The following is a 111,557-nucleotide window of genomic DNA, read 5'->3' on the forward strand; positions in this document are numbered from 1 at the left end:
CTGGGCGGCGACACCGGCGGCTCGGTGCGCGCGCCGGCGGCGCTGAACGGCGTGGTCGGCTACAAGCCTTCCACCGGCGTTATCAGCCGCGCCGGCTGCCTGCCCCTGTCGGACACGCTGGACGTGCTGGGCCCGATCACGCGCAACGTGGCGGACGCCCGCCTGCTGACGCAGTTGCTGTCCGGCCCGGACTTCGGCGATGCCGCCACGCTGGCCATGCCCGCCGCCGTCGCCGTCGCCGCCCTGCGCCAGCCAGGCTGCCGCGGCCCGGGCCCGGTGGCGCTGCTGGCGCCCGAAGCCTGGCCCGCGACCCTGGCCGAAGCCGGTCTGCGCACCTGGCGCGAAGCCGAGGAAAACCTGGCGCGGGCGGGCTACACGCCCACGCCCTGGCAGCCGCCCGCCGGCCTGTCCTTCGCCCGCATGGCGGACGACAACTCGCTGGTGCTGGCCTACGAGGCCTATCGCTATTACGGCGCGCTGGCCGAAGACCCGGCCCAGCCGCTGTGGGAAGTGGTGCGCAAGCGCATCGCCGCAGGCGGGCGCATCGCGCAGGCCGACTACGAAGCCGCGCTGCAACGCCGCGCCGCCGACATGGCCGCGTTCGCGCAAGCCATGCAGGGCCTGGACGCGCTGCTGATGCCCGCCTGCGACCAGGCCGCACAACCGCTGGACGCGGACGACGCGCGCCACGCTGGCCTGGGCAAGCTGCTGCGCCCGGCCAATTTCCTGGGCGCGGCCGCCATCTCGCTGCCGGCGGGCAACGACGCCGCAGGCATGCCCATGGCGGTGCAGCTGCTGGCGCCTGCGGGCGGCGACGCCGCAATGCTGGATTGCGCCGCGGCGCTGGAACCGGTGCTGGCGCCCGCGCCGCGCCGGCCGGATCTGTCGGCCTGGGGACTGTGAGTCCTGGCCTTCCGGCCACAAAAAAGCCCCCGCGATGCGGGGGCTTTTTTTCAGCGCCTGGAAGGCTTACGCACCCTTCTTCAGCGCCTGCACCTTGTCCGTGGCTTCCCACGAGAATTCCGGCTCGGAACGGCCGAAGTGGCCGTAGGCGGCGGTCTTGGCGTAGATCGGACGCAGCAGGTCCAGCATGTTGACGATGCCCTTGGGACGCAGGTCGAAGTGCTCGCGCACCAGCTTGGCGATCTGGTCATCGGGGATGACGCCCGTGCCTTCCGTGTAGACGGTGATGTTGATGGGCTCGGCCACGCCGATGGCGTAGCTGACCTGCACCTGGCACTGGCGCGCCAGGCCGGCGGCCACGATGTTCTTGGCCACGTAGCGGGCGGCATAGGCGGCCGAACGGTCGACCTTGGACGGATCCTTGCCCGAGAACGCGCCGCCGCCGTGCGGGCATGCGCCGCCGTAGGTGTCGACGATGATCTTGCGGCCGGTCAGGCCGCAATCGCCTTGCGGGCCGCCGATGACGAAGCGGCCGGTCGGGTTGACCAGGAACTTGGTCTTCGGCGTGATCAGGCCTTCGGGGAAGCTAGGCTTGATGATGTCTTCGATCACCGCTTCGCGGATGGTCTCTTGCGAGACTTCGGGCGCGTGCTGGGTCGACAGCACCACCGTGTCGACTTCCGCCGGGCGGCCGTCGATGTAGCGGAACGTCACTTGCGACTTGGCGTCGGGGCGCAGCCACGGCAGGCGGCCGTCCTTGCGCAGTTCGCTCTGGCGCTGCACCAGGCGGTGCGCGTACCAGATCGGAGCCGGCATCAGGTCGGGCGTTTCGTCGCAGGCATAGCCGAACATCAGGCCCTGGTCGCCCGCGCCCTGGTTCAGATAGTCTTCCGAGCTGCGGTCCACGCCCTGGGCGATGTCCGGCGATTGCTTGTCGTAGGCGACCAGCACCGCGCAGCCCTTGTAGTCGATGCCGTATTCGGTGTTGTCGTAGCCGATGCGGCGGATCGTGTCGCGCGCGACCTGGATGTAGTCGACGTTGGCGGTCGTGGTGATCTCGCCGGCCAGCACGACCAGGCCCGTGTTGCACAGCGTTTCAGCTGCTACGCGCGCATTCGGGTCCTGCGTGAAGATGGCGTCCAGGATCGAATCGGAGATCTGGTCGGCAACCTTGTCGGGATGCCCTTCGGAGACGGATTCGGAAGTAAAGAGAAAGTCGTTATTGGCCACAGATGCGTCCTTGGTGGCCGGCTGCGCCGGCGCGTAGGTTCACGAGGCGCGTTGCACCCCTGACCGCAAGACATAAGCAAATCCGGGCGCGACGCTTTAGCGGATTTGGCAAAAGCCGCGCAAAGCGCTGTACCCTTGCCGTCGCCCCGCAAGTTGTCGGTTAACTCGGCGACTGCGCTATTTTAAGCGAAAATGCGGTGCTGCCGCCAAAGCCCCGGGGACGCATGGGTATATTCCCGGGCCCAGACGCACTTCCCGCCCGTCCTATTTTCCTGCCGCATGCTGCTCTTCCTGTTCAGACTCTTCGCCGCCCTGCCCCTCTCCGTCGCGCACGCCGCGGGGCGCCTCGCCGGGCGCGCGATCTATGCCTGGCCGGGCAAGTACCGGCGGCGGCTGCAAGCCAATGCGGCCCAGGCCGGCTACCCCGACCCGGCGTTCGCGCGCCGCGCGGCCGGTGAAATCGGCGCCATGATCCTGGAAAGCCCGCGCGTCTGGTTCCGCAACGAGCAAAGCCTGGCCCAAGTCATCTCGGACGACAACGACGTGGTCAGCGCGGCCCGCGCCGAACAGCGCGGCATCCTGTTCCTGACGCCGCACCTGGGCTGCTTTGAAATCACCGCCCGCTATCTGGCCCGGCAAATGCCCATGACGGTCATGTTCCGGCCACCGCGCAAGGACATCCTGGCCCCGCTGCTGGAAACCGCGCGCAACACCTCGGCCGTCAACGCAGTGCCGGCCAATATGCAGGGCGTGCGCGAATTCGTGCGCGCCCTGCGCCGGGGCGAATCCGTGGGCATGCTGCCCGACCAGGCGCCCAGCGTGGGCGACGGCGTCTGGGCGCCGTTCTTCGGGCGCATGGCCTACACCATGACGCTGCCCGGCAAGCTGGCCACGCAGACGGGCGTTCCCATCATCCTGACCGCGGGCGAACGGCTGCCCGGCGGCCGCGGCTGGCGCATCCACTACGTGCGCGTGCCCGAGCCCCTGCCCGCCGACGCCGAAGCGCAGGCCGCGTTGCTCAACGCCGCCATGGAAACGCTGATCCGCCGCTGTCCGGAGCAATATCTCTGGAGCTACAACCGCTACAAGACGCCGCGCGGCGCGCCGCCGGCGCCCGCCTCTGACACTGCACCGCCGGCCCGTTGAAGCGTCGCGCTCCCGTCCGCCCAACTTCATTCCCTATGTCCGATTTCAAAACGCGCGCGCTGGTCTCCCTGTTGAAATGGTTCGGCCGCATCAAGCCGTCGACGCGCATGCGCATCGGCGCCGGCCTGGGCTGGCTGGCGCCGCGGCTGGCCAAGTCGCGCACGCGCATCGTGCGCCGCAACCTGGAACTGTGCTTCCCAGATCAGCCCGAGCAGGTGCGCGAACAATGGGTCGCGGACCATTTCCGCGCGCTGGCGCAGTCCATCGTCGACCGCGGCGTGCTCTGGTACGGCACGCCCGAAGCCATCAAGGACATGGTGACCCAAAGCGGCGCGGACCGGATCAATGAACTGGTCGCGCAGGGCCGCCCAGTGATCCTGCTGGCGCCGCATTTCATCGGGCTGGACGCCGCCGCGACGCGGCTCACCATGGAAGTGCCCAGCGGCGCCACCATGTACACGCCGCAAAGCGATCCCCAGGTCGACGCCATCGTGGCGGCGGGCCGCAAGCGCTTCAACGAAGTCTTCCTGGTCAGCCGCAAGGACGGCGTGCGCGACCTGATCCGCCACCTGCGCGAACGCCGGCCCGTCTACTACCTGCCGGACATGGACTTCGGGCGCCAGGGCGCCACTTTCGCGCCATTCTTCGGCGTGCCGGCGGCCACCCTGCTTGCCACCGCCCAACTGGCCAGGAAGTGGGACGCCGCGGTGCTTCCGATCCTGGACTTCTGGAATCCGGAGACCGGCCGCTATCACGTCGAAGTGCTGCCGCCGCTGGCCGACTTCCCGGGCGAGGACTCGCTCGAAGACGCCACGGCCCGCCTGAACCGCGAGCTGGAATCCTGGGTGCGCCGCTGCCCCAGCCAGTACTACTGGGTCCACCGCCGCTTCAAGACGCGGCCGCCGGGCGAGCCCAAACTCTACTGAGTCCAGGGCCCGCGCCGCCCGCGCGCCAATATGGGCGATAATCCAGTGATGAACTGGAACTTCACCAAAATGCATGGCGCGGGCAACGATTTCGTCGTGCTCGACGGGGTCCGCCAGACCATCGAAATGACGCCCGAGCGCGCCCGCGCCTTGGGCGACCGGCATTTCGGCATCGGCGCCGACCAGATCCTCCTGGTCGAACGCGCCACCCGGCCGGACGCCGATTTCCGCTATCGCATTTTCAATTCCGACGGCAGCGAGGTCGAACACTGCGGCAACGGCGCGCGCTGCTTCGTGCGCTTCGTGCACGAGCAGGGCCTGTCCGACCGCAATCCGCTGCGCGCCGAAATCGCCACCGGCATCCTGGTCCTGGACGAAGGCGACGACGAGCAGGTCACCGTCGAAATGGGCAGCACGCGCTTCGAGCCCGCCGCGCTGCCGTTCGACACCGCCGGCCTGGCCTCGCACACCCAAGGCCAGGACACGCTGTGGGACCTGGAACTGGACGCCCCCGCCGGCCTGCCGCGCACGGTCGCGGTGTCCGCCGTGGCCATTTCCAATCCGCACGCCGTGCAGGTCGTGGACGACGTCGACACGGCGCCCGTGTCGGTGCTCGGCCCGCTGATCGAAACCCATCGCCGCTTCCCGCGCCGCGTCAACGCCGGCTTCATGCAGGTGGTGGACCGCAACAACATCCGCCTGCGCGTGTTCGAACGCGGCGCCGGCGAAACCCTGGCCTGCGGCACCGGCGCCTGCGCCGCCGTCGCGGCCGGCATCCGGCGCGGCCTGCTGGACTCTCCCGTGCGCGTGCAAACGCGCGGCGGCGTACTGACCATCGCCTGGAACGGCGAGCAATTGCGCATGACCGGCCCGGCCGAATCCGTATTCACGGGGCAGGTCGACATCGACAAGCTCGTCTTCTCCATGGCGCTGAACCGATAAGCTATGACTGATACCGCTTTTACCGCCCAGGACATCGCTGCATTCCTGCAAGAGAATCCCGGCTTCTTCGACGACCATGCCGACGTCTTCGCCACGCTGCAGGTGCCGCACCCGCACGGCTCGCGTGCCATTTCGCTGGGCGAACGCCAGATCCTGACGCTGCGCGAACGCAACCGCGAACTGGAATGGCGCCTGAACGAACTCGTGCGCAACGCCAGCGCCAATGAAAGCATCGGCACGCACGTGGCCAAATGGTGCCGCCGCCTGCTGTCCGAATGCGATCCGCAGCACGTGCCGGGCGAGATCGCCCTGGGCCTGGCCGAACAGTTCGAACTGAACCACGTGGCGCTGCGCCTGTGGGACCTGTCCGAGCTGCCGGCCACTGGCTACGGCGAGCCCGTCACGCAGGACGTGCGCACCTTCACCGACAGCCTGAAGACGCCCTATTGCGGCACCGACACCGAATTCGAAGCGGCCGGCTGGCTGGACGCCAAGCCCAAGTCGCTGGCGCTGGTGCCCCTGCGCCTGGAAGCGGACGGCCCCGCCATCGGCCTGCTGGTGCTGGGCTCGGACGACGCCGAACGCTTCACGCCTGAAATGGGCACGACCTTCCTGGAATCGATCGGCCAGCTGGCTTCGGCGGCGCTGCATCGCCTGAATCCGGCCACGCCCAAGGCCTAGCGCGGACACGGGCGCAGCCATGCCGAAGACAGCCCAAAAGCAAGATACGGCAGCGCCCGATACGCCCCTGCCGGACGCGATGGGCGCCTGGCTGCGCCATCTGGAAACCAACCGCCGCTATTCGCCGCACACGCTGGACGGCTACCGCCGCGAACTGCAGTTCCTGCGCGAGCTTGCGGACCACGCCAAGCTGCCGCTGGACAAGCTCGGCAACGGCCACATCCGCCAGTTCGTCGCCCGCTTGCACGCCCAGGGCCGCGGCCCGCGCAGCCTGGCGCGCACCCTGGCGGCCTGGCGCGGCTTCTATCAATGGTGGGCGCCGGCGATCGAGCTGGCCGGCAATCCCGTGGCCGGCGTGCGCGCGCCCAAGGCGCCGCGCGGCCTGCCCAAGGCCCTGTCGGTGGAACAGACCCAGGCCCTGCTGGACCGCGCGCCCGCTCAAGTAGCGACCGAACCCGCCGCGCTGCGCGACCAGGCCATGCTCGAACTGCTCTATTCCAGCGGTCTGCGGCTGTCGGAGCTGGTCGGGCTGGACCTGCGCTACGAACGCTCGGGCAACTATGAATCGCGCGGCTGGCTGAACCTGGAAGAGGCCGAGGTCACCGTGCTGGGCAAGGGCGGCAAGCGCCGCTCGGTGCCCGTGGGCCAGGCCGCCCTGGAAGCCTTGCGCAAATGGATCGCGGCGCGCCCACAACTGGCGCCTGCCGCTGCCCAGCCCCAGGACGCCGCCGCGCTGTTCCTGGGCGCGCGCGGCGGCCGCATCTCGCCGCGCGTGGTGCAGCTGCAGCTGGCGCGCATCGCGCAACAGGCCGGCGTGCCCACGCACGTGCATCCGCACGTGCTGCGCCACAGTTTCGCCAGCCATGTCCTGCAGTCCGCGCAAGACCTGCGCGCCGTGCAAGAAATGCTGGGCCACGCCAACATCTCGACCACCCAGATCTACACGCGGCTGGACTTCCAGCACCTGGCCCGCGCCTACGACCAGGCGCATCCGCGCGCCGGCCGCAAGTCCTGAAGTCCTTCGGTATACGCCGTCAAAGGCGGCTCGCGCCGCAGGCCCGCGGAACCCTGATCTAGCCGCCGCCGGCGATCACGCCGCCCAGCAGCATCACGCCCAGCAACAGCACCGCCACCGCCGCCAGCGCTTCCACGCCGTAGCGCAGGCGCGCCGCGCCCGTGCCGGACAGGCGGCTGCCGATGCGCGTCGCGGCGCCTCCCGCAGCCACCGCCAGGCAGGCCAGCGCCGCCACCGTCAGGCCGGTGCCCAGGCCCATCGCCAGGGCCGAGGCCACGCCGGCCAGGAAGAAGCCCTGCGCCAAGGCGAACACCAGCACGATCAGCGCGCCGCTGCACGGGCGCAGGCCCACCGCCAGGATCGCCGTGCCCGCGCGGCGCCAGTTCAGCGGGCCGGACACCTGCTCCGGCGCGGGCACGTGCGCGTGGCCGCAGCCGCAGTCGTGGTGGTGGTCGTGATCATGTCCGTGCTGGTGCTTATGCCCATGCTCGTGGCCGTGCGCATGTCCATGCTCGTGATCACGCCTGCCCCCCGTTCGCGCGCGCAGCAGCGGCCGGACAGCCTTGACCCACACCAGCCACAGGCCCAGCAACGTCACCAGCGCATAGGACGCCAGCTCCAGCCAGCGCGTCGCATTGTTCATCGTGGCCGCGGTCGCGTTGAACACCAGCGCCAGCGCGGCCACCAACGCAATCGCCACCAGCGCCTGGATCAGCGCGGACGCCAGCGCCAGCAACGCGCCGTTGCGCGCGGTCTGGCGGTTGGCCAATACGTAGGAAGAGATCACCGCCTTGCCGTGCCCCGGGCCCAGCGCATGAAACACGCCGTAGGCGAACGACAGGCCGATCAGGGCCCAGGCCGCGCCGCCGTCGGCCTGCCAGGCGCGCACCGCGCCCGTCAGCTGCCGGTAGAAATGGCTTTGCCAGGCCGATACCTGGCCGAAGAAGCCGGCCAGCCAGCCCGGCCCGCTCATGCCGGCGCCACTCTCCGGCACGCCAAAGGGATGCGCGCCCTGGGCCGCTGCCGCGCCCGCGCCGCCCAGGAGCAGCACGGCCAGCAACGCAAGCGCTACGGGCAGCGCACCTCGATGCGGTGCGTCAGCCCCTTGGTGATGGCGAAGAGCTCGTCCGGCAAGGCCTCCGGGTCGGCCGGGATCGCGGCCAGTTGCTGCATGGTTTTCCAATCCAGTTCCTTGGGCTTGCGGTAGGCGGAGGTGCAGGTCTTGGCTTCCTGCCCGCCCAGCGATACCGCGCCGCTTTCATCGAAGGCGTAGGCCACGAAATAGGTGGGATCGTAGATATCCACCTGCGCGCCGCCAGCGCCCGGCGCCACCGGCGCGGCCAGCGGCAAGGTAAAGGACAGCGTCAGGCGCGTGGTCTTGGGATTCCAGTCGACGCGCGCATCGCGCGGCTCGGCGAAGGCCGCCATCTTGCCGTCCACGGTGACGCGGGTGAAGTAGTGCGAGATCGGCTCGCCCAGCGCCCGCATCCAATCCTGCGCCATGCCCTGCAGGACCTCGGCGGACAGCGAGCCGTCCTTGCCCTTCTTCCGGCCCTGCGTGGCGTAGGCGCCGAACATCTCGTCAAACAGCCAGACCTGCCGCACCGCCGTGATGCGCCGCTGTCCATCGATATCGATCGCCGCGCGGGCATCGATCCACATATGCGGGTGCGCGCTGGCGGCGCCCGCCGCCAGCAGCATCGCCGCCGCGCTCAGGGCTGCATGGCCGCGGCGAGCTGACGTACGTTCCATTCAAACATTTCCAGGTAGGTGCCGCCGGGCTGTCCCGGCTTGGACAAGGCGTCAGAATACAGCGTACCACCCACCTTGGCGCCGGTTTCACGCGCGATCTGCTGGACCAGCCGGGGGCTGCTGATGTTCTCCACGAACACCGCCGGCACGCGCTCGCGCTTGACCTGCTCGATGATGCGCGCCACCTCGCCGGCGGAGGGCTCGGCGTCGGTCGACACGCCCATCGCGGGGATGAACGCCACGCCATAGGCGTCGCCGAAATAGCCGAAGGCGTCATGCGAGGTCACGATCTTGCGGCGTTCGGCCGGAATCGCGGCAAAGGTCTTGCGGACCTGGGCATCCAGCGCCTGCAGGCGCGCGATGTAGGCCTGCGCGCGCTGGCGGTAGGCGTCGGCATGCGCGGGGTCGGCGGCGGCCAGGCCTTCTGCCACATTGCGGGCATAGATGACGCCGTTCGCCAGGTTCTGCCAGGCGTGCGGATCGGCGTCGCCATGCTGGTGGCCATGGTCGTGGTCATGACTGTGGTCGTGGCCGTGATCATGGTCGTGCCCGTCATCGTGGCCACCGCCCGCGAACTTGCGCGGCGTCACGCCCTGGGAGGCGACCACGGTCGCGCCCGCGAAGCCCGAGGCCTTCGCCAGCCGCGGCATCCAGGTCTCGAAATCCAGGCCGTTGACGAACAGCACGCGCGCGGCGGCCAGCTTCTTCGCGTCGCCGGGCGTGGGTTCGTATTCGTGCGCATCGCCGTCGGGTCCCACCAGCGTGGCCACGCTGACGTCGCCGCCGCCCACTTCGCGCACGATGTCGCCCAGGATGGAAAAGCTGGCCACTGCCTTCAACGGCTCGGCGGCATGGCCGCTGCCGAGTACTGCCGACAGGCACAGGCCTGCCATGGCCAGCAGCGCGCGACGGCGCGCCAGGGAATGGGTACGCATGGCGAATCTCCTAGGAAGTCAGGCGCGGCGCATGCGGCGGCGCGCCCGCAGCAGCCCGCCTTGCGGGCCGCTCACGATGGAAAACAGATAGCAGGCGCCGGCCGCCAGGATGATGGCGGGCGAGGCGGGCACGTTGAAGTGGTACGACACGAGCAGGCCGGCCACCGAAGCCGCCACGCCCAGGCCCGCGGCCAGCGGGATCTGGCTGGCGGCCGAACGGACCCAGAAACGGGCGGCGGCGGCGGGCAGCATCATCATGCCGACCACCATGAGCGTGCCCAGCACCTGGAATCCCGCCACCAGGTTCACCACCACCAGCACCAGGAAGCCCATGTGCACCCAGCCTCCGCCGCCGCCGCTGGCGCGCAGGAATCCGGGGTCCAGGCATTCGGCCACCAGCAGCCGGTAGATCGCGGCCAGCACCAGCAGGGTCACGCTGGCCGTGGCCGTGACCAGCAGCAGGGCGGCGTCATCCAGCCCCAGCACCGTGCCGAACAGCACGTGCAGCAGGTCCATATTGGAGCCGCGCAGCGACACCAGCAGCACGCCCAGCCCCAGCGATATCAGGTAGAAGGCCGCGAAGCTGGCGTCTTCCCGCAGCGGCGTCAGGCGCGCCACCAGGCCCGCCAGCAGGGCCACCGCCAAACCCGTGGCGATGCCGCCCAGCATCATCGCGCCCAGCGACAGGCCGGCCAGCAGAAAGCCCGCCGCCACGCCGGGCAGGATGGCGTGCGACATGGCGTCGCCCATCAGGCTCATGCGCCGCAGCACCAGGAACACGCCCAGCGGCGCCGCGCCCAGCGACAGCGCGCAGGCGCCCGCCAGCGCGCGCCGCATGAAGCCGTAATCGAGGAAGGGCGACACCGCCCATTGCGCCAGGCTCATGCGCGGCTCCAGGCGTGCCATTGCCGCGCCAGCTGCAGATGCGCGTCGTTCAAGGTGTCGGCGGTATCGCCCCAGGCCACCACCGAACCGGACAGCAGCAGGCATTCGGGGAAATGGTCGCGCACCAGGTCCAGATCGTGCAGCACCGCGATCACGGTGCGGCCCTGACCGTGCAGGCCGCAGAGCAGGGCCATCAGGTCGTCCACCGTGTGGCTGTCCACCGCGGCGAAGGGTTCGTCCAGCAGCAGCACGGGCGCGTCCTGCACCAGCATCCGCGCGAACAGCGCGCGCTGCATCTGGCCGCCGGACAACGTGTCCACGCCTTGCCCGGCCGCGTCGGCCATGCCCACGGTTGCCAGCGCGTCCATGCAGCGATCGAGTTCCTCATTGGCGTAGCGGCGCCATCCGCCCACGCGGCGCCAGGCTCCCAAGGCCACCAGGTCCAGCACCGACACCGGAAACGCGCGGTCCAGCTCGGCGGCTTGCGGCAGCCACGCCAGTTCGGAACGGCCCGCGCCGCCGATGCGCACGCTGCCGGCCATGGGTCGCAGCACGCCCATGATGCCCTTGATCAAGGTCGATTTGCCGGCGCCGTTGGGCCCCACCACGGCGGTCATGCCGCCGGCGGCGAAGCGCCCGGACACCGACTTGAGCGCGGCGTGCCCGTGCCAGCCGAAGGATGCGTCGGCCAGCTCGATGGTGACGGGCGGATTCATCGCGGCCACCAGTCCAGCGCCCAGCCGGTCAGGGCCCACAGCGTGGCAGCAGCCACCAAGGCGGCCGCCATTCGGCGCCAGGCGGAAACGAGGAAGGCGGAACGCGGCGGAAGGGTCTGCCGCGGCGCGGCGGCGGGCCGCGGCGGCAAAAGCGTGAAGTGGGACATGGGTGAAAAAGCGCTGGCGGATAGCGGCTACGGCCAATTTGCATTATGTTATATCATAACCAAATGGCTTGATTCCATGCCTTTCGCCCGCATCTGGATGTTTTCTGCTACCTTCCAGGCATCTCGCGCGCATCGCGCGCGTTTCCTATTCAGATAAAGCCAGACATGTCCGCACCTTCCCGCACTCCTCGCAGCGATACCGTCGGCGCCCAGCTCAGCGTCGCCGAAGCGCTGTGCGAGCAGCGCGGACGCCGCCTCACCCCCATCCGCCGCAAGGTGCTGGAACTGCTGTTGCGCCATGGGCGCAGCCTGAAGGCCTATGAATTGCTGGACGCCATGCGCGCCGTGCACCCGGGCGCCGCGCCCCCGACCGTGTACCGCGCCCTGGATTTCCTGATGGACGAGGGCCTGATCCACCGCCTGGACGCGGTCAACGCCTGGAGCGCCTGCCACGACGCCGGCGGCGCGCCGCATGACCTGCTGGTCGTCTGTACCGGCTGCGGCGCGGTCGCGGAAGTGTCCGATCCCGCCATGAGCCGCCAGCTGGCCGAGCGCGTCGCCCAGACCGGCTACGCCCTGGCCACCCACGAAACCGAAATCCGCGCGCTGTGCCCCCAGTGCCAGCAGAAGCAGCCCGCCGCGGAAGCCGGCCACGGCCACCATCATCACTAAGTATTAAGCCCTTTCGGCAAGCGCGCGCATCGCGCTCTTGAAATCGGGCAAACCGCCCCCAAATAGTGGTATCGCCCGATACTTGACGGCGTACGGACGCCATCTGGATGGCTACGGCCCCAGGGTTGACCCTGGGTTTGCCCCCTGCCCCCGACTGTGCTGTAATCCTGCGTCCGGCCGCTGCAGGCGGCCTACGCAGCCTGTGGCAAACATCCTCCGGCAAAGCCTGGGAAACCCCGTTTAAGCGTCGCAAGACGGCGTGGAAAGACAGGGTGGAATCCCCGCCGAGAGTTCCTGTTTAACGCCTTGACTTCACGCTAGCAGCTTCGCCATGAATACCCCGCGCAGTTTGGACAAAATGGTTCCCGTCACCATCCTCACCGGCTTCCTCGGTGCGGGCAAGACCACCCTGCTCAAACGCATCCTGACCGAATACCATGGCCGCCGCGTCGCGGTCATCGAAAACGAATTCGGACCGGAAAGCATCGACAACGACCTGCTGGTGCAGGACCGCGACGAAGAAATCATCGAGCTGTCCAACGGTTGCGTCTGCTGCACGGTGCGTGGCGACCTGATGCGCACGCTGGGCGAATTGCGCGTCAAGCGCGAAGCCGGCGAACTCAGCTTCGAACGCGTCATCATCGAGACGACCGGCATGGCCAACCCCGGCCCCGTCTGCCAGACGTTCTTCATGGATGACGACATCGCCGAGTACTACCGCCTGGACGCGGTGGTCACGGTGGTCGACGCCAAGCACGGCATGACTACCCTCGACGCCCAGCCCGAGGCCCAGAAGCAGGTCGGTTTCGCCGACCGCATCCTGATCTCGAAGCGGGACCTGGTCAACGAAGTCGACTACGAAGCGCTGCGCCACCGTCTGGTTCACATGAACCCGCGCGCGCCGATCACGCCGGTCAACTTCGGCGAAGTCGACCTGAAGTCCATCATCGACATCAGCGGCTTCAACCTGAATTCCATACTGGACATCGACCCGGACTTCCTGGCCGATGAACACCCCGACGCCGCCCATGATCACGACCACGGTCACGATCATGGCCACGACCATGGTCACGATCACGACCATGATCACGAAGGCGATTGCGGGGCGCATTGCAATCATGCCCACCATCACCACCACCACCACCAGCACGACGACGAAATCGGCGCGTTCGTGTTCCGTTCCAACAAGCCGTTCGATCCCGCGCGCCTTGAGGAATTCCTGGGCGGCGTGGTGCAGGTCTATGGTCCCGACCTGATGCGCTACAAGGGCATCCTGTACATGAAGGGCATCAACCGCCGCATGTTGTTCCAGGGTGTGCACATGATGATGGGCGCCGAACCCGGCAAGCCGTGGACCGCAGCCGAAAAACCGTCCACCAAGATGGTTTTCATCGGCCGTAAGCTGCCCCAGGAGATTTTCACCCGGGGCTTGGAGCAGTGCCTGGCGGGGTAATCCCCCTTCCTGACGTGACGTGATGCGACGAAGGCAGTACTGTGAGGTACGAATAGCGTAGGCAACAAGTAATACGGACCGGGAATGGACGCCCGCGCCAGGATCGATTCATAGTGGAGTGTTTTCATGGCTACCAAGGCAGCAACCAAGAAATCAAGCAAGTCGACGAGCGATACGGCGATTGATCTGCCCAGCGAAAAGGAATTGCTGGCCATGCCCGAGTCCGACTATATGAACGAACGCCAGCTGGCGTTCTTCAAGGAACGGCTCAAACAACTCGAGCAAGACATCCTGGCCAACGCCGGCGAAACCACCGAGCACCTGCGTGAAACGCAGTTCGTGCCCGATCCCGCCGACCGCGCCACGATCGAGGAAGAACATGCCCTGGAGCTGCGCACCCGCGACCGCGAGCGCAAGCTGCTGAAGAAGGTGCAACAGTCCATCGCCCGCATCGACAGCGGCGAATACGGCTGGTGCGAGGAAACCGGCGAACCCATCGGCATTCCGCGCCTGCTGGCTCGTCCCACGGCCACCCTGTCGCTCGAAGCGCAGGAACGCCGCGAAATGCGCCAGAAGCTCTACGGCGACTGATCCGTCCCGTATTCATGCCCTACGCTGAAAGGCTATGCTGGTTTCCAGCATGGCCTTTTTTCTTTTGGCCGGCGTCCAGAGAGGACGCGAGACGCCCAGCCTTGATTTCCTCTGAACCGCCCCCAGCTAATCGCTTCATAGGAAGGAACGCATGGAACAATTTCACGCCACCACCATCGTGTGCGTGCGCCGCGGCAACCGCGTCGCACTGGGCGGCGATGGCCAGGTCACCCTGGGCAACATCGTCATCAAGGGCACGGCCCGCAAGATCCGCCGCCTGTACCACGACAAGATCCTGGCCGGCTTCGCCGGCGCCACCGCCGACGCGTTCACCCTGCAGGAACGCTTCGAAGCCAAGCTGGAAAAGCACCAGGGCAACCTGATGCGCGCCGCGGTCGAACTGACCCGCGACTGGCGCACCGACCGCGTCCTGCGCCGCCTCGAAGCCATGCTGATCGTGGCCGACGCCGAGCACACGCTGGTGCTGACCGGCAACGGCGACGTGCTCGAACCCGAGCACGGCCTGGCGGCCATCGGCTCCGGCGGCGCCTACGCCCAGTCGGCGGCGCTGGCGCTGCTGCGCAACACCGAACTGTCGCCCGAGGCCGTCGTCAAGCAATCGCTGGAAATCGCCGGCGACCTCTGCATCTACACCAACCAGAACCACGTCATCGAAACGCTGGGCGACTGACGCCTGCCACGCGGCGCCTCGCGCGCCGCGCCGCCACCCCAGCCTGCCCTAGCTTCAAGGATCCGCCCTCATGTCCGCATCCAACATGACGCCCGGAGAGATCGTCTCCGAACTCGACAAGTACATCGTCGGCCAGAACCGCGCCAAGCGCGCCGTGGCCGTGGCGCTGCGCAACCGCTGGCGCCGCCAGCAGGTCGCCGAACCCCTGCGCCACGAAATCCACCCCAAGAACATCCTCATGATCGGCCCCACCGGCGTGGGCAAGACCGAGATCGCGCGCCGCCTGGCCAAGCTGGCCAACGCGCCCTTCATCAAGATCGAAGCCACCAAGTTCACCGAAGTGGGCTACGTGGGCCGCGACGTCGACACCATCATCCGCGACCTGACCGAATACTCGATCAAACAGACCCGCGAACTGGAAATGCGCCGCGTGCGCACCCAGGCTGAAGACGCCGCCGAAGACCGCATCCTGGACGCCCTGGTGCCGCCCGCGCGCGGCGCCTCCGGCGAACCGGAGCGCGGCGAGGACAACAGCGCCCGCCAGACCTTCCGCAAGCGCCTGCGCGAAGGCAAGATCGACGACCTCGAAATCGAGATCGAAGTCGCCCAGGCCGTGCCGCAGATGGATGTCATGACGCCGCCCGGCATGGAAGAGATGGCCGAGCAGCTGCGCGGCATGTTCGCCGGCATGGCCCGCGACAAGAAAAAGCCCAAGAAGATGAAGGTGCGCGAAGCCTTCAAGCTGATCGTCGACGAAGAAGCCGCCAAGCGCGTCAACGAGGAAGACCTGCGCACCGTGGCGATCAACAACGTCGAGCAGAACGGCATCGTCTTCCTGGACGAGATCGACAAGATCGCCGCCCGCCAGGAATCCGGCGGCGCGGACGTCTCGCGCCAGGGCGTGCAGCGCGACCTGCTGCCGCTGGTCGAAGGCACCACCGTCAACACGCGCTACGGCATGGTCCGCACCGACCACATCCTGTTCATCGCGTCCGGCGCCTTCCACCTGTCGCGCCCCTCGGACCTGATCCCCGAACTGCAGGGCCGCTTCCCGATCCGCGTCGAACTCGAATCGCTGACCGCCGAGGACTTCGTGCGCATCCTGTCCGACACGGACGCGTCGCTGACCAAGCAGTACACGGCGCTGATGGCGACCGAGGACGTGGAACTGGAGTTCACGGAAGAAGGCGTGCGCCGCCTGGCCGAGCTGGCCTTCGACGTCAACGAAACCACCGAGAACATCGGCGCCCGCCGCCTCTACACGGTCATGGAAAAGCTGCTGGACGAGCTGTCGTTCGACGCCACCGCCAGCAACCACAAGAACGTGAAGATCGACGCCGCCTACGTCAACGCGCAACTGGCGGAAGCCGCCAGCAGCCAGGACCTGGCCCGCTACGTGCTGTAAGCCGCAGGCGCTCCGCGCTCCGCCAGCAAAAACGCCGTCCGCTGCCTTAGGGCTGCGGACGGCGTTTTTCTTGGGGCGCCGATCGGGCCGGACCTTGCGCGGGACGCTAGTTGCTGATCGCCGTCACGATGTACTTGCCGTCCTTGCGGACCGCCGTGAAGCGCACCTTGTCGCCCGCCTTGATCTTGGCCAGCAAGGCCGGATCCGCCTCGTAAACCAGCGTCATGGCCGGCAGGTCCAGCGCCTTGATGGCGTCATGCTTGATCGTGACCTTGCCCGCGGCCGGGTCCACCCGCCGCACTTCGCCGCTGGCGTCAGCCTGCTGCGCGAACGCCAGCGGCGCCGCCACCGTCACGACGGCCGCAGCCGCGGCGACAGCCATGGGTATTGCGTACTTGCGGTCAAAAATCATGCAGATATCCTCCGATTGCAGCGACGGCGCGGAGCCGGCAAGCGCCACGCTCCCCGCGGTCCATAGTGCTAGGATACCGCCCTTGTGCAACAGTTCCCGGGCCATGACGCAACAATCTTGTCAGTTGATTGCGAAGCGCGCGATCCGCGCCGCCCAGGTACACGGCTGGACGCAAAACCCCTACATTCGTCACCCATTCCAGGAGTTTCCATGGCCAACCGCTTATCCGTCATCGCCACCCGCACTGGAGACGACGGCACCACGGGTCTAGGGGACGGATCCCGCACGCCCAAGGACGCGCCCCGCATCGCAGCCATCGGCGACGTCGACGAACTGAACAGCGTGATCGGCGTGCTGCTGACCGAGGACCTGCCCGCCGAGATCTCCGCCGACCTGCTGGCCATCCAGCACGACCTGTTCGACATGGGCGCGGAGCTCTGCATCCCCGGCCATACCGCCATGACGGACGAGCACATCGCCCGCCTGGACGCGCGCCTGGCCCACTACAACGCGACGCTGCCCCCCCTGCGCGAATTCATCCTGCCCGGCGGCTCGCGCGGCTCGGCGCAGGCGCACGTGGCGCGCACCGTCTGCCGCCGCGCCGAACGGGCCGTGGTGGCGCTGGCCCGCGCCGATCAGGTGAACCCGCCCGTGCGGCAGTATCTGAACCGGCTGTCCGACCTGATGTTCGTGCTGGCGCGTTGTATAAACCAGCATGCGGGGCAGAAGGACACGTTCTGGGCGGGCGCCCAGGCGCGCAAGTAGTCTCGCGGCCGGCACGACCGGACCAAGACTAGCTGGATACTGGGCAAGAACCGCGTGAAGATCTTATTGCTAGGCAAGAACGGCCAGGTCGGCCGTGAACTATGCCGCGCTCTGGTCCCCCTGGGGGAAGTCGTGGCGTTGGGCCGCGCAGACGCCGATCTGCGCGATGAGAACGCCCTGCTCGCCGCTCTGTCCTCGCACCGTCCGGACGTGATCGTGAACGCGGCCGCCTACACGGCGGTGGACATGGCTGAACGCGCCCCCGAAACCGCCAACCAGATCAATGCGACGACGGTTGCCGTTCTAGCTGGCCAGGCGCGCGCCACCGGCGCGATGCTGGTCCACTATTCGACCGACTACGTATTCGACGGCGCGCAAGACCGGCCCTACGTGGAAACCGACGCCCCCAATCCACTGAACGTATACGGCAGCAGCAAGCTGGCGGGCGAACAGGCCATCCAGGCCAGCGGCTGCGATGCCCTGGTGTTCAGAATCGGCTGGGTCTATTCGACGCATGGCCGGAACTTCCTGAAGACCATGCTGCGCCTGGCGCAGGAGCGGGAGAGCCTGGACGTGGTGTCCGACCAGCGCGGCACGCCCACCTCGGCTGAACTGGTCGCCGATCTGACCGCGCTCGCGATCGGGCGGCATCGCGCGGGGCAGTTGCCTGCGGGGACCTACCACCTGGCCCCCGCCGGTTCGACCAGTTGGCATGCCTACGCCAGATACATCGTCGCGGGAGCCTGCGCGCGCGGCGCAAGCTTGACGCTAGCCCCGGAACGGATACGCGCGATCGCGGCGCGGGACTATCCAGCGGCCGCGCAACGGCCGCCCAATTCCAGGCTAGATACGGGCAAGTTGTCGCGGGCGCTGCAACTGCGGATGCCCCCATGGACCGAACAGGTCGACCGCGCCCTGGACCAGCTCATCACACCCGAAAACCCCTCATTCCAATGAAAGTCACTCCGCAAGCCATTCCCGACGTGCTGATCCTGGAACCCCGGGTGCTGGGCGACGAGCGCGGCTTCTTCTTCGAGAGCTACAACCAGGCCGCGTTCGAGGCGGCCACGGGGCTGCGGCGCAACTTCGTGCAGGACAATCATTCGCGCTCGGCGCGCAACGTGCTGCGCGGCCTGCACTACCAGGTCGAGCAGACCCAGGGCAAGCTGGTGCGCGTGTGCGCGGGCGAGATCTTCGACGTGGCCGTGGACCTGCGGCGCGCCTCGCCGACCTATGGAAAATGGGTGGGAACGCGGCTCAGCGCGGAGAACAGGCGCCAGGCATGGATACCCGAAGGCTTTGCCCACGGTTTCCTGACGCTGTCGGAGTTTGCCGAGGTCCTGTACAAGACCACCGACTATTACGCGCCGCAGCATGAACGCTGCATACGCTGGGACGATCCGCAACTGGCGATCGCCTGGCCTTGCCAGCAACCGCCCGTGCTGTCCGAAAAGGACCGCAACGGCGCGCCGTTCGCAGGCGCGCCGGCCTTCTGACTCAGTTCACGCCGGCGGCGTGGGCCTGCTCGTCGGCATGGTACGAAGACCGCACCATCGCGCCCACCGCCGCATGCGAGAAGCCCATGGCATAGGCTTCGCGCTCGAACATGGCGAAGGTGTCCGGATGCACGTAGCGCAGCACCGGCAGGTGATGCTCCGAGGGCTGCAAGTACTGGCCAATGGTCAGCATGTCCACGTTGTGCTCGCGCATGTCGCGCATCACCTGCAGGATTTCCTCGTCGGTCTCGCCCAGGCCCAGCATCAGGCCGGACTTGGTGGGGACCTCGGGGTGCAGCTTCTTGAACTCGGCCAGCAGCTTCAGCGAATGCATGTAGTCCGAGCCCGGGCGTGCCTGCTTGTACAGGCGCGGCACGGTTTCCAGGTTGTGGTTCATGACGTCCGGAGGACCGGCGTTCAGGATGGTCAGCGCGCGGTCCAGGCGACCGCGGAAGTCGGGCACCAGGACTTCGATGCGGGTGCTGGGCGACAGTTCGCGGATATGCGTGATGCAATCCACGAAATGGCCGGCGCCGCCGTCACGCAGGTCGTCGCGGTCCACCGAGGTGATCACGACGTAGGACAGCTTCATGGCGGCGATGGTGCGCGCCAGGTTGACGGGCTCGTTGGTGTCCAGCGGATCCGGGCGGCCATGCCCCACGTCACAGAAGGGGCAGCGGCGGGTGCACTTGTCGCCCATGATCATGAACGTGGCCGTGCCCTTGCCGAAGCATTCGCCGATGTTCGGGCAGGATGCTTCCTCGCACACCGTATGCAGGTTGTGCTCGCGCAGGATGCGCTTGATGTCGTAGAAGCGCGAACCGGGCGCGGCGGCCTTCACGCGAATCCATTCGGGCTTCTTCAGGCGTTCGGCCGGAACGATCTTGATGGGAATGCGCGCCGTCTTGGCCTGCGATTTCTGCTTTTGCGTCGGATCGTAGGCAGCCTCCGCGGGCGCAGCGGCGGATTCGTTCGAGGGCACGGGAGACTCGGCGAGCGTAGACATGGAACACCTTGATGACCGGCGCGCGGACGCACCGGATCTGGGACAAAAACGGCATTTTACCCTCCGCCGCCCGGATCCGCCGGCCAGGGCCCCGTACCCCGGGGCGCTGGCGTCCTCACGAGGAGCGGGCCTGGGTTATCGTCACGCCTGACGAATCCGCCGGTTTTTCCCATGTCCGCCCTGCCTCCGCTCCGCCCCATCACCCTGATCGCCCCCCGGCTGGACTGGGCCCCCGCAGCCCGCGCCATCCAGGCCTGCGCCGAATTGCTGATGCCCGCCGGCTACTACCTGGCCGCAGGCCCCTGGCGCGAGGCCCAGGCCCGACTCGGCGAACTGCGCCCCGCCGCGGCGCTGGTCATCGGCCCGCTGGACGACCCGGCCCTGCGCGCCGCGCTGGCGACGCTGGAAATCCCCATCGTGGAAACCTGGATCGCATCCGCCCAGCCGCTGGACAGCGCCGTCGTGGTCGACAACGCCGAAGCCGGCCGCATGGCCGCGCGGCACCTGGCCGCCAAACGCCATGCACGCGTCGCCTGCGTCAGCGCCGACACCCCCTGGGAACGCGCCCGCCGCGAAGGCTTCATCAGCAGCGCGGCCGCACTTGGACTGGAACTGGCGGCGGACATCGTGCAGCCCGAAGTGCAGCACATGAATGACGGCCGAATGGCCTTTCTGCGCCTGCTGACCACCAACACCATTTTCGACGCGGTGTTCTGCACCGCCGACCTGCTGGCCGCCGCCTCGGTCTCCGAAGCCCACAACCGCGACCTGCACGTGCCGCAAGATCTGGCTGTGCTGGGCTACTCGGACGACGGCAGCGCCGCGCAATGGGCGCAGGGGCTGACCACCCTGGGCGCGGACGCCGCCATCCTGGGCCAACGCGCCGGACAGCTGCTGCTCGACCGCCTGGACGGCGAACGCGGCACGGGCGAACGGGTAGTGGTGGAAGCGATTCTTGAGGAAAGACTGAGCACGTAGGGTCGGTGAAGCGCGCTCGCGCTTCAACCCGCCTACTCGTACATCGCCGGAAAACCGTTGGCCTGAAGCATGCCATTCGCTTCCTGCAGGAACGCGGGCGTGGCGGTTTCGGGCACGCGGACCAGCCATTGCACGGCTTCCTGCTTCTGTCCGCGCAGCAACAGCAGCCGGCCCAGGTGGAACATGCCGCGGAAATCACCGCCTTCGGCGCAGCACTGGTAGCAGTCGAAGGCCTTGTCCATGTCCTGCTCGACCACATCTCCGGCCTCGTAATAGCGCCCGACCACGCCGATGGACTTCACGTGGCCGGCCTCGGCCGCCTTGCGGTAGAGGGCCAGCGCCGCGGCGGAATCCTGCGCCACGCCGCCGCGGCCGCTGCGCAGCATATGGGCGTAGTTGTACATGCCCCAGTCCAGGCCGCGGTCGGCGGCCAAGCGGAACCAGTAGGCCGCCACCGTATCGTCCCGCGGCACGCCCCAGCCATTTTCGTAGCAGCGGCCCACCATGTTGATAGCCATGGGATGATCGGCATGGGCGGCGCGCTTGAACCACGCCAGCCCCTGTTCCTGATCGCGTTCCACGCCGAAGCCGTCCAGCAGCATCTGGCCATAGATGGTCTGGGCTTCAATCAAGCCCAGCTCGGCCGCCGCGCGGATCCAGGCGGCGTAATCCTCGGCCGTCCCCTGCTCGCGCAGGCGGGCCAGTTCCTCGGGCGTGGTTGCGGCCACTTCGGCCGCGCTATAGGTCTTCATGTCTTGTTCCTTGCGCGGTCCCATGCCTGGGCCAGATTGCGCGCCAGCGCATCGCCCGCCTCGGTGGGTTCGCGCCTTACGCCACAGGCCGCCATATCGACGGTGCGCAGCCCCGCGTAACCACAGGGATTGATGCCCAGGAACGGCGCCAGGTCCATCTGCACGTTCAGCGATACGCCATGGTAGGCGCGGCCGTTGCGGATCTTGATGCCCAGCGCGGCGATCTTGGCCAGCTCGCCTCCGTCCGGATCGGGCACGTAGACCCCCGGCGCGCCAGGCTTGCGGCACGCGTCTGCCACGCCCATCTGGGCCAGCGTGTCGATGACCGCGCCTTCCAGCAGGTTGACGTATTCCTTGACGTAGATGTCGGCGCGGCGCAGGTCGAACAGCGCATAGGCCATGACCTGCCCAGGGCCGTGATAGGTCACCTGCCCGCCGCGGTCGCAATGGACGATGGGGATGCCGCCGGGGTTGAGCACGTGCTGGGGCAGGCCGGCCTGCCCCAGGGTGTAGACGGGCGCATGTTCACAGAGCCAGATCTCGTCCGGCGTATCGGCGCCGCGCAGATTGGTATACGCCTGCATGTCGTGCCAGACCGACAGGTAGTCGGCCGGCCGCGCGAGCCACTTGATCACAGCTGTCCTGCTTATGCGCTAGAGAACGATGGACACCATCGGATGGCCGTGCAGGGCGCGGTAGAGCGCGTCCAGCTGTTCGCGCGAGGTCGCGCGCACGGTGAAGGTCAGGCCCATGTAGTTGCCGCCCTTGCTGGGCCGCATCTCGACCGTGGCGGCATCGAATTCGGGGTCGAACTGCAGCACGACTTCGGTCAGCGTCTGCGCGAATTCGGGATGCTGCTTGCCCATGACCTTGATGGGAAAGTCGCTGGGATATTCGATGAGGGAATCTTCGGGCGGGATATGTTGCATGATGTGCCTATTACCTGTTTGGTGGTGCCCCCCAGGGCGCGGCCACTGCTCTCGATACTGCACCCGAGGGTGCCTGCCACGGGGCGGCCATATCCTGCTTATATGGGGGCAAACCGCCAGCCGGCAAGGCCGCCGGGGCGGCCCCGCGGGAGCCGCCCGGTAACGCCGGCCTAGAGCGCGGCGATGCGGGCATCATAACCCGCTCGCAATTGCGCAAAAACAGGGCCGGGCTTGCCCGAACCCACCGGCTTGCCGTCCAGCGAGACGATGGCCAGCACTTCCTTGGTGGCCGAGGACAGCATCAGTTCGTCGGCCTGTTCCACTTCCTGGCGCGAGATCGGGCGCGATTCGAACGGAATGCCGGCCTCGGCGGCCAGCTCGCCCATCAGGCCGTAGCGGATGCCTTCCAGGATCAGGTTGTTCTTGGGCGGCGCCAGCAGCTTGCCGCCGGACACGACCCAGATATTGGTCGATGAGCCTTCGGTCAGGTAGCCGTCGCGGAACTGCACGACTTCGTCGACTTGCGCATCCACCGCCTGCTGCTTGGCCAGCACGTTGCCCAGCAGGGAGACCGACTTGATTTCGCAATGCAGCCAGCGCTCGTCCGGAATGCTGATGGCGCTGAGGCCGCGTTCGCGCTGCGCGGCGGGCGGCGGCGACCAGGCCGAGATCATGCCGAATACCGTCGGCGCGACGGGCGTCGAGGGAAATTGGTGGTCACGCTTGGCCACGCCGCGCGTCACCTGCAGGTAGACGATGCAGGTTTCCATGTCGGTGCGCGCCAGCAGCTTCTGGATCAGGTCGATCCAGCCATCGCGGTCGAACGGCTGGGCGATGCGCAAGGCGGCCAGGCTGCGGTCCAGGCGGTTGAGGTGTTCGGCCATGCGGAACGCATTGCCTTGGTACACAGGGACGACTTCGTAGATGCCGTCGCCAAAAATAAAGCCGCGGTCGAGGACGGAGACCTTGGCCTCGTCCACGCGCAGGAACTCACCATTGAGATACACCTGGCTTTCGCCCGGCACGCCCGGAATCATGAGGCACTCCTGAATATGAAATGGATAGGGACGAGCCGCCCGGCTCGCCCCATGAATGAAACACGGGCGTTTCACGTATGAAACGCCCGCTGCTAGCTTACACCCGCGGCCAGGGCCGCGGCGCGGCGATTAGTTGAACCAGCGCTTGACGGTGTCGACCATGCGGCCGAAGAAGCCGGCGCGCTCGACCGCGTCCTGCACCACCAGCGGTTCGGTGCGCAGCACCTTGCCGTCCAGGGTGAACTGCAGGGTGCCGACCTGCTGGCCCTTGGCCAGCGGGGCGATCAGCGGGTCCGTGCGCTGCGCCACCGGCTTCAAGTCACCGGCCTTGCCGCGCGGCACCGCGATCGACACGGGGTTGGGCGGGCCCAGCTTGACGTTTTCAGCCGTGCCTTCCCAGACGCGCGCGTCGATGCCGGGCTGGCTCTTGTCGAACAGCTTCACGGTGTCGAAGTTCTGGAAGCTCCAGTTCAGCAGCTTCAGGCTTTCCTCGGCGCGCGTGGCTTCGCTGTCCGTGCCCACCACGACCACCAGGATACGGCGGTCGCCGCGCACCGCGGTCGAGACCAGGCAGTAGCCGGCCGAATCGGTGTGGCCGGTCTTCATGCCGTCCACCGACGGATCGGCCCACAGCAGGCGATTGCGGTTGGGCTGGGTGATCTTGTTGTACGTGTAGCTCTTCTGCTTGTAGTAGTGGAAGTAGTCCGGGTGATCCGTGATCAGGTGCGAGGACAGGATGGCCAGGTCGCGCGTGGACGTCATGTGCTGCGGATCCGGCAAGCCGGTGGCGTTCATGAAGTGCGTGTTGCGCATGCCCAGGCGTTCGGCTTCCTGGTTCATCAGCGAAGCGAAAGAAGCCTCGCTGCCGCCCACGGCCTCGGCCAGGGCCACGGAGGCGTCGTTGCCGGACTGCACGATCATGCCCTGGTTCAGCTCGTCGACAGTGACCGGCTTGCGCGGCTCGATGAACATGCGCGAGCCGCCCGTGCGCCAGGCGCGCTCGGACACCGGCACGGTCTGTTCCAGCGTCAGGCGCTTTTCATCGAGCGCGTTGAACACGACGTAGGCCGTCATGATCTTGGTGAGCGAAGCCGGCTCCACCTTCATGTCCGGGTTGGACGCGGCCAGGGTCTGGCCGCTGTTCACGTCCATCACGATCCAGGCCTTGGCCGCGATCGTGGGCGCCGGCACCGCCGACACATCGCCCACCGGCACCACGGCCGAAGCGTTGGGAGCCGGGGCCGCGGCGCCAGCGGCTGCGGCGGGCGCCGCGGCCGGAGCCTGCTGCGCCCAGACCGGCATCGAAGCTGCCAGCATGGCCGACAGCACCGCGCCTGACAGCAGGCGGCGGGTAAAGACAACGGGGGAGTGAGCGGAGTAAGGCAAATTCTTCATCGGCAACGTGGGTCCAGTAATGACGCCCGCCGGCGCGGGGCAAGTGGCTGACAATTATAGGCAGTCGATAAGACCCCTCCGGCCCGCGCAGGGTTCCCGTGTGACGAAAACATGCAACCTGATGCTACCTGCGGCCGCATCCCGGCCCCCCGCCAGGGACCAGTTCAGTCCAGCGCGACCTTCAGACGCGCCTGCACCAGTTGGCGCAGCACCAGCAGCTTGCCGTGGAAGAAATGCGAGGCGCCCGGCACCACCACGACGGGGATGGAGCGCGGGCGCGCCCAGTCCATGGCCTCGGACAGCGGCACGACTTCGTCTTCCTCGCCGTGCACCATGAGCGTGTCGTCCGGCACCTGCACTTCGTGCGACTGGAAGCGGTTCACGGCCGGGCCCATCAGCATCAGGGCCGACGGCAGGACGGCGTCGCCCTGCTCCGCCAGCGCGGCGTAGGTCTGCGCGGCGACCGCCGTGCCGAACGAGAAGCCGGCCAGCACCCACGGCGCCTGGGCCAGCTCGGGATGCAGCTCGCGCATCTGCGCCACCACCGCCAGCATGTCCTGGGTCTCGCCCACGGATTTGTCGAAGCTGCCTTCGGACTGCCCGACCCCGCGGAAATTGGGCCGCACCGCCACCAGGCCGTGCTGCACGCAGGCGCGCGAAATCGTCGTGACCACCTTGTTCTCGCGCGCGCCGCCTTGCAGCGGATGCGGATGCAAGACCAGCGCCCAGCCTCGCGGCGTGCCCGCGGGCCAGTCCAAGGCGCAATCGATGCGGCCGGCGGCTCCGGTGAATGCGTGGGTTTCAGTGCGTGCGGACATGGCGGGACTCAGGATGCGGAAAAAACAGCGATGTTAACCGCCCGTTTTGGGCGACGGCTTCAGGGTCGCGGCCAGCCACTGCGCCAACTGGTCGGCGGCCTCGTCGGTAGCCTGGCGCAGGGCGGCCACGCCGCCTTGCGCGTCCTGCGTGGGCGCGGGCGCCTGGGCCGCGATGCGGGTCTGGCCCAGCACGTTGCGGCCGCTCAGCAGCACCGCCTGCAACAGCACGCGGCCTTCGCTGGACTGGCCATCGGGCGCGAACACCTGCTCGAACTGCGATAGCGACACCTGCAACTGCGGCGTCTGCAAGGTGACGCGCTCGTTCAGCACCGGCCCCTGCCGCGACAGGCGTTCCGCGATGCGCTGATGCACCAGGTCTGTCGGCGGCGAGGCCCAGCGATAGCTGGCATAGGCCTTGGGCGCGGCGCTGTCGCCCACGCGCCAGATCACCCCGGTATCGGACAGGCTGGGCACCGCCTGGAACACCAGCGCGATCGTCTCGCGCGCGGGCAAGGACGGCACCGGGCGGGAGTCCAGGCCCAGGTCGAAAACGGTGGGCGGCGCGGCCACGCGGCCGATGCCGCAACCGGCCAGGGCCAGGGTCAGGATAAGAATGGCGCTGCGCATCTTCATCATTTGGTCGATCTCCCGAAGCCGGCAAAGCCGGATTCGCCGGGCCCGGGCTCGCGAGGCGCCGGGCCGAACAGGAACGATTGCGGCGTGTTGTCCACACGGCGCAGGGTAACGGTGGCGCCGCGCGCGGCCGCGCTGACGTTGGTGGCCATGCTGGTGATCGCCGGCAGGGTCTCGCCGTCCAGCCGCGCGGCGGCCAGGGCGATGTCGTTGAGGCTGCTGGTGGCCGCGGACAAGGGGCCGCCGGGCGCGTTCAGGCGCGCCAGCGACTGGCGGGCCTGCTCGGCCAGGTCGCCGACTTCGCGCGCGGCGCGATCGGCCTCGCGCGAGGTCTTGCCCAACGAATCCATCAGCGGGCCGAGCTTGGCCAGCGTGGGCGCCAGGTCGCGGCTGGCGTCCCGGAGCGACTGGGTGATGTCGGTGGCGTTCTGCAGGCTGGCCGTCAGCGCCTGGACGTTCTGCTCGCTCAGCACGCGCCGCAACTGCTCCGTCACTTCCTCGACGTTCGAGATCAGCTTGCCGCCGCGCTGCTCGATGCGGTCCAGAAAGCCCGGTCGCAGCGGAATCGCGGCCGGGTTCGCCGCCGACGAGGCCAGCCGCTTCATCGAGGAACCGTCGTCGCGCAACTCCACATTGGAAATGCCGGTCACGCCCTGCACGCCCAGTTCCGCCCAGGTGGACTCGGTGATCGGCGTGTTCGGCGCCACGCCGATGCGGATGCGCACCTGCCCGGGCTTGTCCGGGTTCAGGGCCAGCGATTGCACCTTGCCCACCGGCACGCCCTGGTAGCGCACCGTGGACTGCGGATTCAAGCCGCTGACGGCGGTGGCGGAGATGATTTCGTATGGCTGCAGCTGGGTCCGGTCGCGTCCGATCCAGATGGCCACCAAGGCGGCTGCGGCCAGCAAGGCCAGCGTGAAGATGCCGGCCATGAGCGCATGACTACGGTTTTCCATGATGCAATCCCTTCGGCGCCAGATCCCCCAGCGCGCGCAAACCGCGCTCGCCCAGGAAGAACGTGTGAATGAACGGGTGATCGACCTTCAGTACTTCCGGCACCGTGTCGCACACGATCACCCGTTTGTCCGCCAGCACGGCAACGCGCGTGGCCAACGCCAGCAGCGTGTCCAGATCGTGCGTCACCATGACGACGGTAAATCCCAATTGCCGGTGCAGGCTGCGCACCAGATCCACGAATTCGTCGGAGCGCAGCGGATCCAGGCCGGCCGTGGGCTCGTCCAGGAACAGCAGTTCCGGGTCCAGCGACAGCGCGCGCGCCAGCGCCACGCGCTTGACCATGCCGCCGGACAGGTCCGACGGCCGCTTGTCGGCATCGCGCGCGGACAGGCCCACCATGGCCAGCCGGCACATGACGACTTCGCGCACCAGGTCTTCCGGCACCGTGCGCAATTCACGCAGCGGCAAGGCCACATTGTCGAACACCGACAGCGCGGAGAACAACGCCCCCGCCTGGAACAGCATGCCCCAGCGGTAGGACAGGCGCCGGCGTTCGCCCGGCGTCAGTTCGAACAGCGAATGGCCCAGCACCCGCACCGTTCCGGCTGCAGGCCGGTCCAGCCCGATGATCTGCCGCAGCAGCACCGTCTTGCCGGTACCCGACCCACCCACCAGCACCAGGATCTCGCCCGGGAAGACGGTCAGGTCCAGGTTGTCATGCACCACGTGGTCGCCGAAGGCCGTGCGCAGTCCGCGTACCGTGATGACGGGCTCTACGGTGACGCCGTCCTCGGTGAATAGCTTGTGCTGGGCGGCGCTGTTCATCAGATGCCCACCGAGCTGAAGATCACGGCATACAGCGCATCCAGCAGGATCACGCCGGTAATGGAAGTGACCACCGAGGTGGTGGTGCCGCGTCCCAGGCTCTCCGTGTTGGGCTGGATGCGCAGGCCGAAATGGCAGGCGATCAGCGCGATCAGCATGCCGAAGGTCACGCCCTTGAGGATGCCGATCCAGTAATTGGTCAGCGAAATCGCGTCCGGCAGCGACTGCAGGAACCATTGCGCCGACACGCCCAGCTGCATCTGCGCGGCCAGCATGCCGCCCAGCAGCGCCATGGCGTCCGTCCACAGCACCAGCAGCGGCATGGTGATGGCCAGGGCCACCACCCGCGGCAGGATCAGCCGCTGCCCGTGCGAGATGCCCATGACCAGCATCGCGTCCAATTCCTGCGTCACCCGCATCACGCCGATCTGTGCCGTGATGGCCGAACCCGAGCGGCCAGCCACCAGGATGGCCGCCAGCACCGGACCCAGTTCGCGCACGATGGACACGCCCAGCAGCCGCACGATGAAACGGTCGGCGCCGAACATCTGCAACTGTTGCGCCGACAGGTAGGACAGCACCACGCCGATCAGGAAGCCGACCAGCGCGGTAATGCCCAGCGCCTGCGCGCCGGTGCGGTAGACCTGCGCCGAGATCTCGCGCCACGGACCCAGCTTGGGACGGCGCAGCATGCCGCCCAGGTCCAGGATCAGCTGGCCCAGCATGATGAGCAGGGCGCGGCCGTTGTCGACAGCCTGGAACACGGCCTCGCCCACGGCGCGCAACCAGCTCAGGGGATCGCGCTTGGGCGCCTCGGCCGGCGTTTCGCCCTTGTTCATGGCCAGCGCGTTGAAGACGTCCTGCTGGCCGACCGACCAGCGCACGCGCTCGGGCAGCTTGTGGCCCCAGGCCTCCCAGATCAGCAGCGCGCCGATGGTGTCCAGCCTGCCAATGCCGTGCAAGTCCCAGCGCACGCCGCCGTCGGTGGCGCAGGCCAGCGCCTCGCGGCGGCGTTGTACCTCGCCCGGCTCGGCCAGGGCCAGCACGCTCCAGTCGCCGGCCACATGGCATACGCCTCCTTCGAAACGGAAAGGCGCGGCGGCAGTTGCGGACTTGGCGGAATGCGGCATGTAGGCAGAATACCGATGCAAAATGTATCGCCAATGATAAACGCTGGCGCCCGCGGACCGCGAGCGCGGGCGCCGTGCCCTACAATCGCCGCCATGTCCGCTCAAGTCAGCCCCATCGACCTGCCCGCGCCGGAAGCCCTGGCCCGGACACTCAGCACGCGCCTGCCCGCCTTCCAGGACATCTCCTGGACCGTCAGTACCGGATCGACCAACGCCGACCTGCTGGCCCGCGCCCGCGCGGGCGCGGCCGGCAAACCCTGGCTGCTGGGCACGCATCTGCAGGAAACCGGCCGCGGCCGCGCCGGGCGTCCCTGGCAGAACCGCGCGGGCTCCACCCTGATGTTCTCCTGCGCCTTCGACGTGCACCTGCCGCCCGCGCAGTTGCCGGCCCTGTCGCCGCTGGCCGGCATCGCCGCCTGCGAGGCCCTGCGCGCCGTGGCCGGCCCTGACGCCGCGGGCCTGTGCATGAAATGGCCCAATGACGTGCAATGGCACGATGCCAAGCTGGCCGGCGTTCTGGTGGAAACCACCCGCAACCCGGGCGGCAGCGAAGCCGGCCACACCGTGGTCATCGGCATGGGCGTGAACCTGATCGACGCCGACCGCCTGTCGCTCGCGCTGGAACGTGAAGTCGCCGACTGGAGCCAGGTCGAGGCGGCCAGCGCCCGTCGGGCCGCCGCCGCCGACCTGGTCTGCGCCAGCGCCATGGCCTGGCTCGAAGCGGTCCGGACACTGGAGCGCGAAGGCTTCGGCGCCTTCAGGCAGCGTTTCGACCAGGTGGACGCCCTGGCCGGACGCAAGGTCAACGTCCTGGACAAGGGCGCTATCCTTCTAGCTGGCACCGCCTGTGGCGTGGACGAGCAAGGTCGCCTGCTGGTGCAAACGCCCGAGGGCGCCAAGCCGATCCTGGTCGGTGAAATCTCGATTCGACGCCAAGCATGATTATTCTCATCGACTCCGGCAACAGCCGTCTCAAGGTGGGTTGGCTGGACGCCAGCAACTCCGACGCGCCGCGCGAGCCCGCGGCGGTCGCCTTCGATGGCCTGGACCTGGACGCCCTGGATGGCTGGCTGGCCACGCTGCCGCGCCGCCCCCTGCGCGCACTGGGCGTGAACGTCGCCGGCGAGGCCCGTGGCGCCGCCATCTCCGCCATCCTGCAGAAACACGGCTGCGCGGTGACCTGGTCGCCGTCGCAGGCCAGCACGCTGGGCCTGATCAACAGCTACAAGACGCCCACGCAGCTGGGCGCCGACCGCTGGGCCTCGCTGCTGGGCGTGCTGTCGCGCCTGCCGGGCGCGCACCCGCCCTTCGTGCTGGCCAGCTTCGGCACCGCCACCACCATCGACACCGTCGGCCCCGACAACGTCTTCGCCGGCGGCCTGATCCTGCCGGGCCCGGCCATGATGCGCAGCGCGCTGGCCCATGGCACCGCCAACCTGCCCATCGCCAACGGCCAGGTCGTGCCCTACCCCACGGACACGCACGAGGCCATCGCCTCGGGCATCGCCGCCGCGCAGGCCGGCGCCGTCGTGCGCCAATGGCTGGCCGGCCGCCAGCGCTATGGCCAGACGCCGCAGATCTACGCGGCCGGCGGCGGCTGGCCCGAGGTGCACCAGGAAATCGAACGCCTGCTGGCGGATGCGGGCGGGGCTTTCGGCGCCGCGCCCGTGCCGGTGTATCTGGATCACCCCGTCCTGGACGGGCTGGCCGCGGTCGCCCGTGCCACCCTGGACGCCACAGCCTGAGCGGAGGCCCCGGCATGCGCGTGCTCTTCATCCTCATCCTGCTCGCGAATCTGGGGGTCTATGCGCTGGGCCAAGGCTGGCTGGGCGTGCGCCCCGAGGACGAGGGCCGCGATCCGCGCCGCTTCAACCAGGAATTGAATCCGGGCGCGGTCACACTGGTTCCCAGAACGGCGCCGCCCCGGGCCACGCCCTAGTTCGCCGCTACGGCCGCACACGGCCCGGCGCTCAGCCCGCGCCTTTCCCTTCCAGCCAAGGAGCCAGGGCATCCAGCGTGCGCCCCGTGGCGCCGGCATGCATGCCGAACCACGCCAGCGCTGCCTCTGCGGCCCGCCGCCGGCGCGACTCATCCGCCAGCAGCGCCAGCGCGGCATCCACCGCCTGGCCGGGATCGGCCGTGCGTTGCGCGGCGCCCGCCGCGATGGCGTCTTCCGCCGCCTGCTTGAAATTGAAGGTATGCGGGCCCACGATCACCGGCACCCCGGCCGCGCAGGCCTCGATCAGGTTCTGCCCGCCCAGCGGCGCAAAACTGCCCGCCACGATGGCGACATCCGACGCCGCGTAGTAGAACGCCATCTCGCCCAGGGTATCGCCCAGCAGGACCGCGGTATCCGCCCCCGGCTCCCTCCCCTCGGAGCGCCGCGCATAAGGCAGCCCGGCCTCCGACAGCAGGCGCGCGGCCTCGTCGAAACGCTGCGGGTGGCGCGGAATCAGCAGGAACAGCGGCGCTCCCGGACTGGCGGCATGGCGCTTGATCGCCTCGATGAAGCCGCTGTCCTCGCCCTCGCGCGTACTGGCCACGGCCACCACGGGCCGGCCCAGCCGTGCGCGCCACGCCTGTCCCGCCCCCACCTGTACCGGCGGCAGGACCAGGTCGAATTTCAGGTTGCCGGTCACCACGGGCTGCGGCGCGCCCGCCTGCGCCAGCCGAGCCGCATCCTCGGCAGTCTGCGCCAGCACGGCGTCCAGCCCGCCCAGGGCCTCGCGCATCACACCGCCCATCCTGCCCGCCTGGCGCAGCGACGACGCCGAAAAACGCGCGCTGACCAGCGCCATGGGCACGCCCGCGCCTCGCGCGGCGGCCAACAGGTTCGGCCAGATCTCGCGCTCGATGAGCAGGCCGCAACGGGGCCGGTAGGCCGCCATGAACCGGCGCGCCGCGCCGGGAAAATCGTAGGGCATCCATGCCTGGCGCAATTGCCCGCGGGCGATGGCCTCGGCAAACAGACGCGCGCCCTCGGCGCGGCCAGTGGCCGTCATGTGGGTCAGCAGCAACGGCAGGCCCCGGTCCAGCAAGGCCTGCACCAGGGGCTGGGCCGCGCGAGTCTCGCCCAGGCTGACGGCGTGCACCCAGACGGGCGCATTCCATGACGGCGAAGACGAGGCCGCGTCCGCGGCATGGCCGAAACGCTCAGGGGAAAAGATCTCCCACTGCCCCCCCGCGCGCCTGGCGCGGTGGCCCATCCACAGCCAGACCAGCGGTGACAGAGCCCGAAGCGCCAGGGAGTAGACGCCGCGGTTCATGTCACTGGGCGGCCAGGGCCTGCTCCACGGCCGCCATCACGGCCTCGCGCGAAGGCGAAGCCCCGCGGTCGCCCAGGCTGGCGGTGTAGCTGGAGCCGACCAGCGGCGTGCGCACCGGCGTGGAGGCGCGGTAAATGCCGATGGTGGGACGGCCCAGGGCGGCCGACAGATGGGTCAGGCCGCTATCGAGCCCCACCATCAGGCGCGAACCGGCCAGCAGGCGCGCCACCGAGGTCAGGTCCATGCGCGGCATCACCTCGGCGCCGTCCATGCCGGCCACCAGCAGACGGGCGCGCTGGGCTTCCGATTCGTTGCCGGACAGAAGGCGCAAGGTGCAGCCGGCGTCGCGCAGGCGGCGGAACACCGCGCGCCAATCCTCTTCCGGCCAGAGTTTGTCGTCTCGGCTGGCCGACGGCATGATCACCGCGTAGCCCCGATCAGTATCCAGATGGTGCAAGCGTGGGGGATCGGCCTGCTCGCCCTCCGCTGCGGCCTCGCTCCCGGGCTGCGCGGCCTGTCGCGAAAATGCCTGCAACCCGAAATCGGGATGGCCGGCGTACTGGTAGCCGAACGTCAACGCGGCCAGCTTGCGCTGACGGATGACCGCGGGCTGCCAGAACTCGACCCGGTGGCGCACGTTATAGAAGAGCGACGCGAGCGGCTCGCGCGCCGAACGCCAATCCAGCCCGTGCCGCACGCCACGCGCCTGCCGAACCAGCCAGGCCGATTTCAGCAGCGCCTGCATGTCGAGCACGATGTCGTACTGCTTGGACCGCAGGCGCTCTTTCAACGCATGCCGCTCGGCCCGGACCTGGGATGACCACCAAGCCTTGCGCCAGCGCCGGTGCGCCACTTTGATGACTTCATTGACGGCAGGATGCCACGCCGGAATTTCCGCAAAAGCTTCCTCGGCGACCCAATCGATCTCGGCGTCCGGCACATACCGGGCGATATCGGAGATGGCGGGCAGCATGTGCACCAGATCGCCTAGCGAAGAGGTGCGAACAATGAGGATGCGTGTAGGCATTGATAAAAGCACTAAAGGACCGCGTGACGCGAAGCTGGAATCATCCGCGGACAGGGCGGCGACCACAGCAAAGATTCGGCAATTTACAACAAACTGCACCAGTCATGCGGCCATGATGCCTCGGTTCAGGCACGGCCCTGCCGACAGCGGGACTCCGGAAACACCTGCCGGATTCCTCTGCCCGCGCCTGCTCAAACCACTTCAAAAGGCAAGGATCTGGGCATGAATTGCAGCGTCTTGCGGATCGAAGCATCGTCGACCTGCAGGGTGCCAGTAAGCTGCTCGTATGCCCCGCGCTGCCCGGCGGCCTGCGCCAGAATGCGCAACAGGAAGGACGGGAACGGAATCAAACGCGCGGGCCGGCCAACATCCTTTGCCACACCTCGCAGAATATCCGGCGTCGAGTAGTCCTGCAGATCGCGCACGTGGAACACATGGCCCGGCGCATCCGGATGCTGCAGGCAAGCCAGCAGCGCGGCCGACAGGTTGTCCACATGCACCAGGCTGCGCTGGTTGCGGACGCTGCGCAACGGCAACGGCACACCTGCCCGGACCCACCGCGCCATCCGCGCCATATTGCCCGGCGCGCCCTTGCCATACACCAGCGGCGGACGAACGATCACCAATTCGGCGCCATGGCGCTGCGCCAGTTCGGCCAACTTCTGCTCCGCCTTCAACTTGGACTTGCCGTAGGGAGTGGTCGGCTGGCATTGCGTGCGCTCAGTCAGAGGAGCTCCCGCCAAACTGGACGTTCCCACCGCGCCAATGGAACTCACAAATACGAATCGCTTGACGCCGGAACGAAAGGCTGTCTCCGCCAATCTGCAGGTCCATTCCACATTCACTTTCTCGAACAGAAGTTCGTGATCGGCGGGCGGTGCGCCCAGAACATGGGCGCGCCCGGCCAGATGGCAGACGGCATCCATCCCCGTCATGGCCTCCAGCAATGCCGCCTCGTCCTCCATATCGGGAATATTGCGGACCTCGACCCGGTCATCATCCAGAGGACGCCGCGTCAACAAGCGCAACGTATGCCCCTGAGCCAACAGATCCCGCACTACCCGCTGCCCGACGAACCCCGTGCCGCCGGTGATTAGTATTTTGCTCATCATATTTTCTTAAGTTGGTGTTCAAAATGCCTGCCAGCCTGAACCACAGCCTGCAGCGCATTCGAAAGTCGCAAAGTATGCCTCTGGATCGCGTGATTAATCGATAACGCCAGAGACGCGCAATATGCCCCCATTTTCATTCTCGCGCATCACGCCGGCCAGCCTGGACAAGCGTCTGGTTACTCTATCCCAAGCGCGTGTTGATACAATCGTGCACCTCCAAACTACCTCTATCAGTCGGTGTGACTTTGCGTACCTCAATCGGTGCAGTTCGGCAAGCCCTAGTTGACCTTCCCAGATCGGCCAAGAGAGCGCTTGCCATTTCGCTGGACGCGCTGATTTTATTTGGCGCATTTCAGTTGGCATTATGGCTTCGTTTTGAGCTGTTTTTCACAACACCTGACTATCTTTTGCTGTCATTTGCCGCATGCGCCAGCGGGATCTTCGCGCTTGTCGTCTTCGGCACATATCAATACGTACTGCGGTACATGACGGACCGCGTCGCCCTCGTCATCGTAGGAGGCGTGCTCGTCTCCATCATGACCGTCACCGCCTGCAGTCTCTTTCTGCAAATGTCTTCGGGGCTTTCGCGTGGTGTATTGACCATTTACGGCGTGGTGGCGCTGGTGTTGCTGCTGGGTGTGCGCCTGGCAGCCATCAAGACGCTATTCCCTCGCCACCGGCTTGGTGACGTGCCGCGCGATAGCGTCGTGCGCGTGCTCATCTATGGCGCGGGCCCGGCGGGCAGCCAATTGGCGCTCGCCCTGCGCAACAGCTCCCACTACCGCCCCATCGCGCTGATTGACGATGACCCGGACAAGACCGGCCTGATGGCCGCCGGCCTGCGCACCTACCCCACGGGCGACGTCGGCGAATTGGTGGAACGCCACAATATCGGGCAGATCCTGATCGCCAAGCCCACTGCGTCGCGCGAGCAAATCAACAACATGGTCGAAGTCGGTTCGCAACACAGCATCCGCGTGCGGATCGTGCCGAACCTGCACGAAATGGTCGATCAGGCTGGTGGCCTGAAAGCGCGCGACCTCCAGATCGAAGACCTCCTGGGGCGCGATGCCGTGGCCCCGCTGCCTACGCTACTGGGCCGATATGTAACTGGGCATGTGGTCATGGTGTCGGGAGCCGGCGGTTCCATCGGCTCCGAATTGTGCCGCCAGATCCTGGCGCTGCAACCCCGCCGCCTGGTACTGCTGGAAATCTCCGAGCCCGCCTTGTACACGATCGGCCAGGTGCTCACGGGACTCAACTCCCAGAACGTGGAAATCGTGCTCCTGCTGGGCTCAGTGAGCGATCAGCGGAATTGCGCGGAACACATGCGCAAGTATGGCGTCGAGACCATCTATCACGCCGCCGCCTACAAGCACGTCCCCCTGGTCGAACACAACATCCGTGAAGGCATCTGCACCAATGGCTTCGGCACCCTGTCCTTCGCGCGCGCCGCCATTGAAGCCGGCGTCAAGGATTTCGTGCTGATTTCCACCGACAAGGCGGTCCGGCCCACCAATGTCATGGGTGCAACCAAGCGGCTGGCCGAACTGGTGCTGCAGGCGCTGGCGGACATCCAGACCGGCACCCGTTTCTCGATGGTCCGTTTCGGCAACGTGCTCGGCAGCTCTGGCAGCGTCGTTCCCCTGTTCAATCGGCAAATCCAGAACGGCGGGCCCGTGACCTTGACACATTCCGACATCACCCGCTACTTCATGACCATCCCGGAAGCAGCACAATTGGTACTGCAGGCTGGAGCCATGGGCGCCTCGGGTTCGGTCTTCGTTCTGGACATGGGTGAACCGGTACGCATATATGACCTGGCCAAACGCATGATTCAACTGCACGGCCTGACCGTCCGCACGCCGGAGTTCCCCGACGGCGATATTGAAATTCGGATCACAGGCCTGCGGCCCGGCGAAAAACTCTACGAAGAACTCTTGATCGGTGGAGATGTCTCCCCCACGCAACACCCTCGCATCATGCAGTCGAAGGAACATAGCATCCCTTATGACGAATTGATGAAAGAGCTTGAAAACATGCAAAATTCGTTCATTACCGGCGACGACGCGGCCCCCAAGGCAATGCTCAAGAAGCTTGTGATTGAATATACTCCGTCCTGAATTCACCCAGATAAACCCGCGCCATAATTAGTATAGATAATCCATGAGCAATAAAACTTTCTCCGACAAGACCTTGCTAATAACCGGAGGCACGGGTTCTTTCGGCAATGCCGTTCTGAAGCAGTTTATTAATTCCGACATCGGCGAAATCCGCATTTTCAGCCGCGACGAAAAAAAGCAAGACGACATGCGGAAGCGCTTCAACAATCCGAAATTGAAGTTCTACATCGGAGATGTGCGCGATTACACCAGCATTCTGAATGCCACCCGCGGCGTCGATTTTATTTTTCACGCGGCCGCGCTCAAGCAAGTCCCCTCTTGCGAATTCCATCCGATGGAGGCCGTTCGGACCAACGTTCTCGGCACCGAAAACGTGCTTGAAGCCGCCATCGTCAATAATGTGAGCCGCGTCGTGTGCCTGAGCACCGACAAGGCCGTATACCCGATCAACGCCATGGGCATTTCCAAGGCGATGATGGAAAAAGTGATGGTTGCGAAGTCGCGCAACCTGGACGGCAAGGGCACCGTGATCTGTGGAACCCGCTATGGCAACGTCATGGCGTCACGCGGTTCGGTCATCCCTCTCTTCTTCGACCAGTTCCGCGCGGGCACCCCGTTCACGATCACGGATCCCGACATGACCCGCTTCATGATGACGCTGGAAGACGCGGTGGATCTGGTGCTGTATGCATTCGAACACGGCACGAACGGCGACATCTTCGTGCAGAAGGCCCCGGCAGCCACGATCGAAACCCTGGCCGAAGCCCTGCTCGCCATCCTGAAGAAGCCGGATCACCCGGTCAACATCATCGGCACCCGGCACGGCGAAAAACTCTACGAAACGCTGTTGAGCCGTGAAGAAATGGCTGCGGCCGAGGACCTGGGGGGCTACTACCGCGTGCCGCCGGATCTGCGCGACCTGAATTACGGCAAGTTCGTGGAACAAGGCGAACCGAAGATTTCCCAGTACGAGGACTACAACTCGCACAATACCGAGCGCCTGGACGTCGCCGGCATGGTGACTTTGCTGCGCAAGCTCGATTTCATCCAGAGCATCGAGCGCAATGACATCCCCGAAGCCGAGGGCTAAATGAAGCTGCTTATCACGGGCGCCAACGGATTCGTCGGCAAGAATCTGCGCATATTGCTGGGTGAACGCAAAGAGTTCGAGGTGATCGCCTTCACGCGCGACCATACGCTCGCCCAGCTTGAAGCCATGGTTCAGGAAGCGGATTACGTGTTCCATCTGGCCGGCTCCAACCGCCCCAAGGATCCCGCCGAGTTCCAGGAAATCAACCTGGGCCTGACGCAGTCGCTGATCGATTTCGCGACCAAGCGCCAACGCCCCTTGCCGATTGCCTACACCTCGTCGATCCAGGCCGAGCTCGATAACCCCTACGGTGCCAGCAAGCGGGCGGCGGAGGAAGCGCTGCTCGCCTATGGCCGCCAGACCGGCTCGTCGGTCCGCCTGTTCCGCCTGCCGAATGTATTCGGCAAATGGTGCCGCCCGAACTACAACTCCGCGGTGGCGACCTTCTGCCACAACATCGCTCACGACCTGCCGATCACCATCAATGATCCGGCCGCCAAGGTGCGCCTGGTGTACGTGGATGACGTCTGCAAAGCCCTGATCGCCCTGCTCGCCGAAGAAGCCGGCCTCAACGGCTACCTGGACGTCGAGCCGGTCTATACCACCACCGTCGGCGACATGGCCGAGCAGATCCGTGGTTTCAAGGAAAGCCGTCAGACGCTCATCTCGCCGCGTGTGGGCACGGGCTTTACGCGCGCGCTCTATTCGACCTACATGAGCTATCTGGAGCCGGCGCAGTTCGCCTACACGGTGCCCAAGTACGGCGACCAGCGCGGCGTTTTCGTCGAGATGCTGAAGACGCCCGACGCTGGCCAGTTTTCGTTCTTCACCGCGCTCCCGGGCATCACGCGCGGCGGCCACTATCACCACACGAAGACCGAGAAATTCCTCGTCATCAAGGGTTCGGCCCGTTTCGGCTTCCGCCATATCGTCACCGACGAGACGTTCGAAATCCTGACCAACGGCGACGAACCCACCATTGTCGAGACCATTCCTGGCTGGTCACACGACATTACCAACATCGGCGAAGGCGACATGGTCGTCATGTTGTGGGCGAACGAGATTTTCGACCGGCAGAATCCCGACACCATCGGCCACAAAGTTTAATTATCCAAGATGACCAAGAAACTGAAAGTCGTTACCGTCCTTGGTACGCGCCCCGAAATCATCCGCTTGTCGCGTGTCATGGCCAAGCTGGACGAGTACTGCGATCACATCATCGTCCATACCGGCCAGAACTACGACTACGAACTGAACGAGATCTTCTTCAACGATCTCGGCGTACGCCGTCCGGACCACTTCCTGAACGCAGCCGGCGGAACCGCCGCCGAAACGATCGGCAATGTCATCATCGCTGTCGACAAGGTGCTGGCAGAAGCGCAACCCGAGGCCGTGCTCATCCTGGGTGACACCAATAGCTGCCTTGCTGCCATTCCGGCCAAGCGCCGCAAGATTCCCATTTTCCACATGGAAGCCGGAAACCGTTGCTTCGACCAACGCGTGCCGGAGGAAACGAACCGCCGCATCGTTGATCACACTTCCGACATCAACCTGACTTACAGCAGCATCGCCCGCGAGTACCTGCTGGCGGAAGGCTGCCCCCCGGACCGCGTCATCAAGACCGGCAGCCCGATGTTCGAGGTGCTGACGCACTACGCTCCGTCGATCAATGCCTCCGATGCCGTCTCGCGCCTGGGTCTGACCGAGGGCGAATACTTCGTCATCAGCGCCCACCGTGAAGAGAACGTCGATTCCGAGGTCAATCTGCGCAAGCTCGCGGCCATCTTCAATGGCTTGGCCACGACTTACGGCAAGCCCGTGATCGTTTCGACGCATCCACGCACGCAGAAGCGCATCGACGCACAACAGCTGCAGTTTGATCCACTGGTGCGCCTGCTCAAGCCTCTCGGCTTCCATGATTACGTCAAGCTGCAGAAAGATGCTCGTGCGGTGCTTTCGGACAGCGGCACGATCACGGAAGAATCCTCGATCCTGAATTTCCCGGCGCTTAACATCCGCGAAGCCCACGAACGCCCTGAAGGCTTCGAGGAAGCATCCGTGATGATGGTCGGGCTGGAACTCGACCGCGTGCTACAGGGTCTCTCGATTCTGGACAAACAGGCTCGCGGAACCGAACGCAGCCTGCGGCAGGTCGCCGACTACAGCATGCCGAACGTGGCGGAGAAAGTCGTGCGGATCATCCATAGCTACACGGACTACGTGAACCGCACTGTGTGGAAAAAGTACTGACCTCACCGCGGGGCGCGCAAGCGGCATCGGGGCGGGCGTCCCGATGCTTCCGGCAACTCGGATAGTCTTTCATTCCCAGTGCGATGCCGCTACCGATCAGTATTTGCACAGGATTGCTTTTATGGACGCCGCTACACCCCCTCAGTCTCCAAGGGCAATCAAGAACGTTTGCGATGGAGCTTTGCTGCTTTGCATCGGCTTGCTGCCCGCGCTGACTGTCGGCACCAGCCGCGGCGGCAGCATCGCGTTCTACGCGATTTGCATCTTCAGCCTGGCCTGCCTATGCCTGCCGCGCGAATCCGCGTTGTCGCGTACTCCCTATTGGCCCACCTACTGGCCGCTGGTCGCCGTACTGGCGATAGCCGCGCTGGCGCCGCTGCTCAGTTCCGCCTTGCTGGGCGCCCGGGTACACGGATCGGACCTGGAGCGCGGACTTCGATTCTGGGCGATCGCTCTGGTCGTCGCCGCCCTCTCGCGCGTCGAGCGCGAGCGCCTGAAACTTGCCCTGTGGGGCATAGCGGTCGCCGCCTGGACCGCGAGCATCACCATCATTCATCTCGCCTGGGCCACTGGCCAGCGCCCGGAGCCTGAGGAGTACAACGCCGTCTCCTACGGCAACCTGACCCTGCTCATGGGTATGCTCGTCCTGTTCGCGCTGGGGTTGCGCACGACGCGCAGGCCCAAGCTCGAGGCCGCCTTCAAACTGCTGACGGGCGGAGTGGCGCTCTATGCCTTCGCATTGACCTTGACCCGCGGAGGCTGGCTGGCCGTCCCTATCTTTGCCCTGGTGGCGCTGGCCTTGGCGGGCCGGCGGCGATGGGTCCTGAAGGCGGGGGTGTTTGCCGCGGTCATTATTGGCTGCGCGGCTGTCCTCTATGCCAATCACGATCTGCGGGACCGCGTAAAACTGGCGGTCAATGAAGTTACGCAATGCCGGCAGAACAGGCTGGCGGATACCTCGGTCTGTACGCGGCTGCAACTATGGTCAGCCGCCTGGAGAATGTTCCGCGATGCGCCGTTGACCGGCAATGGCAGCGGCAGCCAGTTTCCCGACAAACTCCAGGAGCAGGCCGCGCGCGGCAAGATTTCCCCGGTAGTGGCCGCCAACTTTGGCGAGCCTCACAACGACCTGCTCTATGCCATGGCCAACTACGGCCTGCCAGGGCTAGCGGCGCTGCTCGCCATCTATCTCGCGCCCTCAGGCTATTTTCTTGGGCGTCTGCGCCAGGCAAATTCGGACGGCCGCTGCGCCGCAGCCATGGGGCTCGTCGTTTGCCTGGGTTTTGCGGCATTCGGCCTGACCGAACTGATGTTCCGGGGCATGCGCACCATTGGCCTCTATGCAACATTGGCCGCGCTATTCCTGGCGTTGTCTGCGTCTACAGGCATTTCCGCGCATAACGCGCGCAAGTCCATTCCCTGAATGCGATAACGGAAAAAAAAGTGTCTGAAAAAAAACGATTGCTGCACCTGGGCTTCTTCTGTCCGCAAGCGTATTTCGAACTGCACGACAAGGCGGAAAAAAATCATCAATACGCTGCGCGCAAACTGGAATCGCGGATCGTGGAGGGCCTGCGGCAAAACGATGTCGAAGTCGAAACCATCGGGCTTTACCCCGCGCGAATCTTTCCGCGTAACCGCACAATTTTCCTCAAGGCATTCAAGGGGACCGATGCGCAGGGACAGCAAGCTCAGGCAGTCGGCTATATCAATGTACCGTTCCTCAGCCATCTGTCGCGCACCTTCTCCATCCTGAAGGCGGGCTGGCGCTCCCTGCGCGAAAACCGCCAGCGTCCTTCAGCGATCCTTGTGTACTCACTGCATACGCCGCTGGTGCTCTCCGCTGCACTGCTCTCCAAGTGGTTCCGCGTCCCCTTTTATATCTACGTCCCCGACCTGCCGCAGTATATGAATGTCGGCGTCAAGCGCAGCCGCCTGTTCAATTTCATGAAGCGGATCGACACGTCGCTGGTGCTGAGCCTGAGCGATCGGGCAGCGGGCATCATAGGCATCACCTCCGATCTGGTTCACTCGCGTCCTTCCTGGAACGGCAAACGCACGGCAGTCCTCGAAGGCGTGGCCGAAGTAAGCCACGCTCCAGAAGAAGCCCAGCAACAGCACGATGCCGAGATTCTGGGCAAGTATGGACTGGCCAAGGGCTTTCTCTTCTATGCTGGCGGCTTGGCCGAGCCCTACGGAGTGGGCATCCTTATCGATGCCGTCAAGCAGTTGGGCAGCCAGACCCACCTGGTCCTATGCGGCGCGGGCTCAATGGAGGGCGAAGTGCGCCGCGCCGCAAGCGAACATCCACAGATCCACTACCTGGGCAGCATCCCTCCCGAAGACGTCAAGGCGCTCTCGCGCAACGCCAGCTTTCTGGTCAATGCGCGCATCCCGGGCGACATCTATTTGCGCTACTCCTTCCCGTCCAAGCTGCTGGAATACATGGCAACCGGCATTCCAGTAGTCTCTTCCCGCCTGCCGGGCATCCCGCCGGAGTATTATGCACACCTGCTCGTTCTGGATGATGTGACCGCCGAGGGCCTGGCCGATTGCCTGCAACGCAACGCGGGCGCGAACTATGCTTTGGCCCAGCTTGCCGCAGAGGGCGCTGCCGCCTTCTGCCGACAGCACAAGACGGCCCTGCAGCAGGGAAAAATGCTCGTCCGGACGATTTTCCAGGATTCGGCGCAACACGACCGCTCGTGAAATACGGGATGTGCGGCGCGCCATCCACGCTTCTTCTCATTTGAATAGTTTTGGCATGATACGGGGCCTCTTCCTTTACCTCGCAGTGAAAGTTTTCCCGGCTCTGTCGATGATCGTGTACATGGTCGCGATGTACATGAGCTTTCCATCCAGCGATTATGTCGCCTATTCCGCGGCAATCGCTGCAGGCGTAATCGGCGCGCAGATCGCTTCCAGCTGGATTGCCAGCGCGATTATCTTTTACTTCCCATTGCGCAAGGGCAAGGCGGCGTTCGTCACGCAAGTGTTGCGGATAGCCGTCGTCTCGGCCTCATTGACCTCCACGATCACCGCCGGCATCTTCCAGTGGCTGTTTCATGACCCGGTCCTGAGCGCAAGCGTCTTGTTCCTGACTGCAGCCCAAGGCTTGTTCTACGTCGCAGTCGCCTTGTTCCAGCCGGAACGGCGCATGCGCAGCCAGGTCATCAGCGCGATCATGCTCAGCATCACGCAACTGCTGTTCGCCGCCTACGCAATCTTTTCCAATCACCACTCGCTTGCAATGTCGGTCGCAGGTTACGGCGCTGGCTTTCTGGCCGGCCTGATCACCTTGCTTCTGTACATCCACTGGACCTGGTTTACCCGCGTCTTGCGCAAGCGCCAGCGCCGCCTGGCCTTGAACGAGCCGCCGCTGGAGAATTCCAAACTGCTGGCCTACGGCGGCCCCATGTTCGTCTGGTTTTCCTTGATGTTGGTGAACAGCTACACGGACCGCTTTTTCCTGGGCCGGGTTGAGGGTCCGGGCGTGGCGGGCTACGCGTTCACGAAAGATATCCTGATCGGCATTTCCGGCTTCATCTCCATGCCCATCATGTTGATCGCGCACTCCATGATTTTCCGCCTGTTCCGCGAGAAAAAGGAGCAGGAACTTTCCCAGCTGATCAAATTTTCGACCACGCTTCTGGTGGTGCTTTTCCTGTTCGCGATTTTCGTCTATGCATCGTTCGCAAAAGTGCAATTGACGCATTTTTCGCCCGATTTGCAACACGTGTCTTTTTTTCGGGCGGTGCTCATTGGAACCGGCATCATGCTGAGCACCCTGGCACTCTATTCACAGAAGAAATTCGAAGTACTTGGGCATCTAAAGCAACTTGTCGTGCTGGCGGCCATCAGCAATAGCGTTGCCTTCCTCGCCTATATGTACTCGTCCAGCAGCCATTCGCTCGACTACTTTGCAATTTCATATGCCGCGAGTACCCTTCTGTATTTTTGCCTGACACTCTGGACGGGATCGAACGCAATTCGCTTCACGATCAACTACAAGATGATCGCCTTTGTCCTGGCCGTGCTGGTCGCCATGCATTTCCTGGCTCCGCCATCCATCTACAACGGGCAGGTGGACTGGACTGCTGTCGGATGGGCAGTAGCCTGGCTCGGAGTGCTGGCGGCGGTCCTGATGGCCTGCCTGTTCAGGCTGTACCGGTCGCTGGGGTCCGGGCTCATCCATAGTTGAGGCGACGGTGGTTTCCCATCAAGATCCGCCATTACATATATCGTGCAAAATGAAATCCACATCTCTTGAAACAATGCAGCAGCAGCCTATAGCTCAGGAGTCGGCATTGAATTTCCAATCCAGGCCAGATGCCTTGCGACAATGGATAATCAAGAACATGGCGCCGATAATTTTCCTGTCGGCATTCTTTTTGACGATTGTCATGGGAAATCTGTTGTTCGCAACGGACTTTGGACATGAACAATTGGCCAGAATTCCGCACTACGCGGTCATCTACGACTTTCCAACGGTTTTCTCGCCGCTCTACTGGTTGCTTTTGCTGCTGCCTTTCTTCCTGGCACCTCCGATTATCGCGCTGGTGCAACGACATTTGGAATCGCCAATTCACCGGCTGTGTTCGAAGATTCCGGAAATCCGACCTTTAGACTATACGGTCTTCACCGGCATAGCTCTTTGCCACGTGGGTTATAGCCTGTGGCAGGCCCATGCGTTCTCGCTTTACGGCACAGGTGTTGATCCGGTTTCGTCGGTGGAGATCCGCTTCCAGATTCTGGCAGGCCTTCGTTTTTGGACGATGGCGGTTCTGATGTCCATCCTGCCCTATCTGGCAGTCTATGCATTGATTCGCTGGATCCGTCATTCCGGCCCCTTCTGGGTAGCAGCCACAATAGTGGTCGTCAGTATCGTGTCGGTATACATGATCCTGCTGAATATGAAGTGGCCATTCCTCGTATTCGCGGCCGCTCTTATCCTCACGATATTTGCGTATAGCAAGACCTATCCTTACATCAAAGTATCCGTCGGCACTGTCGTTCTGTTCGCCACCTACTTGATAATCTCGACCCATGTGTTTCGCCTGGCCGATCCGGTTCCGCCGGCTGTCGTGGCCGAAGCTGACGCAGTTAAGCTGGATGGCGACGCCCCGTCCGAACAAGTTGCGGTCACCAGTACGCCGCCGGAAAATGAGCACCAGCCAGTAAAGCCTGCGGAACCCGAACGCGCCGCCAACCCTCCCACCGATAAAGTGCATCCCCGCACGAACTCGTCTCCCCATGCAGAGGCCAAGCACCATTCCAGTGTCAAGCAGCAACCGAATGCGCGGCATGTGGACACCCCCAAACCGGAAACCGCACAAGAACAAAAGCAGGCCGAGAAGCCGGAAACTGAAGTAGCACCCGATACCGCTGCAACAGTCGCTTCCGACAACAATTTGACGGCAACTCCTGACACACTTTCCGCCCCTGCTGAGACCGCAGTGCCCGATGCACAGTTGCCGGCAAAAAGCGGCAGCCAGCTCTTGAACGAAGCCATCGATTTGCCCAAGACTGCTTTGCGTCGCGCACCGGAAATCCTTTTCTCTGGCCTGACCAGAATGGCAATCCTCTATCCCTTCTACTATCAGATCTTCACCGAGGAAGGGAACGTTTGCGGCGGCATTCTCGAACAGGCCCGCCGTGGCCCCGACTGCCGGCCCAGCACCTACATCTATACCAGGGTTTTCGGCCTTGATGGTTTCGAAGGCCGAGGCACCGCGCCTACCGCCGTGCACATTTCGGGCTACTCGCTCGGAGGATGGCCAATCGCGCTGTTTGCCATGGTATGTGCCTCCATCATCCTTGGCTTGATCACCTGCCTGCCCACCAACGCAAGCGCAATGATCGGTGCCCTCGGCATCATGGGCGCCGTCGCGGGATATCATTTCTCCCAAGTCCCTGGAGAAGGCCCGCTGTTCTACGACCATGGCCTGGTGTGGACCATAATTCCAATGGCAATTTATATTGCTTGGCGAAAATTCTTTACTCGCCCCAAGGTTTAGCCCCCCCTCTCCGATCACGCGTCCGCCAACTGTACCCCACGGTTTTTCCAAACGGGAGAACCGTGCCGAATAGTCGGACCAAAAGACCCCTCAGACCGTCCTTGCGCCCGGGAATGGGCGTGGTGCCAGGGCTGGTCCGATCGGGCTAGTCCCCTGCCACATATCTCCACCAGACGATGCCGCAGCGCAATGCGCTGCGGTTAACCCTAGCTAGCCTCGATCTACGGCGTTACGCCGCTTGTCTTTCGCCTACAACAAGCGCATCCTAGCCCTAACACTTCGCTACAGTTTAGGACTATTAGACAGTACGTAGCGGAGGGACGTTTGCCTATACTCCCGCAAGAGCTCGCAAGCTAGGAAGTTTAGATTGAAAAACGACACGCTACGACCCTGGGTTATCAGGAATATGTCGCCGATTATTTTTTTATCGGCTTTCTTTATTACCGTAGTTCTCGGAAACCTGCTTTTCACGACCCCATTTGGTCGACATCAACTACAGAAAATCCCCGCCTACGCGGTTATTTACGATTTTCCAACGCTATTTTCGCCACTATATTGGCTGCTTTTATTTTTGCCTTTCCTGATGACCCCGATAGTGGTCATTCTGATACGGCGTTTTCTGGAAAAACCAGTACAGCGGCTGTGCGAGCGCATTCCCGAAATCCGCCGTATTGATTATCTGGTAGTGACGGGCCTCGCCTTAGGCCATGTGGGATACCACTTGTGGCAGGCGAAGGCATTTTCGCTATATGGCACGGGCACTGATGCCGTATCGTCGGTTGAAATACGGTTTCAAATACTCAGCGGATTGCGCTTCTGGACCATGGCGGTCCTGATGTCCATCCTGCCGTTCCTCGCTGTATACGCGCAAATCCGATGGATTCGCTCGCCGACCATGTTCTGGCGCGTAACGACCGTCATCGTGGCCAGCCTGGTCGCCACGTACATGGTCTTGTTGAACATGAAGTGGCCTTTCCTGGTGTTTGCCGCAGGCCTTATTCTGACGGTCTTCGCACACAGCCAAAAGCGCCCATATATCAAGGCGGCCATCGGCACCGTGGTGTTGTTCGCGACCTACCTGCTGATTTCCAGCCATGTCTTTCGCTATGCAGATACGTCCAGTGGTGCCCACCTACCCGAAATAACCGCTCCACAGGAAAAGGCTCCAACCTTGCCCGAAGCCCGCCAAGACAAGGGTGCATTGAGCGAGGCCCTGGATACGCCGAAGCTGGCGTTCACCCGGGCCCCCGAGACGCTGTTCTCGGGCCTCACCCGCATGGCGATCCTGTACCCCTTCTATTATCAAGTGTTCACCGAGGAAGGCTATGTCTGCGGCGGCATTCTGGCCCAGGCGCGCCGCGGCCCCGCCTGTCGTCCCAGCACCTTCATCTATACCCGGGTTTTCGGCCGCGACGGATTCGAAGGGCGTGGCACCGCGCCCGCGGCCGTGCACATATCGGGCTATTCGCTCGGCGGGTGGCCGATAGCCCTATTCGCCATGCTTTGCGCGTCCATCGTCATGGGGCTGATCACTTGTCTCCCGATTACCGCCAGCGCGACGGTCGGCGCCTTCGGCATCATGGGAGCCATTGCGGGATATCATTTTTCCCAGGTACCCGGAGAAGGCCCCATATTCTATGACCACGGGCTCATCTGGACCTTGATTCCCCTGGCCATCTATTCCGCCTGCCGGTGGTTCTTCCGGGGCAATGGCTCGGAGAAAAGCCAGTTGCCCACATCAATGTGAAACGCCGTCCCGGCGCAACACCTTGACGAAGGTCAGCCAGAGGATGCGGATATCGAACCACACGGACCGCCTGTTCATGTATTCAATGTCCAGGCGGACCTTGTCCGGTATGGGCAGCTCGTCGCGGCCATTCACCTGAGCCCATCCCGTCAGTCCCGGCGTGAGCGCATCGACGCCCGCCTCGGTCCGCAAGGCAATCAGATCGTCCTGATTGAACAACGCGGGGCGCGGGCCGACAAAGCTCATGTCGCCAACGATGATGCTCCACAATTGCGGCAGTTCATCCAAGCTGCTCTTGCGCAAAAATCCGCCGACCGGAGTCAAGCAGGCCGCCGGATCCGGCAACAGGTGCGTCGCAACGGCCGGCGTATCCACTTTCATGCTGCGGAATTTCGGCATCTTGAAAATGCGGTTGTTACGCCCTACCCGGTCGCTCCAGTACAGCACGGGGCCAGGCGAAGTCAGCCTTACCAGAAGCGCCACGATAATCACCGGTATCAGCAGCACAAGGGCTGCGAACAGACTGAGCAGCAGGTCAAATACTCTCTTCACTATTTTCTCTTGCAGAATCGATATTGCCCTGGTGACGATCGTACCCGGGCGCCTTTGCCATTCAGGCAGCATCATACGGCGGCTTTAGGCCGCCTTTGAATTTTCGCTCGATAGCGTCTCGAGCACGCCGACCAGTTGATCTACCAGCCGCTCGTGGTTGAAATGCTGCTCGTAGTAGCGCCGGCCATTTTCGCCCATGCGCGCTCGCGCCTCTTCCGGCATCTCGGCTAAACGCTGTATCGCAGCGGCCAAGGCCTCCGCATCCTCCGCGGGCACGGCGAGGCCCGCCTGCGCCTGTTCCACCAAGCGCCCGCCTTCACCGTTGAGGCATGCCAGAATCGGTTTGCCCGATGCCATATAGGCCTGCACCTTGTTGGGAACGGTGGCCGCAAAGATTTCCTGGTCGGCCAGCGTCACCAACAGAGCCGAGGCGCGCTGCATGAACGCGGGCATGGTTTCCACCGGAAAACGTCCGGGCAGGTGCAGGTTTTCCAGGCCCAGCGCCGCCACTTGCTGCAACATCCATTCCCGCTTGCTGCCGCCCCCCAAGACCACGAACTGGATTGCCGGATGTTCACGCAGTAGCGCGGCAGCACCGACTATCACTTCCACAGCTTGCGCGGCGCCGATATTGCCTGCGAACATGACGACAAATTCGCCATTGAGTCCTGGCACTTCAGGCGGTGCCTCCGTGGGCGTCCGCGAAAAACTATCGTCGACGGAGTTGGGATAGTACTCAATGGGTTTTCCCGGCGCCAGCTTGCGTATCGGTTCGACAAACGCCTCCGACTGGACAAGTATCAGATCGGCACGGCTATAAATGAACCGCACGATCCGCTCGACCACGCTCAGCACGTAACGGTTCTTGACGTGGCCCGTTGCCGACAGGCTCTGCGGCCAGAGATCCAGAACCCAGATCACCACGGGCGCGCGCTTGATTTTCGCCAGCAGCAAGCCGGGTATGGCCAGCAGTAACGGCGACAAGGCACATATGAAAATTACGTCGTAGGACTTGCGGCGCGTTATCCACGGTCCGAACAACAGGCCGGAAAATATGAACGACAGGTAGTTTAGGGTCAAGCGGAGTTTGCCCTTGCCGCGGGGAATCAAGGGTACCCGCATGATGTTCACTTTGTGGAACTGCTCTTGCTGCACCCCGGACATCCGATAGCCCGAATAGATCTTTCCCTCTGGATAGTTCGGCTTACCGGTCAGAACATCGACTTCCATCCCGCGCTCGGCCAAAGTGCTGCTGATCTCGTTGATCCGGAAACCCTCGGGCCAGAAATACTGGCTGACAATCAACGTACGCAAACTGCACCTCCCGTCGGGAATGCGGAGCAATCGGGTCGTCCAATATTCATGTCGATGTTCATCAAAGATACAAAATTCTAGGCGTTCCAGCTTTTGTGCGACGGGCGCATCGTACAGCGAAAAGCCGCTCACAGGCCGGTACGAAGCGGCCCAGCCTCGTCGGTATAATCGCGCCAGGCCAGTGATCCCATCCTCTCCGCGCATATGATAGCCAATAACACTGCGGCGCCCCGGCCCGCAGGCCGCCTGATCCTGGTAGGAGATCTGCTTTCCCTCGTGGTCCTGGCCGGCTTCGCCGCCCTGCTGATCGCCGGCGCGGGCCTGCCCTTGTACTCGGACGAGGTGGTCACAAAATGGGGGCAGGCCAGGTTTTTTGAGCCAGACGGCGTACTCTCCTCTTTCTTCCCCCAATGCCGGGCGGCGTTCAGTTCCCCCCTGCCTTGGGCGTTCTATCCCGGCGCCGCGTTTTTCTCCGCGCTATACGGCAACCTTCCTCCCCTGGGCCTGCGGCTGGCGGGAGTGGCCGTGGCACTGGTCATGCTGGCCGGCTTCGGCCTTTGGGCGCGGCGCAGCACCCGCAGCACGCAGGGTGCTTTGAGCCTGCTGTCCGTGCTGATCGTATTGCTTGCCCTGGGTGCCCTTCCCTTCCTCTGGGTCATGTCCCGGCCCGAGCAATGGTTGACCCTGGGCCTGATCTTCTTCTGCATGACCGCGACAGTAAGTCCGCGGCACGACGCGAAGGCGCCGTGGATCTGGCCCGTGCTCTATTTTCCGGTGGCTTCCGCGTTCTTTTTTGTTCATCCGAAGAGCGTTTTCTTCGCTCCCGTGGTGCTGCTGGCGGCCTGGCTCGTGACCCGCCGCCGCCATCCCGCCATACGCGTGCTGCTCGTCGCCTGGGTGTTGTGGACTTCCTACACGACGTACCGCTGGGGCACGACGGTGTCCAATTGCCCGGAAGCGCCGGGCGTCCAGGCCACGCTGTCCAGCAATTTCCTGAGTCCTTCCTTGCTGTTCCAAGCCCCGGTGGCCTTCCTCCTGGAGGGCATCGGCAATCTGCTGAGCGCGCCAGGCAAAATCGCTGAGCACGCCTTGTTTGCCGTAACCTTCCAATCCGGCTGGCTGGCTCCCATGGCGGTCCCCGCGGCGGCGACGTGGATGAATTCGATCATCCAGATCCTGGTGGAGGTCGCCATTTTCGGCACGCTGGCCACCGGTCTGCTGTGGTTGCCGGCCACCTGGCTGCGCGGCAAGCCGGCAACGCCGCAGCCGCTGCTGGCAGCCGCCCTGGCGCTGGGACTGTGCGCAAATTTCTTTTTCTTCAAGTATTGGTTCTTCTACGGCGCCGCTCAGGTTTTGCCTCTAGTCCTCATGATGCTGTTGCTCGCGATGCCCGCGCGTGCACCCGCGTGGCTGGCTCGGCCAGGCCTGCAACTGGCGCGAAGCGCATGGTTGTTGTTCGCGCTGGCTAGCATGGCGATCTTCGCAGCGTATATCGCGCCAGAAGTGTGGAAACGTTCGAATCCGCCCGAAGCCTCGGTGCCCGACCAATGGCTGTCCGTCCCCGCGCTGGGCTTCGACCAGCGGCGCGAGACCATACGGGAGCTTGCGAATCAATGCGGCATCCGCGGGGACGGGGCCGAGCACCTGGTTGTGGACCACTTGACCTACTATGCCTTCAGTCACCTGCGCCGGCCAATCCACGCGCTGTATGTGTCGGAACTGGCATATGGCGCCGATCTGCCTGGCGAGAAGCTCATCCGCTTCCTACAGGGGCTCGAGTCCCCAGGTGCGATCACCCAGTGCGGCTACCTGCCTGCAGCCCTTTCCGTCTTGCATGTCATCCGCAAGGGCGGATACTGCTGCGCAGCGATACCTCCCGCGAACTGATCCCGCCCCCACCGCGGGCCTCATGAACGCGAGGCTCCTGCTAAAACGGCAATGTATCTGGAGTGATCGGACACGGCATGACAGCGCGCCGGGCGATCCGCGGGAAAGCTAGGCGCGGTAGTGCCTGTCTACCCAATCCCGGTGATAGGCGCCGTTGACGATGTCTTCCACCCACCGGCCGTTGGCGAGGTACCACTGCACCGTCTTGCGCAAGCCGGTGGCAAACGTTTCCGCGGGCCGCCAGCCCAACTCATCGTTCATCTTCGATGCATCGATGGCGTAGCGACGGTCATGGCCGGGCCGGTCCTTGACGAAAGCGATCTGGCGCTTGTACGAAGCGCCATCCGCCCGAGGCCGCAGCGCATCCAGCAACGTGCAGATTTCCTGGACCACCTCCAGGTTCGGACGCTCGTTCCAGCCGCCAATGTTGTAGGTCTCGCCCACGCGCCCCGCCTCGAGCACACGGCGCAAACCGCTGCAATGATCCTGCACATACAGCCAATCGCGTATCTGTTGGCCATCGCCGTAAACAGGCAAGGGTTTTCCAGCCAGCGCGTTGGCGATCACCAGGGGGATCAGCTTCTCCGGAAACTGGAAAGGACCATAGTTGTTGGAGCAGTTCGTCGTCAGTATCGGCAAGCCATAGGTATGGTGATAGGCCCGCACAAGATGGTCGCTGGCGGCCTTGCTCGCCGAATAGGGGCTGTTGGGTTCATACCGATGGGTTTCGGTAAACGCGTCGGCATCCGGCGGCAACGAACCATAGACTTCGTCCGTCGACACGTGCAGGAAGCGGAAACTGGCGCGCGCCGCGGGATCCATTTCGTGCCAATAGGCCCTTACCGACTCCAGCAATCGAAACGTGCCGACGATATTGGTCTGAATGAACGCTTCCGGCCCGTGTATGGAACGGTCCACGTGCGACTCTGCCGCCAGATTGATGACCGCTCGCGGCCGATGGCGCTTCAGCAAATCCCCGACCAGCCCGGCATCGCCTATGTCGCCCACGACCAGCTCATGCCGCTTGTCTCCGTCCAGCGCGTGGAGACTCTGCGGATTGCCCGCATAGGTGAGCTTGTCCAGATTGATTACTGGTTCGTCGTTTTGAGCCAGCCAATCGAGCACGAAGTTGGCTCCGATGAAGCCAGCGCCTCCGGTAACGAGAATAGTCATGGGCATTACAGGTGAAATGGACGCCGGCCAGGGCGGACGGGCAGGCGCCGATTTTACTCTGCCTGCCCCGCGCGGCTTGATGGGCGCCCAGGTTCAAGCTGGCCGATATTGGCAATTTGCGCGGATTGGGTCCACAATAAAGACGGGACTGTACCAAGCAAGGAGACAGCCATGCGCATAGCCGATGCCCAGTGGATTCCTTCAACCCAACACCAGACTTGGGATGCCCTGACCGATCCCGCCGTGCTGCAGCGATGCATACCGGGCTGTGTGGAGGTTTCCCGCCTCAGCCCGACCGAGTACGCCGTCAAGCTCCACGCCAAGGTTGCCGGAATCGACACCGATTACGACGGCGAAATCCTGATGTCCGACGTGGACCCTCACAATAGCTGCACGCTGGTCTTCGAAGGCAAGGGCCGCGCCGCCTGCCTGGCCATCGGCACCGCGCAAATCAATCTCAGCACCAAGGACCAAGGCACGCGGGTTGCGTATACCGTCGCCTGCATGACCGGCGGCAAGCTGGCCGAGTACGGCGAAGGAATGCTGCTGAAGGCCGGCGACAAGATCATCCAGAAGTTCTTCGCCGCCTTCATCGACTACATGGCCGCGCAGCCCCGCCTCGCGCCGCCGCCGCCCCCTCCCGAGCCCGAACCACGCGGACTGTCCAATTCGCGCTGGTCCTGGATCGTGGTGGTGCTGGTCATCGCGGTTTTCTGGGGCTATCACGCGTTCTATAAGTGAAATCCCTGACGCGCCGGTGATATGCTCTGCGGCATGACGCCGCCACCTGACGCACCCCTGCCCCCAACCGCCTCCACCCCTGCTCATACACGACGCGACCTGCTGATGGGCATGGCGGGGGTCTCGGCGACCGTCGTCCTGGCTGCCCTGGATTCCACCATCATCAGCACCACCCTGCCGCGCGTGGCGGAGGCGCTGAACGGCATGGCGCTGTATGCCTGGGTCGGAACGGGCTATCTGCTGGCCACTGCCGCGTCCATCCTGATATTCGGCCGGCTCGGCGACATGTTCGGCCGCAAGCCCCTGATGTTGCTGTCGGTCCTGATCGTGGCGCTGGGCTCGATCGCTTGTGGCCTGTCGCAGAGCATGACGCAACTGATCATTTTCCGATCGCTGCAGGGCATAGGCGGCGGCATGATGATCGCGACGGCGTTCGCCGCGCCGGCCGACCTGTTCCCCGACGCCAAGCAGCGGGTGCGCTGGATGGCGCTGGTGTCGGCGGCGTTCGCCATGGCCAGCGGCATCGGCCCGGTACTGGGCGGGGCGGCGACGCAAGCGCTGGGCTGGCGCGCGGCTTTCTTCATTGCGCCAATCGCAGCCGCAGGCGCGTTCTTCCTGCTGGCCCGCTATTTCCCCCGCATCCGCCCCATGCACGATGGCAGCCGCAAGGTCGACTGGCTGGGCGCCATCCTGCTGGTCCTGGCCGTGGGCGCGCCCCTGGCCGCGCTGGAGCTGGCCTTCGCCAGCGGCGACCATGCCCACCCCATGCTGGGCTTGCTGCTGGCCGTGATTGGCGTGGCGGCGATCGCCATCCTGATTCCGATCGAGCGCCGCGTGAGTTCGCCCATCTTTCCCTTGCGCGTACTGGGCGGCGCGGAATCGCGCCTGCTGAACCTGGCGGCGATGATGGTGGGCGCGGTCATGTTCGTGCTGATCTTCTACAGCCCGCTGCTGCTGCAACAGGTGCTGAACTACACCCCCAGCGAGGCTGGGCTGCTGCTCACGCCCCTGGTTGCCGCGATTTCCGTCGGCAGCATCATCAACGGCCGCCTGTTCCCCAAGCAGACCGAGCCGCAGCGCCTGATGGTGTTCGGCGGCTGTCTGCTGGCGGCCGGCTCGCTGATGGTGCTGCTGATCTCGCCCGGCACCTCCGCCTGGTGGATCCTGGCCGCCTTCTTCGTCAACGGCTGCGCGCTGGGCTTCCTGCTGCCCAACCTGACCCTGTTCATGCAGATGCTGAGCGAGCGGCGCGACGTGGGCGTGGCGTCGGCACTGGTCCAGACCACCCGCGCCATCGGCAGCGCGCTGGGCACGGCGGTGGTCGGCATCATCATTTCCCACAGCACGGTATTAAACGGGGTGCGCGCGGGTTTGATCCTGTGTATCGTCCTGTCCCTGACCTGCGCCCTGCTGGCCCACCGGGTCAAGATGAAGAATCTGGTCACCAACCGCAAATAACCTCCCCTCGCGGGACTGAACATGCGTCAACGCGATCTGTTGGATCTGCTGCTCCTGGCTGCCGTCTGGGGCGGCTCCTTTCTGTTCATGCGCATCGCCGTGCCCGAATTCGGGCCGGTCGCCCTGATCGAGCTGCGGGTCGGCCTGGCCGCGCTGTTCCTGCTGCCCGCCGCCATCTGGCGCGGCAAGCTGCCCCTGATCGCCCGCCACTGGCGGGCCATCCTGGTCGTGGGCGCTTTCAATGCGGCGCTACCCTTCCTGCTATTTGCCTACGCCGCCCAGTCCCTGGGCGCCGGCTTCCTCTCTGTCGCCAATGCCGTGACCCCAGTCTGGGGCGCCATGATCGGCTGGCTCTGGCTGAAAGACCGGCTGCCTCGCATGCGCGCGCTCGGCCTGCTCATCAGCGTGAGCGGCATCGTGGTGCTGGTGTGGGACAAGCTCGATTTCGGCGACGGCGGTTCCGGGCTGGCCGTGCTGGCCGCGGTTTCCGCTCCGATCTTCTACGGCATTGCCGCCAACTGGACCAAGCGCTATCTGACAGGCGTGGACGCGCTGGTAAACGCAACCGGCAGCATGCTGGCCGCGTCCCTGCTGCTGTTGCCCCTGGCCATCGCGGCCTGGCCGGAACAGCCGGTCTCGTTCAAAGCCTGGCAAGCTATCGCCGTTCTCGCCGTCGTCTGCACCGGCGCGGCCTACATCATCTTTTTCCGTCTGATCGCCAACGTGGGGCCGACCGGCGCGGTCAGCGTCACGTTCCTTGTCCCTATTTTCGGACTGTTGTGGGGCGTCTGGTTTCTCGGCGAGACGCTGACGCCCCCGATCCTAGCCGGCGCCGCCATCATTCTCGCCGGCACCGCCCTGGCATTGGGACTTCTGCCCCGCCGCGGACGCTAGGCAGCAAGATCCTCAGTGCCTCCGGACGACGTATCAAGGTAGAATTTTTCGCCTTGGCCGGGGATTCCGAGCACTCGCAGCTTTTTCTCCAGAACCCATGCCGGCTAACGCATTGCAACCAGGAGCATGACCGTGCGAAAGGGCATTATTCTCGCGGGCGGCAGAGGCACACGTCTCTATCCGATTACGCGCAGTATCAGCAAGCAACTGCTGCCGGTGTTCGACAAACCCATGGTGTATTACCCCTTGTCCGTGCTCATGCTGGCGGGCATCAGGGACGTGCTCATCATCTCCACACCCGAGGACCTGCCGCGCTTTCGCGAGCTGCTAGGCGACGGCGCGCCGATAGGCATGAATCTCTCCTACGCGGAGCAGGATCACCCCCGAGGGCTGGCCGATGCCTTTCTGATCGGCGAAGAATTTATCGGCAAAGACGAAGTCTCACTGATTCTGGGCGACAACATCTTCTATGGGGTAGGCCTCTCGACCGCGCTCAGCCACGCGAACCGGCGCACGCAAGGCGCGACGGTGTTCAGTTACGACGTGCTGGACGCCCGGCCTTTCGGCGTGGTCGAGTTCGACCAGAACGACAGGGCAATCAGCATCGAGGAAAAACCCGCCGTTCCGAAATCGAACCACGCCGTGACGGGGCTGTACTTCTACGACAACCGGGTCATCGAGTTCGCCCGGTCGCTCAAGCCTTCGCAGCGCGGTGAAATCGAGATCACCGACCTGAACCGGATCTACCTTGAACTGGATGAGCTCTATGTCGAACGGCTCGGCCGCGGCTTCGCCTGGCTGGACACCGGCACCGCCGACGGGCTGCTCGATGCCGCAAACCTGGTGGCGACGGTCGAGCGGCGGCAAGGCATGAAAATTGCCTGTCCGGAAGAAATCGCCTGGCGCCAGCATTGGATCGATACCGCCGCGCTGCTGGCCCTGGCCGACGGCTATGGCAACAACGCCTACTCCGACTACCTGCGCCGCCTGGTCCGCGACACACGATGAGCCGACTTACCGCCTTCCTGCTGCTGGGCGCCATGATCGTGGCGTCCGCGGCCTCCGTGCTCGCTTTCCGCATGCAGATAAACCGCATGGGCGCATTGCCCGCGGATCTGTGGGGCAAGCTGATGTTCGTGGTCCAGGCGCTGCTGTCGCCGCTGGCCGTCTTCGCGATGATGTGTTTCGGCATCTCGTTCGTGTGCTGGACGCTGGCGAGCACCAAGCTGCCCCTGAACATCGCCTATCCCCTGACCAGCCTGATCTACCCAGTCATCGTGGTGAGCGCCCATTTTTTTTTCGGCGAAGCCCTGGGCTGGCAGCGTCTCGCAGGCATCGCCATAATCATGGTGGGCCTGACCGTCAGCAATCTGAACCCCTGATCCCTCGCATCGATCCGCCGCGCCCATGGAACCCATACCCTTCAACCGTCCCCCCAAGACCGGCCTCGAACTCCAATACATCGCGCAGGTGATCGAAAGCGGCCACCTGACCGGCGACGGCGCATACACCCGCCAATGCCATACCTGGCTGGAACAGAACCTGGGCACGGCCAAGGCGCTATTGACGCATTCCTGCACCGGCGCGTTGGAGATGGCAGCCTTGCTTTGCGGCCTGCGTCCGGGCGATGAAGTCATCATGCCCTCGTTCACCTTCGTCAGCACCGCCAACGCCTTCGCGTTGCGCGGCGCGGTGCCGGTATTCGTGGACATACGCGAAGACACGCTCAACCTCGACGAGACCCGGATCGAAGCCGCCATTACCTCCCGCACCCGCGCGCTGGTGCCGGTGCACTACGCAGGGGTGGGCTGCGACATGGACGCCATCTGCGCCATCGCCGCCGAACGCGGACTGAAGATCATTGAAGACGCGGCGCAAGGCTTCGGCTCCACCTGGCGCGGCCAGGCTCTAGGCACGCTGGGCGACTACGGCACCCTCAGTTTCCACGGCACCAAGAACATCGTGGCAGGGGAAGGCGGCGCCTTGCTGACGCGCTCGAAGCACGAAGGCGAACGCGCCGAAGTGACCCGCGAAAAGGGCACGGACCGCTCGCGCTTCCTACGCGGCGAAGTCGACAAATACACCTGGCAGGAACTCGGCTCCTCATACCTGCCCAGCGATCTGACGGCCGCCTTTCTGCTGGCTCAGTTTGAGCACAGCGCCAGCATCAACGCGCGCCGCGTCGCCGCCTGGTCGCGCTATCACGAGGCTTTCGCCGGCCTCGAAGCGGCCGGCAAACTGCGGCGGCCGTCAATCCCGGCCGCGGCCACGCACAACGGCCACATCTACTACCTGGTCTTCAACGACGAACAGGCGAAGACCCGCATGCACCGGGCCCTGGCACAGGCCGGCATCCAGGCGGCCAGCCACTACGTTTCCCTGCACGACTCGCCCGCCGGCAAGCAATATGGCCGCGCCAGCGGAACCTTGCCCGTCACCGACCACGTCACGCGCGCGCTGCTGCGGCTGCCGATGTATGCGGACCTCTCGGAGCCGGACCAGGACCGCGTAATCCGCAGCGTCCTGGCCGAGGCCTGACGCAAAGCGTGGCTGCCCCCACGCGCCTGCGCGGCATCCCGGCCCTGGCGGCAGCCCTGCTGGCCTCGGTCATGATGATGGCATTGCTGTACCAATATGCCGATCCGCGCTGGATGACCAACGACGACATCGCCATGTCGATGGTTGCGCATGGCTATGGCTTGACCGACCACGGGTCGCCGAACCTGTTCTTCTCCAACGTCCTCTGGGGCTATCTGGTCCGGGCCATACCCGCGGTCCACGGCGTGCTGGGCTACTCGATCGCAAGCCTGACCGCACTGGTCATCGCCAGCAGCACCCTCCTGTACGTGCTGTGGCGCTTGGAAACGGGCTTCTGGACCGGCTTGCTGGTCTGCGCACTTATCCTGGCCCGCCCCGCCCTGTTTCCGCAGTTCACCATCAACGCAGGCCTGCTCAGCCTGGCAGCCATTGCATGCTGGCGCCTGTATGCCCGCGACCGCTCGTGGCCCGCCTTGGCGGCCGGATGCGCGCTGTTCCTCGCTGGCTTTCTTGAACGCAACCACGAGGCGCTCATCGTGCTGATCCTGGGCTTGCCCCTGTTGCCGTGGCGCACGCTTGCCGGTCTCTGGCCCTGCCGGCTGGCGCTGGTCCTGCTTGCCGGCATTCTCGTCTGCGCAACCTGGTTCGACAGGCAGTCGTATAAAGGCGCGGAATGGACTGCTTTCAATGCGCTCAATCTGCCACGCGCCGCCTTCACCGACTTCGGCGCCCTCGACAGCCTGGAGCATCGCCCGGACATCCTGACGCGCTACGGCTATACGCACAACGATCTGGAACTGTTGAAACACTGGTTCTTCGTCGATCCGGACGTTGCGGATCCCGAGAAGCTCAGCGCCATGCTCCGGGATCTCGGGCCGCTGCCGGCCCAGAGCGACTCCCTGAGCAAAGCGCTGCTTGGCGTGCAGATGCTCTGGTATTCCGATTTTGTGCCGCTGCTTACGCTCGCCGCGCTCTTGGCGATCGCATACCGCAGCCGCCGCGCCGCCATTTCATGGGCGCTTTGCGTCCTGGCGGTGTTCTGCCTGGGATTGGCCGGACGGCCCGGCACCTTACATGTCTACTATCCGTTGATCGCCGCCTTGCTGCTGGCGCCGCTGCTGGCAGCCCGGCCTGCGCAACGCGCGGGGCCGTTGCTGACGACTGCGATCGCGGCAGCGTGCACGCTGAACCTGGGCATGGTGCTTTCGCAGGCCGGCACCATGGCGGCCGGAGCGCGGGAATTGCGCACGGCTCTTGCGGATTTTCCTCATGAGACGGTGGCGATCTGGGGCGCAAACTATCCGTTCGAAGCCATGTACGGCGTGCTCCGCAACGACCCAGCGGTGCAAGGCCAGCGCTTCTACGGACTGGGCGTCTTCACCCTGGCGCCCTTCGCGGTATCCCGCGCGGAGCAGCTGGCCGGCAGGGGATTTCCAGAGCGCCTGCAATCGCCGGAAGGCATGCCGATACTGGCCAACGACGCGTACATCGCGCGGCTCGCCGCCTACTGCGCGGAGCACCGCCATGGCCAGTTGCAAGCCTTGGCCGTCCAGCACTTCGGGCCGCTGACACTGTCGCGGCAACAGTGCCGATGAATCAGGCCGGGAATGCCGGCAAGGCCTCCGGATTTTCCAGGCGGGCCAGGCCGAAACCCGTGCGCCCGTAGCCATCGCCGTTGTACAGCATGTACCAATCGTCCCCCATCCGGAACACGCAGGGATAGGTCCGCTCGCTCGCCTCCCAGGGTGAGGGCTCGCCGGCGAAGGTCACGCAGTCATCCCGCCGGCGCCAGACGCCGTCGGGTCCTGCGTAGGCAAAACCCAGCCGATAGCCCGGGTGGCGCTTGGCGTACCACATCAGCCGCCCCTGGCCCCAAGGAACCACGCAAGGCCGTGAAACCGCGAATTCCAGGGGATCCGCCGATCCAGCCAGGCCGACCTCGACATCGGGCGACGGTTGCCATGCCAGCCCGTCCCGCGAGCTGGCGGACTTCACCACGTGCTGCATTTCCAGGCCTTCTTCGCCCCATTCAAGATGGGTGCCGAACCACATGGTCCATTGCGCGCCTTCCTGCAGGACCCAGGGATAGCCCAGGCTGTAGGGATTCGCCTCGCTGCGGCCCACGACCGGGGCAATGGAATGCCTGACGAAGCTGCGTCCCTCGTCGCCCGAGACGGCCAGGCCGATAAAGTTAGTAAACGGTACCCGCACGCCCAGCGTCCACCCCAGGTAGTACGCGAGCCAGCAGCCGGGCCGCGGCACGACGCAGCCCACCGTCACCCCATCCGCGTCGAAAGCGCCGCGGCGGCCGGCCTGCAGCAGCGGTCCGCGGGCCGGTTCGACGATTTGCCAGCGCCGGCCGTGGATCGACAGTTCAATGCTGGCCAAGCAAGATCGTCCGGCGGCATCGCGCGGCGAAAAATAGACCCGCACCCGGTCGCCGCCCAAGGGCACCGCGGTGGGATAGCTAGCGTGGCTCGCAGCCCAATCCACAGCCAGGGGCGCGCCGAGCACCTGGCCCAGCGGACGCCAGACCTGTGCGTCCGGCCCGGAGACGATGGCGCCATGCGTCGCCATGCTCAGATTCTCTTGAGGCGTGAACTGGGCACCCGCGAACGCTCGGCGGCCACCGCCGTGTAAACGCCCTCGGGCTCCGCATCCGCGAACAGCGCTGCCCCGGCTCCGATGACGCAGCGGTCTCCTATGCTGATGTGATCGCGAAGCGTGGCGTTCACGCCGATGAAGCAGCTCTCGCCGATGCGCACGCCGCCCGAAACCACCACATGCGACGCGATGAACGTATGCGCGCCGATGGTCGAATGATGGCCGATGTGATTTCCGCTCCAGAGCGTCACGTTGTCGCCGATGCTCACGAAAGGCTGCACCGTGTTGTCTTCGAGTATGAAGCAGTTCTCTCCGGGCGGCGCATCGGGCAGATACGTGCAGCGCGAACTGACATAGCTTGCCAGCGTGTAGCCCAACGCCTTGGCCGCCTGGAACTTCTCGCGCCTTAACCGGTTGATGCCGGCGTAGCTCAGCGCGATAAACATATCGTGGCTTTCCGGGGGATAGGCTTGGGCCACCTGGTCGAACGCAACCACGGGCAGGTCCTGGAACGAATCGGTCGTCAGGTAGGCCGCGTCCACGGTAAAGGCAGCCACCTCGCGTCCGCCGTCGCGCGTGAAATAGAAGTGCGCCAGTTGGGCGATGTCGCCTGCCCCGAAGATCACGATCGGCTTCATGTCACTTTCTCACCAGGATAGTGAACTCATAGAGTCCGTAGTCGTGCAGCAGCGCAACGTTGCGGGAATACTTGCGCTTGCACAGATCGAACCAGTAGCAGGGATCGGCATAATGCAGATCGGGCCGCATCTTGTCGCTGTCTGAATAGGACGTGAGGCAATTGAAAGCGAAGCCCTTGCTGCTGCTGCGGTCAAGCACGTCCACCGTAGCATGCATATAGGCCGCCCAATCAGACTCCGACTGGCTTAAGCGCACGTTGAAGATCCCGCTGGCCACGCTGTAATCCGCCGCGGCAGGGGGCTCCGAGCCCAGATGGAATGCGGCGTGCGCAGGCGCATCGCGGCTTGCCGCCGCTATCATGGCCTCGCTGACGTCCACTCCCATATACGAAAACCGCGGATACTTCGGCTGCAAGTGGCGCAGCAGCGCGCCGTAGCCACAGCCCAGGTCGTTGAGCGAAAATTCCTCATCCCCCCGCAGGATCCGCAACAGTTGCTCGAAGCGCAGGATCTGGCTGTCCGCACTACTCCAGTCCACGCCCTTGGCGGTCATGCCGTGGTCTTTGAGCTTCGCCGAATAGTAATCGGCGACCTCATTCAGCAATGTGTCTCGATTCCGTTCGGCCATGTATTTTTCTCACGATAGTGTAGGGACGCTGCTTGGTCTCGGTGAATATCTTGGACAGATAGATCCCGATGATCCCGATGAACGAGATCACCAGGCCGCCCATCAGCCAGATCGAAATCATCACCGAGGTCCAGCCGCTGGGTGGGTTGGAGAACAGCAGCCAGTTTGTGACTAGATAGCTCGCGTAGATGAGCGCCACGATCGATATGAGCGCTCCGACATAGAAAATGAATATCAGCGGCCGGTTGCTTACGGAAGTTACGGAGTTAACCAGCAGCGACAGCTTCTGCCTGAAGGTATAGCTCGTCGGACTGGTGCTGAGCTTGGTGACGACGCGCGCAACCTGGCGAAAACCCGTGATGTGCCACAGGCCGGCCAGAAACACCTCGCGCTCGCGGAATTGCAGCAAGGCATCGACGTAGCGGCGCGTCATGAGGCGCGCGGTGATCAGGTTCTCGGGCAACGTAAACCCGGTCAGCAAGCGCAAGACCTTGTAGTACAGCATGCCGCTCCAGCGCTCGAACAGGCCGCCCTTGCGGCGCGCTTGCACGCCGTACACCACGTCGGCGTCTTCCTCGCGCATGGCCTGGTCGAAGCTCTCCAGCCATTCGGGAGATTCCTCCAGATCGACGTCGATCAGGAAGACCCGTTCACCGCGGGCATGCGTCAGCCCGGTCATGATGGCCTTGTGGTGGCCGAAGTTCCGGGACAGATCCACCACCACCACCTTGGGATCCTCGGCCACCAGCGCCTCGGCGATCTCCAGCGATTCGTCGGGGGAACCGTCGTTGACCAGCACGATCTCGTAGTTATCCGTGAGGGTCCGGGCCGCGGCGCTCGCGCGCTGATGGAATTCGCGGATATACGGAGCCGAGCGATAAAGGGTCGCCACCACCGACAGCTTCATGCGATCTCCTTGCCGGCGGCGGCGTCACGCGCAATGAAACGCGCAGCATCGCGCCCCGTCATGAGAAGCATGTCTAGCACGGTGACATCGTGGCGGAACTCGCCATGCAGTTGGGGATACTCGGGATAGCCGGCATAAGACATCCATTCCACCCCGATGCCGCGCTCATTAAAAATGGATTTGTCCAGATAAGCCTGGGCGGCCGGGCCGGACAGGTAGTGCGTACCGCCTACCGCACGGCACAGTTCGGCCAGGCGGGTGGTCGGATCGAACCGGTCCAGCGCCTCGAACGACAGGACCTCGTGGGAAGCCTTCAGCTCGGTGCCGATGCCGAGAAAGGCGCAGATCTCGCCGATGAACATCTGGTTGATGGCGGAGAGGTTTTCCTGGTTGCCGGCGCGCTCATACAGATCCGCCAGCCAGGGCCTGAGTTCGTTCATGAATGGCGCGCGGGCGTAGGCCAGTTCCAGGGTGCGCCAGTGCTTGGCGGCCCACTTCCGGTCGGCCACGGCAACCTCGCAGATGCGCAAATCCCTGTCGTGATGGACCGGAATCGTCAGCCAAGCTTCACCGTTGGCCGTCTTGATCCGGTTGCGCGTGCGCCAATCGCGCCGCGTCGATTGCACGTCGTCCAGGAAAATGAATGTATCCACGGAACCCATCATGTCGAAATAGCCCTTCCAGGGAATGTAGTTCGACTGAACAATGGCTACGCGCTTCTGGGCACTTTTCACAATGGCAGACACCTGTCCGAGATCAGGTGGTCATTGTATGCAATTAGAGACACTATTGACGCGGCAGCAGGAACAAAACGGCCCCGCGCTCAGTACTTGTCCGAAGACCCTGTCAGCGCCACGCCGATGCGCAGCACCGTATAGGACACCGCATCGACCCAGCGCCGAAACCATCCTCGGCGCTGGTAGTCCAGCGGCCGGATGAAGCGCCCGCCGTCCCGGATGGCGGCCTCCAGCCGCTCCTGCAGGTCCCAGGAAAACGGCTGGTCATCCACGACCACGTTGGCTTCGCGCGCGAGCAGCAGACTGAAGGGATCCAGGTTGGACGAGCCCACGGTCGCCACGTTGTCGATGACGGCGACCTTGGCATGCAGATAGCTCGGCATGTATTCGTAGATCTCGATGCCGTCGCGCAGCAGCTGGTCGTACAGCGAACGCGTGGCGTGGTACTGCATGCGGTATTCGACCTTGCCCTGCAGCAGCAGCCGCACGCGCACGCCGCGCGCGGCTGCCTTGGCCAGCGCGCGACGGAACTGGCGGCCGGGGAAGAAATAGGCGTTGGCGATCAGGATGTCGCGGCGCGCATGCGCGATGCCGTACAGGTAGGCGCGCTCGAAGGTCTGGCGAAAGCGCAGGTTGTCGCGCAGCACCAGCGCGGCCCGCAGGTCGCCGCAAGGCGCAACGGAGGCGTGACGCGGCTTCAGCAGCCGCATGCGGTTCCAGTCGCGCGGATGGCGGCGCAGGCGCGCCCAGTTCAGCCGCACCCACAGCAGTTCCTGGGCATAGGCGGCTTCGGTCACCAGCGGCCCCTGCACCTGGACCGCGAAATCGAAGCGCGGCCCGGTGATGCCGTCCGTCGGATCACGGTCGTCGTAGTCGTCAATGATGTTGATGCCGCCGATGAAGGCGATGCGCCCGTCCACCACCGTGACCTTGCGGTGCAGACGCCGCAGGCGGCTGCGCGAAGGAATGTAGCGGGCGAACCAGCGCGGTTCCGGACGGAAGACGCGGCATTGCGCGCCGGCATTGGTCAGCCGGGTGCGCACGGGATCGACGAATTCGGCGCTGCCGAAGCCGTCCAGCACGACCCGCACCTTGACCCCGCGGCGCACGGCCGCCTCCAGGCAGTCCAGCACCATGGAGCCGGTGCGGTCCGGCGTGAAGATATAGGTTTCCAGGTGCACGCTGACCTGGGCGGCGTCGATGGCCGCGCACAGCGCGGGAAAGAAGTCGGAGCCGTTCTGGAGCAACCGGATATCGTTGCCCTGCGTCCAGTCCAGCTTGGACTGCTCCGCCCTCACGGCAGTTCCAGCTCGGCCAGCAAAGGAGAATGATCGGAAAGCCTGGCCCATTCGCGGCCGCGCAGCACGCGCGCGCTGCGCACGGCAAAGCCGCGCTGGTAGATGCGGTCCAGGCGGAACCACGGGAACACCGCGGGGAAGGTGCGCGGCGGCGGCAACAGCAGGCGCGAACTGCCGTCCATGCCGAGCTGGTTGGTGCGCTCCATGACGGAAATGCCGCTATTGGGCAGACCGCGCAGCGCATTGCTCAGGCGCCTGACCGAGTCGCGCAGGCGCGGCAGTTCGCCGCCATGGCTGCGCGGCGCATGCGAGAACACTTCGTACAGGCCCAGCTGCTGCACGAACAGCGGCGCCAGGCGGTCACCCCAGTCATTGAAATCGCCCGCGATCAGGATGGGCTCGCCGTCCGGCACCATGCGCCGGATGCGCTCGGTCAGCGCCAGGATCTGGCGGCTGCGGCTGCCGGCGAACAGGCCCAGATGCACGACGAAGCAATGCACCGCGCGCCCGTCGAGTTCGATGCGCGCATGCAGCAACCCGCGCTGCTCCAGCCGGTGGTCGGAGATGTCCTGGTTTTCGTGGTCGAGGATGGGGAAACGCGACAGCAGCGCGTTGCCATGGTCCGTCTCGTTGCGGATGGCGTTGCGGCCGTAGGCCACATCCAACCGCAAGGCGGCGGCCAGGGATTCGTGTTGCGCGTCGAGCAGGCACTTCTGCTCATTGCGGCCCTGGACCTCCTGCAGGAAGACCAGATCCGGACGCAGGCCGTACAGGCCCAGACGCAATTCGTTCAGGGAGTCGCGCCGGCCCAATGCCGAACGACCCTTATGAATGTTGTAGCTGACGACGCGGATGAGCGACATGGGAAATGGCGCCTTTCAAAACTGGGGAACCACCAGCCGCAGCAAAAAAAGTAGCCCGGCCAGCACCGCCCACAAGCAGGCGGCGTTTGCCAGATTACTCCAATTCAGAAGACAGTTCCTGCGCCTGCGGCGCACATCCCTGCCCTCCAGGAACAACTACTTCCACTGCCCAACGAGGCACAAACCCCGCAAGCAAACAACGCCCCCAAGCCGGGCCGCACGGATCCGGGCTCCGCCGGTCCGTAGCGGCGCCCCCCTGGGGGGAAGCGCCTACGGCGCTTCGGGGGGGGTCACTTCGTCTCTACGTTGCGCAAACGGATGTGCAGTTCGCGCAGCTGCTTCTCGTCGACCTCGGACGGCGCCTGCGTCAGCAGACACTGGGCGCGCTGGGTCTTCGGGAAGGCGATCACGTCGCGGATCGATTCGGCGCCGGTCATCATCGTGACGATGCGGTCCAGGCCGAAAGCGATGCCGCCGTGCGGAGGCGCGCCGTATTGCAGCGCGTCCAGCAGGAAGCCGAACTTCTCGCGGGCTTCCTCGGCGCCGATCTTGAGCGCGCGGAACACCTTGCTCTGCACTTCCTCGCGGTGGATACGGACCGAACCGCCGCCGATTTCCCAACCGTTGAGCACCATGTCGTAGGCCTTGGCGAAAGCCTTGCTGGGATCGGATTCCAGGAAGTCTTCGTGACCGTCCTTCGGGCTGGTGAAGGGATGATGGGCGGCGGTGTAGCGGCCGTCTTCCTCGTCGTACTCGAACATCGGGAAGTCGACGACCCACAGCGGCTTCCAGCCGGCGGTCGACAGGCCGGTCTTCTTGCCGAATTCGCTGTGGCCGATCTTCACGCGCAGCGCGCCGATGGCGTCGTTGACGACCTTCTCGCGGTCGGCGCCGAAGAAGATGATGTCGCCGTCCTGCGCGCCGGTGCGCTTGACCAGTTCGGCCAGGGCAGCGTCATGCAGGTTCTTGACGATGGGCGATTGCAGGCCGTCGCGGCCCTTGGCCACTTCGTTGACCTTGATGTAGGCCAGGCCCTTGGCGCCGTAGATGCCGACGAACTGGGTGTAGCCGTCGATCTCGCTGCGCGACATCTCGGCGCCGCCGGGCACGCGCAGGGCGACCACGCGGCTGCCGGGCGCCGTGGCGGCGGCGGCGAACACCTTGAAGTCCACGTCGCGCATGACGTCGGTCACGTCGGTGAATTCGAGGTTCACGCGCAGGTCCGGCTTGTCCGAGCCGTAGCGGCGCATGGCTTCGGTCCAGGTCATGATCGGGAACGGCGTCGGCAGGTCGACGTCCTGCACCACCTTGAACACGTGGCGGATCATGTTCTCGAAGATCTCGCGGATCTCGAATTCGTTCAGGAACGAGGTTTCGCAGTCGATCTGGGTGAATTCGGGCTGGCGGTCGGCGCGCAGGTCTTCGTCGCGGAAGCACTTGGTGATCTGGTAGTAGCGGTCGAAACCGGACACCATCAGCATCTGCTTGAACAGCTGCGGCGATTGCGGCAGCGCGAAGAAGTGGCCGGCGTTCACGCGCGAGGGAACCAGGTAGTCGCGCGCGCCTTCTGGCGTGCTCTTGGTCAACATCGGCGTTTCGATGTCGATGAAGCCCAGCTGGTCCAGGAACTTGCGCACTTCGATGGACACGCGGTAGCGCAGCATCAGGTTGCGCTGCATCTGCGGGCGGCGCAGGTCCAGCACGCGGTGCGTCAGGCGGGTCGTTTCCGACAGGTTGTCGTCGTCCAGCTGGAACGGCGGCGTGACCGACGCGTTCAGGATCTCGACTTCCTTGCAGAGCACTTCGATTTCGCCCGAGGCCAGCTCGGCGTTGGCGGTGCCCGCCGGACGCTCGCGCACCAGGCCGGTGACGCGGATGCAGAATTCGTTGCGCAGGCGCTCCGCGGTGGCGAAGGCGGCGTTGTCCGGATCGAACACGATCTGCGCCAGGCCCGCGCGGTCGCGCAGGTCGATGAAGATGACCCCGCCGTGGTCGCGGCGGCGGTTCACCCAGCCGTACAGGGTGACGGTCTGGCCGAGATGGTCACGGCAAACCTGGCCGGTGTAGCAGGTACGCATGCGGGATGACTCCGTTTGTGTGCTTGGTTATAGCGTAAGGGTTACGAATCGGCGCGAGGCGTGTCCTGCACGCCGGGAGCCGGGACGGGAGCGGCCGGCCGGTCCGCAGGCATTGCCGCCTGGGCCGGGGCGACCACGCCCATGGAAACGATGTACTTCAGTGCCGCGTCCACGCTCATCTGCAGGTCCACGGCGTCAGCGCGCGGAACCATCAGGAAGAAGCCGGACGTGGGATTCGGCGTGGTCGGCACGTACACGCTGATGTGGTCGCCGGGAAGCCGGTCGGCCACTTCGCCGCTGGGCGTGCCGGTGACGAAAGCAATGGTCCAGCTGCCTGCGCGCGGGTACTGCACCAGCACGGCCCGGCGGAACGCCTGCCCGTTGGGCGCCAGCACGGTGTCGCTGACCTGCTTGACCGAGTTGTAGATCGAGCGCACCAGGGGAATACGGCCCAGCAGGCTTTCCCACTGGTCCACCATGGTACGGCCGATCAGGTTGGCTGCGAAGATGCCCGTCAACAGCACCACCACCACGACCAGGACGAAGCGGAAGCCGGGAATGTCGATGCCGAACAGCGATTCGGACGACAGGAAGCCAGGCACGAACCCTTCCAGGGTCGCGACCAGCAGGCCCAGCACCCACACCGTGATGACCAGGGGAACCCAGATCAGCAGGCCGGTGATGAAGTACTTTTTGATGACGCGCATACGCATCGCGTGTGCTCTAGGAGGCGGCGCCACCGGCAGCGGGCGTCGCCGGCGCGGCCGGTGCGGCCGGGGCTGCAGGCGCCGCGGCGGGCGCGGCGCTTTCAGCCGGCGCCGAAGCGCTGGTCGAGGCCGAGCCGCCGCTGCCGTTGCCACGGAAATCCGTGACATACCAGCCGGAGCCCTTGAGCTGGAATCCAGCCGCGGTCACCTGCTTGGAGAACGTGCTTTGGCCGCACTCGGGGCAAACCGAGAGCGGCGCATCGGAAATCTTCTGCAAGACGTCTTTGGCATGGCCGCAGGCGCTGCATTTGTAAGCGTAAATGGGCATCTAGGGCTCCCAGGCGCGGGCCTGGCGTATCAAAAGCCGCCTGTCGCCGGACGCAAGTTCCGGGGCCGGATCGGGTCGGGGACCGGGTCCGGTCCGGCTCCGAACGGAAGCGGCAGGTGGGCGAGGCCGGAAAAAAATACGGGAAAGTCTTGAATTTTAGCGGTTTTTCGTGAACGGCCGGTGTCCGGTCCTGACAGCCCGCCCCGGGCGGCGCCCCCGGGGCCTCCCGGGGCCCGTCTCCCTACACGGGAAGCAGGAACATGACGGCCGCCACCAGGGTGGGCGCCAGGGCCGACAGGAACAGCCGCCCCGAGGAAATGCTGCCGTCCGGGAAGTGGTTCTTCAGGATGGCGAAGCCGGCCGGATTGGGCGCGTTGGCGATCACGGTCAGGCCCCCGCCGGTGACCGCGCCGGCCACCAGCATGTAGCGCCAGGCTTCGCCGGTGCCTTCCACCAGCGAGCCCAGGTAGGTCAGCGCGGCGTTGTCGGTGATGGCCGTGAGCGCGGTCGCGCCCCAGAACAGCACGAAGGGCTCAAGCCCGCCCAGCAGGTCCTGCAGCCACCACTTCTGCAGGCCGCCCAGCACCACCAACCCGGCCAGGAAGAAACCGACCATCAGGCCCTCCTTGATCATCAGGCGGCTCTGGTGGCGCTTGTAGGCTTCGGCGAAGCCGATGAACATCATCAAGAGGCCCAGGAAGATGGCCGGGTGATGCGCGCTGAGCACCACCGCGACCAGGAACACCAGGTGCACCAGCATGACCAGGAACGGCACCGGTCCGCGCGCATCCCCGCCTTCGGGCGCGTCGACGCCGCCGCCCGTGCCCACCGAACGCTCCAGCAGCGCCTTGCGGCAAATGAAGGTCAGCAGGGCCGCGTTCAGGCAGACGGCGATCGCGGCGCGCCAGCCGAAGTGCTGCACCATGAAGGTCGAGTCCCAGCCGAAAGTCGAAGCCACCATCAGCACCGGCGGCGCGGCGTAGGAGGTCAGCACGCCGCCGATGGACACGTTGACGAACAGCACGCCCAGGGTCAGGTACTTGAAGCCCGCGCGTCCGCTGCTGCGGAAATAGGCATCGCGCAGCAGGATGGCGGCCAGCGTCATGGCAGCGGGCTCGGTGATGAAGGAGCCGCCCAGCGGCACCAGCGACATCACGACGAAGAAGGTGGCGAGCTCGCGCGGCAGCGGCAGCGCGCGCGCCACCAGCCGTACCAGGGTCCCCACCAGTTCCAGGATCGGCCGGCTGGCGGCCACCACCATGATGACGAAGACGAACAGCGGCTCGGTGAAGTTGCGCGTGTCCATGTATTCGATGGCATGCGAGGGGCCGGACAGCGCCGCCATCGCCACGATGAGCACGAAGGCCCAGACGCCGAACACGGCCTCGACTTCGGAGAACAGATGCCAGATGCCCGCATGCGGTCCGCCACGATGCGCGAGCCGCGCGAAGAAGGGAACCGAGAAGGTATGAAGAACCGCCACGGCGAACAGGAGGGTGGCGATGACTTCAAGTGTCTGGGGCATGTAAACGACTTCCGGAAGAGGGGTTCAACAGCGCGGGCCGCCCGGCGGGCCTGCGGGACAAGGGTCGCAATATAGCGCAAGGCCCTTGCCGTGTAACGCAGGGTCAACACCAAGGCGCGTGGCCCGCTGCCGCTGTTTCCGTGGCGTTTACGAGCCGATCGGGCTTGCGTCCGGGCTTGTGCCGGGGTTTGTGCCCGCCCCCCGCCGCGCATGCCGGAACGGCAGCAGCCGCAAGTCCAGCGCCGCGGGTCCGGGCGCGTCGACGTCGATGATCGCCGCACACAGCGGCAGGAAAGCCGCGCGGAAATGGTTCTTCGCCTTCACGCACAGCAGGCGCACCTGATCGAGGTCGATGCCGTGCAACGTGAAGAAACCCGGATCGTTGGCCGGCGCCACCAGCTCGGTGACGATGACCAGCACGTTGGGCCGGTCGCTCAGCGACAGCAGCGCCGTGCGGCCGCAGCTCGTGCGCACGCCCGTCTCCATCGGACCGGTATTGCTGAATTCGCCGTCGGTGTAGCGTTCGACCCGGAACGCCGCCCGCACCGGCAAACCGAAATCGCGGCTGACGCGGCCGCCCAGGTCCAGCTCGCAATGGCCGCCCTGCCCGGCTTCGTGCGCGCGCCGCACCGCATCCGGGTCGGCGAAGCTGGCGAAGACGCAAGGCAGGTCGATCCGCGCATCGAGCAAGGCGCGAAACAACGCCGGCGTGTCGCACACGCCGCCCGACAGCGGGTTGTCGCCCGGGTCGGTGACGGCCACCAGGCCGCCGCCCGCGCGCGCCAGCGCCACTGCCTGCGCCAGTCCCTCCTGCGGGGTCGGCAGGGTGACCGCGAACGCGGGCGCAAGGCGCCGCATGGCCGCCATCATGGACTCGGCCGCGGCGTGCGCCCGCGCGCCGGCGGGATCGCGGGCGCTGTCGGCCACCACCAGCACCGAGGCTCCGGTATCGGCGGTATCCGCATACGGAAAGCCGCCGAACACCGAGACTTCGACCACGCCCCCGCCCGCCTGGGCGACGGCGAGATCCTGCAACTCACGCATCGGCCCGGCATCGGTGCGCATATTGAAGCTGGACAGCAGCAGATCCGGCTTGGCCACCAGCACGCGCGGCGACAGTTCGCCCGCCTGCATCCGCGCCAGCATGTCCAGCACCCGCCGCGCCGCGTCGCGCATGTCGATGTGGGGATAGGTCTTGTAGCCGCTGGCGCAATCCAGCAGGCCGCCCAGCGCCGGGGCCAGGTTGGCGTGCAGGTCGAAGCTTGCGCCCAGCGGCACGCCGGGCAGCAAGGCGCGCACCGCACGCACGAAGTCCAGGTCGGGCGTCTGCCGCCGGTCGGTGATGGCGGCGCCGTGCAGCGACAGGTAGACCGCATCCCAACGGTCCGCGCCCAGGCCGGCCAGCACCTCTTCGGTGAAGGCGCGGTGCACGGCGTCCTCGATGGGACCGCCGGGCAAGGCGGACGCGCAGCGCAGGGCCACGACTTCCCAGTCCGGATGCGCGCGGGCGAATTCCGCGACCTCGCCCAATTCGGTGGCTGTGCCCGCGGCGGCGGCCAGGGCGTCGTCGCCCTGGCGCCATTCGCGCCGTTCGAAATCGGCCATGACGCAGGGCGCCGGGCAGAAGGCGTTGCCCTCATACCAGAAGCGCGCCACCGCCAGCCGTTTTTTCCTGCCCGCGTCGTTCATGCGGCTTCCCCTGCTCATTCCGGACGGATGTCCGTGCCTTCGATCAGGACGCGGTACTTCTCGCGTTCTTGCTGCAGATGCTGCCCCAGCGCTTGCGGCGTGCCGCCCACGGGCTGCGCCGCAAGCGCCTCCAGCCGTTCGCGCGTGGCGGGCGATTGCAGCACGCGCTGGGCCGCGGCGTTGAGCTTGTCGATGACCGGCTGCGGCGTGCCGGCGGGCGCCATCAGCACGAACCACGAAGTCAGCTCGAAGCCCGGCACCGACTGCGCAATGGCCGCCACGCCCGGCGCCGCCGGAACCGGCTGGGCCGAGGTCACGCCCAGGGCCACCAGCCGCCCCGCCTTGATCAGCGGCAAGGCGGTGGGCAGGTTGTCGGCCGACAGATCGATCTGGCCGCCCAGCAGGTCATTGTTGGCTTGGCTGGCGCCCTTGTACGGCACGTGGCGGATGTCCACCTTGGCCATGCGCTTGATCATTTCCAGCGCCAGATGGCCCGAGCTGCCCACGCCAGGCGAGCCCCAGTTCAAACGCCCCGGTTCCGCGCGTGCGGTGCGCAGCAGATCATCCATGTTCTTCAGGCCGGAACCGGGATGCGTCAGCACCACGTTGGGCACCTGCGCCACATAGGCGACCGGCGCGAAGTCCTTGACCGGGTCGTAGCCGATCTTCTTGTAGACATAGGCGTTGATGATCTGGGTGCCCGGCGTGCCCAGCAGCAGGGTGTAGCCGTCCGGCTGCGCATGCGCCACCTCGGACGCGCCCAGGCTGCCGCCCGCGCCAGCCTTGTTGACCACCACCACGGATTGGCCAAGCTCGGCGCCCAGGCCTTCGGCCATCAGGCGGCCCAGCAGGTCGGTGGTGCCTCCGGCGGCGAACGGCACCACCAGCCGCACCGGCTGCTCCGGCCAGGCAGCGCTGGCCGGCCCGGCCGCGCCCAACGCGGCAGCCGCCGCAATCCCGAAGGTCCAACGACGCAACTGATGGGAAAACTTCATGACGCCCCCTTGAGCGAATGATGACGATGCAACGGCCTTTGCGGCAATAAAACCGTTTGGTTTATTTTTACAATAAATATACCATGTGTTTTATTTCATAAACCACGCCGCACAACGCCATGAGCCGCATCATTCACCGCAACTCCAGTCCCCTGCCCGTCGCCGTCAAGAGCGCAGGCGGTTTCATCGTCGACCAGGAGGGCCGGCGCTACTTCGACGCCTCGGGCGGCGCCGCGGTCTCGTGCCTGGGACACGCCCATCCCGAGGTGCGCGCGGCCGCCGTCGCGCAGCTGGAGGCGCTGGAATATGCCCACACCAGCTTCTTCACCACGCCGGCCGCCGAAGAGCTGGCCGAACTGCTGGCCGCCAACAGCCCCGAGGGCCTGGGCAACGCCTACTTCGTATCGGGAGGATCGGAGGCGGTCGAGACCGCCTTGAAGATGGCGCGCCAATATCACGTGGAACGCGGCGAGCCCGGGCGCTACCGCTACATCGCGCGGCGCCAGAGCTATCACGGCAACACGCTGGCGGCGCTGTCCGTGGGCGGCAACGCGGGCCGGCGCGCGCTGTACCAGCCGGTGCTGATCGAAAGCCACCACGTCTCGCCCTGCTTTGCCCTGCACTACCGCGAGGCCGGCGAAAGCGACGAGCAATACGGCGACCGCCTGGCGGCGGAGCTGGACGCCGAGATCCTGCGGCTGGGCCCGGATACGGTGTCGGCCTTCATCGCCGAAACCGTGGTCGGCGCCACCGCGGGCACGGTGGCGCCCGTGCCGGGCTACTTCCGCAAGATCCGCCAGGTATGCGACCGCCATGGCGTGCTGCTGATCCTGGACGAGGTCATGTGCGGACTGGGCCGCACCGGCAGCTATCACGCGTTCGAGCAGGAAGGCGTGGTGCCGGACCTGCTGACGCTGGCCAAGGGCCTGGGCGGCGGTTACGTGCCCATCGGCGCCGTGCTGGCGCATGACCGCGTCATCGGCGCCATCAACGCGGGCTCGGGCGCGTTCCAGCACGGCTATACCTACGTCGGCCATCCGGTGGCTTGCGCGGCGGCGCTGGCGGTGCAGCGCATCGTGTTGCGCGACAGGCTGGTGGAACGCGTGGCCGACATGGGCGCTCAGTTCGGCGTCATGCTGGCGGCGCGCCTGGACCAGCATCCGCACGTGGCCGACATCCGCGGCCGAGGCATGTTCTGGAGCGTCGAGCTGGCCGAGGACCCCGGCAGCCTGCGTCCCTATGCGCCGGAGCGCCGCCTGCATGCCCGCATCAAGACACGGGCGCGCGACCTGGGCCTGCTGTGCTATCCCGGCGGCGGCACCATCGACGGCAAACACGGCGACCACGTGCTACTGGCGCCGCCCTACCTCAGCAGCGCCGACGAACTGGCATTCGCGGCAGATGCGCTGGCGCGCGCCATCGACCTGGCGATCGCGGACGATGCGCCATAATACGCGGCACCTTACCCGGAGCGCAGATGGATAAAGCCGCCATCGACAAACTGATCGAAGCCCAGTTTTCCGCCCTGCCGCCCAAGCTGCGGCAAGCGGCCCGCTATGCGATCGATCATCCCAAGGACATCGCCCTGGAATCGATGCGCGCCGCCGCCGGCCATGCCGGCGTGCAGGCTGGCGTCATGCTGCGCCTGGCGCGGCAACTGGGGTTCGAGACCTATGAAGCGTTCCGCGAACCCTACCGCGACTGGCTGGCCGAGGGCGGCTCCAGCTTCTCGGGCCGCGCCACCGCCTTGCGCAAGCGTCCGCAACAGGATGCGGACGCCGGGCTGGTGGCCGACATCCTGGACGCCGAAGTGCGCAACCTGGGCAGCAGCCTGGGACCCGCCGCCGTGCCCGCGCTGAAGGCAGCGCACGGCGTGCTGGCCGGCGCGCGCCGCATCTACGTCATCGGCCTGCGCAGCCTGTATCCGGCGGCCTATCACTTCAGCTATGCCTGCGGCATGTTCCTGGACAAGGTCACGCTGCTCTCGGGAGTCGGCGGCACGCTGGCCGACGAGTTGCGCCGCATCGGGCCGCGCGACGCCCTGGTCGCCTTCAGCCAGGCGCCCTATGCGCAGGCCGCGGTCACCGCGGTCGAATTCGCCCGCGAGCGCGGCGCGGGCGTGGTGGCGGTCACCGACAGCGCGGTTTCGCCCATTGCCCCGGGCGCCAAGGCGCTGCTGCTGGTGGCCAACGACACGCCCTCGCTGTTCCCTTCGGTGGTGCCCGCCCTGTCCATCGCGCAGACGCTGGCCGCCATGCTGGTGGCGCACAGCGGCAAGGAAAGCCTGCGCGAAATCGCCAATAGCGAAGCGCAACTGCAGCGCTTCGGCGTGTACGCGGAAAAACGCTGAGGCGCCGCCTCAGGCGATCGGCGCGGGCCCTTCCCCGCCCTGCTGCTGCGCCGCCTTCATTTCCATCAGCAGGCTATGCAGCATTTCGGTGGAAAGCCCGTGCAGCACCAGCCGGTAGCCCGCGCGCAAGGTCGACATCGGCACCAGCGGATGATTGTTGTTGACCAGGATCAGGTGCTGCGGCGCGCCCAGCAGCTTGGCCGCGTAGATGCCGATGGTCTCGTCCAGCTGCAGCGAATTCGCCGCGCGCCAGAAGTCGTTGTCGGTCAGCATCAGCTGATACAGCGGCGTGAACAGCTCGATGGCGCTCTGCAGATCCAGGAAGTTCAGCTTGCCCTGCGGCATGTCTTCGAGCAATAGCTCGGGATCGTGGATCATCGAAAAATCGACCTGCTGCGGCGCATGCATTTCCAGACCGGCGTCGCGCAGCGCCTGGTTCAGGCGGATGACGAAGTTGAACAGGTTCAGGTCATGTTTGACGAACAGTTCGTCCTTCAAGTCGTCGATATTGCGCGGCTCCAGCGGCGTGGTCGTGACGCGCACCGGCGAGTTGGCGGCGATGAACGACAGGATCTGCGCGCCCAGGTGGAAATGGCGCAGGATCAGCCAGTTGGCCTCGGGCGAAACGAAGCGCTTCAGGCCCCACGCCAGGATGCGGTGCAGCAGCTTCGAATGCGACCAGCGGCGCGGCAGGAAGGTCTTGATGATCTGGATCAAGATGATGAAGGCGCGCGCCAGCGGCCGCAGGAACGGCAGCAGGTATTGGCGCGAGGCGCAGCTGGAATCGGTCAGCCAGGCCTTCTTCACCTTGTCGGGCAAGGGCGTGCTGCGGTCCAGGTAGAGCGCCAGCCAGGGACTGGGATCGGCGGGATCGTGCGGCTTGGCGAGGAATTCCGGCTCTTTGCTCATTGCGCGTCGCCTTCCATCACGTGGTGGAACTGCATCAGGTACAGCGCCGCCGTGCGGCGCGCCGTGTCGACGATGCGTTGCTCGGCGCGGCCGTCCTCGTCACAATCCAGCGCCAGCTCCACCGCCGTCAGCCAGCGCGCCAGGTGATGCTCGTCGTTGTGGCCGTGGTATTCCAGGAAGCGGAAGGCATCCGGCGGCAGCTTCAGGCTGGCCTTCAGCAGCGGCAGCAGCGCCGGCACGATGCGCTGGCCCGTGCCTTCGATGATGTAGATGGCGCCCAGCAGGCCGATGGGGTCGCGCGTGGCGGCCAGGCCGTGCAGATAAGCGTTGAGCGCCTCGCCGCCGGGATTGCGCCGCAGCGCGTCGATGTCGGCGACCGTGCCGCCCGCGGTGCGATAGTCCTGGAACAGGATCTGGAAGTCGTTCTGCTCCTCGCCCGCATGCGTGTCGATCAAGGCCGCCAGCGGCGCATATTGCTCGGTCAGCGAGGCCGCGCCCTCGCGCATCCACTTGCTGCCTTCGCGCACCTGCGGAATCCAGTTCTCCATCCAGTTCAGATAGTCGGCCGTCTGGAACTGCCGGTTGCGCAGGCGCCGCACCACCGGCGTGCGCCACACGCGCGAGCGGTAGTCGTGCCAGATCGCGGCCAGTTCGGTCAGCAATTGGCCCAGGCCCTGCGGCGCCGTGTCCGGATCGTGCGGCGGCGCGATCGCGGCAGCGTCGTCGCTATTGGCATCCTCGCGCGGCGCGGCGGCGGCGGGCGCGCCCGCGGCCACCTGCGGCGCATGCACGGCTTCGGCCTCCAGCAGCATGTAGGCGGCCATGAAGCGGCCCGATTCCGGGATGTAGCAGAAGATCTGCTCGCCCGGTTTCACTTCGCGCGTTTCCAGGAATTCGGCCAGCATGATCAGGATGGATGCCGCGCCGGTGTTGCCGCGCCACGCCAGGTTGCTGAACCAGCGCTCGCGCGGGATCACCAGGCCGGCCTTCTCCATCAGGTCTTCCACCACCGGGATGAACTTCTCGGACGAGTAGTGGCACAGGAAGTGGTCCACCTGGTCCGGATCGACCCAGCCGTCGCGCACCAGCTTGGCGTATTCATGGATGCCGATGTCGAACAGGTGCGGCAGCAGGCGGATGTCCTGGCGCAGCGACAGCGCGCCGTCGGCCTCGGCCTCGTTCCAGGACGGATAGTCCAGATGGCCGCGGGCGCGGTCGGCCGACAGGCCCAGCTGCATGCATACCGGATAGTCGCCCGAGAACGAGCGCTGGTGTACCCACTTCAGGCGCAGGCGCACGCCTTGCGAGGCGCCCGGCAGCGGCCGGCCGGTGTTGCCCAGCAGCACCGCCCCCGCGCCGTCCGACAGCATCCAGCGCAGGAAATGCGCGTCGAAGTCGGCGTCGTAGCCGCGCGCCGCGAAACGCGAGCGCTTGAACAGCCGCGACGGCAGCTCGCTGGCCACCGCCAGGGCGCTGGCGTGTCCGCCCAGCTCCACGCCCTGCGCGGCCGCCTGGATCGCCGACACGCCGGCCGCGCAGATGCCGTGCACCGACACGGTCTCCATCGGTTGCGCGGCCAGTTCGCCCTGGATCATGTTGGAAAAGCCCGGCATCAGCGCGTCCCCGCCCGAGGAGCCGCTGGCCAGCAGCGATACGGCCGACAAGTCGCTGTCGTGGCGCCCCAGGCAATCGCGGATGGCGTTGGCGGCGAGCTGCGCGTTGGAGTACACCGTGGCGCCTTCCGGATCGATCGCGTAGTAGCGCTGCTTGATGCCGTTCTCGGCCAGGATGCGGCTCTTGATGCGGCTGGACATGCGGTTCAGCGGCGCGATGTAGCTGTCCATGGCATCGTTGGACACGGGTTCGCCGGGCATGAAATAGCCGGCGCTTTCCAGATAGACACGATGAAACGCGATGGGCATGAGAGGCCTCTGGTGGATATATGGATTGCGGCGCTAGCGGATGTGCTCGGGCGCCATGCATGAGCGGCTGCGAAAGCGCGGCATGACGGCGCCCAGCACGAACACGCGGAACATATAGGGCGTGAGGCCGGGTTCGTTCAGGGCCGGATTCACGCGGTTGCGGTATTGCTCGCGGTGCAGGCTCGTCAGTTCGGACCAGTGCGCCCGCGGATGCTCGTGGTGCGCGGTGTGCAGCCCGATGTTGAAGAGCAGCGGATTGACCAGCCCTTCGAAATTGCGCGCGTAGTTCAAGCCCGCTACGGACCGGGGACCGCCATCGGCATGCGCATGCTGCAGGTAGTTGGTGGCCAGCAGCCAATGCAGCCCGTGCAGCTGCGGCACGATCACGAACACCAGCGCCTTCATCGGATTCACGGCCAGCAGCCCGCCCCACAGGCCCAGCCAGGCGCCGTACTGCGCCATGCAATAGCGCCAGGCGCCCGGCCAGTGCCGGCGCAGGCGGCCAAGCCAGGCGAAGAACAGCGGATACAGCACCCAGCCGGCCTGGAAGGGATGGATCAGGTAGCCCCACAGATGATTGGTGTCGCCGCCGAAGCGGTAGGTGCGCGCCACGTCGCGCACGCCGTGCTTGTAGCGGTGGTGGTTGGCCACGTGCGCCGGATAGAACACGAAGGTCGGATGCCCCTGCATCAGCGTGATCCAGAAGTCCGTGGCGCGATTGGTCCAGCGCCCCCGCCACATGCGGATGTGCGTATGGTTGTGGTGGATGACGCCCACGCCCAGGGTCAGGAACAGCATCAGGCCGTACAGCGGCCACCAGAACCCGTGCACCCACTGCCAGGCCGCCAGCGCGGGCAGCGCGGCCAGGTAGGCGAGGCTTTGCCAGTCGCGCCGGTTGCGCAGCGACGGCAGGCGGCGGCGCCGCTTAAGCGCGTCCGCCAAGCGATTCTCGTTGCCGGTAGGCATTCAGCTGGGACTGCGCCGCCTCGGCCTTGAGCCGGGTGCGGAACAGGCGGTCCATGAAGGTGAACTGGAAGCCGTAGTTGCCGTTGTAGCAGGCATGGTGCAGATGATGCCGGCGGCTGGCGGCGAACCAGTGCGCATAGGACACGTTGGGAAAGAAGTCGTAGTTGGCGTGCCCGATGCAATTGAAGAACAGGCTGAACAGCGGCACCGACGCCAGCGCCCAGAAGCTGAAATCGTGCAGCACCATGGGCAGCATGATCACATTGCCCAGCATCAGCGCTTCGATGGGATGGAAGCTGTAGGTCGAGAACGGCGTGGTCACGACCGAGCGGTGATGCGGCAGGTGGAAGCGGCGCAGCAGCTTGGTGTGCAACAGGCGGTGGTTGATCCAGAAGTGCACGTCGTTCCAGGCCACCAGCACCAGGATTTCGACAGTGATCTTCTGCCAGCTGGCATCCGGATCCAGGTGGGCCCAGCCCAGCTGCAGCAGGCCCCAGGGGAAGATCATGCCGGTGCCGAACAGCAGAATGGACAGGCCGGACTGGGCGAATTCGCGCCGCAGCTGGCCCGGCGCCAGCGGGCGCGGATCCAGCGGGCGTCCGATGCCCAGCGCGGGCAGGATGTAATGCGTCAGCAGCCAGGTGCCCGCGCCGAAGACCAGATAGATGCCACCGAAGAACAGCAGGCCCGCCAGCATCACCTGCCAGGCGGACAAGGCTACAAAAGCTTGGGCCATGAACGTTCTGTTTCACCCTGAGAATGGGCGCATGATAAGCAATCCGTCAGCTTCCCGGTAGGACATTTATTACTAAATGAATCCGAAGACCACAAAGCTGGCGGACTGCTCACCAAGTTCGGCCTACTGGCAGGGATATTGCCGGTTCAGCCCCGCCACGGCGGCGTCCATGCGCGCGGCCAGGGCCGTACTGGCGGGTGGCATGGGCAACCGCAGTTCCTCGCTCAACAGGCCCTGGCGTCCCAGCTGCGCCTTCAGGGGGCCCGGGTTGGGTTCGGCGAAGGTCAGCTGGATGACCGGGACCAGCGCGTGGAACAGCTTCCTGGCCAGGTCCAGCTGCTGGGCCTTCGCCGCCTGGTACATGGCCACGAACAGGTCCGGGCGGATGTGCGCCGCCGCCGCGATCATGCCGGCGCCCCCCAGGCACATCACGGACAGGGCCTGCAGGTCCTCGCCCGCCAGCACGTTCATGTTGCCGTCGGCGATCAGGGCAATCGTCTTTTCCAGCGAACCGCCGCAATCCTTGACTGCGGCGATGTTCGGGTGTGCGGCCAGCGCCAGCAGGGTCGCTGTATCCAGCGTGGTGCCGGTCCGGTATGGAATGTCGTAGAGCACGAGGGGAAAGCGCGAGGCATCGGCCAGGCTGCGGAAATACCTGGCGGCGCCTTCCTGTCCGGGACGCACGTAGTACGGCGCGGGCGCCAGGATGCCGGCCAGCGGGCGCGTGCCGAAGGCGGCCAGGCGCTGCATCACGTGTCCATGGTGATTGCCCGCCAGGCCCATGACGACGGGCAGCCTGCCCGCCTCGGTCAGCACGGCGTCCAGCACCGCCAGCTGCTCGGCGTCGTCCAGCGAGGCGGCCTCGCCCGTGCTGCCGCAAACGACCAGCCCGTCCACGCCCGCGGCGGCATAGTGGCGCACCAGGCGGCGCAAGGCCCCGCCGTCCACGGCGCCGCCGGCAAACGGCGTGACCAGAGGCACCCAGACGCCCTGGATCGGAGATTGATGATGAGATTGCATGGTGAACACTCCTTCGGTGTAAGCGGACCGTGGTTGGACCGTACAGAAGTGCTCGGGATACTAGGGGATGCGCGGACGGCGCCAAGCGCCGCCAGGAGGCCGCTGTTCCGTCGCCCATCTGACGGAACAGCATGCTCCGGTCAGATGAGCGGCTGTTTTTTGGATTTCAGGCCGACGCAAGCCAGCACCACGCCCAGGGCGCGGAACGGGAAAGCGGATTGGATGGCCTGATGAATCATGAATGGAACGGATGCGTTGGTCTGCAAGCGCAGGCCTGGGAATCTACCGGGAGGCCGGCGCCCTGTCAACGCCGGCCCTGCGCAATGCGCGCCCGCCGGTCAGCGCAAGCTGGCCAGGAACACGGCGCACAGCGCTTCCATGCCCTGGCGGTCGTCTTCGTCGAAGCGGTCCGGCACCGGGCTGTCCACGTCCCACACGCCGATCAGCTGGCCTTGGTGGACCAGCGGCACCACGATCTCGGAACGCGAGGCCGCATCGCAAGCGATGTGGCCGGGAAACGCGTGCACGTCGGGCACCAGCTGCGTCTGGCGCTGGCTGGCGGCCGCGCCGCACACGCCGCGGCTCAGCGGGATGCGCACGCAGGCCGGCTTGCCCTGAAAGGGGCCCAGCACCAGTTCCGTGCCATCGAAGAAGTAGAAGCCCGCCCAGTTCAGTTCGGGCAAAGCCTGATAGGCCAGCGCGCTCAGGTTGGCGGCGTTGGCGATGCGGTCGTGCTCGCCTTCGAGCAGGGCGCGGGCCTGGGCGGCCAGCCCCGCATACAGGGCGGGCTTGGAATCGGCGGCGATGGGAGCGGCTTCGAACATGGGAAAAATGTAACTGTACTGGCGGTTATCGATGCAGGTGATTTTAGGGGCTGCCGCCGATAAGGGGGCCGGGCTGCTGCCGTGTGGGACAATAGTTTTTCGAAATATATTTTCCGCCGGGCCACCCAAGGGACCAACTGCCCGTATTTTCCCCACCCTTCTTGATCAAGAAGCACTCCATGGACAAGCCTCTCGAACCTGCGTTTTCCTTTTCGGAACGCGCTCAGCAACTCACCAGCTCCGCCATCCGCGAGATCCTCAAGGTAACCGAGCGCCCCGAAGTCATTTCGTTCGCCGGCGGCCTGCCGGCGCCCGGCGGCTTCCCGGTAGAGGTAGTTCGCGCAGCGTTCGACAAGGTACTGTCCACCAATGGCCGCGCCGCCCTGCAGTACGGCCCCACGGAAGGCTTTGCGCCCCTGCGTCAATGGGTGGCCGACGACCTGAACAAGGCGGGCGCCAGCGTCGCCGCCGACCAGATCCTGATCGTGTCGGGCTCGCAGCAGGCGCTGGACCTGCTGGGCAAGGTGCTGATCGACAAGGACAGCAAGGTGCTGGTCGAAGACCCCAGCTACCTGGGCGCGCTGCAATCGTTCAGCCTGTACCAGCCCAAGTTCGTGCCGGTGCCCACCGACGAAGGCGGCCTGATCCCCGAAACCATCACGCCTGAACTGGCCGACGGCGCGCGCTTCCTGTACGCCCTGCCCAACTTCCAGAACCCCACCGGCCGCACGCTGAGCCTGGAACGCCGCATCGCGCTGGTCAAGCGCGCCGCGGAACTGAACCTGACCATCGTCGAGGACGATCCCTACGGCGAACTGCGCTACGCGGGCGAACCGCAACCCGGCCTGATCGCGCTGGCCGCCGAATACGGCGCCAACGTGGTGCGCCTGGGCACGTTCTCGAAGGTGCTGGCCCCCGGCCTGCGCCTGGGCTACATCGCCGCCGCGCGCCCGCTCATCAACAAGCTGGTGCAAGCCAAGCAAGCCACCGACCTGCACACGCCCACGCTGACCCAGATGGCCGTGTACGAGATCGTCAAGGACGGCTTCCTGGAAGAGCACCTGCCCAACGTGCGCGAGATCTACCGCGCCCAGGGCAGCTGCATGCTGGAAGCCATCAAGCAGGAGTTCCCGGACACCGTGCGCTGGACCAAGCCGGAAGGCGGCATGTTCATCTGGCTGACGCTGCCCGACCACATCGACAGCACCAAGCTGCTGGAAAAGGCCATCGCGCAAAACGTGGCGTTCGTGCCCGGCGCGCCGTTCTATTGCGGCGCCGGCAAGACCAACACGCTGCGCCTTAGCTTCGCCACCGTGCCGGAAGACAAGATCCGCCGCGGCATCGCCATCCTCGGCAAGCTGCTAAAAGACGAGGGTTAGTAGGTCCCCCCCGAAGCGCCTGCGGCGCTTCCCCCCCAGGGGGGCGCCGCTACGGACCGGCGGAGCCCGGATCCGTGCGGCCCCGCTCGGAGCACATTGCTGCTGTTTGACGCGGGTGCCTCGAAGGCGTGAAAGGAGTACGACGGCGGCTGGGCGCGATGCCCGGCCGCCGTTGTTTTATGCTCTTGGTTTTCCCATTCCGTTTCGCCGTGACAGTGAGCGCCCCCCAACAAACTCCCGTCGACCTTAGCGACATCGTCTTCACCGACTGGGTCGAACGCTGGCTGCCGAAGTCCTGGCGGCCCTACGCCCGCCTGTGCCGCCTGGACCGTCCCATCGGCACCTGGCTGACCCTGCTGCCGGCCATCGCCGCGCTGGTCCAGGCCGCCGGCGGCCTGCCGGACCTGCAGCGGTTGATCGTGTTCTCGCTGGGCGCGTTGCTGATGCGCGGCATCGGCTGCACCGTCAACGACATGTGCGACCGCAACTTCGACAAGCACGTCGAGCGCACGCGCTTCCGGCCCCTGACCAGCGGCCAGCTGACGATGAAGAACGCGGTCTGGTTCCTGCTCGGCCAGTTGCTGGTCTGCGGTTCGCTGCTGTTCTTCCTGAACGACATGAGCCGCTGGCTGGCCGTGGCCGTGCTGCCTTTCGTCTTCATCTATCCGCTGTGCAAGCGCGTCACGTACTGGCCGCAAGTCGTGCTGGGCATCTGCTTCAACTGGGGCATGCTGATGGCCTGGTCGGACACGCAGAACCATGTGCCGCTGGCCGCCATCGCGATGTGGGCGGGCGCCGTGCTGTGGCAGGTGGGCTACGACAGCATCTACGCCTACGTGGACGTGCGCGACGACCGCAGCCTGGGCCTGCATTCCACCGCCATGCGCTTTGGCGACCAGGGCAAGCTCTGGATCGGCGGCTTCTACGTGGCCACCTTGGCGCTGTGGGCCTGGGGCGGCTACGCCATCGGCCTGTCGTGGGCCTACCAGGTCGGCATGGTGGCCGTGGCGGCGCACCTGGCATGGCAGTTGAAGGTCTTCGACATCCAGCGCCCCGACCGCAACTTCATGCTGTTCCGCGCCAACCTCTGGCTGGGCGCGCTGCTGGTCGCGGCCGCGCTGGCCGGCACGCTGATCCGCTGACCGCGAGCCCGCGCCGCACTGATGCGCGGTTGACGCCGCGCATTGCCGGCGGCACCGGCTGGGGCCATGATGGAGCTTGCGCAACGCCCTACGGAGACCTCGCATGCCCTCATTGCTCAAATCCCTGGTCCTGACCGCCGCGGCCGCCGCCGCGTTCGCGGCAATCCCGGCCCAAGCCGCGAGCGACTGCTCGGCCCAGCGCGGCTGCGCCGCCAAGTTCTGCGAAATCGAAAACGACATCGCCGCCGCCCAGGCGCAGAACAACACCCGCCGCGAAGCCGGGCTGCGCAAGGCGCTGGCCGAAGCCAAGGCGCATTGCACCGACAGCCGCCTGCAATCGCAACGCGAAGCCGACGTGCGCGACAAGCAGAACAAGGTGGCCGAGCGCGAAAGCGAGCTCAAGGCCGCGCGCGCCAAGGGCAAGCAGGACAAGATCGACAAGGCCCAGCGCAAGCTGGACGAAGCCCAGGCGGAATACAACGCCGCGCTGGTCGAACTGAACCGCTGATCCTTGCCCTTGCACCACTGACCCTTCCCTACCCCCCAGCCCCGGCATCGCCCGGGGCTGCGGCCCTCTCCCCGCTCCCCTCTGTCAGACGCCCACGCTTCAGGGCGGGTACCTCCTATGGTGTCATCAAATGGAAATTCCACCACCCATGGTGCCATTTGGTGAAATGGAAACCTATTAGTCTTCTTTTTGGAAAGATGTTTTCAGGGAATCAGGGTTTATCCGGAGATGCTTTGAGCACAGAATGCAACTCATCGGGACACAGCAAGCGAACCCCAGGCAATCAGGCCAGCGGTTCGGCTCCCAAGCTCAAGACACGGAGGTCTGCCATGAAAACCCTTGCTACCGCTTTGATGCTGTCCATGTCCGTTCTGGCTGCCGGCGCCCAAGCCGCTGAAGCCGATCAGGGCCCCACCCGCGCTCAAGTCCAAGCCGAACTGCAACAAGCCAAGGCCTCGGGCCAATACACCTTCGGTGAAGAAGGCTACCCCGCCGCGATCGCCCCGAAGTCGACCCTGACCTCGCAACAAGTGCAGGCCGAGCTGCAACAAGCCAAGAACGCCGGTGAAGTGACCTTCGGCAACCTGGACTACCCGCCCGTCGCCGCCGCTGAACAAGCCACGTCGCTGACCCGCGCCCAAGTCCGCACCGAACTGGCCCAGGCTAAGTCGGAAGGCCTGGTCACCTTCGGCAACCTGGACTACCCGCCCCTGGGCAGCTGATCCCCCCCTGGCCTCCCCGGCCAGTCAGCGCCCCGAAGCCCTCCGGCCCCAAACCGGAGGGCTTTGTTTTTGACGATTCGACAATAAATTAAGTCGAAATAACGTTACCTACGGCCGATACGACTATTTAGCCTCTACACATCGACAGCGCCCGCGCATAGGATGAGCTCACCCATCCCCCTTCCATGCAGGAGCCGCACCATGTCCACCGCCTCTCCCCGGCCCGTCCTACTTCTGGGCGCCGGAAAAATCGGTTTCGCCATTGCCCTGATGCTGGAACGCAGCGGCGGCTATTCGGTGCGGGTTGCCGACCAGGATCCCGCGCGGCTGCGCCTCGTGGCCGAACTGGGCTGCGAAACACGCCAGATTTCCGACGACGACAGCGTGGCGCAATGCATTGAAGGGCGCTATGCCGTGATCAACGCGCTGCCCTTTCATCGCGCCGCCGCGGTGGCGGGCCTGTGCGCCAAGGCCGGCGTGCATTATTTCGATCTGACGGAAGACGTGGCCAGCACGCACGCGATCCAGGCCCTGGCGGAAGAGGCCCGCAGCGTGCTGATGCCGCAATGCGGCCTGGCCCCGGGATTCATCGGCGTGGTCGGCAACGCGCTTGCGCGCCGCTTCGACACGCTGCTGGACCTGCGCATGCGCGTCGGCGCCCTGCCGCGCTATCCCTCCAACAGCCTGCGCTACAACCTGACCTGGAGCACCGAAGGGCTGATCAACGAGTACTGCAATCCCTGCGAGGCCATCGTCGATGGCCAGTTGACCAGCGTGCCCGCCCTGGAAGGCTACGAAACCTTCGCGCTGGACGGCGTGGAATACGAAGCCTTCAATACCTCGGGCGGCCTGGGCACCCTGCCCGCGACATTGCGTGGCCGCGCGCGCAACGTGGACTATAAATCGGTGCGTTACCCCGGCCATTGCAGCATCATGAAGCTGCTGCTCAACGACCTGCGCCTGCGCGACCGCCGCGACCTGCTCAAGGAAATCTTCGAAGCCGCCATTCCCACGACCGAACAGGACGTGATCGTGATCCAGGCCTCGGCCTCGGGTCGCCGCCACGGGCGGCTGGAAGAAGAGTCCTATCCGATCCGCATCTTTGGCGCCGAGGTCGATGGCCATCGCCTCAGCGCCATCCAGCTGTCCACGGCCGCCGGCATCTGCGCCGCGCTGGACCTGGTGGCGCAGGGCGCCTTGCCGCAACGCGGCTTCGTGGGGCAGGAAGCGATCGACCTGGACGCCTTCGTGAACAACCGCTTTGGCCGAGTCTATGCGGGCAAGCCGCTGGCCCTGGCTGGCAGCGGCGCCATGGCGGACCGTTAGGCTCGTACGCAAGCAGCGCAAGCCCCCCGCCCGTGAAAGTCGGCCACCGCGGCAGTGGCCAGCGTCCAGTCCCTCGGAGGCGTCAGCAGGACTGGACGCTAGTGTGCAGTCGCGTAGATGCCTCCGCGGGACTGCACGCTAGGTCCAACCCTCCAGACGCAGCGTCGCCCGCACCAGGCGCTGCTCTTCCTGTTCGATATCGGCCAGGCTCTGGCGCACGCTGTCCACGTGGTCCGCAGCCGCCTTGCGCGCCTGTTCGGGCTGGCGCGCCGTCACGGCGTTGAACAGCCGCGTGTGCTGCCGGTCGATCTGGCGCTTCTCGGGTTCACGGTGATACAGGTTGTTGACGCAGGCGAAGACCGATCCCAACAGCAGGTCCGTCAGCGATTGCAGCGTGTGCACCAGCACCGGATTATGCGAGGCCTCGCAGATGGCCAGGTGAAATGCGTGGTCCAGGTGCGCGTGCCGCGCCGTGTCGGTGGCCGTGCCTTGCGCCGCCACCATTTCGTCATAGCGGCGGCGGATCATGATGAAATCGGCCTCGGTGCCGCGTATGGCCGCCAGCCGCGCGGACTCGGCCTCCAGCAGCGAGCGCACTTCCAGCAGGTCGTAGAGCGTGCGCGGCTGGGAATTGAACAAGTGCATCAGCGGGCCGGCGTCCACCTTGGAGATGTGCGCCACATACGAACCCTTGCCCTGCGCGGTATGGATGATCTCGCGCGCGCGCAGCAGCTTCAACCCTTCGCGCAGCGCCGTGCGCGAGACGCCCAGCTTTTCGGTCAGGCGGCGTTCGGAAGGCAGCGCCTGGCCTGCCTTGAGCACGCCGTCCAGGATCAGGCGCTCGATCCTTTCGGCGACTTCGTCCGCCACCTGGCGGGGCTTTTCTACTGTTTCCGCGTGCATGCGCTCTCCGTACCAGTGGTATGACCAAGTCTCCCCCCCGGTTGGGAGCCCTGCGCAACACCCCTGTAAGTAGCTGATATAAAACCATAAAAATCACGGCTTTGCTTATACGGCAGCGCACAAACTGGTATGACCAGCGGGTTTTGATATGGACATTGCCGCAGTCGCGAACGATGATGTCAGGACAGAATCGCCCGGCGCGCGGCGTCGGCCAGTCCCTTACCGCTAGAGAACCGCATGACTCAACGCATCCAGCACCACGGCCTGCAAGTGGCGGCCAATCTCGACCAATTCATCGAACAGGAAGCCCTGCCTGGCACCGGCCTGGACGCAGACGGCTTCTGGAAGGGTTTCGCGGCCCTGGTGGACGACCTGGCCCCCAAGAACCGCGCGCTGCTGGCCGAACGCGACCGCCTGCAGGCCGAGCTCGACGGCTGGCACCGCGCCCACCCCGGCCCCATCGCCGACCCCGCCGCCTACCGCAAATTCCTGGAAGGCATCGGCTATCTGCTGCCTCAACCCGCCAGCGTGCGCGCCACCACCGACAACGTCGACACCGAGATCTCGCAGCAGGCCGGCCCGCAGCTGGTCGTGCCCATGTCCAACTCGCGTTACGCCCTGAACGCCGCCAACGCGCGCTGGGGCAGCCTGTATGACGCGCTCTACGGCACCGACGCCATTCCCGCCACGCCGGGCGACACGGGCCGCGGCTACAACCCGGAACGCGGCGCCGCCGTCATCGCGCGCGCCCGCGCCTTCCTGGACAGCGCCGCCCCGCTGGCCCAGGGCTCGCACGCCGACGCGCGCGGCTACACCGTGGAAAACGGCCAGCTGCGCGTGGCGCTGGCCAATGGCTCCACCGGTCTGAAGAATCCCGCCCAATTCACCGGCTACCAGGGCGAGGCGTCCGCGCCGTCTGCCATCCTGCTCAAGAACAACGGCCTGCACTTCGAAATCCAGATCGACCGCGGCAACAGCATCGGCGCCACCGACGCCGCCGGCGTCAAGGACGTGCTGGTGGAAGCCGCGCTGACCACCATCATGGACTGCGAGGATTCCGTCGCCGCCGTGGACGCCGAGGACAAGGTCCACATCTACCGCAACTGGCTGGGCCTGATGAAGGGCGACCTGACCGAGGAAGTCACCAAGGGCGGCAAGACCTTCACCCGCAAGCTCAACGCCGACCGCAGCTACACGCGCCCCGACGGTTCGCCGCTGACCCTGCATGGCCGTTCGCTCATGTTCGTGCGCAACGTGGGCCACCTGATGACCAATCCCGCCATCCTGGACCGCGAGGGCCGCGAGATCCCCGAAGGCATCCTGGACGCCGTGGTCACCAGCCTGGCCGCGCTGCAGGACCGCAAGCACAAGCTGAATTCGCGCACGGGCTCCGTCTACATCGTGAAGCCGAAGATGCACGGCCCCGTCGAAGCCGCCTTCGCCAGCGAGCTGTTCGACCGCGTCGAGGACCTGCTCAAGCTGCCGCGCAACACCCTGAAAATGGGCATCATGGACGAAGAGCGCCGCACCAGCATCAACCTCAAGGCCTGCATCGAGGCCGCCGCCGCGCGCGTGGCCTTCATCAACACGGGCTTCCTGGACCGCACTGGCGACGAGATGCACTCCAGCATGGAAGCCGGCCCGATGCTGCGCAAGGGCGACATGAAGTCCACCGCCTGGATCACCGCCTACGAGCGCAACAACGTGCTGGTCGGCCTGGACGCAGGCCTGCGCGGCCGCGCCCAGATCGGCAAGGGCATGTGGGCCATGCCGGACCTGATGGCCGCCATGCTGGAACAGAAGATCGCCCACCCCAAGGCCGGCGCCAACACCGCCTGGGTGCCTTCGCCCACAGCCGCCACGCTGCACGCGCTGCACTACCACCAGGTCGACGTGCAGGCCGTGCAGCAGGAGCTGGAACGCACCAAGCTGGACAGCGTGCGCGACGACCTGCTGGGCGGCCTGCTGACCGTGCCGGTCGGCGACCCGTCCAAGTGGTCCGCCCAGGACGTCCAGCAAGAACTCGACAACAACGTGCAGGGCATCCTGGGCTATGTGGTGCGCTGGATCGACCAGGGCGTGGGCTGCTCCAAGGTGCCCGACATCCACAACGTCGGCCTGATGGAAGACCGCGCCACCCTGCGCATCTCCAGCCAGCACATCGCCAACTGGCTGCGCCATGGCGTGACCAACCGTGAGCAGGTCATGGAAACCTTCAAGCGCATGGCCAAGGTGGTCGACGGCCAGAACGCGGGCGACGCGCTCTACCGTCCGATGGCCGGCAATTTCGACACCTCGCTGGCCTTCAAGGCCGCCTGCGCGCTGGTGTTCGAAGGCCTGACCCAGCCCAATGGCTACACCGAGCCGCTGCTGCACAAGTACCGCCTGGAGTTCAAGGCCGCCCAGGCCTGATTCCGGCGCGTCCCGCAGTACCCCAACCGGACAGCCATTGCTGTCCGGTTTTTTTCGCCTGCAGTCGCACGCAATTTCGCACGGTCGTGCTAAATTTGCGGCATGACTGCCAAAACCGAGAAAAGCGAGCTGACCTTCGCGGCCATTGTGGACGCGGCCCTGGACATGGCCGCGGCACAAGGCATGGAAAGCCTGTCGCTGGGCCAGGTGGCCAAGCGCCTGGGCATCAGCAAGAGCGGCGTGTTCTCGCGGGTGGGCTCGCTCGAAGCCCTGCAGCAGGCCGTGCTGGACGAGTATGACCGGCGTTTCATCGAGGCCGTGTTCACCCCGGCCATGGCCTATCCCCGCGGCCTGCCGCGCCTGAACGCGCTGGTCTCGCTCTGGATCGAACGGGCCAGCAATGTCGAAACGCTGACCGGCTGCATCTACGTGGCTGGCGCCTTCGAGTACGACGACGTGGAATCCCCGCTGCGTTCGGTGCTGGAAGGCAACCTGCGGCGCTGGCGCGCCGCCATGCTGCGCACGGTCAACCAGGCGCTGGAGGCCGGCCACGTCAGGCCGGACACGGATCCCGAACAACTGGTATTCGAGGTCTACAGCCTGATGATCGGCCTGATGCACGACGCCCGCTTCCTGCGTGACCCGAAGGCGCCCGAACGGGTGCGGGCCGCCTATGAACGTTTGATTTCGACTTACCGCAGTTTCAAGTACCTAGAGTAGTTTTTCCCGCGCCGGCTTCCGCCGGCCATTCTTCACTTCAATTTCGCACGGTCGTGCGAAATTATCCAGGAGCCTGACATGTGGATCGTTATCGCAGTGATCGTCATCTCGGCAGGGGCCAGCGTCTGGCTGCAATGGCGCGAACTGCTGCGGCAGTTGCCGGACCGCGCCGAGCATCTGGTACTTTTCTAGAATGACATGGCCATCCCGTTCTATATTTCGAGTTCGCCTCCCCCGAACCTCGTCATGCCGCGCTCCACTCATCTACTGATCATCGATCCGCAGAATGACTTCTGCGACCTGCCCGAGTCCTACCTGCCCCGCGATCCCGTGACGGGCAACATGCTTGCGCCCGCCCTGCCGGTCGCCGGCGCGCATGCCGACATGCAGCGGCTGGCGCGCTTCATCGACACGACCGCGTCCGCGCTGACTTCGATCACCGTGACGCTGGATTCGCACCACCGCCTGGACATCGCGCATCCGACCTTCTGGTCCACCGGAGACGGCCAGCCAGTGGCCCCGTACACCCAGATCACCGCGGCGCAGCTGCGCGCCGGCGCGTTCCGGCCGCGCCACGCCGACGACCTGCCGCGCACCCAGTCCTATCTGGACGAGTTGGAAGCGCGCGGGCGCTACATGCTGATGGTGTGGCCGCTGCATTGCGAGATCGGCACGTGGGGCCACAACGTCCACGCCGACGTGCGCGCCGCCTACAGCCGCTGGGAAGACGAACGCCAGTTCATCGTGCGCAAGGTGCCCAAGGGCATGAACCCCTGGACGGAGCACTACAGCGCGCTGATGGCCGAGGTCCCCGACGCCGACGATCCGCGCAGCCAGCTCAACCGCAGCCTGCTGGATTCGCTGGACCGCGCCGAACTCATCCTCGTCGCCGGCGAAGCCGGCAGCCATTGCGTCAAGGCCACGGTCGAACACCTGGCAGAACACCTGCCGGGGCGCGACCTGTCGCGCCTGGTGCTGCTAACCGATTGCATGAGCCCGGTAGCGGGCTTCACGGATGCGCAAGCTTCGTTCCAGCAACGCATGCGCGACCTCGGCATACAGGCGCGCACCAGCGTGGACATGGCGCGGGCCCTGCTCGCGGCCTGATCCACCCGCCCAAAGACAACGGCCGCCTGCTTGCGCATGGCGGCCGTGTACAACTGCGACAGGATCTTCGGCGGCTCAGGGCGCGCCGTCTTCCTTGCCCTGGCATTCCACATACAGGGCGCCGATCGCCTCGCACAGGGCCGCGGGCTGCTGGAACAGGCGGGCGATCAGGATACAGCCCTGCACTGTCGCGAACACCGCGCGGGCGGCCACGTCAGGCGTGCCGGCGAATTTCATGGTTCCTTGCGCCGCGCCTTCGGCCAGCACCCGGGCCAGCCAGGCTTCATGCGCGCGGAAGAATCCCTGCAAGGCGCCGCGCACCCGTTCCGGCAGCGAGTTGACCTCGGCGGCCAGCATGCCGGCCAGGCAGAGTTCGCCCGAGCCACAGGCGCGCGATTCCATCATCGACAGGTATTGATCGAGCTGCTCGTGCGCGGACAGGGAAGCATCGATGCCGCGCATGGCTGCAAGCGCGCGCGTGCTGTAGGCCTCGACGGCTTCGTAGAGCAAGTCGTCCTTGCCCGGAAAGTAATAGTGGATGCTGGACGTCTTCACGCCCACATGCTCAGCCAGGTCGCGGTAGCTGAAGCCGTTGCATCCGCGCGTGCGGATCAGCTTCTCGGCATGGGCCAGAAGCAGTTCGCGAGTGGTGTTGGAAGTAGGAGTGTCCATGGCTGAATATTACCTACTAATAGGTTGATTCGTCATCGGTTTGAGCGGCGTTGCCGCTGCACCAAAGCCCGTGCGGACCCCGGCCGGGAAACATCCCGCCCCCCGGGGTCCGCATGTGCCAGCATGAAACTCAGCCTTGCACGGGCGGGTAAGCCAGTTCGGCGCTGTTCGTCAGGCCTTGGGCGCGGGCGGCGGCCAATTCCTGCTGCACTTGCTTGCGGGTCTTGTCGCCGGCGGCGGCAAATTGGGTCGCGGCGTAACCTTCTTCGCCAGACACCAGTTCGCCATTGGCGCGGGCCTGGGCCAGTTCCTGCTGCACCTGGGCGCGGGTCACCGTGCTTTCGGTGTTCAGGGCGGGCGGATAGTCCAGCTCGCCGGCTTGCGCGGCGCCGATAAAGGAAGCGGACAGGATCAGGGCGGATACGAGGGTCTTCATGGTTGATCTCCAGTAAGGATCGGATGCTGCATCAGGGTTTTGCTGTAGAGCTATCTACTTATAGATAGATATCCGGTCAAAAAAACTCAGCCTTGCACGGGCGGGTAAGCCAGTTCAGCGCTGTTCGTCAGGCCTTGGGCGCGGGCGGCGGCCAATTCCTGCTGCACTTGCTTGCGGGTCTTGTCGCCGGCGGCGGCAAATTGGGTCGCGGCGTAGCCTTCTTCACCAGACACCAGTTCGCCATTGGCGCGGGCCTGGGCAAGTTCCTGCTGCACCTGGGCGCGGGTCACCGTGCTTTCGGTGTTCAGGGCGGGCGGATAGTCCAGTTCGCCGGCTTGGACGGCGCCGATGAAGGAAGCGGACAGGATCAGGGCGGATACGAGGGTCTTCATGGTTGATCTCCAGATAACGATTGCGTAGCGGTTCTAAAAACTATCTACTTATAGGTAGATGACTAGAGAAATAAAAAATGTTCGGTGTCAAGTATTTTCAAGGCATCCCATTTGGCCTGAAACCTTATACGAGACAGCAAGTTAGCTCTGTATCGTGCCACCCGATGGCACCTCGGCGGTGTGGGCTAGGTGCCACATGAGAGCGTTGGGAGAGAAAGCCGGATCGCGCTACATCGGACACGGAGTGCAGCGTCGGCAACCGACCTGAACTCCCATATTACCGGCTTCCCAAACGAAGAACGCACGGCCTGGAGCCGCGCGTTCTTCATTAAATCTATGTCGGAGCATCGTCATCCTGACTTCGGGGTGGCGACGGCCTTGGCCTTGCCACCCCGCTTGAATCCCCGATCCCCCGCCATGAAGGCTTCGAGCATGTGCGGGATCAGCGTGGCCGCATCGACCGCTTCGCCATAGGTCTGCGCATGAAGAGCGGCGTACCGGTCTAGATCCATTTTCAGGCTGGCTGGACAAGCGAATGTCAGCTTGGTGCTGCTGGTCGATGGCAGCGGCCCAAGCCGGAGTTTTCTGGCCATGTTCATCGGGCACCTCCACGCTGAAGAAAGAGCGGCTGGTAAGCTCGAACCTGTAAATCCCTTGCCACGATGATCCGCACCGGCAACCCCGGCCGCGCTGTCAGCGTCGGCTGGATGTTCATGTTGCGCCGGGTCATCTCCTGCCCCACTTGGTTCACACTGTCCTGCAGACCATCGCGCCCGGCAATGACGATGCGGTTGCCGTTCTGCCGATTCTCCGGCGCGGCCAACTCGGCGCCGATACCCAGCAGCGTGGTCAGCGCCGCCCCGGCAAAGATGCGGCCCCAATGCTGATCCACTTCATCCTCCAACCCTGCGTAGCCCGCAGGATCGGTGCCGACAAGGTTGTCGAGCGTCAGCGAGGATGTGTCTGGCAAGATGATCCGGTTCCACACCATCTGCACCCGGCTCTGCCCGAAGCTCACCTGGCTGTTGTATTTGCCCAAAATGCGCGAGCCCTGCGGAATCAGCAGGAACCTGCCCGTAGCCGTGTCATAGACCGGCTCCGTCACCGTGGCGATCACATCGCCCGGCAGGTCGGACTTGATGCCTGTGACCAGCGCCGCTGCGATCACCGTCCCGGCCATCACCTGGTACGGCGAGGCTGGCATTTGGAGATTGCCGGAATTGCGAGTCTCCTTGGAGCCGCCTTTCAGGAACGCCTCTTTCTGGTCTTGCCGGTTCTGCACGGTGGTGGGATCACTGGGCTGGGCCGCCGTCGAGGCCGGACCGGCCGCCAGCGGATCGAACCCTGCCAAGGCGTTGGCCATGCCGGGTGCTCCGGGCGCCGCCTGCGCGACAGCGCCAGCGGCTTGGCCCGGCTTTCCCGAGCGGAAGAACACCGCCGAAGCCGCCGCCGCTTCGGCCTCCTTGCGCAAGGCGTCGTTGGGATCATGTCCCGGCGGCATGTAGGTGGGCTGCTGCGCCGCCACGATGGCCGGCCCCAGGTCGCCCGGCAGCGGCGGCCCCAGCTCGGGCACCTTCGGCAGTTTCGAGTAATCGGACGGCAACCCATCCAGCCCTTCGGACTTTGAGACCCGATCCACGTTGTACAGCTCGTTCTGCCAGCCTGCGCCGCGCCGGTGCGGCTGCAGGGCCCAGATCGTGGCCCCGAGCACGGCGACCGACAGGCCGCCGGTGAGCATGGCCAGCGTGCGCCGGTTCAGGCGCGTGACCGGGCGCGGCTGGGCGCGCAACGCCATCGCTTCGGGCGCCGCCTTGCCCCCCTGAGAAGTGGCATGGTCGGGGGTGTTGTCTTGGCTCATGCTCAATTCCTCCGTGCCACGCCATCGGTGCGCTCAATTCGCACCACGGCGCCCTTATCGCCACCCAGGCGCAGCTCGGCCGCACCAAACAGCCGATCCACGATGTAGTACGGCGAGCGGAAGCGGTAGTTCACCAGTTGTCCGTCGCCTTGCGCGCCGATCACGAACATTGGCGGTAGCTCGCCTTGAGCGATGCCCGCCGGAAACTGGATATAGACCTTCTCGCCATCGTCAAAGGCCCGCAACGGCTTCCACGGCGGATTGCTGCCGCTGACCGCGTAGCGGAAACGGATCTTCTCCAGCGACAGCCCGGCATCGACCGGCGCGGCGGCGCTGGCCGCTTGTGCCTGGCGCTGCAGGGCCAGCATCCTGTCCTTGGGGTATTCCCAGGACACCGAAGCCATCCATGTCTTCTCGGTCGAAGTCAGTTCTAGCAGGTAGGTGCGCCGACTGGTCGTGATGACCAAATTGGTCTTGAGGCCCGAGCGGATGGGCTTGACCATCACATTGACGCGCAGCGCATCGCCGCTGCCGCTCGATGTGTCGCCCACGATCCAGCGCACCGTGTCACCGGCAGCCACCGTCACCAGTTCCTCGCCCGGCTGGAGCGCGATCACGGTCACGCGACCCACGGCCGCATAGACCTGGTACAGCGCGCCATCAGTGAACGGCCAGACCTGGATGGCGTTCACATAGCCCTCGCGTGTGGGCGCAACACGGGCCTCCGTGTTCGCACGGGTCACGCGCACCTTCTCGTCGGGCGATTCCAGTGTGGCCTTGGCATCACCGGCCAGCGGCTTCATCTGTCCAGGCAGTGCCAGCACCTCGGGCACGGTCACGACCTCCACGGGCTTCGGCGCCTCGGGCAGCGGCTGGGCCTGCACCGGCCCATCCAACGAGATGGATGGCGGCGGAGTCCCCTGCGTGGCGCAGCCCGAGAACAAAACGGTGGATGCCAGTAGGATCACAGGCAAGGCGGGTTTACGGAAATGTCCATTCATGGTTTTGCTCCTTCGTTTCCTTCCAGCTCGCGGCTCCACGCCAGCCCGTTGACGTAGATACCCAGCGGGTTCTTGCGCACGCGCTGCTCCGTGCGCGGGGTCTGCAGCACCGTGGAGATCACCGCGTTCCAGCGCTCGGTGCGATCCAGCGCGCCGTTGACGAAGCGCGTCTCGGTCCAGCGCACGTTGAAGGACTGGTCGCTGGCGCGGGTCACGCTGGACACCTGCACCGTCACCGACTCCTTGCCGATGCGCGAGAACGGATCAGCCACCCGCGCGTACTCATTGAGCACCACGGCGCCCTTGTCCGTGGTGTAGTCATAGGCATCGAGCCAGTTCTGCCGCACCACGATGGGGTCGATGGACAGCGAGCGCACCAGGCCGATGAAGCGGCCCAGGTGGTAAGCAATCTGCGCATCGCTGGGCTGGTACGGCGTGGCGGCTTCGCCGACAGCGCGCACCTGGCCCGCGTTGTCCACCTCGATCACGTAGGGCGTGACGATGGACTGCGCCGAGCGCCAGACCAGGCCGCCGGCCATCAGCACCGCCAGCGTGAGGCAGCCGAAGGCCATAAGCCGCCAGTTCTTCGCCTGCACGCGGGCCGAGCCGATGCGGTCGTCCCAGACCTGGGCGGCGGATTGGTACGGGGTGGCAGGCTGCGGCGTATCGGCGTAGCGCACCTGCGGTCGTTTGAATCGCATGGGAGTTCTCCTTATGAATCGGAATCACGAAGGCTTGGCCCCTGGCTGGAGCTGCCGCCGTCGCCGCCGCGCAGCGTGTGGGCGGCCGTGGTCGCGGCATGGGTGAGCTGCTGCCTGCGGTGCAGGCGCTTGGCCCAGGCAGGCTGTTCGTTGGATGGAGGCGCATCTGCGGCATCAGCGCCAGATGCCGGCGCCTCATCCGGCCGGAAGGCCGCTGCCACGCGCTCCTTCATCGAGCGTGCGCCGTCGGCTACCTTTTGCCCGGCGGTCTTGGCCACGTTGCCCGCGCCAGCGGCAGCGCCTTGGATGCCACTGCCTGCGGCCGTAGAGCCAGCATCGAAAGCCGCCTTGGCGCCGCGCGCGCCGCCGGCCGCAAGGCGGGCTGCACCAGGTGCCATCCGCGCCCCTGCAGCCACGGCGCTGCCGACGCCAGCAGCCGCAGCCCCGACGCCAATGGCAGCGCCTGCGGCCCCCAGCGTTGCTCCGGCCATCGCACCGGCTCCAAGCTGTGGCCCGCCGGACACCAGCCCGGTGGCAATGCCCGGCCCGAAGATGCCCAGGGCCAGCATGGACAGCGAAGCCAGCATGATGACCAGCGCCTGGTCGATGGAGGGCTCGGCACCTGCGGGAATCCTGAACTCGGCAAACAGCCCGGTGCCGATCCCCACGATGACCGCGAGCACCAGCACCTTGATGCCCGAAGACACCACATTGCCCAGCACCTTCTCGGCCAGGAACGCCGTCTTGTTCCAGAGGGCGAACGGCACCAACACGAAGCCCGCGAGCGTGGTCAGCTTGAACTCGATCAGCGTCACGAAGAGCTGCACCGCCAGCACGAAGAAGCACAGGAGGACGATGCCCCACGCGAGGAACAGCACCACGATGGAGGTGATGTTGACGAACACCTCCGGGAAGCCCGCCATCTGCTTGATCTGCTCCAGGATGGGGGCCGCCGCGTCGATGCCGGTCTTGGCCAGCCGCCCCGGCTGCAGGAAGTTGCCCATGCTCACGCTGGAACCGCTGGCCGTCAGGCCCAGCCCCGCGAAAGAGCGAAACACCACGCCCGCGAGCATGTTGAAGTTGCCGATGATGTAGGCGAAGGCGCCCACATAGAGCACCTTGCGGATCAGCTTGGCGATCACGTCCTCGCCCTGGCCGCTGGCATGGCCCATCGCCCAGAACAGTCCGGCGAGCGTCATGTCGATGACGATCAGCGTGGCTGTCAGAAACGCCACCTCGCCCTGCAGCAGCCCAAAGCCCGAGTCGATGTAGCGCGAGAAAACATCGAGAAAGCGGTCGATGACCGATACGTCGTTCATGGCCCGGCCCCGTCAGCGGTTGTAGAAATCGACGGGGTGCGGCGTGTATGGCGTTCCAGAGCCCAGAAAGCGCCGCGTGATTTCGCGCCCGCGCTCCGTGGCCGCGGCCTGCCGCGCCTGCTCCAGCGATACGGCGCGATCCTGCGTGAGCTGCAAGCGTTGCGTCTGGATCGACTGCTTGGCCTGCAGGGCCAGCAACTGGTTCATGGCCTGCATCGCTTGCAGCGCGCCCACGGCCGATTGGCTCTTACCCACGAGGTCAGCCAGCACGGCCTCGTCATCCTTGAGGTTCTGCGAGGCCTGGGCCTGCATCTGCATCGCGGTCTGCAGGCTGGTGAGCGTGTTCTTCCAGCGTTCCTGCGTGTCCCGGTACATCTGGTCGCCGCTCACGGTGGCAGCGTACTGCTCGGGATACAGGCGCTTGAACTCCTTGTCCATGTTCGTCACGTCGTAGGCCAGGCCCTTGGCCTGGTCGATCAGCCGCTGGGTCAACGCCAGGTTGGCGCGCAACTGACCGACCACGCTGGATGGCAAGCTCGCCAGGTTGCGCGCCTGGTTCTCCAACATCTTGGCCTCGTTCTGCAACTGCTTGATCTGGTTGTAGAGCTGCTGCAGCGTCTGGATGGCCGTCAGCATGTTCTGCACGAAGTTGGACGGATCGAACACGATGAGGGCCGCCGCGGGCTGGGCGAACATCAGGGAGCCGGTCAGGACGGCGGCGATTGCGGCGGGAAGGATGCGGGTTTTCATGGTGAGTTCTCCTGCGGGTGGGAAGGAAACGAGGACAGCAGTTCGGCGGCCCAATGCAGGCCGCGATGGCGCAGCCAGGTGGCCGCGAACGGGGTGGAAGCGGAAGATGTGGAGGTGGTGGCGGCAGCGAGCACCGCGTCGATGTCGCGCTGGTCTTGCGGCGTGGACGCACCCGCGAAGGCCAAGGTCGCGGCGCCCAGGTCGAGGTCGAACAGGCGATTGCCGAGACGCGACTGGTAGTAGTAGTCCCGCTTGGGCTGTGCAGTCGCCACGATCTCGATCTGGCGGCTGTTGAGCCCGAAGCCTTCGTAGATCGTGCGAATCTGCGGCTCGGTCGCCTGCGGGTTGGGCAGGAAGATGCGGCTCGCGCAGCTCTCGATGATGGCCGGCGCGATGCTCGAATCCTTGATGTCCGCCAGGCTCTGCGTGGCAAAGATGACGCTGACGTTCTTCTTCCTGAGCGTCTTGAGCCACTGGCGGATGTGCGCCGCAAACACCGGGTCATCGAGAAACAGCCACGCTTCGTCGAGGATCAGCAGCGTCGGCGCACCGTCAAAGCGTTCATCGAAGCGCGCAAAGAGGTAATGCAGCACGGCCATGACAGCGGCCTTGCTGTGCATCAGTTCCTCCATCTCGAAGCACTGCACGGAACCAGCGCCCAGGCGATCCGAATCCGCATCCAGCAACTTGCCGTGTGCGCCACCTAGCACATAGGGCGCCAGCGCTTGCCGCAGTGCGTTCGATTGCAGCAAGACGGAAAGCCCGGTCATCGTGCGCTGCTCCAGCGGAGCACCGGCGAGACTGCCGAGTGCCGACCAGATGGCCACCTTCTCGTCGGGGCCGACCGCGACACCCTCATGCCGCAAGCGGCCTTCGAGCCATTCGGCCGCCCAGGTGCGATAGCCCTCGCGGTCGATGCGGGCGAGCGGCTGGAAGGCAATTTCTCCATCCGTGCCCAGGTCGTAGTGCTCGCCGCCCAAGCCCAGGATGGTGGCGCGCATCGAGCGCCCCATGTCGAAGGCGAAGATGCGCGAGCCGCGATAACGACGGAACTGCATCGCCAAGGTGGCGAGCAAGACCGACTTGCCCATGCCCGTGGGGCCGGCCACCAAGGTATGGCCCACGTCGCCAATGTGCGTCACCAGCCGGAACGGCGTTGCCCCCTCGGTGCGCGTGACGATCAGCGGCGGGCCGTCGAGGTGGTCGTTCTTCTCCGGCCCGGCCCATACGGCGGACACCGGCATCAGATGTGCCAGATTCAGCGTCGAGATGATGGGCTGGCGCACGTTCGCGTAGGCGTGCCCCGGAATCGACGATAGCCAGGCATCCACGGCATTGAGCGTTTCGGGGATCGTCACAAAGCCGCGCCCCTGGATGACGCGTTCCACCATGCGCAGCTTCTCATCGGCCTTCGCCGGGTCGGCATCGAGCACCGTCACCGTGGTGGTGACATAGCCGAAGGCCACTTGGTCGCTGCCCAGCTCCTGCAACGCCGCATCGGCATCCGCCGATTTTTTGCTCGCGTCGGTATCGACCAGCGGGGTTTCCTGCTGGAAGATGGTTTCGCGCAGCAATGCGATGACGTTCTTGCGCTTGGCGAACCATTGGCGGCGCAGGCGGGAAAGCTCCTTTTCCGCATCGGCTTTGTCGAGGCACAGGAACCGGGTTGACCAGCGATACGCAAAGCCGAGGCGGTTGAGGTCATCCAGAATCCCCGGCCAGGTCGAGGTCGGGAAGCCGCGCACCGTCGCCACGCGCAGGTGCTGATCGCCCAGCATGGGCGCCAGCCCGCCAATGAGCGCGGAATCGGCCAGCAGCGCATCGAGATGGAATGGCACTTCCGGCACACCGACGCGATAGCACCGCGTGGAGATGGTCGAGTGCAGGTAGGTCAGCGTCTGGCTGTCATCGAGCCACGCGATCTCCGGCATCACGCCATCGAGCAGGTCAAAGATGCGATCCGTTTCCGCGACGAAGGCCGTCAGGCGCTCGCGCCAGTCCACGCCTTCGGTCGGACGGTTCTCGTAGAGCAGGCCCGCCGCGCGGGCGCGTGCCTCCTCGGGCGGCAGATACATCAGCGTCAGGTGGTAGCCGCTCTCGAAGTGGTTGCCCGAGTCCTGGAAGGCGGCGCGGCGTTCCTCGTCTACCAGCCACGACAGCGGCTCGGGAAACTCCGAGTGCGGGTAGTTGGCGGCGGGCCGGCGCTCGGCTTCGATGAACAAGGCCCAGCCCGAACCCAGCCTGCGCAACGCGTTGTTCAATCGTGCTGACGTAGAGATCAGCTCGCCCTGCGTGGCACTGTCGAGGTCGGGGCCACGAAAGCGCGCCGTGCGCTGGAACGAGCCATCCTTGTTCAGCACGACGCCCGGCGCAACCAGCCCGGCCCAGGGCAGCCAGTCGGCCAGCAATGCGGGCCGCTGGCGGTATTCGGCAAGGTTCAGCATGGCATTCCCCTCACACGTCCAGCAGCGGCCGGTGCTTGATGTGGCGGGCGAAGACCTGCATGAACTGCGGATCGACGCGCGCGCCCCAAACCGCCAGCGCATGACCGACGATCCAGAGCACCACGCCGGGAATCCACATCTGCAAGCCCAGGCCCACGGCAGCGGCCAAGGTGCCGTTGGTGATGGCCACGGTGCGCGGAGCGCCGCCCATCAAAATCGGCTCGGTCAGCGAGCGATGCAGCGGCACCTCAAAGCCGGGAGCGAAGCCCTGCACGCCATCGTGGGCCGCGTTCATACGACGGCCCCGCCCGAGAAGCTGAAGAACGACAGGAAGAACGAGGACGCGGCAAACGCGATCGACAGACCGAAGACGATCTGGATCAGCTTGCGGAACCCGCCCGAGGTATCGCCGAAGGCCAGCGCCAGGCCCGTGGCGATGATGATGATGACCGCGATGATCCGGGCCACCGGCCCCTGGATGGATTCGAGGATGGATTGCAGCGGCCCTTCCCAGGGCATCGAGGAACCCGCGGCCTGGGCGGTGCCCGCAAGCAGCAGCATCAGCGCCGCGAGCATCAAGCCTTGCATGGCCGGGCGAGCCAGGTTATCCAGCCGCGCGGGCCGGCGAAGAGGATTTGCGGAAGTACGGAAAGCAGGAACGATCATCTGCGTCATGGCAGTTCTCCAGAGTGGTCAGGGGACGGGGAGGAAAGGTCGGACTGCGGCAGCAGCTCCGGGAATGGAGCCTCCAGTGCATCCGCCAGTTGGTAGCCCACGCCATCGAAGCCGACGACGCGGGCGATGCTCTCGATGCGGCGCTTGCGCCCGCGCCCGGCGATGTGGATGACCACATTGACCGCTTCCGCGATCAGCGCACGGGGCGGGTTCACCGCCACTTCGAGAATCAGTTGCTCCAGGCGCAGCAATGCGCCCAGCGCGGAGCCGGCGTGGATGGTGGCGACGCCGCCTGGATGGCCGGTGCCCCAGACCTTGATGAGATCCAGCGCCTCGGCGCCGCGCACCTCGCCGACGACGACACGATCCGGGCGCAGGCGCATCGAAGACCGCACCAGCTCGGTCATGGACACCACGCCCTGGCGTGTGCGCAGCGGTACGTGGTCGCGGGCTGCGCATTGCAGCTCCACCGTGTCTTCGAGCACCAGCACGCGGTCGCCGGTGGCGGCGATCTCGGCCAGCAACGCATTGGCCAGGGTGGTCTTGCCGGTACTCGTCCCACCGGCGATCAGGATGTTCTGGCGCTCGCGCACAGCGCGCACCAGCAGGCCCGCCTGTGCGGCGGTCATCATCCCGTCCTCGATGTAGCGCGACAACGGGATCACGCCGAAGGCGCGCTTGCGCAGCGCGAAGGCTGGCCCCGGTGCAGCGGGCGGCAGGATGCCCTCGAAGCGTTCGCCGGTTTCCGGCAGCTCGGCTGTCAGCAGTGGCTGACCCCGATGCACTTCGGCGCCGACGTGGGCAGCCACGAGGCGGATGATGCGTTCGCCATCGGCCTCGGACAGCTCCACGCCCATCGGCGCGCGGCCCGTGGACAGGCGATCCACCCAGAGCGTCCGGTCGGGATTGAGCATGATTTCCACCACGTCCGGGTCTTCGAGCGCGGCAGCGATCAGCGGCCCCATTGCCGTGCGCAGCATCTGGATGCGGCGATCCAGCGATGTGGCCGTGAAGGAGGAAGGAACGGCGCTCATGAGGCTCGCTCCTGTGCTTCGGCCGTGTCCGCCATCCGCATCGGATCGGGATTCAGTTCGTCCACCACGTCGCGCACCAGACTGCGCCCACGCAGCAGGTGGCGGCCAAGCTGTTCGACAAACTGCTCGAAGCGGGCCTTGCCCTGGGCGCGGGCGGCGTCCTGATGGGCCTCGGGAACAGGTGTGCTGACGGTCAGGAAGTAGCGGATGAACAGCGCCAGCGTTTCGATGGCAATGTTCTGGTCGCGCTCCAGGCGCTCGGCGTGGCGCGACAGGCGATCCAGTCGCTTGGCGATGGCGGCTTCGCGCTGGTCGCCAGCGTCGGGCGACAGCCACGATGCAAGCGCTGCCGCGACGATGCTGGACTTGGACACGCCCTTGGCGGCGGCCAGTTCGTCGAGCCGCCTGGCGTGCTCGGGCTGGATGAAGAGATTCAAGCGGTGCTGACTCATAGCGCGATTCCGTCGTCAGGGTCGAGGGATGCCAGCCGGGCCGTGCGCTGCAGGGCCGGGTCGAGCTGGCGCGGGAGGGAGACCGAAAGAGGCAAAGGCATGTCGTCGTCATCGAGCAGCCCGAGGTCGGCTGCGGGCGCAACCAGGTCGGGGTCGTAGGCGACGGTCTCGGAGAGTTCGGGCTGACGGCGCGGGCCGCCGTCATCGGTCGAACCCAGGTGCTCCAGGCCATCGGCCGATGCCGCGGCCGGTGCGACGGGCACGGCGGGAATCGCCAGCCCACTCCAGTCATCCGCACGGGCCGGCGGCACGTCGGCATAGCGCCCCGCGGCGAGCACCGGCGGCGGCAGCACCCGTCGCTTGAAGTTGGCGTCCGCGTAGTAGCGCAGCTTCCTGGCCTTGATCGGCGCCACGCTGGAGACCATCACCACCGCCTCGTCGGGCGGTAGCTGCATGACTTCGCCGGCCGTCAGCAGCGGGCGGGCTGTCTCCTGCCGTGACACCATGAGGTGCCCCAGCCAGGGCGCGAGCCGATGGCCGGCATAGTTGCGCTGCGCGCGCAGTTCGGTGGCGGTTCCCAGTGTCTCGGATATCCGCTTGGCGGTGCGCTCATCGTTGGTGGCGAAGGTCACGCGCACATGGCAGTTGTCCAGGATCGAATGGTTCTGGCCGTAGGCCTTATCGATCTGGTTCAGGCTCTGCGCGATCAGGAAGCTGCGGATGCCGTAGCCCGCCATGAAGGCCAGCGCCGTCTCGAAGAAATCCAGCCGCCCGAGCGCGGGGAATTCATCGAGCATCAGCAGCAGCTTGTGGCGGCGCTCGATGCCATCGGAGCCGTCAAGCGATTCGGTGAGGCGTCGCCCGATCTGGTTGAGGATCAGGCGGATCAGCGGCTTCGTCCGCGAAATGTCCGAAGGCGGCACCACCAAGTACAGCGACACCGGATGCTCGGCCGCGATCAGGTCAGCGATGCGCCAGTCGCAGCGCGACGTGACTTCGGCCACCGTAGGGTCGCGGTAGAGGCCCAAGAACGACATGGCCGTGGACAGCACGCCCGAGCGCTCGTTGTCGCTCTTGTTGAGCACTTCGCGCGCCGCTGAAGCCACCACCGGATGCGGGCCACCACCCTCCTCATTCACGAGGTGGGGCGTGGTCATCATGCGGTGCAAGGTCAGATCGAATGGGCAGGCAGGATCGGAAAGGAAGTTCGCCACGCCGCGCAGCGTCTTGTCTTCGCCCGCGTAGAGCACATGCAGGATGGCTCCAACCAGCAGCGCATGCGAAGTCTTCTCCCAGTGGTTGCGCCGCTCCAGTGCGCCTTCTGGATCGACCAGGATGTCCGCGATGTTCTGCACGTCGCGCACCTCATGCCCGCCGCGCCGCACTTCGAGCAGCGGGTTGTAGGCCGCCGACTGGCTATCCGTCGGGTTGAACAGCAGGCAGTGCGAGAAGCGCGAACGCCAACCTGCGGTAATGCTCCAGTTCTCGCCCTTGATGTCGTGGATGACGGCGGATGCGGGCCACGACAGCAGGGTCGGCACCACTAGGCCCACACCCTTGCCCGAGCGGGTGGGCGCGAAGGTCAGGACGTGTTCCGGGCCTTCATGGCGCAGGTACTGCTGGCGATGCAGGCCGAGGAACACGCCCGCGGACTGGTCAAGGCCCGCTTTGTGAATGTCCTCCGCGTTGGCCCAGCGCGCAGAGCCATAGGTCGTGACCAGCTTGGACTGGCGCGAGCGCCAGATCGACATGCCGATGGCGACCAGCACCGCGAACAGGCCACTGCCCGCTGCAATGACCCCGCCCACGTCGAAGACATGCGGCGCGTAGGCATCGAAGAAGAACCACCACTCGAACAGGCGCCACGGGTGATAGACCGGCGTGCCGAGGAAATCGAACCACGGCGATCCCAGGCGTAGCTGGTACCCCAGAGCCGCTGCCGTCCATTGCGTGGCGCTCCACACTCCGGCGATCACGATGCCGAATACGACGGCAATCTGACCGAACAGCACGTTCGTCCCTTGCATGATCCTGCCTCCGAGAACGGCACAACAACGTGCCGCCCCTATCAGGATCAATGCCATAGGGAGTACCGGTCAAAGACTGAAATCGCCGGGATTAAGGCTTAAAAAGCCATAGTTCTTGCTGTGGCGAAGACAATAAAAATGCCGCAGGCACAAAGGCGCTGCGGCGTATCGAGGTAACAGTGCGCAAGCTGTCGCAGAAGCGCGACGCCGGTGCGCCTTGCGTGGGCTACGGGGCTTTCTTCTGCTCCGGCCTGTCGCCGAAGAAGCGCCGTTCGGCGGCTGCGGCTGCGCGCATGCAAAGTTCATCGCCGATCTTCGCGCGATCTTCCTTGCATTGGCGCTGGATTTCCTTGATGCGTGCGGGGTTCGCCACCAGCTCATCCACTGTCTCTGTAGGATTGGCAGGACCACAGGCCGTCATCACAACGGCAATCACGGACATCACGATTTTGTTCATGGCGAGCGTCCTTTGGATTTCGGATTCACGAATCGGTCACGTTATCGGCACCAGCCGAATCCATGGTGACGACACGTTGAATGAACCGGGTCAGCATCGGTGACGGTTCAGTATCTCGACGCAGCAGATAAGTTGTCAGCATGGGTGGCGTTCCCGCCAACTGACGGGCCTTGACTCCAGGCTCTTTACTGGATGCGATATGCGCTGCACCTGCCAGACCAACCGCCAGTCCTGCGGATACCAGGGCCATCATCACGTCGAAGGTGGCAACGCGCTGGAGGATCTGCAACTCCTCGTCCCGCTTCTGCAGGATGCGGTCTATCTGGCGAGTATGCCCCTGGCATGCGGCCGGGTCGCCGAGCACCAACCGTTGCTGCAACACCATCTCCAGCGGAATGCGCCGGTGCTCCAGCAAGGGGTGGCGCAAAGACAGCGCCACCATCAATTCGTCATCCCACGCGGGAGTCGTCACGATGCCGTCGCCTACCTCGTCCGCCATAGACAAGCCCGCGTCGTACAGGTCTTCTTGCAAGCCTCTGATCTGCTGATCCAGTGGTACCTCGAACAGGCGGATTTCTACTTCGGGCTCTTCCTCGCGGCTACGGGCCAGCAAGGCAGGCAGCCGCGATGGCGTGATACCGTCGGACAGGGCAATGCGCAACTGGCCATGAAACCCACTGGCGGCCGATTTCGCACCATCGCGCGCTTGTTCCAGTGCCTCAAAGATACGTGGAACCCGCTCCAGAAATACTTTGCCGGCATGAGTCAGTCGAATGTTGCGTGTGGTACGGGTGAATAGCTTTGCTCCTAGTTCGTCTTCCAGATCTTTGATGGCACGGGATAGAGGTGACTGATCCATATGCAGTTTTTCTGCAGCCCGAGCAAAGTGAAGCTCCTCGGCGACCGTGAGAAAGTAGCGTAAATGTCTAAGCTCCATTGGAAAATTTTCCATTCCTGCGACACGCAAGCCCCCCCCCCGGATTCTTGGGACTTTGAAGGCGGAGAATACCGGTCGTAATGCCGATGTACCAATATATCGAGCCTGTAAGTCGTTGTCGGCGAGTTAGCGACTGAGTGCGATTACTACAAGACCCGCTTCATTGAACTAGTGGTACCTTGTTGACAATCGAAGATGGTCTGAATAGCACATTTGATTCCGCCATGGTTGATGGATCGATAGCAGCAATTTCGGTAAAACAGGGATTCAATATACTCGGCACTTCTTGGCTATCGCAACTTGCCGCGCCTGCCTCAAGGGCCGCTCGCAGTTCGAACAAATACTGGCGCAGCAAGGCCATAGTCATGCTCCTATTTAGATAATTGCTGTCATCTCCGGCACGGCGGCAAACAGGTCCGCCTCCAGCCCGTAGTCGGCCACCGAGAAGATCGGTGCCTCCGGGTCCTTGTTGATCGCCACGATCACCTTGGAGTCCTTCATGCCCGCCAGGTGCTGGATGGCGCCCGAGATGCCGCAGGCGATGTACAGCTGCGGCGCCACGATCTTGCCGGTCTGGCCGACCTGCAGGTCGTTGGGGGCGTAGCCCGCGTCCACCGCGGCGCGGCTGGCACCGATGGCGGCGCCCAGCTTGTCGGCCAGCGGGGTGATGACTTCCTTGAACTTCTCTTCGCTGCCCAGCGCCCGGCCACCCGAGACGATGATCTTGGCGGCCGTCAGCTCGGGACGGTCGCTCTTGACGATCTCGGAACCCACGAAACTGCTCTTGCCGGAGTCGGCGACGGCGGCGACGGTCTCGACCGCTGCTGCGCCACCGGTGGCGGACGCGGCGTCGAAGCCAGTGCCGCGCACGGTGATGACCTTGGTGGCGTCGCCCGATTGCACGGTGGCGATGGCGTTGCCGGCGTAGATGGGGCGCTCGAAGGTGTCGGGGCCGTCGACCTTGGTGATGTCGCTGATCTGCGCCACGTCGAGCTTGGCGGCCACGCGGGGGGCCACGTTCTTGCCGCCGGCGGTGGCTGGGAACAGGATGTGGCTGTAGTTGCCCGCGATGGCCAGCACCTGGGCGGCGATGTTCTCGGCCAGGCCGTGCTTCAGGCTCGCGCCGTCGGCGTGGATGACCTTGGCGACGCCAGCGATCTGGGCGGCGGCGGCAGCAGCGGCGGCGGCGTTCTCGCCGGCGACGAGCACGTGCACGTCACCGACGCAGGCCTTGGCGGCCGTGACGGTGTTGAGGGTGGCGCTCTTGATGCTTGCGTTGTCGTGATCTGCAATAACGAGTGCGGTCATGGCTGGTGTCCTTTCGATGTTGTTGTGATGAGCCTTAGATGACCTTGGCTTCGTTCTTGAGCTTGTCAATGAGGGTGGCCGCGTCGGGCACCTTGACTCCGGCGCCGCGCTTGGGCGGCTCGCTGACCTTCAGCGTCTTGATGCGGGGTGCCACGTCCACGCCCAGTTCCTCGGGCTTGAAGGTGTCCAGCTGTTTCTTCTTGGCCTTCATGATGTTGGGCAGCGTGACGTAGCGCGGCTCGTTCAGGCGCAGGTCGGTGGTGATGACCGCAGGTATGTTCAGCGCCAGGGTTTCGAGGCCGCCGTCCACTTCGCGGGTCACGTTCACCTTGTCGCCAGCGATCTCGACCTTGGAGGCGAAGGTGGCTTGCGGCAGGTCGGCCAGCGCCGCCAGCATCTGACCCGTCTGGTTGCAGTCGTCGTCGATGGCCTGCTTGCCCAGGATCACGAGGCCGGGCTGTTCCTTTTCGATCAGAGCCTTGAGCAGCTTGGCCACGGCCAGCGGCTGCAGTTCTTCATTGGTCTCGACCAGGATGCCGCGGTCGGCGCCGATGGCCATGGCAGTGCGCAGCGTTTCCTGGCACTGGGCCACGCCGCAGGAGACGGCGATCACTTCGGTGACCACGCCTTTTTCTTTCAGGCGCACGGCTTCCTCAACAGCAATCTCGTCGAAGGGGTTCATGCTCATCTTGACGTTGGCGATGTCCACGCCGCTGCCGTCGGACTTCACACGCACCTTGACGTTGTAGTCCACCACGCGTTTTACGGATACGAGAATTTTCATGAGAGGATTTCCTATTGAGGTTCAGGCCACCGAGGGCATGGCCTGGAGCTCGCTTGCTGCGCGCTGCGCACGCGAAGTGATCATCACCGTTGCCTCGCCCTCGATGACTACGGTGTCCTTGACTCGGCAGACCGTGGACAGCACTGCCCGTGCCTTGGCCACCTCCACCGACAGTACGGTGACCGCGGCATGAACGGTGTCGCCCGGTTTGACAGGCACCTTGAAGCGCAATTGCTGCCCCAGATAGACCGTACCTGGCCCCGGCAGCCGGTTTGCGACCGCTGCAGAAATCACGCTGGCCGTCAGAAAGCCGTGCGCGATGCGTGCGCCAAATCGCGTCGTGGCCGCGAACTCTTCGTTGAGATGTACCGCATTGGTATCGCCGGAGACGCCAGCAAACATCACGATGTCCGCTTCGGTAATGGTCTTCGAGAAGCAGGCGTTCATGCCCGGCTGCAGATCCTCGACGTCGTAGCCATTCAGGTCGTTCATCGTCTATATCTCTCAGAGCTGGTCGTCCGACAATGCCAACGTGCTGGCCGCGCCATGGACCACGATGTCGCGCAGCGCGGAGGCCTCCACCAGGATGTGCGTCGCATAGTGGCTGGCCGTGATGCGCTTGGCCCGCAGAAAGCCCGCATCGCTGGAATCCGCCGCCAACTGCGCCGTGGCGGCTTCGGCCATGCGCGCCGACAGCCAGCCACCGATCACGGTGCCCGCCAATCGCAGGAAAGGCACCGCCCCCGCGGCGCAGTCCTGCGGCTGCGCGTCACTGTGGGCCAGCTGCCAGTCAGCCCCGTCCTCCAGAGCCCGAACTGCTCTCATCAACGCGTCGCCGATGGACGAGAGCTCCGGGTCGCGCGCATCCATCAACCGGCGCGCATCGCTGTCGATACGTGTCAACAAGCCCTTCAGCGTGCGTCCCCCCTCGCGTGCCAGCTTGCGGCCGATCAGGTCGTTGGCCTGGATGCCGGTGGTACCTTCATAGATCGTCGTGATGCGGGCATCGCGGAAGTACTGCGCGGCCCCGGTTTCCTCGATATAGCCCATGCCGCCATGAATCTGCAGGCCATCGGAGGTGATGCCCTGTGCGCTGTCGGTGCACCAGCCTTTGACCACAGGCGTCAGCAGGCCAACCAGGGCCTGTGCCTGCGCGCGCTCCTGCGCATCGGGGTGTCCGGCGGCGCGGTCCATCTGGCCGGCACAGAAATAGGCCAGCGCGCGCATGGCCTCGGTGCGCGCCTTCATGTCCATCAGCATGCGCCGCACGTCGGGGTGGCCAGCGATGGTGCTGCTGCCGGCCAGCGCCGGCTTGCCCTGCACGCGCTCGAGCGCATAGGCCCGGGCATGCTGGTAGGCACGCTCGGAAACGCCCACGCCCTCCAGCCCGACGTTCAGCCGTGCGTGGTTCATCATGGTGAACATGCACGCCAGCCCCTGGTGCGGCTCGCCGACGAGATAACCGATCGCGCCCCCGTTGTCGCCGAAAGTCATAGAGGCCGTGGGGCTGCCGTGGATGCCCAGCTTGTGCTCGATCGAGGTGCAGGCCAGGTCGTTGCGTTCGCCCAGGGAGCCGTCGTCATTGACCAGGAACTTCGGGCACAGAAACAGCGAGATGCCTTTCACGCCCGGCGGCGCATCGGGCAGCCGGGCAAGCACCAAGTGCACGATGTTCTCGGTCATGTCGTGCTCGCCCCAGGTGATGAAGATCTTGTTGCCGCTGATGCGGTAGTGATCCCCCTCGGGCACGGCGCGGCTGCGCAGCGCGGCCAGATCGGATCCGGCCTGCGGCTCGGTGAGATTCATGGTGCCGGTCCAGCGGCCGGCGACCATGGGCTCCAGAAAGCGCTGCTTGAGCGCCTCGCTGCCGTGGTGGGCAATCGCCTCCACGGCACCGAGCGTGAGCATCTGGCACAGGCTGAAGGCCAGGTTGGA

At 65.4% G+C, this 111,557-nt stretch carries 113 protein-coding genes (1 of these 113 running past the window's edge); 46 read left to right on the plus strand and 67 right to left on the minus strand.

All coding sequences use genetic code 11. The features are described from left to right. The coding region (locus tag HWY37_RS19305; RefSeq protein WP_176089677.1) for an amidase family protein at nt 1–903 on the plus strand (903 nt) is incomplete at its 5' end. Between the two features lie 66 nt (nt 904–969). Here the strand turns inward: HWY37_RS19305 and metK are convergent. Then, nucleotides 970–2,133 (minus strand): methionine adenosyltransferase, encoded by a 1,164-nt coding sequence (gene metK / locus HWY37_RS19310; RefSeq protein ID WP_176089678.1) that lies wholly within the window; start codon nt 2,131–2,133, stop codon nt 970–972. 279 nt (nt 2,134–2,412) lie between these two features. Between metK and HWY37_RS19315 the strand changes: the two genes are divergently transcribed. Genes HWY37_RS19315 through xerC form a run of 5 tightly spaced genes read left to right on the plus strand, consistent with a single transcriptional unit; the run spans nt 2,413 to nt 6,843 of the window. Further along, entirely contained in the window at nt 2,413–3,279 is an 867-nt protein-coding gene (locus HWY37_RS19315) for a lysophospholipid acyltransferase family protein (protein ID WP_176089679.1), read from the plus strand. Between the two features lie 35 nt (nt 3,280–3,314). Further along, nucleotides 3,315–4,205: a lysophospholipid acyltransferase family protein gene (locus HWY37_RS19320; RefSeq protein ID WP_175208163.1), complete on the plus strand. Its 891-nt coding sequence runs from the start codon at nt 3,315–3,317 to the stop codon at nt 4,203–4,205. 30 nt (nt 4,206–4,235) lie between these two features. Further along, a complete protein-coding gene (gene dapF / locus HWY37_RS19325; protein ID WP_175208164.1) occupies nt 4,236–5,147 on the plus strand; it encodes a diaminopimelate epimerase in 912 nt (303 codons plus the stop codon). Nucleotides 5,148–5,150: 3 nt separating this feature from the next. Further along, nucleotides 5,151–5,828 carry a DUF484 family protein gene (locus HWY37_RS19330; protein WP_176089680.1) on the plus strand — a complete coding sequence of 226 codons (678 nt, stop codon included), beginning with the start codon at nt 5,151–5,153 and terminating at the stop codon, nt 5,826–5,828. Nucleotides 5,829–5,847: 19 nt separating this feature from the next. Next, nucleotides 5,848–6,843 (plus strand): tyrosine recombinase XerC, encoded by a 996-nt coding sequence (gene xerC / locus HWY37_RS19335; protein WP_281372240.1) that lies wholly within the window; start codon nt 5,848–5,850, stop codon nt 6,841–6,843. A gap of 58 nt (nt 6,844–6,901) precedes the next feature. Here xerC and HWY37_RS19340 read toward each other — a convergent pair whose 3' ends face one another. Genes HWY37_RS19340 through HWY37_RS19360 form a run of 5 tightly spaced genes read right to left on the minus strand, consistent with a single transcriptional unit; the run spans nt 6,902 to nt 11,131 of the window. Beyond that, complete coding sequence (locus tag HWY37_RS19340; protein ID WP_484456027.1) at nt 6,902–7,903, minus strand: nickel/cobalt transporter; 1,002 nt, start codon at nt 7,901–7,903, stop codon at nt 6,902–6,904. An 8-nt stretch (nt 7,904–7,911) separates the two neighbouring features. Next, nucleotides 7,912–8,505 carry a DUF1007 family protein gene (locus tag HWY37_RS19345; protein WP_425485030.1) on the minus strand — a complete coding sequence of 198 codons (594 nt, stop codon included), beginning with the start codon at nt 8,503–8,505 and terminating at the stop codon, nt 7,912–7,914. A 50-nt stretch (nt 8,506–8,555) separates the two neighbouring features. Next, nucleotides 8,556–9,530, minus strand: a complete 975-nt coding sequence (locus HWY37_RS19350; RefSeq protein ID WP_176089681.1) for a metal ABC transporter substrate-binding protein — start codon at nt 9,528–9,530, stop codon at nt 8,556–8,558. Nucleotides 9,531–9,548: 18 nt separating this feature from the next. Continuing rightward, nucleotides 9,549–10,415: a metal ABC transporter permease gene (locus tag HWY37_RS19355; protein WP_175208166.1), complete on the minus strand. Its 867-nt coding sequence runs from the start codon at nt 10,413–10,415 to the stop codon at nt 9,549–9,551. Next, the gene (locus HWY37_RS19360; RefSeq protein ID WP_175208167.1) at nt 10,412–11,131 is read right to left on the minus strand and encodes a metal ABC transporter ATP-binding protein; all 720 of its coding nucleotides are present in this window, start codon (nt 11,129–11,131) and stop codon (nt 10,412–10,414) included. The genes HWY37_RS19355 and HWY37_RS19360 overlap by 4 nt, the downstream gene beginning before the upstream one ends. 42 nt (nt 11,132–11,173) lie before the next feature. Between HWY37_RS19360 and HWY37_RS19365 the strand changes: the two genes are divergently transcribed. The 6 genes from HWY37_RS19365 to hslU all read left to right on the plus strand — a co-directional run bounded on the left by HWY37_RS19365 (nt 11,174) and on the right by hslU (nt 16,110). Next, a complete protein-coding gene (locus HWY37_RS19365) occupies nt 11,174–11,455 on the plus strand; it encodes a hypothetical protein (protein ID WP_175208168.1) in 282 nt (93 codons plus the stop codon). 8 nt (nt 11,456–11,463) lie between these two features. Next, complete coding sequence (locus HWY37_RS19370; protein ID WP_175208169.1) at nt 11,464–11,970, plus strand: Fur family transcriptional regulator; 507 nt, start codon at nt 11,464–11,466, stop codon at nt 11,968–11,970. A 331-nt stretch (nt 11,971–12,301) separates the two neighbouring features. After that, nucleotides 12,302–13,423 carry a CobW family GTP-binding protein gene (locus tag HWY37_RS19375; RefSeq protein ID WP_175208170.1) on the plus strand — a complete coding sequence of 374 codons (1,122 nt, stop codon included), beginning with the start codon at nt 12,302–12,304 and terminating at the stop codon, nt 13,421–13,423. A gap of 126 nt (nt 13,424–13,549) precedes the next feature. Then, on the plus strand, nt 13,550–14,014 hold the full coding sequence (gene dksA, locus HWY37_RS19380; protein WP_006389752.1) for an RNA polymerase-binding protein DksA: 465 nt from the start codon (nt 13,550–13,552) through the stop codon (nt 14,012–14,014). Between the two features lie 151 nt (nt 14,015–14,165). Beyond that, nucleotides 14,166–14,705: an ATP-dependent protease subunit HslV gene (gene hslV / locus HWY37_RS19385; protein WP_013396837.1), complete on the plus strand. Its 540-nt coding sequence runs from the start codon at nt 14,166–14,168 to the stop codon at nt 14,703–14,705. Between the two features lie 70 nt (nt 14,706–14,775). Beyond that, nucleotides 14,776–16,110 (plus strand): ATP-dependent protease ATPase subunit HslU, encoded by a 1,335-nt coding sequence (gene hslU, locus HWY37_RS19390; RefSeq protein ID WP_175208171.1) that lies wholly within the window; start codon nt 14,776–14,778, stop codon nt 16,108–16,110. Between the two features lie 106 nt (nt 16,111–16,216). Here hslU and HWY37_RS19395 read toward each other — a convergent pair whose 3' ends face one another. Further along, nucleotides 16,217–16,522: a copper-binding protein gene (locus tag HWY37_RS19395; protein WP_175208172.1), complete on the minus strand. Its 306-nt coding sequence runs from the start codon at nt 16,520–16,522 to the stop codon at nt 16,217–16,219. A 210-nt stretch (nt 16,523–16,732) separates the two neighbouring features. Between HWY37_RS19395 and HWY37_RS19400 the strand changes: the two genes are divergently transcribed. The 3 genes from HWY37_RS19400 to rfbC are packed head-to-tail and all read left to right on the plus strand — an operon-like array spanning nt 16,733 to nt 18,783. After that, nucleotides 16,733–17,287: a cob(I)yrinic acid a,c-diamide adenosyltransferase gene (locus tag HWY37_RS19400; protein WP_175208173.1), complete on the plus strand. Its 555-nt coding sequence runs from the start codon at nt 16,733–16,735 to the stop codon at nt 17,285–17,287. Between the two features lie 54 nt (nt 17,288–17,341). Then, nucleotides 17,342–18,244: a dTDP-4-dehydrorhamnose reductase gene (gene rfbD, locus HWY37_RS19405; RefSeq protein WP_176089682.1), complete on the plus strand. Its 903-nt coding sequence runs from the start codon at nt 17,342–17,344 to the stop codon at nt 18,242–18,244. Next, nucleotides 18,241–18,783, plus strand: coding sequence for a dTDP-4-dehydrorhamnose 3,5-epimerase (rfbC, locus tag HWY37_RS19410; protein ID WP_175208175.1), 543 nt, complete (start codon nt 18,241–18,243; stop codon nt 18,781–18,783). Before rfbD ends, rfbC begins: the two co-directional genes overlap by 4 nt. Before the next feature lies 1 nt (nt 18,784). On the opposite strand, the gene lipA is transcribed toward rfbC, so the two are convergent. Next, on the minus strand, nt 18,785–19,789 hold the full coding sequence (lipA, locus tag HWY37_RS19415; RefSeq protein ID WP_175208176.1) for a lipoyl synthase: 1,005 nt from the start codon (nt 19,787–19,789) through the stop codon (nt 18,785–18,787). Nucleotides 19,790–19,960: 171 nt separating this feature from the next. Between lipA and HWY37_RS19420 the strand changes: the two genes are divergently transcribed. Next, nucleotides 19,961–20,767 (plus strand): LacI family DNA-binding transcriptional regulator, encoded by an 807-nt coding sequence (locus tag HWY37_RS19420; protein WP_176089683.1) that lies wholly within the window; start codon nt 19,961–19,963, stop codon nt 20,765–20,767. Nucleotides 20,768–20,799: 32 nt separating this feature from the next. Here the strand turns inward: HWY37_RS19420 and HWY37_RS19425 are convergent, their stop codons facing one another. From HWY37_RS19425 to HWY37_RS19470, 10 genes are all read right to left on the minus strand, one after another. After that, the gene (locus HWY37_RS19425; protein ID WP_176089684.1) at nt 20,800–21,519 is read right to left on the minus strand and encodes a tetratricopeptide repeat protein; all 720 of its coding nucleotides are present in this window, start codon (nt 21,517–21,519) and stop codon (nt 20,800–20,802) included. Next, nucleotides 21,516–22,154 carry a lipoyl(octanoyl) transferase LipB gene (gene lipB, locus HWY37_RS19430; protein WP_175208179.1) on the minus strand — a complete coding sequence of 213 codons (639 nt, stop codon included), beginning with the start codon at nt 22,152–22,154 and terminating at the stop codon, nt 21,516–21,518. Before lipB ends, HWY37_RS19425 begins: the two co-directional genes overlap by 4 nt. An 18-nt stretch (nt 22,155–22,172) precedes the next feature. Continuing rightward, entirely contained in the window at nt 22,173–22,448 is a 276-nt protein-coding gene (locus HWY37_RS19435) for a YbeD family protein (RefSeq protein ID WP_054457066.1), read from the minus strand. A 170-nt stretch (nt 22,449–22,618) separates the two neighbouring features. Next, nucleotides 22,619–23,485, minus strand: coding sequence for a D-amino acid aminotransferase (locus tag HWY37_RS19440; protein ID WP_175208180.1), 867 nt, complete (start codon nt 23,483–23,485; stop codon nt 22,619–22,621). Nucleotides 23,486–23,614: 129 nt separating this feature from the next. Then, nucleotides 23,615–24,880, minus strand: a complete 1,266-nt coding sequence (locus HWY37_RS19445) for a D-alanyl-D-alanine carboxypeptidase family protein (RefSeq protein ID WP_175208181.1) — start codon at nt 24,878–24,880, stop codon at nt 23,615–23,617. Between the two features lie 164 nt (nt 24,881–25,044). Further along, the gene (locus HWY37_RS19450) at nt 25,045–25,698 is read right to left on the minus strand and encodes an alpha/beta hydrolase (RefSeq protein WP_175208182.1); all 654 of its coding nucleotides are present in this window, start codon (nt 25,696–25,698) and stop codon (nt 25,045–25,047) included. A gap of 33 nt (nt 25,699–25,731) precedes the next feature. Continuing rightward, nucleotides 25,732–26,331 carry an ABC-type transport auxiliary lipoprotein family protein gene (locus tag HWY37_RS19455; RefSeq protein ID WP_175208244.1) on the minus strand — a complete coding sequence of 200 codons (600 nt, stop codon included), beginning with the start codon at nt 26,329–26,331 and terminating at the stop codon, nt 25,732–25,734. Then, complete coding sequence (locus HWY37_RS19460; RefSeq protein ID WP_175208183.1) at nt 26,331–27,287, minus strand: MlaD family protein; 957 nt, start codon at nt 27,285–27,287, stop codon at nt 26,331–26,333. Before HWY37_RS19460 ends, HWY37_RS19455 begins: the two co-directional genes overlap by 1 nt. Then, nucleotides 27,274–28,113, minus strand: a complete 840-nt coding sequence (locus HWY37_RS19465) for an ABC transporter ATP-binding protein (protein WP_175208184.1) — start codon at nt 28,111–28,113, stop codon at nt 27,274–27,276. Before HWY37_RS19465 ends, HWY37_RS19460 begins: the two co-directional genes overlap by 14 nt. Then, nucleotides 28,113–29,243 carry an MlaE family ABC transporter permease gene (locus HWY37_RS19470; protein ID WP_175208185.1) on the minus strand — a complete coding sequence of 377 codons (1,131 nt, stop codon included), beginning with the start codon at nt 29,241–29,243 and terminating at the stop codon, nt 28,113–28,115. The genes HWY37_RS19465 and HWY37_RS19470 overlap by 1 nt, the downstream gene beginning before the upstream one ends. A 93-nt stretch (nt 29,244–29,336) precedes the next feature. Here HWY37_RS19470 and HWY37_RS19475 point away from each other — a divergent pair, with 93 nt between their 5' ends. From HWY37_RS19475 to HWY37_RS19485, 3 genes are read left to right on the plus strand one after another with little or no spacing between them, the layout of a single operon-like run. Next, nucleotides 29,337–30,185: a biotin--[acetyl-CoA-carboxylase] ligase gene (locus HWY37_RS19475; RefSeq protein ID WP_175208186.1), complete on the plus strand. Its 849-nt coding sequence runs from the start codon at nt 29,337–29,339 to the stop codon at nt 30,183–30,185. Continuing rightward, nucleotides 30,182–30,988 (plus strand): type III pantothenate kinase, encoded by an 807-nt coding sequence (locus tag HWY37_RS19480; RefSeq protein ID WP_175208187.1) that lies wholly within the window; start codon nt 30,182–30,184, stop codon nt 30,986–30,988. Before HWY37_RS19475 ends, HWY37_RS19480 begins: the two co-directional genes overlap by 4 nt. 14 nt (nt 30,989–31,002) lie before the next feature. Continuing rightward, on the plus strand, nt 31,003–31,182 hold the full coding sequence (locus HWY37_RS19485) for a hypothetical protein (RefSeq protein WP_175208188.1): 180 nt from the start codon (nt 31,003–31,005) through the stop codon (nt 31,180–31,182). A 31-nt stretch (nt 31,183–31,213) separates the two neighbouring features. Here HWY37_RS19485 and HWY37_RS19490 read toward each other — a convergent pair whose 3' ends face one another. The 3 genes from HWY37_RS19490 to HWY37_RS19500 all read right to left on the minus strand — a co-directional run bounded on the left by HWY37_RS19490 (nt 31,214) and on the right by HWY37_RS19500 (nt 34,645). Then, complete coding sequence (locus tag HWY37_RS19490) at nt 31,214–32,509, minus strand: 3-deoxy-D-manno-octulosonic acid transferase (protein WP_175208189.1); 1,296 nt, start codon at nt 32,507–32,509, stop codon at nt 31,214–31,216. 1 nt (nt 32,510) lies between these two features. After that, a complete protein-coding gene (waaC, locus tag HWY37_RS19495) occupies nt 32,511–33,536 on the minus strand; it encodes a lipopolysaccharide heptosyltransferase I (protein WP_175208190.1) in 1,026 nt (341 codons plus the stop codon). Between the two features lie 191 nt (nt 33,537–33,727). Then, nucleotides 33,728–34,645 (minus strand): NAD-dependent epimerase/dehydratase family protein, encoded by a 918-nt coding sequence (locus HWY37_RS19500; protein WP_175208191.1) that lies wholly within the window; start codon nt 34,643–34,645, stop codon nt 33,728–33,730. 242 nt (nt 34,646–34,887) lie between these two features. Between HWY37_RS19500 and HWY37_RS19505 the strand changes: the two genes are divergently transcribed. The 9 genes from HWY37_RS19505 (at nt 34,888) to HWY37_RS19545 (ending at nt 47,875) form a co-directional block, all read left to right on the plus strand. Then, complete coding sequence (locus HWY37_RS19505) at nt 34,888–36,771, plus strand: polysaccharide biosynthesis protein (RefSeq protein ID WP_277354004.1); 1,884 nt, start codon at nt 34,888–34,890, stop codon at nt 36,769–36,771. 43 nt (nt 36,772–36,814) lie between these two features. After that, nucleotides 36,815–37,861: a polysaccharide biosynthesis protein gene (locus tag HWY37_RS19510; RefSeq protein WP_175208192.1), complete on the plus strand. Its 1,047-nt coding sequence runs from the start codon at nt 36,815–36,817 to the stop codon at nt 37,859–37,861. Further along, entirely contained in the window at nt 37,862–38,968 is a 1,107-nt protein-coding gene (wbjC, locus tag HWY37_RS19515) for a UDP-2-acetamido-2,6-beta-L-arabino-hexul-4-ose reductase (protein WP_175208193.1), read from the plus strand. Between the two features lie 9 nt (nt 38,969–38,977). After that, on the plus strand, nt 38,978–40,111 hold the full coding sequence (gene wecB, locus HWY37_RS19520) for a non-hydrolyzing UDP-N-acetylglucosamine 2-epimerase (RefSeq protein ID WP_176089685.1): 1,134 nt from the start codon (nt 38,978–38,980) through the stop codon (nt 40,109–40,111). A 121-nt stretch (nt 40,112–40,232) separates the two neighbouring features. Further along, nucleotides 40,233–41,534: an O-antigen ligase family protein gene (locus HWY37_RS19525; RefSeq protein ID WP_175208195.1), complete on the plus strand. Its 1,302-nt coding sequence runs from the start codon at nt 40,233–40,235 to the stop codon at nt 41,532–41,534. 20 nt (nt 41,535–41,554) lie between these two features. After that, the gene (locus HWY37_RS19530) at nt 41,555–42,820 is read left to right on the plus strand and encodes a glycosyltransferase (RefSeq protein ID WP_175208196.1); all 1,266 of its coding nucleotides are present in this window, start codon (nt 41,555–41,557) and stop codon (nt 42,818–42,820) included. Nucleotides 42,821–42,929: 109 nt separating this feature from the next. Then, a complete protein-coding gene (locus HWY37_RS19535) occupies nt 42,930–44,312 on the plus strand; it encodes an MATE family efflux transporter (protein ID WP_176089686.1) in 1,383 nt (460 codons plus the stop codon). Between the two features lie 106 nt (nt 44,313–44,418). Then, on the plus strand, nt 44,419–46,128 hold the full coding sequence (locus HWY37_RS19540) for a hypothetical protein (RefSeq protein ID WP_175208198.1): 1,710 nt from the start codon (nt 44,419–44,421) through the stop codon (nt 46,126–46,128). 367 nt (nt 46,129–46,495) lie between these two features. After that, on the plus strand, nt 46,496–47,875 hold the full coding sequence (locus HWY37_RS19545; RefSeq protein WP_175208199.1) for a hypothetical protein: 1,380 nt from the start codon (nt 46,496–46,498) through the stop codon (nt 47,873–47,875). Here the strand turns inward: HWY37_RS19545 and HWY37_RS19550 are convergent. Both HWY37_RS19550 and HWY37_RS19555 read right to left on the minus strand, forming a co-directional pair. Continuing rightward, entirely contained in the window at nt 47,867–48,427 is a 561-nt protein-coding gene (locus HWY37_RS19550; protein WP_176089798.1) for a sugar transferase, read from the minus strand. The genes HWY37_RS19545 and HWY37_RS19550 overlap by 9 nt on opposite strands. Nucleotides 48,428–48,511: 84 nt before the next feature. Further along, nucleotides 48,512–49,741, minus strand: coding sequence for a glycosyltransferase family 4 protein (locus HWY37_RS19555; protein WP_175208200.1), 1,230 nt, complete (start codon nt 49,739–49,741; stop codon nt 48,512–48,514). A 276-nt stretch (nt 49,742–50,017) separates the two neighbouring features. Here HWY37_RS19555 and HWY37_RS19560 point away from each other — a divergent pair, with 276 nt between their 5' ends. Continuing rightward, a complete protein-coding gene (locus HWY37_RS19560; RefSeq protein ID WP_176089687.1) occupies nt 50,018–51,628 on the plus strand; it encodes a hypothetical protein in 1,611 nt (536 codons plus the stop codon). A gap of 108 nt (nt 51,629–51,736) precedes the next feature. Here HWY37_RS19560 and rfbB read toward each other — a convergent pair whose 3' ends face one another. Next, nucleotides 51,737–52,801, minus strand: coding sequence for a dTDP-glucose 4,6-dehydratase (rfbB, locus tag HWY37_RS19565; protein WP_175208202.1), 1,065 nt, complete (start codon nt 52,799–52,801; stop codon nt 51,737–51,739). Nucleotides 52,802–52,972: 171 nt separating this feature from the next. Here rfbB and HWY37_RS19570 point away from each other — a divergent pair, with 171 nt between their 5' ends. The 7 genes from HWY37_RS19570 to HWY37_RS19600 all read left to right on the plus strand — a co-directional run bounded on the left by HWY37_RS19570 (nt 52,973) and on the right by HWY37_RS19600 (nt 60,027). Beyond that, a complete protein-coding gene (locus HWY37_RS19570) occupies nt 52,973–53,542 on the plus strand; it encodes an SRPBCC family protein (RefSeq protein WP_175208203.1) in 570 nt (189 codons plus the stop codon). A gap of 33 nt (nt 53,543–53,575) precedes the next feature. After that, entirely contained in the window at nt 53,576–55,000 is a 1,425-nt protein-coding gene (locus HWY37_RS19575) for an MFS transporter (protein ID WP_373418158.1), read from the plus strand. Between the two features lie 21 nt (nt 55,001–55,021). Further along, nucleotides 55,022–55,894, plus strand: a complete 873-nt coding sequence (locus tag HWY37_RS19580) for a DMT family transporter (protein WP_175208204.1) — start codon at nt 55,022–55,024, stop codon at nt 55,892–55,894. Nucleotides 55,895–56,020: 126 nt separating this feature from the next. Beyond that, a complete protein-coding gene (rfbA, locus tag HWY37_RS19585) occupies nt 56,021–56,902 on the plus strand; it encodes a glucose-1-phosphate thymidylyltransferase RfbA (protein WP_175208205.1) in 882 nt (293 codons plus the stop codon). Next, nucleotides 56,899–57,276, plus strand: a complete 378-nt coding sequence (locus HWY37_RS19590; RefSeq protein WP_175208206.1) for a DMT family transporter — start codon at nt 56,899–56,901, stop codon at nt 57,274–57,276. The genes rfbA and HWY37_RS19590 overlap by 4 nt, the downstream gene beginning before the upstream one ends. Nucleotides 57,277–57,301: 25 nt before the next feature. Then, a complete protein-coding gene (gene rffA, locus HWY37_RS19595) occupies nt 57,302–58,432 on the plus strand; it encodes a dTDP-4-amino-4,6-dideoxygalactose transaminase (protein ID WP_176089688.1) in 1,131 nt (376 codons plus the stop codon). 113 nt (nt 58,433–58,545) lie between these two features. Continuing rightward, a complete protein-coding gene (locus tag HWY37_RS19600) occupies nt 58,546–60,027 on the plus strand; it encodes a hypothetical protein (RefSeq protein WP_176089689.1) in 1,482 nt (493 codons plus the stop codon). 1 nt (nt 60,028) lies between these two features. Here HWY37_RS19600 and HWY37_RS19605 read toward each other — a convergent pair whose 3' ends face one another. The 13 genes from HWY37_RS19605 to HWY37_RS19665 form a co-directional block, all read right to left on the minus strand. Beyond that, nucleotides 60,029–61,009: a glycoside hydrolase family protein gene (locus HWY37_RS19605; protein ID WP_176089690.1), complete on the minus strand. Its 981-nt coding sequence runs from the start codon at nt 61,007–61,009 to the stop codon at nt 60,029–60,031. 2 nt (nt 61,010–61,011) lie between these two features. Further along, entirely contained in the window at nt 61,012–61,674 is a 663-nt protein-coding gene (locus HWY37_RS19610) for an acetyltransferase (RefSeq protein WP_175208210.1), read from the minus strand. Nucleotide 61,675: 1 nt separating this feature from the next. After that, nucleotides 61,676–62,302, minus strand: coding sequence for a class I SAM-dependent methyltransferase (locus tag HWY37_RS19615; protein ID WP_175208211.1), 627 nt, complete (start codon nt 62,300–62,302; stop codon nt 61,676–61,678). Then, nucleotides 62,268–63,209 carry a glycosyltransferase family 2 protein gene (locus HWY37_RS19620; RefSeq protein ID WP_176089691.1) on the minus strand — a complete coding sequence of 314 codons (942 nt, stop codon included), beginning with the start codon at nt 63,207–63,209 and terminating at the stop codon, nt 62,268–62,270. Before HWY37_RS19620 ends, HWY37_RS19615 begins: the two co-directional genes overlap by 35 nt. Continuing rightward, entirely contained in the window at nt 63,206–63,955 is a 750-nt protein-coding gene (locus HWY37_RS19625) for a WbqC family protein (protein ID WP_343061039.1), read from the minus strand. The genes HWY37_RS19620 and HWY37_RS19625 overlap by 4 nt, the downstream gene beginning before the upstream one ends. A gap of 77 nt (nt 63,956–64,032) precedes the next feature. Beyond that, entirely contained in the window at nt 64,033–65,244 is a 1,212-nt protein-coding gene (gene clsB, locus HWY37_RS19630; protein WP_176089692.1) for a cardiolipin synthase ClsB, read from the minus strand. Beyond that, nucleotides 65,241–66,107, minus strand: coding sequence for an endonuclease/exonuclease/phosphatase family protein (locus HWY37_RS19635; RefSeq protein ID WP_175208214.1), 867 nt, complete (start codon nt 66,105–66,107; stop codon nt 65,241–65,243). Before HWY37_RS19635 ends, clsB begins: the two co-directional genes overlap by 4 nt. Before the next feature lie 290 nt (nt 66,108–66,397). Then, on the minus strand, nt 66,398–68,185 hold the full coding sequence (aspS, locus tag HWY37_RS19640; protein ID WP_175208215.1) for an aspartate--tRNA ligase: 1,788 nt from the start codon (nt 68,183–68,185) through the stop codon (nt 66,398–66,400). Nucleotides 68,186–68,226: 41 nt separating this feature from the next. After that, nucleotides 68,227–68,892 (minus strand): DUF502 domain-containing protein, encoded by a 666-nt coding sequence (locus HWY37_RS19645; protein ID WP_373418156.1) that lies wholly within the window; start codon nt 68,890–68,892, stop codon nt 68,227–68,229. Nucleotides 68,893–68,908: 16 nt separating this feature from the next. Next, nucleotides 68,909–69,220, minus strand: coding sequence for an FmdB family zinc ribbon protein (locus tag HWY37_RS19650; RefSeq protein ID WP_175208217.1), 312 nt, complete (start codon nt 69,218–69,220; stop codon nt 68,909–68,911). A gap of 241 nt (nt 69,221–69,461) precedes the next feature. Further along, nucleotides 69,462–70,745: a putative Na+/H+ antiporter gene (locus tag HWY37_RS19655; RefSeq protein WP_176089693.1), complete on the minus strand. Its 1,284-nt coding sequence runs from the start codon at nt 70,743–70,745 to the stop codon at nt 69,462–69,464. A gap of 147 nt (nt 70,746–70,892) precedes the next feature. Further along, complete coding sequence (locus tag HWY37_RS19660) at nt 70,893–72,434, minus strand: M81 family metallopeptidase (RefSeq protein WP_176089694.1); 1,542 nt, start codon at nt 72,432–72,434, stop codon at nt 70,893–70,895. Nucleotides 72,435–72,448: 14 nt separating this feature from the next. After that, complete coding sequence (locus HWY37_RS19665; protein ID WP_176089695.1) at nt 72,449–73,429, minus strand: Bug family tripartite tricarboxylate transporter substrate binding protein; 981 nt, start codon at nt 73,427–73,429, stop codon at nt 72,449–72,451. A 119-nt stretch (nt 73,430–73,548) separates the two neighbouring features. On the opposite strand from HWY37_RS19665, the gene HWY37_RS19670 reads away from it, so the two are divergent. Beyond that, nucleotides 73,549–74,880, plus strand: coding sequence for an aspartate aminotransferase family protein (locus tag HWY37_RS19670; RefSeq protein ID WP_176089696.1), 1,332 nt, complete (start codon nt 73,549–73,551; stop codon nt 74,878–74,880). Between the two features lie 26 nt (nt 74,881–74,906). After that, nucleotides 74,907–75,779 carry a MurR/RpiR family transcriptional regulator gene (locus HWY37_RS19675; RefSeq protein WP_176089697.1) on the plus strand — a complete coding sequence of 291 codons (873 nt, stop codon included), beginning with the start codon at nt 74,907–74,909 and terminating at the stop codon, nt 75,777–75,779. Nucleotides 75,780–75,788: 9 nt separating this feature from the next. On the opposite strand, the gene HWY37_RS19680 is transcribed toward HWY37_RS19675, so the two are convergent. The 7 genes from HWY37_RS19680 to HWY37_RS19705 all read right to left on the minus strand — a co-directional run bounded on the left by HWY37_RS19680 (nt 75,789) and on the right by HWY37_RS19705 (nt 82,156). Beyond that, complete coding sequence (locus HWY37_RS19680; protein WP_176089698.1) at nt 75,789–76,688, minus strand: DUF6999 family protein; 900 nt, start codon at nt 76,686–76,688, stop codon at nt 75,789–75,791. Next, on the minus strand, nt 76,685–78,610 hold the full coding sequence (locus tag HWY37_RS19685) for an iron-containing redox enzyme family protein (protein WP_175208224.1): 1,926 nt from the start codon (nt 78,608–78,610) through the stop codon (nt 76,685–76,687). The genes HWY37_RS19680 and HWY37_RS19685 overlap by 4 nt, the downstream gene beginning before the upstream one ends. A 33-nt stretch (nt 78,611–78,643) precedes the next feature. Further along, nucleotides 78,644–79,576, minus strand: a complete 933-nt coding sequence (locus HWY37_RS19690) for a fatty acid desaturase (RefSeq protein WP_246302353.1) — start codon at nt 79,574–79,576, stop codon at nt 78,644–78,646. Next, nucleotides 79,536–80,312: a sterol desaturase family protein gene (locus HWY37_RS19695; protein ID WP_175208226.1), complete on the minus strand. Its 777-nt coding sequence runs from the start codon at nt 80,310–80,312 to the stop codon at nt 79,536–79,538. Before HWY37_RS19695 ends, HWY37_RS19690 begins: the two co-directional genes overlap by 41 nt. Before the next feature lie 123 nt (nt 80,313–80,435). Then, the gene (gene dapA / locus HWY37_RS19700) at nt 80,436–81,332 is read right to left on the minus strand and encodes a 4-hydroxy-tetrahydrodipicolinate synthase (protein ID WP_176089699.1); all 897 of its coding nucleotides are present in this window, start codon (nt 81,330–81,332) and stop codon (nt 80,436–80,438) included. Between the two features lie 140 nt (nt 81,333–81,472). Continuing rightward, complete coding sequence (locus HWY37_RS34790; RefSeq protein WP_258129718.1) at nt 81,473–81,598, minus strand: hypothetical protein; 126 nt, start codon at nt 81,596–81,598, stop codon at nt 81,473–81,475. A 72-nt stretch (nt 81,599–81,670) separates the two neighbouring features. Continuing rightward, nucleotides 81,671–82,156: a GAF domain-containing protein gene (locus tag HWY37_RS19705; protein ID WP_176089700.1), complete on the minus strand. Its 486-nt coding sequence runs from the start codon at nt 82,154–82,156 to the stop codon at nt 81,671–81,673. A 179-nt stretch (nt 82,157–82,335) separates the two neighbouring features. On the opposite strand from HWY37_RS19705, the gene HWY37_RS19710 reads away from it, so the two are divergent. The 5 genes from HWY37_RS19710 to HWY37_RS19730 all read left to right on the plus strand — a co-directional run bounded on the left by HWY37_RS19710 (nt 82,336) and on the right by HWY37_RS19730 (nt 87,233). Further along, nucleotides 82,336–83,535 carry an aminotransferase-like domain-containing protein gene (locus tag HWY37_RS19710; protein ID WP_175208229.1) on the plus strand — a complete coding sequence of 400 codons (1,200 nt, stop codon included), beginning with the start codon at nt 82,336–82,338 and terminating at the stop codon, nt 83,533–83,535. 215 nt (nt 83,536–83,750) lie between these two features. Further along, a complete protein-coding gene (gene ubiA / locus HWY37_RS19715) occupies nt 83,751–84,677 on the plus strand; it encodes a 4-hydroxybenzoate octaprenyltransferase (protein ID WP_175208230.1) in 927 nt (308 codons plus the stop codon). A 103-nt stretch (nt 84,678–84,780) separates the two neighbouring features. Then, nucleotides 84,781–85,185 (plus strand): DUF1090 domain-containing protein, encoded by a 405-nt coding sequence (locus tag HWY37_RS19720; protein ID WP_175208231.1) that lies wholly within the window; start codon nt 84,781–84,783, stop codon nt 85,183–85,185. Between the two features lie 329 nt (nt 85,186–85,514). Then, a complete protein-coding gene (locus tag HWY37_RS19725; protein ID WP_118934576.1) occupies nt 85,515–85,907 on the plus strand; it encodes a DUF4148 domain-containing protein in 393 nt (130 codons plus the stop codon). 201 nt (nt 85,908–86,108) lie between these two features. Next, entirely contained in the window at nt 86,109–87,233 is a 1,125-nt protein-coding gene (locus HWY37_RS19730; RefSeq protein ID WP_175208232.1) for a saccharopine dehydrogenase family protein, read from the plus strand. A gap of 138 nt (nt 87,234–87,371) precedes the next feature. Here HWY37_RS19730 and glcC read toward each other — a convergent pair whose 3' ends face one another. Next, a complete protein-coding gene (gene glcC / locus HWY37_RS19735; RefSeq protein WP_175208233.1) occupies nt 87,372–88,136 on the minus strand; it encodes a transcriptional regulator GlcC in 765 nt (254 codons plus the stop codon). A 237-nt stretch (nt 88,137–88,373) separates the two neighbouring features. On the opposite strand from glcC, the gene HWY37_RS19740 reads away from it, so the two are divergent. The 3 genes from HWY37_RS19740 to HWY37_RS19750 all read left to right on the plus strand — a co-directional run bounded on the left by HWY37_RS19740 (nt 88,374) and on the right by HWY37_RS19750 (nt 92,375). Next, a complete protein-coding gene (locus HWY37_RS19740; RefSeq protein WP_175208234.1) occupies nt 88,374–90,548 on the plus strand; it encodes a malate synthase G in 2,175 nt (724 codons plus the stop codon). A 102-nt stretch (nt 90,549–90,650) separates the two neighbouring features. After that, the gene (locus HWY37_RS19745) at nt 90,651–91,268 is read left to right on the plus strand and encodes a TetR/AcrR family transcriptional regulator (RefSeq protein ID WP_176089701.1); all 618 of its coding nucleotides are present in this window, start codon (nt 90,651–90,653) and stop codon (nt 91,266–91,268) included. A 246-nt stretch (nt 91,269–91,514) separates the two neighbouring features. Next, the gene (locus HWY37_RS19750) at nt 91,515–92,375 is read left to right on the plus strand and encodes a cysteine hydrolase family protein (protein ID WP_176089702.1); all 861 of its coding nucleotides are present in this window, start codon (nt 91,515–91,517) and stop codon (nt 92,373–92,375) included. A 75-nt stretch (nt 92,376–92,450) separates the two neighbouring features. On the opposite strand, the gene HWY37_RS19755 is transcribed toward HWY37_RS19750, so the two are convergent. From HWY37_RS19755 to HWY37_RS19860, 22 genes are all read right to left on the minus strand, one after another. Beyond that, nucleotides 92,451–93,047: a TetR/AcrR family transcriptional regulator gene (locus HWY37_RS19755; protein WP_176089703.1), complete on the minus strand. Its 597-nt coding sequence runs from the start codon at nt 93,045–93,047 to the stop codon at nt 92,451–92,453. A 130-nt stretch (nt 93,048–93,177) separates the two neighbouring features. Beyond that, the gene (locus HWY37_RS19760; RefSeq protein ID WP_175208238.1) at nt 93,178–93,483 is read right to left on the minus strand and encodes a DUF4148 domain-containing protein; all 306 of its coding nucleotides are present in this window, start codon (nt 93,481–93,483) and stop codon (nt 93,178–93,180) included. A gap of 86 nt (nt 93,484–93,569) precedes the next feature. Then, nucleotides 93,570–93,875, minus strand: a complete 306-nt coding sequence (locus tag HWY37_RS19765; protein WP_176089704.1) for a DUF4148 domain-containing protein — start codon at nt 93,873–93,875, stop codon at nt 93,570–93,572. Between the two features lie 350 nt (nt 93,876–94,225). Next, entirely contained in the window at nt 94,226–94,474 is a 249-nt protein-coding gene (locus HWY37_RS19770) for a DUF2274 domain-containing protein (protein WP_008642645.1), read from the minus strand. Beyond that, entirely contained in the window at nt 94,471–95,733 is a 1,263-nt protein-coding gene (locus tag HWY37_RS19775; protein WP_039388913.1) for a TraB/TrbI/VirB10 family type IV secretion system protein, read from the minus strand. The genes HWY37_RS19770 and HWY37_RS19775 overlap by 4 nt, the downstream gene beginning before the upstream one ends. A gap of 2 nt (nt 95,734–95,735) precedes the next feature. After that, the gene (gene trbG / locus HWY37_RS19780) at nt 95,736–96,734 is read right to left on the minus strand and encodes a P-type conjugative transfer protein TrbG (protein WP_008640770.1); all 999 of its coding nucleotides are present in this window, start codon (nt 96,732–96,734) and stop codon (nt 95,736–95,738) included. After that, on the minus strand, nt 96,731–97,435 hold the full coding sequence (gene trbF / locus HWY37_RS19785; protein WP_008640769.1) for a conjugal transfer protein TrbF: 705 nt from the start codon (nt 97,433–97,435) through the stop codon (nt 96,731–96,733). Before trbF ends, trbG begins: the two co-directional genes overlap by 4 nt. A gap of 11 nt (nt 97,436–97,446) precedes the next feature. Next, on the minus strand, nt 97,447–98,754 hold the full coding sequence (gene trbL / locus HWY37_RS19790) for a P-type conjugative transfer protein TrbL (protein WP_034201269.1): 1,308 nt from the start codon (nt 98,752–98,754) through the stop codon (nt 97,447–97,449). A gap of 12 nt (nt 98,755–98,766) precedes the next feature. Then, nucleotides 98,767–99,504 (minus strand): P-type conjugative transfer protein TrbJ, encoded by a 738-nt coding sequence (trbJ, locus tag HWY37_RS19795; protein WP_008642622.1) that lies wholly within the window; start codon nt 99,502–99,504, stop codon nt 98,767–98,769. Beyond that, nucleotides 99,501–101,948, minus strand: coding sequence for a conjugal transfer protein TrbE (trbE, locus tag HWY37_RS19800; RefSeq protein WP_008642621.1), 2,448 nt, complete (start codon nt 101,946–101,948; stop codon nt 99,501–99,503). Before trbE ends, trbJ begins: the two co-directional genes overlap by 4 nt. Nucleotides 101,949–101,958: 10 nt before the next feature. Further along, the gene (locus HWY37_RS19805; protein WP_008642620.1) at nt 101,959–102,243 is read right to left on the minus strand and encodes a VirB3 family type IV secretion system protein; all 285 of its coding nucleotides are present in this window, start codon (nt 102,241–102,243) and stop codon (nt 101,959–101,961) included. Next, nucleotides 102,240–102,623 (minus strand): TrbC/VirB2 family type IV secretion system protein, encoded by a 384-nt coding sequence (locus tag HWY37_RS19810; RefSeq protein ID WP_008642619.1) that lies wholly within the window; start codon nt 102,621–102,623, stop codon nt 102,240–102,242. The genes HWY37_RS19805 and HWY37_RS19810 overlap by 4 nt, the downstream gene beginning before the upstream one ends. Then, a complete protein-coding gene (trbB, locus tag HWY37_RS19815; RefSeq protein ID WP_008642618.1) occupies nt 102,620–103,657 on the minus strand; it encodes a P-type conjugative transfer ATPase TrbB in 1,038 nt (345 codons plus the stop codon). The genes HWY37_RS19810 and trbB overlap by 4 nt, the downstream gene beginning before the upstream one ends. Continuing rightward, nucleotides 103,654–104,109, minus strand: a complete 456-nt coding sequence (locus HWY37_RS19820; protein ID WP_008642617.1) for a ribbon-helix-helix protein, CopG family — start codon at nt 104,107–104,109, stop codon at nt 103,654–103,656. Before HWY37_RS19820 ends, trbB begins: the two co-directional genes overlap by 4 nt. Then, nucleotides 104,106–106,136 carry a conjugal transfer protein TraG gene (locus HWY37_RS19825; RefSeq protein WP_008642616.1) on the minus strand — a complete coding sequence of 677 codons (2,031 nt, stop codon included), beginning with the start codon at nt 106,134–106,136 and terminating at the stop codon, nt 104,106–104,108. Before HWY37_RS19825 ends, HWY37_RS19820 begins: the two co-directional genes overlap by 4 nt. 226 nt (nt 106,137–106,362) lie before the next feature. After that, complete coding sequence (locus HWY37_RS19830; protein ID WP_008642615.1) at nt 106,363–106,593, minus strand: EexN family lipoprotein; 231 nt, start codon at nt 106,591–106,593, stop codon at nt 106,363–106,365. Between the two features lie 25 nt (nt 106,594–106,618). Beyond that, on the minus strand, nt 106,619–107,530 hold the full coding sequence (locus tag HWY37_RS19835; RefSeq protein ID WP_008642614.1) for a LysR family transcriptional regulator: 912 nt from the start codon (nt 107,528–107,530) through the stop codon (nt 106,619–106,621). Between the two features lie 160 nt (nt 107,531–107,690). After that, a complete protein-coding gene (locus tag HWY37_RS19840; protein ID WP_124988613.1) occupies nt 107,691–107,891 on the minus strand; it encodes a hypothetical protein in 201 nt (66 codons plus the stop codon). A gap of 14 nt (nt 107,892–107,905) precedes the next feature. Then, on the minus strand, nt 107,906–108,838 hold the full coding sequence (locus HWY37_RS19845; protein WP_008642612.1) for an electron transfer flavoprotein subunit alpha/FixB family protein: 933 nt from the start codon (nt 108,836–108,838) through the stop codon (nt 107,906–107,908). Between the two features lie 34 nt (nt 108,839–108,872). Further along, nucleotides 108,873–109,622 (minus strand): electron transfer flavoprotein subunit beta/FixA family protein, encoded by a 750-nt coding sequence (locus tag HWY37_RS19850; RefSeq protein WP_008642611.1) that lies wholly within the window; start codon nt 109,620–109,622, stop codon nt 108,873–108,875. Nucleotides 109,623–109,643: 21 nt separating this feature from the next. Continuing rightward, the gene (locus HWY37_RS19855; protein WP_008642609.1) at nt 109,644–110,114 is read right to left on the minus strand and encodes a MaoC family dehydratase; all 471 of its coding nucleotides are present in this window, start codon (nt 110,112–110,114) and stop codon (nt 109,644–109,646) included. Between the two features lie 12 nt (nt 110,115–110,126). Continuing rightward, nucleotides 110,127–111,557, minus strand: the 3' portion of a protein-coding gene (locus HWY37_RS19860; protein ID WP_008642602.1) for an acyl-CoA dehydrogenase. Its footprint extends 354 nt past the window's final position; only the last 1,431 of its 1,785 coding nucleotides appear in the window; its start codon lies beyond the right edge, outside the window; its stop codon occupies nt 110,127–110,129.

Origin of the sequence: Achromobacter anxifer (assembly GCF_903652925.1) — a bacterium.
GTDB lineage: Bacteria > Pseudomonadota > Gammaproteobacteria > Burkholderiales > Burkholderiaceae_B > Achromobacter > Achromobacter anxifer.

What these genes read in the sequence shown, in the direction of transcription:
- HWY37_RS19315 (WP_176089679.1), top strand. Translation starts at nt 2,413, where the DNA reads ATGCTGCTCTTCCTGTTCAGACTCTTCGCCGCCCTGCCCCTCTCCGTC.
- HWY37_RS19320 (WP_175208163.1), top strand. Translation starts at nt 3,315, where the DNA reads ATGTCCGATTTCAAAACGCGCGCGCTGGTCTCCCTGTTGAAATGGTTC.
- dapF (WP_175208164.1), top strand. Translation starts at nt 4,236, where the DNA reads ATGGGCGATAATCCAGTGATGAACTGGAACTTCACCAAAATGCATGGC.
- HWY37_RS19330 (WP_176089680.1), top strand. Translation starts at nt 5,151, where the DNA reads ATGACTGATACCGCTTTTACCGCCCAGGACATCGCTGCATTCCTGCAA.
- xerC (WP_281372240.1), top strand. Translation starts at nt 5,848, where the DNA reads ATGCCGAAGACAGCCCAAAAGCAAGATACGGCAGCGCCCGATACGCCC.
- HWY37_RS19345 (WP_425485030.1), bottom strand. Translation starts at nt 8,505, where the DNA reads ATGTGGATCGATGCCCGCGCGGCGATCGATATCGATGGACAGCGGCGC.
- HWY37_RS19350 (WP_176089681.1), bottom strand. Translation starts at nt 9,530, where the DNA reads ATGCGTACCCATTCCCTGGCGCGCCGTCGCGCGCTGCTGGCCATGGCA.
- HWY37_RS19355 (WP_175208166.1), bottom strand. Translation starts at nt 10,415, where the DNA reads ATGAGCCTGGCGCAATGGGCGGTGTCGCCCTTCCTCGATTACGGCTTC.
- HWY37_RS19360 (WP_175208167.1), bottom strand. Translation starts at nt 11,131, where the DNA reads ATGAATCCGCCCGTCACCATCGAGCTGGCCGACGCATCCTTCGGCTGG.
- HWY37_RS19370 (WP_175208169.1), top strand. Translation starts at nt 11,464, where the DNA reads ATGTCCGCACCTTCCCGCACTCCTCGCAGCGATACCGTCGGCGCCCAG.
- HWY37_RS19375 (WP_175208170.1), top strand. Translation starts at nt 12,302, where the DNA reads ATGAATACCCCGCGCAGTTTGGACAAAATGGTTCCCGTCACCATCCTC.
- dksA (WP_006389752.1), top strand. Translation starts at nt 13,550, where the DNA reads ATGGCTACCAAGGCAGCAACCAAGAAATCAAGCAAGTCGACGAGCGAT.
- hslV (WP_013396837.1), top strand. Translation starts at nt 14,166, where the DNA reads ATGGAACAATTTCACGCCACCACCATCGTGTGCGTGCGCCGCGGCAAC.
- hslU (WP_175208171.1), top strand. Translation starts at nt 14,776, where the DNA reads ATGTCCGCATCCAACATGACGCCCGGAGAGATCGTCTCCGAACTCGAC.
- HWY37_RS19395 (WP_175208172.1), bottom strand. Translation starts at nt 16,522, where the DNA reads ATGATTTTTGACCGCAAGTACGCAATACCCATGGCTGTCGCCGCGGCT.
- HWY37_RS19400 (WP_175208173.1), top strand. Translation starts at nt 16,733, where the DNA reads ATGGCCAACCGCTTATCCGTCATCGCCACCCGCACTGGAGACGACGGC.
- rfbC (WP_175208175.1), top strand. Translation starts at nt 18,241, where the DNA reads ATGAAAGTCACTCCGCAAGCCATTCCCGACGTGCTGATCCTGGAACCC.
- lipA (WP_175208176.1), bottom strand. Translation starts at nt 19,789, where the DNA reads ATGTCTACGCTCGCCGAGTCTCCCGTGCCCTCGAACGAATCCGCCGCT.
- HWY37_RS19420 (WP_176089683.1), top strand. Translation starts at nt 19,961, where the DNA reads ATGTCCGCCCTGCCTCCGCTCCGCCCCATCACCCTGATCGCCCCCCGG.
- HWY37_RS19425 (WP_176089684.1), bottom strand. Translation starts at nt 21,519, where the DNA reads ATGAAGACCTATAGCGCGGCCGAAGTGGCCGCAACCACGCCCGAGGAA.
- HWY37_RS19435 (WP_054457066.1), bottom strand. Translation starts at nt 22,448, where the DNA reads ATGCAACATATCCCGCCCGAAGATTCCCTCATCGAATATCCCAGCGAC.
- HWY37_RS19440 (WP_175208180.1), bottom strand. Translation starts at nt 23,485, where the DNA reads ATGATTCCGGGCGTGCCGGGCGAAAGCCAGGTGTATCTCAATGGTGAG.
- HWY37_RS19445 (WP_175208181.1), bottom strand. Translation starts at nt 24,880, where the DNA reads ATGAAGAATTTGCCTTACTCCGCTCACTCCCCCGTTGTCTTTACCCGC.
- HWY37_RS19450 (WP_175208182.1), bottom strand. Translation starts at nt 25,698, where the DNA reads ATGTCCGCACGCACTGAAACCCACGCATTCACCGGAGCCGCCGGCCGC.
- HWY37_RS19455 (WP_175208244.1), bottom strand. Translation starts at nt 26,331, where the DNA reads ATGAAGATGCGCAGCGCCATTCTTATCCTGACCCTGGCCCTGGCCGGT.
- HWY37_RS19460 (WP_175208183.1), bottom strand. Translation starts at nt 27,287, where the DNA reads ATGGAAAACCGTAGTCATGCGCTCATGGCCGGCATCTTCACGCTGGCC.
- HWY37_RS19465 (WP_175208184.1), bottom strand. Translation starts at nt 28,113, where the DNA reads ATGAACAGCGCCGCCCAGCACAAGCTATTCACCGAGGACGGCGTCACC.
- HWY37_RS19470 (WP_175208185.1), bottom strand. Translation starts at nt 29,243, where the DNA reads ATGCCGCATTCCGCCAAGTCCGCAACTGCCGCCGCGCCTTTCCGTTTC.
- HWY37_RS19475 (WP_175208186.1), top strand. Translation starts at nt 29,337, where the DNA reads ATGTCCGCTCAAGTCAGCCCCATCGACCTGCCCGCGCCGGAAGCCCTG.
- HWY37_RS19480 (WP_175208187.1), top strand. Translation starts at nt 30,182, where the DNA reads ATGATTATTCTCATCGACTCCGGCAACAGCCGTCTCAAGGTGGGTTGG.
- HWY37_RS19485 (WP_175208188.1), top strand. Translation starts at nt 31,003, where the DNA reads ATGCGCGTGCTCTTCATCCTCATCCTGCTCGCGAATCTGGGGGTCTAT.
- HWY37_RS19490 (WP_175208189.1), bottom strand. Translation starts at nt 32,509, where the DNA reads ATGAACCGCGGCGTCTACTCCCTGGCGCTTCGGGCTCTGTCACCGCTG.
- waaC (WP_175208190.1), bottom strand. Translation starts at nt 33,536, where the DNA reads ATGCCTACACGCATCCTCATTGTTCGCACCTCTTCGCTAGGCGATCTG.
- HWY37_RS19500 (WP_175208191.1), bottom strand. Translation starts at nt 34,645, where the DNA reads ATGAGCAAAATACTAATCACCGGCGGCACGGGGTTCGTCGGGCAGCGG.
- HWY37_RS19510 (WP_175208192.1), top strand. Translation starts at nt 36,815, where the DNA reads ATGAGCAATAAAACTTTCTCCGACAAGACCTTGCTAATAACCGGAGGC.
- wbjC (WP_175208193.1), top strand. Translation starts at nt 37,862, where the DNA reads ATGAAGCTGCTTATCACGGGCGCCAACGGATTCGTCGGCAAGAATCTG.
- wecB (WP_176089685.1), top strand. Translation starts at nt 38,978, where the DNA reads ATGACCAAGAAACTGAAAGTCGTTACCGTCCTTGGTACGCGCCCCGAA.
- HWY37_RS19525 (WP_175208195.1), top strand. Translation starts at nt 40,233, where the DNA reads ATGGACGCCGCTACACCCCCTCAGTCTCCAAGGGCAATCAAGAACGTT.
- HWY37_RS19535 (WP_176089686.1), top strand. Translation starts at nt 42,930, where the DNA reads ATGATCGTGTACATGGTCGCGATGTACATGAGCTTTCCATCCAGCGAT.
- rfbB (WP_175208202.1), bottom strand. Translation starts at nt 52,801, where the DNA reads ATGACTATTCTCGTTACCGGAGGCGCTGGCTTCATCGGAGCCAACTTC.
- HWY37_RS19570 (WP_175208203.1), top strand. Translation starts at nt 52,973, where the DNA reads ATGCGCATAGCCGATGCCCAGTGGATTCCTTCAACCCAACACCAGACT.
- HWY37_RS19575 (WP_373418158.1), top strand. Translation starts at nt 53,576, where the DNA reads ATGACGCCGCCACCTGACGCACCCCTGCCCCCAACCGCCTCCACCCCT.
- HWY37_RS19580 (WP_175208204.1), top strand. Translation starts at nt 55,022, where the DNA reads ATGCGTCAACGCGATCTGTTGGATCTGCTGCTCCTGGCTGCCGTCTGG.
- rfbA (WP_175208205.1), top strand. Translation starts at nt 56,021, where the DNA reads ATGACCGTGCGAAAGGGCATTATTCTCGCGGGCGGCAGAGGCACACGT.
- HWY37_RS19590 (WP_175208206.1), top strand. Translation starts at nt 56,899, where the DNA reads ATGAGCCGACTTACCGCCTTCCTGCTGCTGGGCGCCATGATCGTGGCG.
- rffA (WP_176089688.1), top strand. Translation starts at nt 57,302, where the DNA reads ATGGAACCCATACCCTTCAACCGTCCCCCCAAGACCGGCCTCGAACTC.
- HWY37_RS19600 (WP_176089689.1), top strand. Translation starts at nt 58,546, where the DNA reads ATGACCAACGACGACATCGCCATGTCGATGGTTGCGCATGGCTATGGC.
- HWY37_RS19605 (WP_176089690.1), bottom strand. Translation starts at nt 61,009, where the DNA reads ATGGCGACGCATGGCGCCATCGTCTCCGGGCCGGACGCACAGGTCTGG.
- HWY37_RS19610 (WP_175208210.1), bottom strand. Translation starts at nt 61,674, where the DNA reads ATGAAGCCGATCGTGATCTTCGGGGCAGGCGACATCGCCCAACTGGCG.
- HWY37_RS19615 (WP_175208211.1), bottom strand. Translation starts at nt 62,302, where the DNA reads ATGGCCGAACGGAATCGAGACACATTGCTGAATGAGGTCGCCGATTAC.
- HWY37_RS19620 (WP_176089691.1), bottom strand. Translation starts at nt 63,209, where the DNA reads ATGAAGCTGTCGGTGGTGGCGACCCTTTATCGCTCGGCTCCGTATATC.
- HWY37_RS19635 (WP_175208214.1), bottom strand. Translation starts at nt 66,107, where the DNA reads ATGTCGCTCATCCGCGTCGTCAGCTACAACATTCATAAGGGTCGTTCG.
- aspS (WP_175208215.1), bottom strand. Translation starts at nt 68,185, where the DNA reads ATGCGTACCTGCTACACCGGCCAGGTTTGCCGTGACCATCTCGGCCAG.
- HWY37_RS19645 (WP_373418156.1), bottom strand. Translation starts at nt 68,892, where the DNA reads ATGCGCGTCATCAAAAAGTACTTCATCACCGGCCTGCTGATCTGGGTT.
- HWY37_RS19650 (WP_175208217.1), bottom strand. Translation starts at nt 69,220, where the DNA reads ATGCCCATTTACGCTTACAAATGCAGCGCCTGCGGCCATGCCAAAGAC.
- HWY37_RS19655 (WP_176089693.1), bottom strand. Translation starts at nt 70,745, where the DNA reads ATGCCCCAGACACTTGAAGTCATCGCCACCCTCCTGTTCGCCGTGGCG.
- HWY37_RS19660 (WP_176089694.1), bottom strand. Translation starts at nt 72,434, where the DNA reads ATGAACGACGCGGGCAGGAAAAAACGGCTGGCGGTGGCGCGCTTCTGG.
- HWY37_RS19665 (WP_176089695.1), bottom strand. Translation starts at nt 73,429, where the DNA reads ATGAAGTTTTCCCATCAGTTGCGTCGTTGGACCTTCGGGATTGCGGCG.
- HWY37_RS19670 (WP_176089696.1), top strand. Translation starts at nt 73,549, where the DNA reads ATGAGCCGCATCATTCACCGCAACTCCAGTCCCCTGCCCGTCGCCGTC.
- HWY37_RS19675 (WP_176089697.1), top strand. Translation starts at nt 74,907, where the DNA reads ATGGATAAAGCCGCCATCGACAAACTGATCGAAGCCCAGTTTTCCGCC.
- HWY37_RS19680 (WP_176089698.1), bottom strand. Translation starts at nt 76,688, where the DNA reads ATGAGCAAAGAGCCGGAATTCCTCGCCAAGCCGCACGATCCCGCCGAT.
- HWY37_RS19685 (WP_175208224.1), bottom strand. Translation starts at nt 78,610, where the DNA reads ATGCCCATCGCGTTTCATCGTGTCTATCTGGAAAGCGCCGGCTATTTC.
- HWY37_RS19690 (WP_246302353.1), bottom strand. Translation starts at nt 79,576, where the DNA reads ATGCCTACCGGCAACGAGAATCGCTTGGCGGACGCGCTTAAGCGGCGC.
- HWY37_RS19695 (WP_175208226.1), bottom strand. Translation starts at nt 80,312, where the DNA reads ATGGCCCAAGCTTTTGTAGCCTTGTCCGCCTGGCAGGTGATGCTGGCG.
- dapA (WP_176089699.1), bottom strand. Translation starts at nt 81,332, where the DNA reads ATGCAATCTCATCATCAATCTCCGATCCAGGGCGTCTGGGTGCCTCTG.
- HWY37_RS19705 (WP_176089700.1), bottom strand. Translation starts at nt 82,156, where the DNA reads ATGTTCGAAGCCGCTCCCATCGCCGCCGATTCCAAGCCCGCCCTGTAT.
- HWY37_RS19710 (WP_175208229.1), top strand. Translation starts at nt 82,336, where the DNA reads ATGGACAAGCCTCTCGAACCTGCGTTTTCCTTTTCGGAACGCGCTCAG.
- HWY37_RS19720 (WP_175208231.1), top strand. Translation starts at nt 84,781, where the DNA reads ATGCCCTCATTGCTCAAATCCCTGGTCCTGACCGCCGCGGCCGCCGCC.
- HWY37_RS19725 (WP_118934576.1), top strand. Translation starts at nt 85,515, where the DNA reads ATGAAAACCCTTGCTACCGCTTTGATGCTGTCCATGTCCGTTCTGGCT.
- HWY37_RS19730 (WP_175208232.1), top strand. Translation starts at nt 86,109, where the DNA reads ATGTCCACCGCCTCTCCCCGGCCCGTCCTACTTCTGGGCGCCGGAAAA.
- glcC (WP_175208233.1), bottom strand. Translation starts at nt 88,136, where the DNA reads ATGCACGCGGAAACAGTAGAAAAGCCCCGCCAGGTGGCGGACGAAGTC.
- HWY37_RS19740 (WP_175208234.1), top strand. Translation starts at nt 88,374, where the DNA reads ATGACTCAACGCATCCAGCACCACGGCCTGCAAGTGGCGGCCAATCTC.
- HWY37_RS19745 (WP_176089701.1), top strand. Translation starts at nt 90,651, where the DNA reads ATGACTGCCAAAACCGAGAAAAGCGAGCTGACCTTCGCGGCCATTGTG.
- HWY37_RS19750 (WP_176089702.1), top strand. Translation starts at nt 91,515, where the DNA reads ATGCCGCGCTCCACTCATCTACTGATCATCGATCCGCAGAATGACTTC.
- HWY37_RS19755 (WP_176089703.1), bottom strand. Translation starts at nt 93,047, where the DNA reads ATGGACACTCCTACTTCCAACACCACTCGCGAACTGCTTCTGGCCCAT.
- HWY37_RS19760 (WP_175208238.1), bottom strand. Translation starts at nt 93,483, where the DNA reads ATGAAGACCCTCGTATCCGCCCTGATCCTGTCCGCTTCCTTTATCGGC.
- HWY37_RS19765 (WP_176089704.1), bottom strand. Translation starts at nt 93,875, where the DNA reads ATGAAGACCCTCGTATCCGCCCTGATCCTGTCCGCTTCCTTCATCGGC.
- HWY37_RS19770 (WP_008642645.1), bottom strand. Translation starts at nt 94,474, where the DNA reads ATGAACATGGCCAGAAAACTCCGGCTTGGGCCGCTGCCATCGACCAGC.
- HWY37_RS19775 (WP_039388913.1), bottom strand. Translation starts at nt 95,733, where the DNA reads ATGAGCCAAGACAACACCCCCGACCATGCCACTTCTCAGGGGGGCAAG.
- trbG (WP_008640770.1), bottom strand. Translation starts at nt 96,734, where the DNA reads ATGAATGGACATTTCCGTAAACCCGCCTTGCCTGTGATCCTACTGGCA.
- trbF (WP_008640769.1), bottom strand. Translation starts at nt 97,435, where the DNA reads ATGCGATTCAAACGACCGCAGGTGCGCTACGCCGATACGCCGCAGCCT.
- trbL (WP_034201269.1), bottom strand. Translation starts at nt 98,754, where the DNA reads ATGAACGACGTATCGGTCATCGACCGCTTTCTCGATGTTTTCTCGCGC.
- trbJ (WP_008642622.1), bottom strand. Translation starts at nt 99,504, where the DNA reads ATGAAAACCCGCATCCTTCCCGCCGCAATCGCCGCCGTCCTGACCGGC.
- trbE (WP_008642621.1), bottom strand. Translation starts at nt 101,948, where the DNA reads ATGCTGAACCTTGCCGAATACCGCCAGCGGCCCGCATTGCTGGCCGAC.
- HWY37_RS19805 (WP_008642620.1), bottom strand. Translation starts at nt 102,243, where the DNA reads ATGAACGCGGCCCACGATGGCGTGCAGGGCTTCGCTCCCGGCTTTGAG.
- HWY37_RS19810 (WP_008642619.1), bottom strand. Translation starts at nt 102,623, where the DNA reads ATGACGCAGATGATCGTTCCTGCTTTCCGTACTTCCGCAAATCCTCTT.
- trbB (WP_008642618.1), bottom strand. Translation starts at nt 103,657, where the DNA reads ATGAGCGCCGTTCCTTCCTCCTTCACGGCCACATCGCTGGATCGCCGC.
- HWY37_RS19820 (WP_008642617.1), bottom strand. Translation starts at nt 104,109, where the DNA reads ATGAGTCAGCACCGCTTGAATCTCTTCATCCAGCCCGAGCACGCCAGG.
- HWY37_RS19825 (WP_008642616.1), bottom strand. Translation starts at nt 106,136, where the DNA reads ATGCAAGGGACGAACGTGCTGTTCGGTCAGATTGCCGTCGTATTCGGC.
- HWY37_RS19830 (WP_008642615.1), bottom strand. Translation starts at nt 106,593, where the DNA reads ATGAACAAAATCGTGATGTCCGTGATTGCCGTTGTGATGACGGCCTGT.
- HWY37_RS19835 (WP_008642614.1), bottom strand. Translation starts at nt 107,530, where the DNA reads ATGGAGCTTAGACATTTACGCTACTTTCTCACGGTCGCCGAGGAGCTT.
- HWY37_RS19840 (WP_124988613.1), bottom strand. Translation starts at nt 107,891, where the DNA reads ATGGCCTTGCTGCGCCAGTATTTGTTCGAACTGCGAGCGGCCCTTGAG.
- HWY37_RS19845 (WP_008642612.1), bottom strand. Translation starts at nt 108,838, where the DNA reads ATGACCGCACTCGTTATTGCAGATCACGACAACGCAAGCATCAAGAGC.
- HWY37_RS19850 (WP_008642611.1), bottom strand. Translation starts at nt 109,622, where the DNA reads ATGAAAATTCTCGTATCCGTAAAACGCGTGGTGGACTACAACGTCAAG.
- HWY37_RS19855 (WP_008642609.1), bottom strand. Translation starts at nt 110,114, where the DNA reads ATGAACGACCTGAATGGCTACGACGTCGAGGATCTGCAGCCGGGCATG.